A 115343-nucleotide genomic window follows, 5' to 3' on the forward strand; every position below is an offset into this window, starting at 1 on the left:
TTGTTTATGTAAATCTCTTCAAAGATCGCTTCTTTTATGTCGGCTTTCTTTTCAGGAAAGCGGATGCAAAGGTAAAAACTTTTAAGTATATCTTCCAAATATTTTCGGAAGTTTTTTTTTCATCTTTCCTTTTTCCCGTCATCTCTCTTGCGAAAGGGAGAACAAAGGAAAGATTGTTTTACCGACCCGGATTCAAGAAAAAGTGTCAACCAACGCTGCTTACTTTTTGAAAGCGGGTGCAAAGGTAAGAACTTTATTTCATATCTTCCAAATATTTCCGGAAGTTTTTTTTCATTCTGCTTTTTCAAAGGGGAATTTCAGAAAGAAACAAGCCCCAAGCAAAAGAAATATGTAAGAGTTCCTACGCCGTTCCTGTCAGAATGTCAAAACATCGCTGCTCCCGTTCTCGAAAGCGGGTGCAAAAGTAGGACTTTATAATATACGCGCCAAATATATAAGGGGATTTTTTCGCGTTTTTCTTGAACATTTTTATAAAACGCTGATTGACAAATGTGTTGAAGAACATATTTTTTAAGGAGGATGGAAAGCCAGGCAAAAGGGACACATTATAATATATGCGCATGCGCGCGGAAAGAAACAACGGAAGGCTGAAAGAAAACACGGAGATACGGAAGGGTATTGTATGACACCCGGGTCTTGACATGTTCGACATCCGGGTCTCGGCACGTCTGACACCCGGGTCTCGGCATGCACGACACCCGGGTGTCGGACACAAGAAAAAGGCTAACAGGACAGAACTGAAAAGTAGAAACTGACAATGTGCAATAAGCATAGGAAAAGTGAATAACTAACAAAAGACTTAATTTTCAAATCAGAATTTGGTTTTCTTTCTTGCAAGTGCAAGATTTTCTTGATAACTTGCACCATATTTCTTTTAATTTTACGTAATACGTTATTACTTGAACTCAAATTCTAAGAATAATTTATTGGATAGAGAAAAATGACCCTTTTCTTTTCGAGTAAAAAAATGAAACAGTACCTAATTTTACATCTATTTTAGATAATATGAAATACAAAAAGATCATAGAATTGTTGCCAGCTTACACATTATTTATTTTCCTATTAAGTTCAAACAGTGCATGTAGTAATGGGCAAGCAAATAATAAGCAGACGGAAGACGCTGTAACAGATACTATTACAACTTTCGTATACCCCGAAGTACCCACAATGTTGAACACTCCCGAATTACGCGCCGACTATCTGGCACGTCACTATTGGGAGCATGTAAACTTTGCCGATACCAACTACATACATCACCCCGAAGTGACGGAGCAGGCTTGGGTGAATTTTATTGATATATTACAACTGGTACCTGCTCAAACGAGGGATATTGCTTTGAAAACTTTATTTACACAAGCTGAAAAAGAGAAAAAGTGCTATACATATCTGACTTCTCTTGCAGACAAGTACCTGTACGATCCCAACTCACCGATGCGCAATGAAGAACTATACATATCTGTTTTAGATGCCATGTTGCAATCTCCTATTATGGATAATACAGAAAAAATACGTCCCAAAGCCCGACGCGAGCTGGCACAAAAAAATAGAATAGGAACTAAAGCATTGGATTTTGTCTATACGCTTGCCAATGGCAGACAAGGCAATTTGTATAGCATAAAGGCTCCCTATACCCTATTATTCATCAACAATCCCGGCTGCCATGCCTGCAGCGAAACGATAGAAACATTGAAACAAAGCCCTTCCATCTGCCAAGCTATCGTACAGAACCAGATGAAAGTCCTTTCCATTTACCCCGATATTGATTTAGAAGAATGGCGGAGACACCTCTCCGATTTTCCTGCAGAATGGATTAATGCTTACGACAAAGAACAAGCAATCGAACTAAAAAGCCTTTACGACTTAAAAGCTATCCCGACTTTATATCTATTGAATAAAAACAAAACTGTATTGTTGAAAGATGTTACAGCTCAAGAAATAGAGGAATACTTACAGAATATTTCTAAAAACACTCCAGAGTGACAAGCTACCCGGTATTGTCATACAAAACGCAACAAAGCATCTTTCATCAGAGAATAGATGCTTTGTTGCGTTTTATGTAATAGAGAGTATATTGTCTAAAACATATACATCATTCTATTATTTTTGCATCTTCGATGTCATCATCACTCTTGCTGCCGGCAACAGGTGCTTTAGGACGAAGACGGGTAAATTTGAACCAGTTTATCAATTCCGAAACCGCATAGACCAGACTGGTGATTCCGATAATGATAAACGCCGTGGAACGCACGCCCGTAGGATTGAACAGCGCAACCAGCCCGGCCAGCAATATAGCCACCGGAACAACGTAGAATCCGCCCGGCACAGGCGTCCATCTGCGGGCAGCCGACAGCGAGGCTATCTGCTGCACACCACCCATCACGAGGATAAAGCCCAGCACGAACGTCAGCAAATCGGCAAAAAAGCCCGGCATAATAACCAGCCATAGTCCAAATAACAGGCTTCCTATCCCCTCGATAGGAAATCGGCGGCGCACTTCTGCATTTTGAGCATAATATCCTATAATACTAATAAGCGAAGGCACAAGGAAAATGACGCCAATCGTTATCACAAAATAATCACCGGCCTGATTGGGAAACATCACCAGCACCAAACCGATTACCAGCGCACACACAGCGCGCAAAAACGAATAACTTAATCCTTTCATGAGTCTTTGATTTTTTGCGAAGATACATTATTTATCCGAACAACCTCGCATGATAATACTGAAAAATCAATTTACATTGAGCCAGGCATTCAAGTCTTCGGCTATAAAAAGCCAATACAACAATAAAACAATGGCAATAATCACACCTATAGTAATCAGATGTTTCCGTTTCATAGTCCGTTCCTTTCTTTTTTATAGTAAATAATAGTATCCGCCATAAACAACAAAACTTTAAGAAAAAAGTTCTCATAAGAAAAAAAAGAAAGATTTGCTTTGATTATTAAAACAATGTGCTTATATTTGCCTCGGTCAAAAATAAAAAAGATAATGAAAACAATGTTCGTAAATACATATTGGTGGTGGCATCCGTTACAACTCCGGCAGTCGTAAGGGAGCAGTGCTCGTATGTATATATGTAATATGATAGATATAAAAAGAGCCCTGTCGCACCAAGCGACGGGGCTCTTTTATTTAAACGATGTATATAGCTAATAGTTCGCAACCGGTAACTGGCAGCTAATAATTAAATAATAAAATAATATGGTTAGTTTCTTAGTTGACAAAGAAGGTTATTACGGAGAATTCGGCGGAGCATACGTTCCCGAAATACTCCACAGGTGTGTAGAGGAATTGCAGAAAACCTATCTCGAAGTCCTGCAAAGTAAAGATTTCAAGCAGGAATACGACCGGTTGCTACGCGACTACGTAGGACGTCCCTCACCGCTCTACCAGGCACGGCGCCTGTCGGAAAAGTACGGTTGCCGGATTTACTTGAAACGGGAAGACCTGAATCATACCGGCGCACACAAAATCAACAATACCATCGGGCAGATTCTGCTGGCACGCCGTATGGGCAAACGCCGCATCATAGCCGAAACAGGTGCCGGACAGCACGGCGTTGCCACCGCTACCGTATGTGCACTGATGAACATGGAATGCATCGTATATATGGGCAAGACCGATGCGGAACGCCAGCACGTCAACGTAGAGAAGATGAAGATGCTGGGTGCAACCGTAGTACCCGTGACCAGCGGAAACATGACCTTAAAGGATGCCACCAACGAAGCCATACGCGACTGGTGCTGCCACCCCGCCGACACCTACTACATCATCGGCTCCACCGTAGGCCCGCATCCCTACCCCGATATGGTGGCACGCCTGCAATCGGTCATCAGCGAGGAAATCAAAAAACAACTCATGGAGAAAGAAGGACGCGAGTCTCCGGACTATCTCATAGCCTGCGTAGGCGGTGGAAGCAATGCTGCCGGAACCATTTACCACTATGTGGACGACCGCCAGGTACAGATTGTCCTTGCCGAAGCCGGAGGCAAAGGGATAGAAACAGGAATGACTGCCGCTACCATTGCCTTAGGCAAATTGGGCATTATCCATGGAGCACGCACCTACGTTATCCAAAATGAAGATGGGCAGATTGAAGAGCCTTACTCCATCTCCGCCGGACTGGATTATCCGGGCATCGGCCCCATGCACGCCAACCTTGCCGCACAAAAGCGCGCCATCGTTCTCTCCGTAAATGACGACGAGGCCATCCGCGCCGCCTACGAACTGACTAAGCTCGAAGGCATCATCCCCGCATTGGAAAGCGCCCACGCCCTCGGTGCGCTGAAGAAGCTGAACTTCAAAACCGATGATGTGGTGGTACTGACCGTTTCGGGACGGGGGGATAAGGATGTAGAAACGTATTTGATGTATAAAGAATAAAATACAAAATATGAAGTATGATTATCAGACAGTGAGCCGCACGATACTCGGCGACTTACATACACCCGTAAGCACGTATCTGAAGGTGCGCGACATTTTTCCTCAAAGCGCACTCATGGAGAGTTCCGACTATCATGGCAGTGAAAACAACCGCTCATTCATCGGACTTTGCCCGGTAGCAAGCGTCAGTATAGACCACGGTGTTGCCGTGTTCTGCCTGCCCGACGGCACACGTGAGGAACATCCCGTTACCGAAGAATACCATGCGGAAAATGCGTTACGCGATTTCCTCAACCGCTTTCACGTGGAAGGAGAATACAGCGACTATTGCGGTCTGTACGGTTACACATCTTTCAATGCCGTACGCTATTTTGAGAACATCCCCGTAAAAGACAGTCGCGAAGCCACCAACGATGCACCGGATATACTATACATACTATATAAGTATCTTATTGTCTTTAATGACTTCAAAAATGAAATGCTGTTACTGGAAATGCTTGCTCCCGATGAGAAGAGCGAACTGGACAAGGTGCAGAAAGCCATTCACAACCGCAACTACACAGCCTATGACTTCCGTGCTGTTGGCGAAACCACTTCTTCACTGACCGATGAGGAACACAAAGCCAATATCCGCCGAGGAATAGCCCACTGCATGCGGGGAGATGTTTTCCAAATAGTCCTCTCCCGCCGTTTCGAACAACGTTTCGTAGGCGACGACTTCAAGCTTTACCGTGCTTTGCGCAGCATCAACCCATCTCCATATCTGTTTTACTTTGATTTCGGCGGTTTCCGTATCTTCGGCTCTTCTCCCGAAACGCACTGCCGCATTGAAGGCCGCCATGCCTATATAGATCCCATCGCCGGCACTGCCAAGCGTACCGGAAATCCGGAACAGGATGCTGCAAATGCCCGGTACCTGCACGACGACCCCAAAGAAAATGCAGAGCACGTGATGCTGGTAGACCTTGCCCGCAACGACCTCAGCCGCAACTGCCATGACGTAAAAGTGGACTTTTACAAAGAGATGCAATATTACAGTCACGTCATTCACCTCGTGAGCCGTGTCAGCGGTACGCTGAACAGTGATACAGACTCTATCAGGACATTTATCGATACCTTTCCAGCCGGAACCTTGAGCGGCGCACCGAAAGTTCGCGCCATGCAGCTTATCAGCGAATTGGAGCCGCATAACCGTGGCGCATACGGCGGCTGTATCGGATTCATCGGCTTGAACGGCAGCCTGAACCAGGCTATCACCATCCGTACATTCGTCAGCCGCAACGGGATGTTATGGTTTCAGGCAGGCGGAGGCATCGTAGCCAAAAGTAATGCCGAATACGAGCTGCAAGAGGTGAACAACAAACTGGGAGCATTGAAAAAGGCAATTGCCATGGCGGAGAATTCCCTGTAAAACAGAAAATCGGCTAATTGTATAAATCAACAAAAGTATCAAAAGTAAATTAATCAAACAGTTAATAACAATGGTAGTAATCATAGACAATTATGACTCCTTCACCTATAACCTTGCGCACTTGGTGAAAGAACTCGGCGTAGCGGTAGATGTACTGCGCAATGACCAATTCAGCATAGAAGAATTGGAACAATACGATAAAATCATCCTTTCACCCGGTCCCGGTGTACCCGAAGAAGCAGGATTACTGCTGGATGTAATACGCACCTACGCAGGCAAGAAACCAATACTGGGCGTATGCCTGGGAGAACAAGCCATCGGACAGGCATTCGGTGGGAAATTAGTCAACCTCAGCACAGTGTTTCATGGTGTACAGACCATGATACGGCTGACAGAACCGGATTACATTTTCCGGGGATTACCCCAAGAAATAGCCGTAGGACGCTATCACTCCTGGGTAGTAGATACTGAAAAACTGCCCGAAACGCTTGCCGTTACAGCTGTCAGTCCCGAAGGGCAGATTATGGCGTTGAAACATCGGGAATATGATGTCCGAGGCATACAGTTTCATCCGGAATCCGTACTTACCCCGGACGGGAAGCAGATTATGAAGAACTGGCTGGAAGAATAACCTATTTTTAAACCACAAACTTAATCAGATGAAAACAATATTAACCCGGCTCTTCAATCATGAAGAACTCACTGCAGAAGAAAGCAAACAAATCCTGCTCAATATCAGCCGGGAGATGTATTCCGAAGCACAGATAGCCGCACTGCTCACGGTCTTTCAGATGCGCAGCATTACAGTAGACGAGCTGGCAGGCTTTCGCGAAGCACTTATGGAGACACGCATTCCGATAGACTTTGCGCCTTACCGCCCCATTGATATCGTAGGTACAGGCGGCGACGGGAAGAACACCTTCAACATCTCCACCTGCGCCAGTTTTGTTGTGGCAGGAGCAGGTTATAAAGTAGCCAAACATGGAAACTACGGCGCTACTTCCGTCAGTGGAGCAAGCAACGTAATAGAACAGCATGGCGTGCGCTTCACCAACAATCCCGACATATTGAAGCGAAGCATGGAAGAGTGTAACATAGCCTACCTGCACGCCCAACTGTTCAATCCAGCCATGAAATTCGTAGGTCCTGTCCGCAAAGCCTTGGGAGTACGCACACTGTTCAACTTGCTGGGACCGCTGGTAAACCCGTGTCAGCCCGCCTATCAGCTATTGGGCGTAGCCGACCTCGCGCAAATGCGTCTCTATACGAACGTTTTCTACAGACTCGGCATCGACTTTGCCGTAGTCAATAGTCTGGACAATTACGATGAAATCTCACTGACCGATGAATTCAAAGTGATGACACGTCATTATGAACGCATCTATCGCCCACAAGCTCTCGGTTTCAGCGCAGTACGTCCCGAAGAACTTTCCGGCGGAGCCTGCAAGGAAGATGCAGCACGTATCTTCGACAATATCCTGAACAACCGCGCAGAAGCCGCCCAAACTCAATGTGTCATTGTCAATGCCGCCTTCGCCATTCAGGTCATGGAACCGGAAAAGGAGATTGAAGAGTGTATTGCCATAGCCCGCGAATCGCTGGAAAGCGGACGGGCACTGAAAACATTGAAAAAGTTTATAGAAATTAACCAGTAAGGGATGAGGTGCGAAAAGGTATCTATAGCCATATCCCGTAACTCTTCACTAAAACAGCCATGAAAGATATTTTATCGGAAATCATCGCTCATAAACGAATTGAAATAGAACTGCAAAAGCGAGCCGTCTCCCTCGAAAGGTTACAGGAAGAGGTTGCCGCCATGATGCAGAAAGATGCTACTGCCGGAACTTCTGTAACCATACCTGTCCGTAGCATGAAACAGGCACTTGCTTCCTCACCCACGGGAATCATTGCCGAATTCAAACGCCGTTCTCCTTCGAAAGGATGGATACATAAGGCGGCCCGTGCCGAAGAAATACCCGCTGCATACGAAACAGCCGGTGCTTCCGCAGTCTCTATCCTTACGGACGAAAAATTCTTTGGCGGTTCGCTGCAAGATATACGCATGGCACGCCCACTGGTCGGCATTCCTATCTTGCGAAAGGATTTCATCATCGACGAATACCAACTGCTCCAAGCACGTATCGTAGGAGCTGATGCAGTATTGCTTATCGCCGCTTGCCTGACACAAGAAGAATGTGCCACCCTTACCGCCCGGGCACATGCCCTGGGATTGGAAGTGCTACTCGAAATCCACACTTTTTCCGAACTCGCTTATGTAAACGCGGATGTGGACATGGTAGGCGTCAACAACCGTAATCTCGGCACATTCGTCACCGATGTGAAAAACTCTTTCCATATAGCCGAAAAACTCCGGCAGATACCGGCCACAGCCCAGGATTCTTCCGACAGCCAAAGCCTGCCGCTACTTGTTTCGGAAAGCGGAATTTCACATCCCGAAACCATTTGCCGGCTGCGCGCTGCAGGTTTCCGCGGCTTCCTCATCGGAGAAAACTTTATGAAAACCCGCCGGCCGGGAGATGCATTAAAAGAGTTCATTTCTCCACTCCGTTCCTGAAAATGAAGTATTAATTACATAAATCATTAAAAAAAATGGCTCCTCTTATCATCAAAGTATGTGGCATGACCGAAGCGGAAAACATCCGCAATGTAGAACAACTGGATGTAGATATGATAGGCTTTATCTTCTATCCCAAGTCTCCCCGTTGCCTGTGCGAGATACCGGCATATCTTCCGGTTCGTGCAAAGCGCGTAGGAGTCTTCGTCAATGAAAGTAAGGAAACTATCCTGATGTATGCCGACCGTTTTGCGCTGGACTACATCCAGCTTCATGGCAGCGAATCGCCCGGATATTGCCGTTCCTTACGCGGCAGTGGTCTGCACCTTATCAAGGCATTTTCCATTTCACAGTCAAAAGACCTGGCAACCGTTTCCGCTTACAAAGGATTATGCGATTATTACCTCTTTGATGCCAAGACATCACTGTATGGCGGCTCCGGTAACCAGTTCGACTGGAACCTGCTACACCGTTACAGCGGAATGACGCCTTTTCTGCTCAGCGGCGGAATCAACCCTTACAGCATTAAAGCAATCAGGGAGTTTCATCACCCCAAATTAGCCGGTATCGACATCAACAGCCGCTTTGAAACGGCTCCGGGGCAAAAAGATGTGGAACGCATCGGAAAATTCCTCCAGGCAATAAGAACCGGTGAAACTGCCGGCTGACGACACAACCGCGGGCCAGCAGACAACGTAACCTTCAATAATAAATCTGTAATAACAAACTCATTATGAATCGTATCAACCAACTCTTCCAAGACAATCCCCAAGACCTGCTGTCTATCTATTTTTGTGCCGGCCACCCCACACTCGACGGTACAGCCGATGTAATCCGTATACTCGAAAAGAACGGAGTGAACATGATAGAAATCGGTATCCCCTTCAGCGACCCGATGGCAGACGGCATCGTCATTCAAGATGCCGCCACCCGCGCCCTGCGCAACGGAATGTCTCTCCGCATCCTCTTTGAGCAGTTGCAGGACATCCGCCGGGATGTCCGTATCCCGCTGATATTAATGGGCTATCTCAACCCGATTATGCAGTTCGGCTTTGAGGCTTTCTGCCGGAAATGTACGGAATGCGGCATCGATGGCGTAATCATCCCCGACCTGCCTTTTAGGGAATACGAAGAAAATTATAAGGCCGTCGCACAGAAATACGACATACGGGTCATCATGCTCATCACCCCCGAAACCAGCGAAAAACGCATCCGCGAAATAGATACCCATACCGACGGATTCATCTATATGGTATCATCAGCAGCCACCACCGGCGCGCAGAAAGATTTCGACACCCGGAAACAAGTCTATTTCAAGAAGATTCAAGATATGAACCTGCGCAATCCACGCATGGTAGGTTTCGGCATCAGTAACCGGCAGACGTTCGATACAGCCTGCTCCCATGCGTCCGGAGCCATTATCGGAAGCCGCTTCGTTACCCTGCTCGACGAATACAAAGGAAACGCACAAAAAGCCATCTCACATCTGAAAGAAGATTTGGGTAAAAGCGATAAAGCGGTAGGACAGTAAGACAACTTAAATTCCATTTTTTTTACGTATCTCTGTGAATAATACAAAGATAAGCTACATTTCAGCATAAAAAATGGACAAGTTCATTTTATTCTGTTATCGGTTTACATTATCTTTGTGCCCGAAAAAAAGAAAAAAGAGATATTTATGAAAGCAGATTATCCTTCCGTTCTCTTGATTTACACCGGCGGAACTATCGGAATGATAGAAAATCCGGAAACAGGTGCACTGGAAAATTTCAATTTCGCCCACCTGCTCAAGCATGTTCCCGAATTGAAGCGCTTCAACTATCACATCTCGTCCTATCAGTTCGATCCGCCTATCGACTCCTCTGACATGGAACCTTCCCTGTGGGCCAAAATTGTCGCGATTATAAATGACAACTACGAAAACTTCGACGGCTTTGTCATCCTGCACGGAACCGACACTATGTCATATACGGCATCGGCACTCAGCTTCATGCTCGAAAACCTTGCGAAACCGGTTATCCTTACCGGTTCGCAGCTACCCATCGGGACATTGCGTACGGACGGAAAGGAAAACCTGATTACTTCCATCGAAATAGCTGCCGCCAAACGTCCGGACGGCACAGCCCTTGTCCCCGAAGTGTGCATCTTCTTTGAAAATGAGTTGATGCGCGGCAACCGGACTACCAAAATCAATGCCGAAAATTTCAACGCTTTCCGCTCTTTCAACTACCCCGCTCTGGCAAAGGCAGGAATCCATATCCGTTACAACGAACACATCATCCGTCGCCCCGACCCTGCACGACCGATGAAACCGCATTATCTTTTCGACACCAACGTTGTAGTCCTCACCCTGTTTCCGGGCATTCAGGAAAGCATCATCGATTCTGTACTTCACGTTCCGGGATTGAAAGCAGTGGTTCTCAAGACATTCGGTTCCGGCAATGCACCGCAAAAGGACTGGTTCATCCGGCAACTGAAGGACGCGACAGAACGAGGCATCGTCATCGTCAACATTACCCAATGCCAAAGCGGCGGTGTTGAGATGGGACGCTACGAAACCGGACTGCATCTGCTCGAAGCCGGCGTTATCAGCGGCTACGACAGTACGCCCGAATGCGCTGTAACCAAACTCATGTTCCTGCTTGGGCACGGACTTAGCCAAGCGGAAATCCGCCGCCGGATGAATTCGGATTTGGCAGGGGAAATTACCAAAGAGTAATTTCCTCTTTTTTTCTCTTTACTCCCTTTCAGACTTCTCCTTTTTATTCGCCCGGACAATATTTACAAGTTTTCAAAAAACGGGCAAATGGTCGTATTTGGCAAATATTCGCCTGTTTTTATCAAAAAAAGACAATATTTCCAAGTTACAATCCGAATATTATGGCTATCTTTGCGGCATGCGCAACTAAAAGTTGAGTATTTTATCCAACAAGCAAACAATACATAGAAACATTATAGATTAGCTTATGGAATTATTCTACCGTTTTTCAGTCGTGGTAGCCATTGTCGGTACTCTGATACTTTCCAGTTGTACAGACGATGTGTACGATCCTGAAAGGGGCATTCAGACAGAACCGAAAGAAAATCCCTTAGGAGAAGACTTTACCGCCCCCGATGGTTTTAACTGGTCCATGGTCAACACCGTAAATCTGAATGTTGAGATAAACGATGAATTTGACGGGCGATATAAGTATCTTATTGAAATCTTTACCGCCAACCCGATATCCGACGTAAGCGCTGTCCCCATTGCGGTGGGTACTGCCAACAGGAACGGAAATTACAGCGCGGAAATCAACGTTTCCAAAGCCGCCACAAGACTGTTTATCCGTCAGACCGACCCCAAGCAACGCAAGGAAGTATACGAATACAGTATCCCTGAAAACGGAGGTATATTGGAGTGTAAACTGTACCATGTTTCAACCGGTACAAGAACAAGAACCGCAAACAAGACTGCCGGTAATTCCCATTCGGCATTCGAAGCGGCGCAGGCAGCCGGAATAACGGAAATCGCCGATAGAGAATATAAGGAAGCGGAAGTGACACCAGCCGTTCCAAGCGTATCGGATGGTTACATCGACCCTTGGAATACAGGCACACTTGCCAACGGAGCCAAGTATATCATAGGAAAAGAATACACAGCGGATTCTCCTTATACCATCCAGCTAAAAACGAACAGCGGCAGAGCAACTGTATTCGTACAGGGCATCTGGAAATTAAGCGGTTGGAGCAGCCTAAATTCAAACCTCGATATATATGTAATGGACGGAGGCAGAATCATTGCAAACAATCTCACCATCGGTAATGAAAACACCCTTACCCTGCAACATGACGGCAGCCTCGAATGCACTTCTCTCAGTTTAGGATGTCCCACCAAGAACTTCGGTACTATTTCAGCCAATGGAAGCCTGACAATGAATCTTGGCAAGCAACCGGAACTATTCAACGCAGGCAAAATCGAAGTCGCTGACAAAATCACCATCAACGGCAGCAACGTCATCAATCACGGCACATTAAACGCCCATGAACTCAACTTCATCGATGCCAGGATTTTGAATAAGGCCGACTTAAACAGTGCTACCGATATAAAGCTCAATGGCGGCCGGCTATTCAATTACGGCAGTGTCAAGTTCGATGAAACTGACGGTGAGACAGGAACCAACAACTCCACCGCAACCGTCATCGTCAACCATTATGAGGCCCGGATAAGCGGCTATGAAATAGAGGGTGGCCTGTCTGTGTACAACGATGGCTTCATCGAAACATCCAAATTTACAAACTCATCGTCCGATGTCCTATACAACAGTTGCACCGTTATTGTGAAAAAGGAATTCAAGTTCAGAAACGTAACATTAAACAAGGGATCCATTACCGCCGGCCGTGCCAACGAAACTGACACAGAGTGGCTGCCCGTACCCGAAATAGAAAGCCAGACCGACGCCAAATTCACGCTGATAGACGGCTCCATGATTAAAGCCAGAGAGTTCGAAGTAAAACGCGGTGACGTCATTTTCCAGGCAGTGAATATCACCAACAATGACAAGTCAATGATTAAGGCCGAAAAAATTAAATTCGAAGAGCCCACCAACGTCCAATTGTTAAGCAACAATCTGGTCATAGAAGGAAAAATAGAGGGGCCGAGCCAGTATCACCCGTTTAAGAAGAACGAAAGCGTCAACACCGGTTATGATGAATCCAGATACACCATCGAGACCTGCGGCGGAATCTATGACGAAGGCAATAAGGGTGAAGAAGAGAAAGACCCCGACTTCCCCATCGAAATCAAAGACAGCGATGTGTATACGTTTGCTTTTGAGGACAATTGGCCTGCATACGGCGATTTTGACATGAACGACCTCGTAATCGTAATGTCCGGAAAAGAACTGCAAGTAGATAAAAACGGTATAGTGACACGGCTCAGAATGACACTTGAACTGCGAGCTGCAGGTGCAGCCAAAACATTGGGAGCAGGTGTCCGCTTCACTAAACTCTCTCAAGCTATGAAGCCTGACAAGTTCAGAACCAATGGAAAAGACGTATCATTCGAGAATAAGCAAAGCATCCCCACTTATCTCCTCTTCAGTGATGCATGCACCGAATTGTGGGGCAGCCAGTATACCGGTACTGAAAAGCGTATCAATACCCTTGAGAACGGTCCGTTCAAAAAAGATACCAAGGAATATAATATCATCATGGAACTTCCCGTATCCGCCAATGTAAAGCCGGAAGACCTGAACATCAACAATATTGATGTTTTCGCCATCACAGCTCCCGCCACAACCAAAAGGAAGCGTACGGAAGTACACGTAGCGGGCTTTGCTCCGACAGACTTGGGCGGTACCCATTACTTCAATAGCGGTAATGACGACTCATCCGTTGCCGAAAACAGATACTATCTCAGCAAAGAAAACCTTGCCTGGGCAGTTGTAATCCCTCAAGAATTTGCGTGGCCTGCCGAAAACAGGAAAGTCACTATGGTATATGACAGGTTCCGGTCGTGGATTACCACCGGCGGACAACGAGACAACGACTGGTATCAGTCACACAACAAAGACGTATATCCTATTGAAAATTTGACTCCGCTCAATAGAGACTGAAATATGGCCAACCTATACGGTAACCCGAAAAACGTGAAGAAATATACCGGCAAATATATTCTCACATTTTCTCTCACTTTGCCGTTAAAGCAGGTTAACAAGTATTCATTGTCGTTAGTAACCGGACGAGTTCAATAAAACAATAGCTGTTTTTTGTTACTACATAGTAAATAAACAAAGCAACAACGCTATAATAAACAGAACAATGAAAAGAATCTTATTGGTTGATGACAAAGCCACCATAGGCCGTGTACTCAAGATTTATTTAGGGACAGAATACGACCTGGAATATTTTGAAAGCCCTCTAAAGGCTCTTGAGTGGCTTAACGAAGGTAATGTCCCCGACCTTATCATCTCTGACATTCACATGCCCCACATGCGCGGCAATGAATTCCTGTACTATCTGAAAGGGAACGAGCTGTTCAAGCATATCCCTGTAGTGATGCTTTCCAGTGAAGAAAGTACCGTCGAACGCATCCAGTTGCTCGAAGCCGGAGCGGCAGATTACATACTCAAGCCATTCAACCCGTTGGAACTCAGGGCACGCATCAAGAAATACATCTGAAAAAGAACTGAAAGGAAGATATGCTATATTATATCTACATAGGAAACAGCCAGACTGCCATCGACCACCTGAACAAGGTTACCAATGGCATGTTCGTTGCTGTCTCCGGTGCCCGTAAAGCTGCCAAAATCATAGACGGCATCCGCGAACGGTATAACACATCCATCCTTTACGAGCAAACCGACCCAGAAAAGGATTGCCTTGACATCACCAACCTTCGCAAGAGGTTTCCACGCGTATACATAATACTTATCACCGAAGGATTGCCGGCAGAAGCCCGCAAAGCCTATCTGCAGGCAGGCGTCAATAATACACTGCCGCCACAAGCCGATGAAACGAGCATCCACCGAATGACCCAGTTCCTGCAAGTGCGTCAAAAGCATAAAATGCAGGAATTCAGCCAAAGCCACCGAAAGATGCTTAACACATTTCATCTGCCCACATGGAAACGTGCTTTTGACATTTTGTTTGCCATATGCGCCCTGATAATACTATCTCCGTTACTTATCGGCACAGCCATTGCCATCCGTCTCGAAAGTAAGGGTAAAGTCATCTATAAGTCGCAACGCGTAGGCAGTAACTACCGGATATTCAACTTCCTGAAGTTCCGCTCCATGTACACCAATGCGGACAAGAAGCTGAAGGAGCTCAATGCCCTCAACCAGTACAAAATGGAAGAAGAAGCGGCAGACGATACTCCCGACATCCGGTTCGACGACCTTACAGGCTCTTCCGATGAAGAAGCAAACTTACTGATTTCTGATGATTTCATCATACCGGAAAAAGATTTTTTCCGGCAAAAGGCCCAATCCAAAGAAAGCCCGTTTGTCAAGATAGAAAACGATCCGCGCGTCACACACATCGGCCGTTTCATCCGTAAATACAGCATTGACGAACTTCCGCAACTATTCAACGTCCTGAAAGGCGATATGAGCATCATAGGCAACCGTCCGCTTCCGCTCTATGAGGCCGAACTGCTGACCAGCGACGCATACATAGACCGCTTCATGGCTCCTTCCGGACTGACCGGGCTCTGGCAAGTGGAAAAGCGTGGCGGAGCCGGTAAGATGTCGGCGGAAGAACGAAAGCAACTGGATATTAAATATGCACAAGAATTCTGTTTCCGGCTGGACATGAAGATACTTCTAAGAACGTTCACCGCTTTTGTACAGAAAGAGAACGTGTAAGTATTAAAACTAAAAAAACAAACAGACAAATGATAAAAGCCCATACATATCCCCTATCATATCTCTGTGCAGCTACATTTATTCTGTTCCTGTTGCCCCAGTCCATCCATGCCCAGACGGACATGACCCGTGAAGAGCGTATCAAAATTCTGGAGGCACTGAAAGAAAGCGATACCATCCTGGAGAAGAGCATCTCAGGAAGCCAGTTGCCGGAAACGCGGCACTATATAGAAGGTTTTGAATTGCCGCCCCTTTCCGTATTCATGGATGCCGTAATAGAAAACGCCACTGTAAAGCGGGCACACTCCCAGGTAGAGCAGGTAAAGAACCAATACCGCATAGAAAAAAGAAACTGGTGGAACTACTTCCGGCTGAACGGAAATTATGCATACGGGCGTTACAACGTATTGAACGACAACAGCGATTCCTACAACGACTGGTATCAGTCCACCACAGCCAGCTCCCGGCACACCTTCAACGTAGGAGCCAGCTTCAGTGTAGGTCTCGGCGATTTATTCAACCGTCCGCTCCGGCTGAAGAACTATCGTTACAACATCGAGCAGCTCCAATACACGCAGGAAGAAGTAATGGAAGAACGGCGGCTCAAAGTGCTGGAAGCATATAACAATGTGACGGCGCAACTGGCAACCATCAAAGCCAAAGCGGAGAACGCCGCCCTCTACAACGCTCAGATGAAAATCTCGGAGAACAATTTCATACAAGGTAAAATAGACATCATCTCGCTGTCATTGGAGCGGGCTCGCCGTTCCGGAGCGGTGACTTCCTATGCCGAAGCACGCGTTTCGCTGCATAACGCCATCATTTTACTTGAGATGCTGACAAATGTAAAAATAATCAAAGGGAAATAAAATCTTATGGATATAATACAGTTTATAGCACAATTCTTCTACCGCATCCGTTACTGGCTGTTGTGGGGTGGATTTATTGTCACAGCACTGGTGGCGTACTTCACCCAGTTCCTGCCGTTCAGCTATACTGTAAACAGCAATATCTATGCCGGTGTAACCAATGTTACCAATATTGACGGCAGCAAGGTTGAAAACATCAGCAGCACTTTCGACAATCTCATCAACATAGCCAAGTCCAAAAGCACATTGGAGAAGGTCTCTCTCCGCTTGCTTGCCACGAACCTTGTATATGGCGAGGAGTGGCAGGATAATATGTACATCCAGGCAAAACACTACCGCCAACTCCTGCAGCATACACCCAAAGAAGTGCTGGCTTTGGTAGACCGTTCCTCGTTGGACAAAACCGTCGGGAACCTGCAAGCATACCGTCAGGAAAGTGCCGCCAACTTTGTATACTCCATGTTCAGCCGTCCTACGGAGTTTTACAGTTTCCACGCACTCGAGCAGATAACCGTAAAACGTCTGGGCACAAGTGACCTGATAAGCTTTACCTACACAAGTCCCGACCCGGGTATCACCCAAAACACCATCAAGATTTTGGAGGACGAGCTTATCAAAGCATACGAAATACTTCGTTTCAGTGCCACGAACAGCGCCATCGCTTACTTTGAGGAGCAAGTAAGGCTTGCCAAAATCAACCTCAACAAAGAAGAAGACAACCTGATGCACTATAATGTAGAGCATTCGGTAATCAACTACGACAATCAGAGTAAAGAGCTGGCGGTAACCAAATACAATCTGGACGACCGTGAGGAACTTGCCCAACGAACCTACAAAAGCGCCGTGGCTCTCCGCCAGATGCTGGAAGATAAAATGGACATCCGCGCCAAGATTATACGCGATAACACGAAGCTGCTCAAAGAACTTGAAAAAGTTACGGAACTGAACCAGAATATCCTGGAGCAGGAAATCTTTTCAACGGATACGGAACTAAAAGACAATGAACAGTTGCAACGGAACAAAACCGATTTACAAAGCTCGGAAGACAGAATCAGCCACATTTCCGACAACCTCAACGAATACAATTTCACCAAAGAAGGTGTCGGTATCGATAATATGGTAACAGAATGGCTGATGGCATGTATCAACGAGGCAAAGGCAAGGGCCGAACTGAAAGTCCTTCACGAACGCCGGAACGACATCCTGAACCAATATCGGGAATTTGCTCCTGTGGGTACTCAAGTAAAGCGTAAGGAACGTGCCATCGGCATAGCCGAAGACACCTACCGTGAACAGCTCCGCGGACTGTCCGAAGCGCGGCTCCGCCTGCAAAACATAAAAATGACCACTGCCAACCTGCAAATCATCGCTCCGCCCGAGTTCCCGCTTACCGACAACGGCCGTAAGCGCCTGCTCTACGTCGTGGCTGCTCTGATTGCCAGTTTGATATTCATTACTTTCTACTTCCTCATCATTGAACTGACAGACCGCACGCTACGGGATGCCGAACGCAGTCACCGCCTTAGCGGCCTGCCCGTCATCGCCGCATTCAACGGCATCAGCAACCTGAAGTTCCGAGGATTCCTGAAAGTATGCAACCGCCGTGCCGCCGCCTATTCCTGCCATCAGCTCGACAGGTATCTGGCAACAGGACGCCCTACCGTCATCAACCTGCTCAGTATGGAAGAGCGGGAAGGTAAAAGTTTTCTGGCCAAATATTTTGCCGACCATTGGGCTTCCGTGGGACTTCGCACCCGTATCGTAAAGCACGATGTCGATTTTGAGACCAACGACCAGAAATACGTCCGGGCACAGCAGCTATCCGATTTCTGGCAACTGAACTCCGCCGAGCAGATACCGGACATCATTCTTGTGGAATACCCGTCCATAAGCACTGCCAGCCTGCCTTTGACCGTACTGAAACAAGCCGATATCAACCTGCTCATAGCCAACGCCTGCCGTTTATGGGGCAAAAACGATGATATCAACCTGAAATCCATTAAAGAAATGCTGGGTGACACTCCGTTATCGCTTTATCTCAACAATGCCGACCGTGAAGTCGTGGAATCGTTCACCGGTGAATTACCGCCCAAGACACCTCTCCACAGCTTCGTCAGCCGATTGTCCCAACTGGGGCTGACCGCTAAAAAAGCCGCTGTAAAATGAGTATCAAGCGAAGTTACATATCATCTCCCGCCTTAACCTTTGCCATACTCTGCATCGGTTTAGGATGTATCGTCGCAGCTACTTTGAAGCAAAATTTAGCGATAGCAGGACTGGTGGCGGCACTGCCCGTCCTCTTGTGTATTCTGATTTTGCACCTTCGCAAACCGGAACGCTTCCTATTCCCGCTATTCATTTTCAATTATTTCTTCACCCCATTGGCGCGTTACAGCCGGCAGGACGGACTCAGCGTACTGTCGGACATCATCTGGTGGAGCGTGCTCCTCATCGTCATCATCCAGACGGCACTGCACTACCGTTTTCCCTGGAAACGGGCCGTCAACATCCTCACCATAGGGGGTGCCGTACTGGCAGTGTACTGCCTTATGGAAGTCGTCAACCCCACCGCGTCCCTGGAAGCATGGATTTATTCCAGGGGATTCATTTACAATACGTTTCTCGTGTCCCTAATCACGGTGTTGCTGGCAACATCCTATAAGCAAATCAGCCGGCTGATATTCCTGTTTTCCATACTTACGCTCATCGCCATACTGAAAGGCCTTTGTCAGAAATTCATCGGTTTCGACGCCGTCGAATACAATGCCATGATGGAAAGCGGCATGTACAAGACGCACTTGCTGCCCCAGATCACCCGCTACTTCTCCATCTTTACCGATGCGGGGAATTACGGTTCCAACATGGGATTCACCTGCGCGTTGTTCGGTATTGCCGGTTTGTTCAGCAAGAAGTCCAGCCTGAAAGTATATTATTTCTCCATCTCCGCACTCTCATTATACTCCATGTTCATTACAGGTACTCGAGGAGCTATCGTAGTGCCCCTGGGCAGTCTGTTGCTTTTTGCGCTTATCAGCAAGAACATCAAGCTGATGAGCGCTGCCGCAGTGGGAGGAATTTGCATCTATGTTTTCTTCGCATTTACATACGTGGGAGAAAGCAACTACATGATACGGCGCATGCGCACGGCATTCCGTCCCAATAAAGACGCGTCCTATCTGGTAAGAAAGCAGAACCAGAAAAAGCTGGCGGAGTATCTCAGAAACAAACCGTTCGGCGAGGGGCTCGGCCTGGGCGGTGTGGAAGCCCGAAGATTCGGCAACAGGCTGACAACCACCATTCCCAACGACTCCACCTACGTCAAGATATGGACGGAAACGGGCGTTGTGGGCATTCTCCTTTACCTGCTGATTTATGCGGGCAGCCTGCTATGGGGATGCTACTGCATCATGTTCAAAATAAGGAATGACGAGCTGCGCCACCTGCTCACCGCACTTGCCTGCGGCATATTCGGCATGATGCTCAGCGCCTACGGGAACGCATTCTTCACCCAGTTCCCCACCGGCATTATGATGATTATGTTCCTGGGCATACTGATGAACGGGAAATATATAGACGAACGTCTGACGATTGAAAAACAGCAGGCATTATTAACCACAACTAAAAAAGATTCGACGCTATGATGTCCAACATTTTTAACATATTCAGCATAGACTGGTGGATGGATGAGAGCAACAATGCGCTACAAATGACAGATTCCGTCCTATTCCTGCTGCTGGCTATTCCGGTAGCCTACCTGTTTCTCTGCGCACTTTTCTCGCTCGGAAAGTACAAGAACCCTTATCCGGCGGCAGCCGTACAGCACCGTTTCTTAGTGCTTTTTACCGTATTGCGCAACGGGAAAGAAGTAATTGAATCCGTCAACCGCTTTCTGGACACCCAGCAATACCCGCGCGACAAATACGACGTTGCCATAGCAGCCACCCAACTGCCCGAAGAGGATCTTGTCACCCTGCTGCAAATGCCCGTAAACATCGTAGTGCCCGACAAGGAATATTGCACCAAAGTCTATGCCATCCAGCAGGTTATGGAACGCTACGCTCCCGATGAATACGACCTGATTGTCATCTTCAATTCCGACAACCATATCGTACCGAACGCCCTCAGCATGTTCAACAACGCCTACTACTCCGGTTGCGATTCCATCCAGGCGCACCGCATGGCGGAGAACCTGAATACCAGCATCGCTGTTCTCAATGCCACCAGCGAAGAAATCAACAACAATCTTTTCCGTCTGGCACATACCCGCATGGGCTTTTCCTCGGCTCTCATAGGTTCGGCAATGGCATTCGATTTCGCCATGTTCCACGAACGTGCTCCCAAGCTGAAAGGCTCCGATATAAGCAAGGCGATGGAAACCGTACTGCTGGAGCAGAATATCTACACCGAATATCTGGCGGAAGTGGTATGTTACAGCAAGAAAGAAGATAATGCAGACGGCTACCAGACGCAACGCATCAGTTGGATCCGTTCGCAATATACCAGTACATTCTTTGCGCTGAGGTATCTCCCGCTGGTATTGCTGAAAGGTGAATGGGATTACGCCCTCAAACTTTTTCAGTGGCTGATGCCTTCCCGTTTCCTGCTTATCGCACTAATTCTGCTATGCACGGCAGGCGTCACCCTGCTGAACTGGACCTGGGCTCCCAAATGGTACGTACTGCTTGCAACGCTTATCCTCGCTTTCCTCATGGCACTGCCCGAAGGAGAAGTCAGCCGCCGTCTCCGCAAAGCCCTTTGGGCGCTCCCGGTACTTATGTTTACAGCCGTATTCAGCCATATAAAACGGTTCTTCTATAAAAAGAAATAAGGAGTACACAGCATGAAGATAGCCATAGAAGCCCAACGGATTTTCCGTCCCGACAAGCACGGCATGGATTTCGTAGCACTGGAAACCATCCGCGAATTGCAGAAACGGAACGACGGCAATGAATACTATATTATCGTGGCTCCGGGCAAAGACCATTGCCTGGAAGAATCTGCCAACCTCTCCATTGTGGAAGTGGCGTGTCCCACCTACCCGCTTTGGGAACAGATAGCCCTGCCGCTGGCGGTGAAACGTTTAGGGGCAGACCTGCTGCATTGCACATCCAACACAGCCCCGCTCTGCTGTCCGGTTCCGCTGGTGCTGACACTCCACGACATCATCTATCTGGAACCCCGCCAACAGCGCAGTCCCTCGCTTTATCAGGAAATGGGATGGCACTACCGCCGCCTCACCGTACCACGGATTCTGAAGAAATGCCGGAAAATCATTACCGTCTCCCACTTCGAACGCAACCGCATCCGCGAAACCCTGAACATTCCCGCCGACCGCATTACGACCATCTATAACGGCTATAACAGTCATTTCCGTCCGATGGACGACATAGACATGCAGGTAGTAAACCGCTACATTCCCCAAAAAGACTTCCTGTTCTTTCTGGGAAACACGGACCCTAAAAAGAATACGGCACGGGTGCTGAAAGCCTACAGCCTTTATCTGGAAAAATCGTCCGTAAGGCGTCCGCTGCTCATCGCAGACCTCAACGAAGCCTATATAGACAGGCTGCTGCAACAGGAAAACATCAGTAACCGCCTGAAACGGCACCTATTCTATCCCGGCTATATCCACAACGCCGACCTCGCCACGCTGTACAATGCAGCATTCGCTTTCCTCTACCCCTCGCTGCGCGAGAGTTTCGGCATCCCTCTGGTGGAAGCCATGGCTTGCGGCACTCCCGTCATTACGGGAAACACCTCTTCCATGCCCGAAATAGGCGGTCCGGACATACTTGCCGCAGACCCCCGCCAACCGGAAGAAATAGCCGGTGCAGTGCTGCGTCTCGAAAATGAAGACGCGCTCTATCGGCAGCAACGGGAATACGGGCTGCTGCGCGCCCGGCAATTCTCGTGGAAAAAGACAGCCGATGAGCTGATTCAAGTATATCAATCGCTCGGCATATAAATGACCTCTGCCCATGAAAACCCTTTTTCTTGTCTTTTACGGATTTCAGGAATACAACGGTATCAGTAAGAAAATCAGATACCAGGCGGACGCCCTCAGGCAATGCGGGGCAGATGTACGCACCTGCCACTACGAGGTTGGCAACGACGGCAGCCGGAAGTGGATGATAGACGAAGATGTGCTTGCCGATTTGGGCAAAGGAATACCCGCCAAAATAAAAAAACGGCTCTCGTTCGCCCCTATCCTGCAATACGTTCGCCGGGAAGGCATACAATGCGTATATATCCGCTCCTATCACAACGCCAACCCCTTCACCATACACTTCGTGAGGATGCTGAAAAAGCAGGGTGTAAGAGTGCTGCTGGAGATACCCACATATCCCTATGACCACGAATATTCTTCCGGCATGGAAAAAGTACAGTTGTATACGGACAAACTGTTCCGCCATGCGTTCTGCAGGTACGTCGATTTCATTGTAACCTTCTCCAGCGATGACCGGATATTCGGTCGTCCCGCCATCCGCATATCCAACGGAATAGATTTCGCCCGCATCCCCCTGCGCTCTCCCCGGCACGGCACGAGCAAGGAACTCCACCTGATAGGAGTTGCCGAAATCCACTTCTGGCATGGTTTTGACCGGTTGCTGAAAGGCCTGGGAGCATATTACGGCAACAACCCCGAATATAAAGTCTATTTCCATCTGATAGGCAAACCGAGCGGCAGGCGGGAAGAGAAAGACATTGCAACACTCATCCGCCGGTACTGCTTGCAGCCGTTCGTCACCCTGTACGGAGCAAAGCATGGCGAGGAGTTGGACGCGCTTTTCAACCGGGCAGACTTTGCCATAGGCAGTCTGGCACGGCATCGCAGCGGCATATACAACATCAAGACCCTGAAAAACAGGGAATATGCGGCGCGCGGGTTCGGTTTCGTCTACTCCGAAACGGACGATGATTTCGACCGCATGCCCTACACGCTGAAAGTGCCCGCCGACGAAAGTCCCGTCAGCATCCCCGCCCTGATAGAGTTCTGCCAGCACATGACCGTGACGCCGCGGGAAATAAGAGATTCCATCCGACACCTTTCTTGGGAAGAACAGATGAAAAAAGTGTATGAACAGATTGTCCGAATAAAAAAGTAAAATACCATGCCCGAAGTTTCCGTTATCATCCCCATATACAACACGGCTGCCTACCTGCGCAAGACGCTGGACAGCATTTGCGGCCAGACCCTGAAAGAGCTGGAGATAATCCTTATCGACGACGGCTCTACCGACGGAAGCCGCGGTATCATCGAAGAATACGCGGAACGCGACGCAAGAATCCGGTGGTACGCGCAGCCCAACCAAGGATTATCCGTTGCACGCAACCGAGGATTGCTGCATGCTACCGGCAAGTATATATATTTTATGGACAGTGACGACATATTGGATACACAAGCCCTCCGGCACTGCCATGATTTGTGCGAGAAAAGAGAACTGGACTTCATATTCTTCGATGCAAAACCGCTGACGGAGTCGGCTGATAGCCAGAACATTCCCAATTATGACAGAAAAGGGAAAATAGACGAATCCATACATTCCGGCATGGAAATGCTGGACTATGAGCTGAGCAACCGCCTGTTCCTCACTTCCGTTTGCCTGTGTATGGTCAATCGCCTGTTCCTGAAAAAATGCTTCACAGGCTTTTATCCCGGCATTATCCACGAAGATCATTCTTTCACTATGATGATTTATCTGAATGCACAAAGAGTATGCTACGTTCCCGAGGCCTTCTTCGGGCGAAGGATACGTCCCCACTCCATTATGACCAATCGCTTCGGAATGCGCAACATCGAGGGATACACCACCGTATGTACCCAAATGCAGGCACTCGGGCAAGAACATCCCGAATGGAAAACGGTCATCCGCAAATACCTGTCCTACACCCTGAACGATGTAATCTGGGCGGGACACCGGATATCGCTGCTTGAAAAAATAGAAACCGCCTGCCGCTTCAGACGCCTGCGGCTCGGAAAATATGTAAGCTTCAGGAACTGGGCTGTGTTCTGGCTGAAGAAAAAATAGGAAAAGACCATGAAAGCGCTTGTTTCCATCATCACCGTCAACTACAACGGGCTGCGCGATACCTGCGAAATGATAGACTCTTTCCGCAACCACGAAACCTATCCACACTACGAAATCATCGTTGTGGACAATGGCTCGCGCCTGCCCGAAACGGAAGAAATACAGGAACGATACAGGAGTAACCTCGTACCGGGCGGCTCCTTATCAGGCAACCCTGCATCGGACAACCCCGTCTCCTTTCCCCCCGTCAAAGTGATGCGGAACATCAACAACGGATTTGCCGGTGGCAACAATGCCGGACTGAAAGCCGCCGGAGGAGATTATCTCTTTTTCATCAACAACGACACCCTCATCAAAGAACCGGTACTGGAGGCGTTGGTACGACGCATGGAGTGCGACCCGCAACGCAACGGCGGCGTATCGCCCATGTTGAAATTCGCCGCTTGTCCGGACATCCTGCAATATGCAGGCTTCACCCCTCTAAGTTCCCTTACACTGCGCAACGCATCCATCGGATTCATGCAACAGGACAGCCCGCGCTTCCGTACTCCCTGCGAAACCGCCTCATTGCACGGAGCCGCCATGATGGTAAGCCGGCAGGCGCTACAGGATGCAGGCCCCATGACCGAAATATATTTCCTTTTTTACGAAGAGCTGGACTGGTCTGCACAGCTTAGGAAAGCCGGGTACCGCCTATGGTACGAACCTGCTGCCGTAGTCTACCACAAGGAAAGCATGACGGCGAAGCGAGGCAGTCCGATGCGGGAATTCTACCTGTCGCGCGCCCGCGTACTTTTCGCCCGCCGGAACCTGCGAGGCATCAGGAAATACCTGTCTTGTACCTACCTCTGCATCCTCGCCGCTCCTAAAAAAGCGGCCGTATACCTGCTACACGGACAAGGCACACTTGCCAAGGCAACGCTATGCGGCACTTATCGGGGAATGTTCGTTCAGTACCGATAAAAGTTTATCCCCATTAAACTCATAGTTTATTAGGAATAAACTTCCGGTTCAATAGGAATAAACTTTCAGTTTAATGTGGATAAATTATAATAAACTCCACATGTCTGCGTTCTATTTACGCCGCAAACGCTTCACCAGCGAACGTATCCCTGCCGAACAGCAATAGAAGCTGCTGCACAATATCAGCAGAAATATCAGAGAGGAAACCAGCGCATATACAATCCACATGCCATATCCCCGGGACGGCTCCGCCAACGGAAGGAAACAAAGGACCGCATCCGTCAGCCCCCATGAAAGAACGGCAAGCAGCAGATACCGGAATATATTTTTCCAATATGACTTCACGGACATTTTAAACCCCTCTTTGTAAAGGAAATAAGGTTTCCAGATACTGATAACGGTTATCGAACTGGCTATGTCTCCCAGCAATACTCCCGGAAGTCCCCACAGATAGCCGCCTGCCAATGCCACCGCTACTGTTATCGCCAGTGTGGCAACCGGCGCCCATGTGTCGTGAAACAGTCCGTAACCGAAAATAAACTGGTCGTTCGTACCCCTGAACTGACTGATAAAGAAGTTGGTAAGAATCACAATCAAGACGGAACGGGGCAATATGTACTCCTCGCCCAGCCACACCGTAATGAACGGGTCCATCAGATGATACAACGCGAACGTCAGAAACGAGGCTATCAAAAAGCGCAATGAGCTCAACTCCCAAAATACCTGCTGGATACGCTTCATATCCCCCTCGGCTATCAGGCTGCCCACCCCTGCGCCGGTACTGCCCAGAAAGTTATCGACAAACTGATTCAGCTTGGTGAGCAGCAGCATATAGTTGCCGTAATACGCCACCAGTTTCAATGAAGTAAATGCGTAGACCAGAAAAGGCAAAAGCTGCGTTCTGCCCATTCCCGCCAGCTTATGTACAAACATCTGACGAGCTTTACGCACAATAATCCTATTCTCCGGATATTTCAGTCTGCCTTCCGATACACTGCACTTCAGCCACGGATATACCCGGTTTATCTTCCAGTTCAGTATGAACGAGTACAAAATGCCGAATGTCAGTTCAATGGCTATCCACAGATAAAGACTGCCCACGTAGCATACCAATGCTATTTGCAGGAGAATCTTGATGATATTGGCCGTTTGAAAATAAACGGTGACTACATAGTTGCGCTGGTCGGCACCCAGCAGGGTTTGCCGGTAATTAACAAAATAACTGATGAGAGCGGAAGTCAAAAATGCAAAATAAGCAAAATAGATTACTCCGAGGCGGATGCCGGCATCGGCGAATATATAGGGCAGGAAGCAGGCCAAAAGCAAGCCCGCACCCAAAATCAGCAGTCCTACGTTACGATAGAGATAAGCCAGTACCGAGACAATCTCCTTTATCCTGTCTCGGTTTCCGTCGAAAATCGGTTTGTAAAGCACATAGCCGATGGAAGCTCCGATGCCCAGCTCCGCCAGATTGAGAAAGCCAAGCAGGTTCTGCATCGTACTCGTCAGCCCGACAAAGTCCGCCCCCAGTTTCTCAAGAAATATCTTCCTGGAGAAAAAGGAGATGAAAAGGGTGACAAGGTAAAAGAATACATTGACACGCGCATTCAGATAGCTTTTATGGAGGCGGGATTCTGACATTGTAAAACATTATTTATAAAACCTTGGTTATGGAAGCACAATGAAACTTACTTTTTAACAGCTTTGCAAAAGTCCTGTATATGTTTTTCCAACTTTCAAACCGAAGATAAATACACAAAGCTCTACAATATCCTTTACTGCCGAAGTGCTTGCGGCAATCCGTCACATGGGAATAACTGTAAAGCACCTTATCGCTACGCCCTATATCCAGCAAAAAGCGGTTGTAACGGCAAGCAACCTTTACACGGGCAAGAAGAGTGTCTGACCGCACTCCATACTGCAATGAATCTTTTCTGACTGTGACACAATAAACATACCCGGAACATGCCGCTACTTTACGGGCATGATAATCCACATAAGCGGCAAACATGGCATCGTTGGCGGCAATCGTTTCATCAAAGCAAATACGGTATCTGCGTACCAATTCTGCGGAAACCATCTTAGCCCAGGGTACATCGTTACGGTATTTCAGAATTTCAAGGTCCATGTCCTCCGCTATTTTCCCATTATGGACCTGGCGTGACGGAACCGGAGCCAGTGTATCCGAATCGACTGTTTCCGCACGGAACGTAATCAAGTCATAGTCCGTATTCCGGTAAGTATCCAATACGTTCAGGAAGCCGGGCAGAAAGAAATCATCGGCATCCGCAAATACCAGCCATCTGCCTTTGGCTCTGGCAAGTCCGCAATTACGGGCATAACCGGCTCCTCTGCCCTCTTTGGTAAAGAGAATCTCCACATCCGCCCTGTCACTGCCCGGAAAATGAGCAAAGTCCACAACATCCGGGGAACTGTCATCATCTGCCACAATAATCTGCACATCGTCCCTGGGCGGAATGGAAGCGAGACACCGTTGCAACAGGCAAGGTATGTCCTTATGGGGAATAATGATTGAATATAGAATTTCCATTTCTTCTTATCGTAAAATAAAACCAGACCCGCCCTATGCCTTTTCGGGATAACCGAATACGTACCTGAACCGGCAACTGCAAAGTACGGACATATAGAGATTATAACAAAAGCAGAAACCATGCAACAGGAACTGCCTGCCCCACTTGTCCGCTTTATATCCGGGATGATAAAACTCTTTCATGAAAGAGCGCTGTTCCGCTGCCAACCGGCGCAAATGTTTGGTCCGTAATGAGAAAGGAACTTTCCCGGCAGAGCGATAGTCGGCAATCAATGCACGCTGGAAAAACAGTACGACAAAGGAGAAAGCAGTTCTCATATCCGCCACATTCAAGTCTAACTTTCCGGCAAGCCGTACAGTAATCGATTTATATAATTTGAAAGTTGCATACTCCGATGCAAAATCATTCAGACGCTTTGTCAAAGAACCGGGTACGTCGCAATAGACATAATCTACATGGCTGCCTACAACCACCTGCCGGCAATGAAACAAATATTGAAAGTTGAATATCGTATCTTCACCGAAAGAAATCTCTACTGGAAAGCGTAGCCCCAACCGCTCAATGAGAACCCGGCTGAAAAGTTTGGCAACCGGCCCCCGCATATCCCGCATTTCATCATTGAGAAACAGCTCCCTGACGTCTCTACCGGTATAGACCGACGGAATAAAAGAGGTTGTATATTGCCTGTCCGCCTGCTCCGATACAATTGTAAATCCCTGTACCACAATGGAATCCTGTTCAAAAGGTCTTTCCTCATAGAGATGTTTCAGATAGTCCGTACCTACATAATCGTCCGAATCGACAAATACGATATACTCTCCTTTCGCTTCATCCAGCCCCTTGTTGCGGGCCGCACTGACACCTGCATTCGTTTGATGCAGCACACGGATGCGGCAGTCTCTTTCGGCCCAGTCATGGCATATCTTGCCGCTGTTGTCAGGACTGCCGTCATCGATTAGCAACAATTCAAAAGCCGTAAAAGACTGGGCAAGCAGACTTGCGATACAACGGGAAAGGTATTTTTCTGCCTTATAGACCGGTATTATTACAGATATGACACATTGTTCCATCATCTTTCCGCTCCAAACATATACCTGAACTTAATTCCCCACAGGCAGCGCATCCACGCATCAAAAGCAACCGCACCGACATTGACCAGCAAAAACCTTGAGAACTTATCCGCCTTATACCGGGGAGAGAAGCATTCTTCTATCCACCTCCTGTGGGATGAAAGTAACTGACGCAAAAAAACAATCCGCTCTTTTCGGCTATAATGATTCTCTTTCTTATAGACCGCCAACAGGATTTTATGAAAAAACACCGTTAATGAATCCCATACCCTGACCAAAGAGGAATTCTCCAACCGATATGTTTCCTTATATCGGCATACTCTTTCCAGATAGTTGGAAAAAGCGGCGTATTCGCTGCGGAAATCTTTTATGCAAGTGGATAATGTAGCCATAGAATATCCTACCCTATATATATAGGTGGAAGTATCGCGGATAAGCAGATAATCCGAATAAGGAAGATAGTCGAGCATAAAGAGCATATCTTCCAATCCCGACACAGCAGGAACAAACCGGAGACCGTGTTCCTTTATCAGCCTGTTGTCATACAGCTTTGCCCAGGCATACATTACGTACTTTCCAACCAGTTCTGCAAGCACACGCGAACAGTCCATCGGCAAGATGGTTTGTTGCGGAACATGAACGGTATGCAAAGAACCGTCGGGAAACAGTTTATCGAACCCGCAGATTACCGTTCCTCTTTGAGACTTATCGGCAGGCAATGATGCGTAAAGCTCTTGCAAATAGGTGGAAGTGACGTAATCGTCCGAATCGACAAATGCAATATAAGTCCCCGATGCGTGCTCCAGCCCTTTGTTCCGGGCGCAACTCAACCCTGCATTTTCCTGATGGAAAACTCTTACCCTCTTATCCTTCTCCGCATATTCATCACAGATTTCCCCGCAACGGTCCGGGCTGCCGTCATCTACCAACAGCAACTCGAAATCAGTAAACGTTTGCGATAAAATGCTGCTTATACATTCGGCCAAGTATTGCTCGACGTTATATACAGGTACTATCACTGATATTTCGGGGATGTTCCGTTCCATGGCATAATCTTTCAATCGACTCCGTGCGTGGTATGAATAAACCGCCTGTTCGCTTCCTTTAGCCGGAACAGGTTCAAAAGCATCAGCAGGAAAGAGTAAGGAACCCAACAAACCGCTTTCAGCAAACGCCATTTCCAATATTTGCGGGGAATGGCGAGAGTCAGTGCCAATAGCAACAATATGAAAATCCCCCACCATTTACAGGCCGACGGAGACGCGAACAGGGAATGTGCGAGGGAAATTATGAACACAAAGCCCAGCAGCAACACTCTGGAAAGAGAGATTTGCTGATAAAGCTTATCGCAGAAGTCCCACTTCCCGCTGCGAATGGCAGGTAGCAGATGATTGGCAAACTCAAAGAAGCTGTAATACTGGGCGGACAGCCAACGGCGGCGCTGCCCGTAAAAGCTGTTCGCTTTCTGTATCTTCTCGTCCCTGACGATAGTATCGGGCAGATAATGGATGTGTATACCCTTATAAAGAAGCTTCATTTCCAGCACGCGGTCAAAACCACCCACAGAGGTATTATCCATCATCGCATCGTAAAACAAGGGATATTCAAAGGCCATCCCCGAACCTATCAGAGCCGCCGACATTCCCAAATTGACATGTCCCAAACGGAATATGGAATTGTTTATCTCCTCGCTGATTGCATCCAGATAGGCCATACCGGTATTCAGATTCTTGGCCACGCGATGTGTCTGTACCACCCGGACGCCGGACACGGAGAAAGCATCGTTTAGCTCGGACAGGTAGGAAGGAGCAATAATGTTATCCGCATCTATTACCAATGCTATGTCGTAAGCGGCTTTATCCAGATATCCGAGGGCTGCTTGCAGGGATTTGGTATTGGTGCTCTTCTCAAAATCGACTTGAAGCAGCTTTATGGGAAGTGAAGACAAAACTGCATTGGTTTCGGGCCGCATGTGGTCCGAAATAACCACAACATCATATCTGTCATCCGGATAATCCTGCGCCAGACAGGCATGCACGGTAGGCAATATAACTGCATCTTCGCGATAAGCGGCAATGAACACGGCAAAACGCTTGCTTGTCCGGGCCGGTGCGGTAACGAACGGTTTGTAACGGCACAGCGATGCCAGACTGCACACCAGCAGATATGCCACATTTATCGCGAATAAAATGTATAGCAACCAATCAAGAGTATATAACAAGTGTTCCAAAATCCATGCAATTTAAGCCTGTTGTTCTATGTTCCGGAAAGCCTGCCTGCAGGACATTCGTTACAAAGATACAAAAAACGGGAAGAGTTTGGACAGAATATACAAAAAAGTGGGCATAAAATGCAGAAATAAAAAAACGAGCAAGCTCTTTCGAACCCCTCGCCTCGTGTAAGAAAAGCCCAAAGGCTTTTCTTTTTTACTTGCATCAATTTTGTTACCTGAAAATCAATCTTTCTTTTTACCTCTAAAAAACAAACTTCAATTACCTATTAAATAACACTTAATGTTTAACTTTTACCTTTTTCTAATTACCTACTTTAATCTAAAACTTTTACCTATGAATTAATTCAATCTTTTTACCTCTTAACTAATTACCTATACTGAAAACTTTATCTTTTTATTCTTTTATAAGAGCAATTTCCCAACTGCATTGCAAAGGTAATACTTTTTTCCGTGTGCGCAAACAGTAGGGGAAAGAAGTGTATGTTTTATAACATTGTTTTAGAGATTAAGCGTCTCTTTTACACTTGTAAACAGTTAAAATGCTACCAATGTGACACACTATCCCCCGAAAGCATTACACCGGGTATAAAAAAACAAACCACCGAAGTGCCGTAGCACCTCGATGGTTGTCCCCTTTAAACACCTTTAAACAAAATGAAATATAATAATTACTTTCTTGCTTCTGCAATGTAAGCCAAAGCTTCCTTACATTTCTCCGTAACGTAAGTCCAATCCTCTGCAGCAACCTTGTCGCCCGGGAAGAGCTTGGAACCCATACCTACGCAGAATACGCCGGCTTTAATCCAAGAAGTCAGGTTTTCCTGTGTCGGTTCCACACCGCCGGTAACCATCAGCTTAGACCACGGCATCGGAGCCAACAGGCCTTTTACGAGCTTAGTGCCCAGTACATCACCCGGGAATATCTTGCAAAGGTCGCAACCTGCTTCCTGTGCGAAACCAACTTCTGAAACGCTTCCGCATCCCGGAGTGTAAGCCACCAGACGGCGGTTGCAAATCTTAGCGATTTCGGGGTTGAACAACGGGCCTACAATGAAGTTTGCACCCAATTGCAGGTACAGTGCCGCAGTAGCAGGGTCTACGATAGAGCCCACACCCATAGCCATTTCAGGACATTCTTTTGCTGCGAACTTCACAACTTCTGCAAATACTTCGTGAGCAAAGTCACCGCGGTTGGTAAACTCGAATGCACGAACACCACCATCGTAACAAGCTTTCACTACTTTCTTTGCCACTTCTGCATCTTTGTGGTAGAATACAGGAACCATACCGGTTGAACCAATTTTGTTCAATACGGCTATTTTATCAAATTTTGCCATTGTATTAATCAGTAATTTAATGTATGGAAATAACTCTTTTTTGTTCTTTCAGACACGGATTAGTAGCGTGTTCATTACACTGGAAACCGTGAAATCCGTGCCTGAAAAAAATCATTAGCGTTGTACACGACCGCTTGCGTCACCGCCTGCCAGCGCTTCTACCTCCTCAACTGAAACGAGGTTGAAGTCACCGTTGATAGTGTGCTTCAAAGCGGAAGCAGCCACAGCGAATTCGAGGGCAGCGCCTTGGTTGGGCTTAGTCAGCAAACCGTGGATGATACCGCCTGAGAAAGAGTCACCGCCACCTACACGGTCGATGATCGGATTGATATCGTAACGTTTTGATTCGTAGAATTCCTCACCGTTGTAAATCATTGCTTTCCAACCGTTGTGCGTTGCCGAGAATGATTCGCGCAATGTAGAAATAACGTATTTGAAACCGAATTCCTTAGCCATAGCCTTGAAGATGCCTTTGTAGCCTTCTGCATCTGTCTTACCGCCTTCTACATCGGCATCGGGTTTGAAACCGAGGCAGAGTTCGGCATCTTCTTCGTTACCGATGCAAACGTCTACGTATTGCATCAACGGTTTCATGATGGACTGAGCTTTTTCCTTTGTCCAAAGTTTCTTACGGAAGTTAAGGTCTACCGATACCGTAACGCCGTGACGCTTGGCAGCTTCGCAAGCCAGACGGGTAAGTTCGGCAGCCTTGTCGGAGATAGCGGGAGTGATACCTGACCAGTGGAACCAGTCTGCACCTTCCATGATAGCGTCGAAATCGAAATCCGCTGCATCGGCTTCAGCAATTGCAGAATGGGCACGGTCGTAAATCACCTTGCTGGGACGCATAGATGCACCGGTTTCCAGATAATAGATACCTACGCGGTCGCCACCACGTGCGATGAAGTCTGTCTTTACACCATATTTGCGCAAAGCGTTCACTGCCGACTGACCGATTTCGTGTTTCGGCAATTTTGTTACAAAGTAAGCATCATGACCGTAGTTGGCACAGCTGACAGCAACGTTAGCCTCACCGCCACCATATACTACATCAAAAGAATCGGACTGTACGAAACGAGTGTTGCCCGGAGTGGACAGTCTCAACATAATCTCACCTAATGTAACGACTTTCTTTCCCATAATTCTATGTTTTTATTAAATACTATGATTAAATTGTTTCTTTCAAATTATCACATCAGCTCCTATTAAAAAGCTAAACACCTGATACCATGCAGAGTAAACTAAAAGACAGCTTGTTCTTCATAGCTTTCGTGTGCGGGCACAAAGATACAACAATTTTCGTAATTACAAAAATTGTTATATATTTGTATCGAAAATATTTAGATTATTATTGTGCACGGGCACAAAAAACCATGAGTAAAACCATGAATACGCCGGAAAGAATAAGAATCAAAGACATCGCCAAGATGGCCGATGTGTCGGTAGGAACCGTAGACCGCGTTATCCACGGACGTAGCGGAGTGTCGGAAGCCAGCCGCAAACGCGTGGAAGAAATTCTGGAGAAACTGAACTACCAGCCCAATATGTACGCCAGCGCATTGGCTTCCAACAAGAAGTACGCCTTTGCCTGCCTGCTACCCCAGCACGAAGCCGGAGAATATTGGACCGAAGTGGAAAGCGGCATACACGAAGCGCTGACTACCTACTCGGATTTCAACATCACCGTGAAGCTGAGGTACTACGACCCGTACGATTACCGCTCCTTCGCCCGGGAAGCCCGCAGTATCGTGGAAATGACGCCCGACGGTGTGTTGTTTGCCCCCACTGCCCCGCAGTACACCACTCCCTTTACCGATGAACTTGAAAAGCTGGATATACCTTATATATATATAGACTCGAACATCAAGGAAGCTCCCGCCCTCTCCTTCTTCGGACAGAATTCGCACCAAAGCGGGTATTTTGCCGCACGTATGCTGATGCTGCTTGCCGGTGAGGATGCACAGGAAATCGTTATCTTCCGCAAGATAAACGAAGGCATTGTAGGTTCGAACCAACAGGAACGACGGGAAATCGGTTTCCGAGAATATATGCGCGAGCATCATCCCGGCTGTCGCATCTGGGAACTGGACTTGCACGCCAAACGCGACGGTGAAGATGCACAGATGCTGGATGATTTCTTCCGCGCCCATCCCACCGTAAAGAACGGCATCACATTCAACTCCAAAGCATACATCATCGGAGAGTACCTGCAAAGACACCGGAAAACGGATTTCAACCTTATGGGGTACGACCTGCTGAAACGCAATGTGGACTGCCTGAAAGAAGGAAGCATTTTCTTCCTTATCGCCCAACAGCCTACCCTGCAGGGCTTCGACGGCATCAAAGCGCTGTGCGACCACCTGATTCTGAAAAAAGAAATCGCAAGGGAGAACTTCATGCCGATTGACTTGCTGACAAAAGAAAATATAGAATTCTATTATAACAGATAAGAGTACCGGGCAATCAGGCAATGGAACTGTAATACGACACTATCGAACGAAACCAATTAAAACATAGTATATGGAAACAAAGTACCTGAAAATCAACTCGGCCGACAACGTTGCGGTGGCTATCACAGCACTTCCGGCCGGTGAAAAACTCATAGTAGACGACAAGGAAATCATCCTGAACGAGGATATCCCCGCCGGACATAAATTCGCGCTGAAAGATTTTGCGGAAGGCGAGAATGTTATTAAATACGGTTATCCCATAGGACACGCCCGCACCGCACGGAAACAAGGCGACTGGATGAACGAAAACAACATCAGGACCAATCTTGCCGGACTGCTGGAATATACGTACAACCCCACCGAAGTGAAACTGGACATTCCGCACAAGGACCTGACATTTAAAGGATACCGCCGCAAAAACGGCGATGTGGGAGTACGCAACGAAATATGGATTATCCCCACGGTGGGTTGCGTAAACGGCATTGTCAACCAACTGGCAGAAGGCCTGCGCCGCGAGACAGACGGCAAAGGCGTGGATGCAATCATGGCATTCCCGCACAACTACGGCTGTTCGCAACTGGGCGACGACCACGAAAACACCAAGAAAATACTGCGCGACATGGTGCTACACCCCAATGCAGGCGCCGTGCTTGTGGTAGGTTTGGGATGCGAAAACAACCAGCCGGATGTATTCCGCGAGTTTTTGGGTGAATACGATTCCGACCGTGTAAAGTTCATGGTGACGCAAAAAGTGAGCGACGAATACGAAGAAGGTATGAAACTGCTGCGCGAACTCTACGCGAAAGCCAGCAAGAACGAACGTGTGGACGTGCCTCTGAGCGAATTGCGTGTAGGTTTGAAATGCGGCGGTTCCGACGGATTCTCCGGCATTACGGCTAATCCGCTGCTGGGCATGTTCTCCGACTTCCTCATTGCACAAGGCGGTACGAGTGTATTGACGGAAGTGCCCGAAATGTTCGGTGCGGAAACAATCCTGATGAACCGTTGCCGCAACAAAGAACTGTTTGAAGAAACCGTAAAGCTGATTAACGACTTCAAGGAATACTTCCTCTCGCATGGCGAACCGGTAGGTGAGAATCCGTCGCCGGGCAACAAGGCTGGTGGTATCTCCACACTGGAAGACAAGGCTTTGGGATGCACCCAAAAGTGCGGCAAGAGCTATGTGGAAGGTGTACTTCCTTATGGCGAACGCCTGAAAGTAAAAGGCCTGAACCTGCTTTCCGCTCCGGGAAATGACCTGGTTGCCGCCACCGCCCTGGCTTCGTGCGGATGCCACATGGTATTGTTTACAACAGGCCGCGGAACGCCGTTCGGAACGTACGTACCGACCATGAAGATTTCCACCAACTCCACCCTCGCCAAGAACAAACCGGGCTGGATTGACTTCAACGCCGGCGTTATCCTTGAAAACGAACCGATGGAAAAGACTTGCGAACGTTTCGTCGACTACATTATCCGCGTAGCAAGCGGCGAGTTTGTGAACAATGAAAAGAAAGGTTATAAAGAAATCGCCATTTTCAAGACAGGGGTGACACTGTAACGACAAGCGCTCATAGCCCGAGTGCACGGGATTACCGTCTGATGTTGACGGGTATTCCACAATGATTCGGACAGAAGAACAAAAGAACAAAAAATAGGTAATGTTACCTGAAAAATAAAATTTTTCCTTTTTTGTTCTTTTGTTCTTCTGTCCGAATATTTAGATATGCACCAGAATTCCATCCGTTTTTGTATCTTTGCAGCCGATTTACTCAAAACAATCGTTCTTATAAACTCATGATAGAAAGTATGTCCGCAGATACAAATACCTCTCCCAAGCAAAAGGGCGGCTGGTGGTCGCTGAGTCCGTTGGCTGTATTTCTTTGTTTATACCTCATTACATCACTGCTTATAAACGATTTCTATAAAGTGCCGATAACGGTAGCGTTTCTGCTATCGTCCTGCTACGCCATTGCCATTACGCGGGGACTGAAGCTGGAACAACGCATCTATCAGTTCTCCGTCGGCGCCGGTAACAAGAACATATTGCTGATGATATGGATATTCATCCTTGCCGGAGCGTTTGCACAAAGCGCCAAACAGATGGGAGCTATCGACGCCACTGTAAACCTGACCCTACATATCCTGCCGGACAATCTGCTGCTGGCGGGTATCTTCATTGCTGCCTGTTTTATCTCCCTATCCATCGGTACAAGCGTGGGAACAATCGTTGCCCTGACTCCGGTAGCGGTGGGACTGGCAGAGAAAACCGGTATCGACCTGCCTTATATGACAGCCATTGTAGTGGGCGGTTCGTTCTTCGGAGACAATCTTTCCTTCATATCAGACACCACCATTGCATCCACCAAAACGCAGGATTGTGTGATGAGGGACAAGTTCAAAATAAATTTCATGATTGTAGTGCCGGCTGCACTGGTTGTACTGGGAATCTATGTAATTCAGGGACTTTCCTTATCCGCCGTTCCGCAGATATACGAGATTGAATGGATAAAGGTAATCCCCTACCTTATCGTACTGGGTACGGCAATAACCGGAGTCAATGTGATGGTGGTTTTGCTACTTGGCATCGTCTCTACGGGAATCATCGGCATTTGCACGGCAACGGGCGTCTTCGGCGTCACTCCTACCGAAAACATGAATGCAAGCACCGCTTTCTTCGATTGGTTCGGCGCTATGGGAACAGGTATCACCGGTATGGGCGAACTTATCATCATCACCCTGCTGGCAGGCGGAATGCTGGAAACAATCCGCTACAACGGCGGTATCGACTTTGTCATCACCCGTCTCACCCGCCACGTCACAGGCAAGCGGGGTGCGGAATTCAGTATAGCCGCACTGGTGAGTGTAGCCAATCTTTGCACCGCCAACAACACCATTGCCATCATCACCACCGGTCCCATCGCCAAAGACATAGCCAAACGCTTTCACCTGGACCGCCGGAAAACAGCAAGCATACTGGATACATTTTCCTGCCTCATTCAGGGCATTATCCCTTACGGCGCACAAATGCTGATAGCCGCAAGACTGGCGGGCATCTCGCCGCTCAGCATCATAGGCAATCTGTACTACCCGTTCTGCATGGGAGCCTGCGCCATACTCGCCATATTAATAAGGTATCCGAGAAGATACTCATAGTTCTTCCCGGACACCGGCTGTATTCCGAACGCCGATCAGTTTATAAAACTATTGTAACGGCTGATTACGTCATTATATTCGGATACTAAATCATTATAACCATCCTCGGTGAACTTTCCGTCGCGCAGTTGCTTGCGGAGTTCTCCCAGGAACTTGTCCACATACTTCAGCAAATTATCGTAGTTCGACATCTCACTCTGGAAATCCGCCTTCTTCTCCAACTTCGAAGCTGCCTCTTTCTTGGCGTTGACAGCATCGTAAGCAGCCTGCAAATCTTCTTTCTTGGCTTCGGGCGAATAGAGTTCCAAAGTCTTCTCTATCTCAAAAATCAAAGCCTTTCCGGCAAGGATATGGTCCTTCAGCGGATTATCCATCAGTGTGGCCTCTTCGGCTTTATTGGCATAGGGAGTAAGCAGGGCATAGATTTGAGAGCGAAGTCCGGGAATCTGTTCTGCCAGCTCTTTCTCTTCCTTACAGATTTCATTACCCTTGGCATAGTTGTCGTCCTTATAATCTTCGGCCTTGATGTAGTCGCGGTAAGTATCATAATTGGCATACAGACGCTTGGACACATCGAAGAAACGACGGTAGTACATCTTCAGACTGTCGGCAGCCGAGGACGGGAAGCAATCGCCGGGGTTCAATAAAGCAGTCGTGTCTGTTGCGGAAACCGGCGTGCGGATAACAACGGGCGCTACAAGAGTCTTACCGTTTTTCTGCATATAATCGATAATCTTGGAGATCTCTCCCATGTCCACCATTTTCTTGGTGATGTCGATGCTTGTGTTGTAATAGGATATTACCTCGTTTGCTTCTTCCAATCCATAATCCATGGAAGCGGCATCCTTTCCCTTGCCACCGCAGGAAGCGAGTAAAAGCAGGGAAACAACTGAAATTGCTGTAATTTTCTTCATTGTTACAAATCTGTTTTTAGTGTTAGTATTAAAAGTTTTCGTCTGCCGGCAAAGACAACATAGGTCCGTTTGTTCCTGATATGTTATCGTTTGTCGGATAAGGCAAAATTACGTGGAAACAATGAAACCGGGAAAAATGAGAGGGGGACAAATAAGAGGATAATACCTATAGGGTTAATTTGTTGAAAAAGTGAAATTTAAGCAGATTACAGCCGGGAACGGCAGGGAGACATTTTAAAGAACAAGACACAATCACATCCGTCTTTCACACAGAAGCGCATTTATGGCACGATAATGAAAATATCAGGCAAACTCTTTGTCAATCAAAAGAAAAAGCGTATCTTTGCGCCCGCTGTTACGAGATAGCAGCATAATTCAAATCATTAACTAAAAACATTTATTTAAATGGCAACAAAAATCAGATTGCAGAGACATGGACGTAAAAGCTATGCTTTCTACTCTATCGTAATTGCAGACGTAAGAGCACCACGTGATGGTAAATTTATTGAGAAGATTGGTACTTACAACCCTAACACCAATCCTGCCACAGTAGATTTGAAGTTCGACCGCGCACTTGACTGGGTATTGAAAGGTGCACAACCTACCGACACTGTTCGCAACATCCTCTCTCGCGAAGGCGTTTACATGAAGAAACACCTTCTTGGCGGTGTAGCAAAAGGCGCATTCGGCGAAGCAGAAGCAGAAGCTAAATTCGAAGCTTGGAAGAACAACAAACAAAGCGGTTTGGCTGCTCTGAAAGCTAAGGAAGAAGAAGCTAAGAAAGCTGAAGCCAAAGCACGTCTGGAAGCTGAAAAGAAAGTAAATGAAGTGAAAGCTAAGGCATTGGCCGAAAAGAAAGCTGCTGAAGAAGCTGCTAAGGCTGCCGCTGAAGCACCTGCAGAAGAAGCAACCGAAGCTCCGGCCGAAGAAGCTCCCGCAGCAGAAGCTGCTGCTGAATAAAAAGCAGAGCTATCCTTGTAAAAAAGGGACAAAAAACATAAAATCCTCATCGGTTATGCCGGTGAGGATTTTTTATTATTATCTTTGCTGCAACAATTTATTTATTTAATGAACAAAGCAATGAAAAAATTAACTTACCTGCTCGCTGCCGCTGCCGTATTCGCAGCTTGTAACAGCGGAAACAAAGGTTACACCGTAACCGGAACAGTAGAAGGCGCTGCCGATGGCGATACCGTTTATCTGCAAACCGCAGAAGGCCGCCAGCTCGTAAAACTCGATTCTGCAGTCATCACCAACGGAACCTTCACCTTCAAAGGAACGCAGGACAGTGCTGTGAACCGCTATATCACGTGCCAGCCCTCCGGGAAAGAAGGTGTGCTGATGGACTTCTTCCTCGAAAACGGAGCAATCAACATCAAACTGACTTCCGGCGAAGGCGACTCTGCCACCGGTACAGCCAACAATGATATTTACCAACGCATCCGGGACAAGCAAAACGAGCTGAACCAACAGATGAACGCCATCTACCAGTCCATGTCAGACACAGCCCTGACAGACGAACAGCGCGAAGCCAAAGCCAAGCAGATGAATGATCTGGAAGAGCAATATATCGCCACTGCCAAAGAGGGAATCAAACAAAACATCAATAACGCAGTGGGAGTATTCCTGCTCAAGAAGAACCATTATTACATGGATGTGGAAGAACTCGATCCGCTGATGTCGCAAATCCCCGCAGCATACAACAACGACGAAACCATCATCCGCATCAAGGAGAACGTAGAAAAGATGAAAGCCACTGCCGTAGGTCAGAAGTTTACGGACTTTGAAATGCAGACCCCCGAAGGAAAAACGGTAAAACTGTCCGACTATGTGGGCAAGGGCAAAACAGTACTCGTTGACTTCTGGGCAAGCTGGTGTGGCCCGTGCCGTCGCGAAATGCCCAATCTGGTAGAGGCATACGCCAAATACAAGAACAAGAATTTCGAGATTGTAGGCGTTTCCTTAGACCAGAGCGGTGATTCCTGGAAAGAGGCTATCAAGAAACTGAATATTACCTGGCCGCAGATGTCCGACCTGAAATACTGGAACTGCGAAGGCGCCAAGTTGTATGCCGTAAGCAGCATTCCTCACACTGTACTGATTGACGGTGACGGAATCATCCTTGCACGCGGCTTGCACGGAGAAGAATTGCAAGAGAAATTGGCTGAGGTTCTTAAATAAGCAAAGAAAGCAGGCAGAATATAAAGCCAACAGGTGCGTCAATCAAAGCTTTGACGCACCTGTTGATTTTATAGAATTACCTTGCGGCCGCACAGACCGGCAGACTGAAATACGCAACCGACCATAATAACATGCTCAGATGAACAGCATGTGCATTCAGACTGAGAATATACGGTTTGCCATATCCTTAGCCAACTTCACAGTCTTCCACTGTTTCATCTCATCCTCTTCCGAAGGATTGAGAAGGTTATCCGCATCGGGCAGGCAAAGTGTCAAATGCTTCATCGGTATATAATTCAGCACTTCTTCCATCTTGGCCTGCAATTCATCCAGTTCTTCCTCATCGGGGTAATAAGAAAGCACGAAACCAAACACAGCTTCCCGTTCATGCACAAACCACAGCAGACGGCTACGGTCGCAAATTCCGCAATCGTAATTCAAGAAGTAAGCATCCGCCCCGTGCAACCGTATCAACATATCCGTTGCGGCATGAAACGCTACAAACAATCCTTCGGGACGCTCGCGCAGTACCCGGTTGTTAAGACGGGCAGCTTCATCGGTCAGCATGGATTTGACTCCCTCGAACTGTACATAACGGCAACCCGCCTCATACAACCCTTCCAACAACTTCTTATAAGCGACAGCCAAATCATCCAACAATATATTCAAATCCGGATAAACCGACTTCAAGCACCCGGCTTCCGTTTCACGAAGAATCCTCATCAGCACTTTGCCGGGCGACGGTATATGCTGCTTTGGCAATACATTTTCCGCAGTATTCTTTAGCAAAAAAACAAAATCTTCAAGGATAGGGTGATGAAGCAAACCGATTCTGCCGGTCACTTCCTGCTTCTTTTCCAATGAAGAATCAGCATTGTCTCTGCAACGGATACCTTCCCAGCCTTCCAAAAAGTCATAACTCCGAAATCCGCCATCTGTCACAACCTCTATACCTTCCGACTTCAATCGCTCCATTAATTTGCATATTTCCTTATTTTCAATGGCACGCAATGCCGACAGGCTGATTTGCCCGTGCTGATATCGGTTTCTTGCATCCCGCAACGTAAAAGGTACACATAATGCTCCCGCAATATCGACCTTAAAAGGTGGAAACAGTTTTCCCATATTCACTTTTCTTTTAACTGATAATAGTTAGAAATTCAAGTCTTTACCCTATTCATACAAAGAACAAAGAGGAGCAAATATAACCAAAGTATTTAAGAAAACAACAAATAAAATCCCTATTTCTCATCTGTCATTTTGAAATAGATTGACAGATATATTATCTCATAATTATCAATAAGATACAATTGTAAAAGCATCAAATTCTATAAAGTTTTCCATTTTGCAACAAAGCATATTTGATTATCAATACATTAACCATTTTTAATCCAACAAAAGTTTTCCAAAACAGAAAACTTACAGAAAACTATCATACCTTTGTTTCGCAATTAACTCCTATTTGTAAAATCTAAAAATACAATCAACATGATACAAACGGTACTCAAGCGTGACGGGCGCATCGTCGGCTTCAATGAAGAGAAAATAGTAACTGCCATCCGCAAGGCCATGCTCCATACGGACAAGGGAGAAGACATGCAACTGATACGCCAGATCACCGACCACATCTCCTTTAAGGGCGATGCCCAGATGACGGTGGAAGCCATTCAGGACCTGGTGGAAATGGAACTGATGAAGAGCAGCCGTAAAGATGTAGCACAGAAATACATTGCCTACCGCAACCAGCGCAGCATTGCCCGCAAGGCGAAAACACGCGATATGTTTCTAGAAATCATCAACATCAAATCCAACGACATCACCCGCGAGAATGCCAATATGAACGCCGACACCCCGGCGGGCATGATGATGAAGTTTGCCAGCGAAACCACCAAACCTTTCGTTGATGACTATCTACTGAGCGAAGAAGTGCTGGATGCCGTCAGCCAAAACTATCTGCACATCCACGATAAGGATTATTACCCCACCAAAAGCCTGACTTGCGTACAGCACCCGCTGGACCGCATCCTTACATACGGCTTCTCTGCCGGACACGGAGAGTCGCGCCCTGCGAAACGCATTGAGACCGCCAGCATACTGGGCTGCATCTCATTGGAAACCGCCCAGAACGAAATGCACGGCGGACAGGCGATTCCCGCGTTCGACTTCTACCTCGCTCCCTACGTGCGCAACAGCTTCATCGAGGAAGTAAAGAACCTGGAAGAGCTGAACGGTGAGGATTACTCACATCTCTACCGGAAAGAGCTCACCGATTACCTGCAACAGCCGCTGGACGGCCTCACCGGCGAGCAGCGCATCATCCAGCATGCCGTGAACAAGACCGTAGCCCGCGTGCATCAGTCCATGGAAGCGTTCATCCACAACATGAACACGATACACTCGCGCGGCGGCAACCAGGTGGTATTCAGCTCCATCAACTACGGTACGGATACTTCCGCCGAAGGACGCTGCATCATCCGCGAACTGCTGAAAAGCACGTACCAAGGCGTGGGCAACGGCGAAACGGCCATCTTCCCCATTCAGATATGGAAAAAGAAACGCGGCGTAAGCTATCTGCCCGAAGACCGCAACTACGACCTCTACCAACTTGCCTGCAAGGTCACCGCACGCCGTTTCTTCCCGAACTTCCTGAACCTGGACGCCACCTTCAACCAAAGTGACGACTGGAAAGCCGACGACCCGAAACGCTACGAGCACGAAGTAGCCACCATGGGATGCCGTACACGCGTATTCGAAAACCGTTTCGGCCCCAAGACATCCATCGGACGCGGCAACCTGTCTTTCTCCACAATCAACATTGTACGTCTTGCCATAGAGTGCATGGGCATTACGGATAAGGAGCAGCGCATCGCCCGTTTCTTCGCCAAGCTGGATGCCATGCTCGACATCACCGCACGCCAACTGCATGAACGCATGGAGTTCCAGAAGACAGCGTTCGCCAAGCAGTTCCCTCTGCTGATGTCCGCTTTGTGGATAGGCTGCGACAAGCTCAAACCGAACGACGACATCTCGTCCGTAATCAATCAGGGTACGCTAGGCATCGGGTTCATCGGTCTGGCAGAATGTCTTGTGGCGCTTTTGGGCAAGCATCACGGAGAGTCGGAAGAGGCTCAGGAACTGGGACTCAGAATCGTGACTTACATGCGCGACCGTGCCAACCAGTTCTCCGACCAATACCAGCATAATTACAGCGTACTGGCCACGCCTGCCGAAGGGCTGTCGGGCAAGTTCACACGTGTAGACCGCAAGAAGTTCGGCTGCTTGCCGGGCATTACGGACCGTGATTATTACACCAACTCCAACCACGTGCCCGTGTACTACAAATGCAGCGCCCGCCACAAAGCCGAAATCGAGGCCCCCTACCACGACCTGACCCGCGGCGGACACATCTTCTACGTAGAGATTGACGGCGACGCCACCCACAACCCCGAAGTCATTATGCGTGTGGTGGACATGATGGACCGGTACAACATCGGTTACGGCTCGGTAAATCACAACCGCAACCGCTGCTTGGACTGCGGATACGAAAACTCTACCGTCAACCTGGAAGCCTGTCCCAAGTGCGGTAGCACCCACATCGACAAGCTACAGCGCATTACCGGCTACCTGGTAGGTACTACCGACCGCTGGAATCAAGCCAAGCTCGCCGAGCTGAACGACAGAGTAATCCATGAAAATTAAAAATTGAAAAGTGCTTTCCATTCTTGATATAATAGAAGATACTACGGTGGACGGTCCGGGGTTCCGTACCGCCATCTACGCAGCCGGGTGTCCCAACGGATGTCCGGGCTGTCATAATCCGGAATCGTGGGACATCAACCGCGGACGCTGGATGAGTACCGATGAAATACTGCAAAAGGTGCTTGCCGACAGTTTTGCCGATGTGACATTCAGCGGTGGCGACCCTATGTATCAGCCCGAAGGCTTCACCGAACTGGCACATGCCATCAAGCGGCAGAGCCGGAAGAACATCTGGTGCTATACGGGGTATACATTTGAAACGTTACTGCACAATCCCCGCCAGGCAAAACTGTTGGAGTACATCGACGTGCTGGTGGACGGCAAATTCAAAGAAGAACTGCGCGACGAAGACCTCTACTTCCGTGGCAGCAGCAACCAACGGCTGATAGACGTACAAGCGTCGCTGAAAGCCAAGAAAGCGGTGGATTACGTTTACAACCCGAAGTTATAACTTCCTATCACTGTATTATATCTTTCTCTATAATAGACATAAACCTATACCTCCGTTGGGTACAATGAATATCACCGTTGGATACCGACAATACCAACGGTTGGTATTCGTTGTACCCAATGTTGGTATCCGATGTACCAAGCGTTGGTATCCGTTGTACCAAACATTGGTACTTTCCATACCAGCCTTTGGCACTTTCCGTACCCCATAGAGGTATCCGCCGTTCTCCCCTATAAACCATAAAGGACTGCTTACGCCGGCAAAAAGGAAGCAAGCGTTTCTCCAACCGCCCTGCCTACTTTTCTTTATATATTTTCAGCCATATAAAATTCTTTCTCGTTTTTATTTCCTACATTTGTCACCATCAAAAGAAACTATAACAAAATACCGAACCCGTGAAACGCAATCAATCCCCTGCACAGACGATACGCTTCCGCCGCTGGAGCCGGAAGTCGTATGCCGCATTCGCCAGCATAGGCAGATGCGTCACAATCGGTTGTCTGCGCAAGAACGTGGCCGACAGTTCGCTACGGAAGCAGGACACGGTTCGGACTATCCCCTATTCTATTCACACCATGACTATCGACGAACTGAAAGCCCGGGTGCTGGCAGGCATAGACATATCGCCCGACCAAGCCGCCTGGCTGGCGAATACCGCCGACCGTGAAGCGCTTTACGCCGCTGCACACGAGATTACCGTACAATGCTCGCAGCATGAGTTTGATATGTGTTCCATCATCAACGCCAAGTCGGGACGCTGCCCCGAAAACTGCAAATGGTGCGCACAATCTTCCCACTATCACACCCGAGCCGACGTTTACAACCTACTTTCCGCTGAAGAATGCCTCGAACAGGCACAATACAATGAACGGCAGGATGTCAACCGCTTCTCCCTCGTTACGAGCGGACGAAAACCCTCTCCCAAACAATTGGAACAACTCTGTAACACGGTGCGCTACATGCGCCGCCACTCATCCATACAATTATGCGCATCCTTAGGCCTGCTGGCCGAAGAAGAGCTGCGCGCCCTGCACAATGCCGGCGTCACCCGCTACCATTGCAATCTGGAAACAGCCCCCTCTTTCTTCCCCACCCTGTGCAGCACGCACACGCAGGAAGACAAGTTGCGCACCTTGCAGGCAGCCCGCAACGCAGGCATGGACATTTGCAGCGGAGGCATCATCGGCATGGGCGAGACGATGGAACAGCGCATCGAGTTTGCTTTCACCCTGAAAGAGCTGGGGGTACAATCCATTCCTATCAACCTGCTCAGCCCCATTCCGGGCACTCCGCTGGAGAACCGTCCGCCGCTGACGGAAGAAGAGGTATTGGTGACCGTCGCCCTGTTCCGCTTCATCAACCCCACCGCCTACCTGCGCTTTGCCGGCGGACGCTCGCAACTGAGCAAAGATGCGGTGAAGAAGTCCTTATATATAGGTATCAACTCGGCTATCGTGGGCGACCTGCTGACAACGCTCGGCTCCAAAGTTTCCGATGACAAGAAACTGATAGAAGAAGCCGGATATGAGTTCTGCGGTTCGCAATTCGACCGCGAGCACCTGTGGCATCCATACACCTCGACCACCCATCCGCTGCCTGTATATAAGGTGAAGCAGGCGGACGGGGCAACGATTACGCTGGAAAGCGGTCAGACCCTGATAGAGGGAATGTCCTCCTGGTGGTGCGCCGTGCACGGTTACAATCATCCGGAACTGAACCGGGCAGCCACAGAGCAGCTCGGCAAGATGTCGCACGTCATGTTCGGCGGACTGACGCACGACCCTGCCATCGAGCTGGGTAAACTGCTGTTGCCGCTGGTTCCGCCGTCCATGCAGAAGATATTCTATGCCGACTCCGGCTCGGTGGCTGTGGAAGTGGCCCTGAAAATGGCCGTGCAGTACTGGTATGCCAAAGGGCAAGGGGCTTCGTCGCAGAGTACCTCCGTCAAGAAGCAGAACTTCGTCACCATCCGCAGCGGCTATCACGGAGATACGTGGAATGCCATGTCGGTGTGCGATCCGGTGACGGGGATGCACTCGCTGTTCGGCTCGGCACTGCCCGTGCGGTACTTCGTTCCGCAACCCCGCTCGCGTTTCGACGGCGAATGGAATCCGGAAGATATCCGCCCGCTACAGGAAACCATCGAACAGCATGCCGACGAGCTGGCCGCCCTGATACTGGAACCCGTGGTGCAGGGTGCAGGCGGCATGTGGTTCTATCATCCGCAGTATCTGCGCGAAGCGGCAAAGCTATGCCGCGAACACGGTCTGCTGCTTATCTTCGATGAAATAGCGACGGGCTTCGGACGCACCGGAAAGCTGTTTGCCTGGGAACATGCCGGAGTAGAACCGGACATCATGTGCATAGGCAAGGCGCTGACCGGCGGCTACATGACGCTTTCCGCCGTACTGGCCACCAACGAAGTGGCGGACACCATCTCCAACCACGCCCCGGGTGCATTCATGCACGGGCCCACGTTTATGGGTAACCCGCTGGCATGTGCCGTGGCATGTGCATCGGTACGCCTGCTCACGTCTCCCGAATACAACTGGCAGGAGAAGGTGGCGCGCATCGAAGCGCAGTTGAAGCAAGAACTGGAACCTGCGCGCCAACTGCCGCAAGTGGCGGATGTGCGCGTACTCGGAGCCATCGGCGTGATAGAGACCAAACGTCCGGTGGATATGGCATGGATGCAACGGCGCTTCGTCGAGGAAGGTATCTGGGTGCGTCCGTTCGGCAAGCTGGTGTATCTGATGCCGCCCTTTATCATCAAACCGGAACAGCTCGGCACACTGACGAAGGGACTGATTAAGATTATAAAAGAGATCAGAGATTAAGGTTACAAAAGAAATAAGGGAACAATAAACTTCCTTATATTTCAAAAACAAACATAGCCAATGAGCACTATATCGCACATGCAGCAAGAGCTGCAACTTCTTGAAGAGCACAGCAACCTGCGCCGCCTGCCCCGGATGGTACACGACGGCAGGGATGTCATCGTGGACGGCAAACGCATGCTGAACCTCTCGTCCAACGACTACCTGGGGCTGGCATCCGACCGGGCCTTGCGCGAAGAATTCCTGCGCACGCTCACCCCCGACACGTTCCTGCCCACCTCTTCTTCTTCCCGGTTGCTGACGGGCAACTTCACCGTTTACGAAGAGCTGGAAGCCGAACTGGCACGCCTTTTCGGCATGGAATCCGCACTGGTGTTCAACAGCGGGTATCATGCCAACACGGGCATCCTGCCCGCCGTAAGCGATGCACAGACGCTGATACTTGCCGACAAGCTCGTCCATGCCAGCCTGATTGACGGCATCCGCCTGTCCGCCGCCAAATGCATCCGCTACCGCCACAACGATTTGGCACAACTGGAACGGCTGCTCAAAGAGCACCACTCCGCCTTTCGCCAAATCATCATCGTCACCGAAAGCATCTTCAGCATGGACGGCGACCAAGCCGACCTGCCCGCTCTGGCGGAACTGAAACGCCGGTACGGCAATGTGCTGCTCTACGTGGACGAGGCCCACGCTTTCGGCGTGCGCGGCAGGCAGGGACTCGGTTGCGCCGAGGAGTCCGGCTGCACCGAAGACATCGACTTCCTTGTCGGCACGTTCGGCAAGGCGGCAGCATCCGCAGGCGCTTACATCGTATGCCGGAAGGTGATACGGGAATACCTCGTCAACCGCATGCGCACACTTATCTTCACCACCGGACTGCCCCCCGTAAACATCGCATGGACACTGTTTGTCGTGCGCCGGCTGGCAGACATGCGGGAACGGCGCGAGCATCTGGCACACATCAGCCGGACGCTTCGCGAAGCCCTGCAGGAACAAGGATACACCTGCCCCGGCGCCAGCCACATCGTCCCGATGATTATCGGGCAGAGTGCGGATACCGTGCTGAAAGCAGAGGCCTTGCAACGGCACGGCTTTTACGCCCTGCCCGTGCGCCCGCCTACAGTGCCGGAAGGAACGTCGCGCATCCGTTTTTCGCTGACAGCCGATATCAGGCAAGAGGAAATAGAAGAACTGAAGAAAAGAACGGAGAACTTGAAATAACCCGAAAATACTTTAAGCAATGCCCGTAACAGACGGCATTGGAATATTAACCGAAATGCATCTTCATACAGAAGGGCATCTTCATCTAACAAAAAAGAACAATGAAACAAGTGTACATTATCAACGAGAACCATCCCCAGTTACTCCTTTTCTTTGCCGGTTGGGCAGCGGACGAAACTCCCTTCAAGCAGTACCGTCCCAAAGACATGGACTACATGATTTGCTATGACTACCGCACGCTGGATTTCGACTATTCCATCTTCGACCGTTACCGGCAAGTAAACGTGGTAGCCTGGTCCATGGGTGTGTGGATGGGCTCTCTCATACTGAGCCAAGTCCCCCGGGACAAGGTGTTCAGCCTGGCATTCAACGGAACTACATACCCCATCGACAATCTGGAAGGTATCCCCGTGAAAACCTTTCAGGCTACTCTCGACGGGCTTACCCCCGCAACGCTCCAGAAGTTCCTGCGCCGCATGTGCAAGGACAGCAACGCCTACAAGGCATTCATGGAAGTGACTCCCCGACGGGACTTCGACGAAATAAAGGAAGAACTGAGGCTCATTCTGGAGCGGTACTTCGATCTGTTCGGAGACGCAAATAACAAAAGTTACGACGAGGAAAAGGAAGATAAGTATGAAGCAAACATCGAAAAGTATAACTACGAATACGACTACGCCTTCATCGGCAAGAACGACCGGATTTTCCCGCCCGAAAACATGGAGATGAACTTTTGCGACCTGATAGACTGCCATCCGGTCCTGACGGACAACGCACACTATGACGAGTCCATGTTCCGCTTTCTGCTGCAAGATATGTGGGAGATGACTGTCAGTGAATTCAGATATCATGTCAAAACCATAAATATTGAATGAAACGAAACAGAAAATGATTTGCAGTACCATTCAATCCATCGACAAAGCCCTCGTTGCAAGACGCTTTGCCCATGCACGGAATACGTACGGCCGAGAAGCTCTTGTTCAGCAGCAGGTGGCGGAGAAGATGCTGCGCCTGCTCACGAAACATGCCTGCCCGTCTGCTGCGGCACACAACGGCGAGGGCAATACGCGAAGTTTGTCAGGCAACGCCTCTCCCTTCCGCCATATCGTAGAGTTCGGATGCGGAACCGGGTGCTACTCCCGTTTGCTGCTGCACGCATTGCAACCGGAAACTCTGCTGCTCAACGACTTGTGTCCCGAAATGAGGGAGTGTATCTGCGATTTGTTGCCGGCCGGTGAACCTCTGCCTCATAGACCTCTACTTTACGATGATAAAGTAGAACTCTACGGCGCTAAAGTGCCACTTGAGAAAGCTAAAGTGCCACTTTACGGAACCCCGCTTATATCCCCTACCGTCAGCTTTTTGCCGTGTGATGCCGAAACTCTTGATTTCCCGCAAGGGACGGACCTGATAACGTCCTGCTCCACCCTGCAATGGTTTGCCGATACGGAACGGTTCTTCACCCGCTGCCACCGCTTCCTATCGGACGGTGGCATTCTCGCATTCAGCACTTTCGGCAAGAGGAATATGCAGGAGATACATACCCTGACCGGACACGGACTGGAGTACTTCTCGCTCGAAGAACTGAAAGCCTTGCTGTCTTCCCGCTTCGAGGTTCTTTATGCCGAAGAAGAGATTGTCTCCCTGCCATTCGGCACTCCGCTCGAAGTGTTGCAACACCTCAGACAAACCGGCGTTACCGGGACGGAAAAGAGAGTCTGGACGCGCGGACGCCTGCAAAGTTTCTGCGAGGAATATATCCGGATGTACGGCAAGGATGACCGTAGTGTTTCGCTGACTTATCACCCGATTTATGTAATAGCGAGAAAAAGAGGAAAGACAAAGTAAGAAGTATAAGGGATGAAGTACAAAATACGAAGCATAAGGTACGAAATGTAAAGTATAAGGTATGAAGTATGAGGTATAAGAGATTTTAAAATAAAGGATGAGGAATACGGTAAACACATAGGTGATAAGAGGTATGAGCACCGATGTTTAATCAGTTAATTTACATAAGGATATAAAGAATTATGAAACCAAACATTTATTTCATCAGCGGCATTGATACGGATGCCGGAAAAAGCTATTGCACTGCCTGGTATGCCAAGCAGCTATCCCGGAACGGACAGCGCGTCATCACCCAGAAATTCATTCAAACCGGTAATACCGGACACTCCGAGGACATCGACCTGCACCGCCGCATCATGGACACCGGCTATCTGCCTGAGGATAACGAGGGGCTTACAATGCCCGAAATCTTCTCCTATCCCTGCTCTCCCCATCTTGCGGCACGCATCGACAACCGTCCTATCGACTTCGACAAAATAGAGAACGCCACGCAGGAGCTTGCCCGCCGCTACGACACCGTACTCGTGGAAGGAGCCGGCGGACTGATGGTTCCCCTGACCGGAGAATATCTCACCATAGACTACATTGCCGATAAGAACTATCCCCTTATCTTCGTGACATCCGGCAAGCTGGGCAGCATCAATCACACCCTGCTAAGCCTTGAAGCCATCGGGCACCGGGGAATCACACTCGACACCGTATTGTACAACCTTTATCCCACGGTAGAGGACAAGACCATACAGAACGATACGATGCAATACATACGGGAGTATCTTTCCAGGCATTTCCCCGGAACGAAGTTTGAGGTTGTGCCGGAGATAAATAATCTGTATCAAACCATGTAATCTGTGACGAATTTCGTACCTTTGCACGTTATAAAACGTCATAGGACACATGGAAGCATTTACATTCGATACAACCGAGCAGATATTGCTCGCAGCGACGGGAACTCTTTTTATCATTCAAGCACTTTATTACCTTTGCCTGTACAACCGCATCCACCTGCGCAGCCGTGCCGTGAAGCGCGGCAATGTACACTTCTCGCAGGAGCTCCCGCCGGTGTCGGTCATCATCTGCGCACGTGAAGAATGCGAAAACCTGCGACGTAACCTGAAAGCTGTGCTGGAGCAGGATTATCCGCAATTTGAGGTTATCGTCATCAATGACGGAAACACGGACGAAAGCGAAGATTACCTCACCTTGCTGGAAGAGAAATACCCGCACCTCTACCACAGCTTTGTCCCCGACTCTTCCCGCTACATCAGCCGGAAGAAGCTCGCCGCCACCCTCGGCGTGAAAGCCAGCAAATACGACTGGCTCGTCTTTACCGAAGCCAACTGCTGCCCGCAAAGCAACCAATGGCTGCGGCTGCTGGCACGCAACTTCACCTCGCGTACGCAAGTTGTCTTGGGATATAGCGGCTATGAACGCGGTAAAGGCTGGCTGCACAAGCGCGTAGCGTTCGATAATCTGTTCACTTCCATGCGCTACCTCGGCTTTGCGCTTGCCGGAAGCCCGTATATGGGCATCGGGCGTAACCTTGCCTACCGCAAAGAGTTGTTTTACGAACACAAAGGGTTCTCTGCACATCTCAACCTTCAGCGCGGCGATGACGACCTGTTCGTCAATCATGTAGCCACTGCCGAAAATACCCGCGTGGAAACCGATGCGGATGCCACCATACGCATGCAACCCGTATTCCGCGCAAAAGACTGGCGGGAAGAGAAAATCGGTTACGCATCTACCGCCCGCCTCTATCACGGCATGCAACGCTGGCTTGCCGGACTGGAAACCACTACCCGCCTCGCGTTCCATGCCGCATGGATGGCTACGCTCGCAACAGCCATACTGCATTTCCACTGGCTGGCGGCAGGCATTGCATTCCTCGTCTGGATACTCCGGTTTATCCTGCAAGCCATCATCGTCAACAAGACTGCCAAGGATTTGAACGACCGGCGCAGATACTACTGGTCGCTGCCCGTGTTCGATGTACTCCAGCCGCTGCAATCTCTCCGCTGGAAGCTCTACTGTCTGTTTAGAAAGAAAAGCGAATTCCTGAGAAAATAAATGAGAAATTACCCTCTACTCGTAGCGCATGGAATTTGCCGGATGAATCCGTGTAATGAGGTAGGACGGTCCTAACAGCATAGCGATTGAGGCCAGCAGCGTGCCGACATTCAGCAACAAGAAAAGCCAAAGATTGAAAGATACGGGAACGGTGTCCATATAATAGGTTTCCGGGTCGAGACGGAACAAGCCGAACCACTTCTGGATAAAATAGAAAGCCAGTCCTATTACATTGCCCCACAGCATTCCTTTTCCGATGAGGAATACCGCCAGCCAAAGAAACAGTTTGCGGATAGTGAGGTTGTTCGCTCCCAAAGATTTCAGAACGCCAATCATGGAGGTGCGCTCTATGATGATTATCAGCAGCCCCGAAACCATGGTAAACCCGGCAACGCCAATCATCAGAATAAGGATAACCCATATATTGACATCCAAGATGCCGAGCCATGCAAAAATCTGCGGGTTCAACTGCTCTACGTTGAGTACACAGTATTCTGCCCCGTAAGGGTCGGGATGCCGGCCCACTTCATCGGCTATCCGGTAGGTGGTTTCTTCCAGTTTATCGTAGTCGTACAGCTCCAGCTCCACTCCGCTCACCTGGTCGGGATGCCACTTGTTCAGACGGTTCACCAGGCACAGGTCTGTAAGCAGGAACAGGTTGTCGTATTCGGAAAAGTTGGTCTGGTAGATGCCGACGATTGTCAGGCGGCGGGCACGCACATCGTCCTGTATGTAGTAGGTGTCTATCTTGTCGCCGAGCTTCAGCTTCAGTTTGTCGGCTATCGCCTTTGAAATGACCACACGGTTGGTAGAAGCCGAGTCGCTGAACTGCGGAAACTCTCCCTCTATCAGGTGACGGCGGAAGAAAGAACTGCCATACTCCGGCCCTATACCCTTCAATGCCATGCCCTGAAAGGCATCGGACGTCTTTATCATACCCGGCTTGGTGGAATAGCGTTGCACGTGTTTCACACCGGAATTATCTGCAAGAGCGGCAAGCATACTGTCCGTCACGGCTATGGGGCGGGTTTCAAAAGAACGCGCCGCATCCGAATTGCTAATCTGGATATGCGAGCCGAAACCGATTATCTTATCGCGTACCTCGCTCTTGAAACCGATTATCACCGACACGGCAATAATCATCACCGCCAACCCGATAGCAACACCGATAGTTGCTATCAGCACGGCAGGACGGGAAACTTGCTTTCCGACATCGGAACTGCGGTAAATACGCAGCGCTATGAAACGGGATAAATTCATCAGTAGTATTATATATCTTCTATTCCGTACGTCCCGGATAGGCTTCGAGCGCTTTGGAAAGCACAAACAGCGCACGGATTAAATCTTCCTTCTTCAAGACGTAAGCGATGCGCACTTCGTTGCGGCCGGAACCCGGAGTGGTATAAAAGCCGGAAGCCGGAGCCATGAAAACGGTCTGCCCTTCGTACTGGAATTCGGAAAGACACCATGCGCAGAACTTGTCCGAATCGTCTACGGGCAGCTTGGCCACGGTATAGAACGCTCCCATCGGAATGGGTGAATATACGCCGGGAATACGGTTCAGACCGTCAATCAGGCATTTACGGCGTTCTACATACTCGTCGTAGGTATCGCGCAGATAGTCTTCGCCGGCATCCAAAGACGCTTCGGCAGCAATCTGACCTATCAACGGCGGACTCAAACGCGCCTGGCAGAACTTCATAACGGCATCGCGTATCTCTTTGTTCTTCGTTATCAGTGCACCTACACGGATACCGCATTCGGAATACCGCTTGGAAACGGAATCAATCAGGACTACATTGTTCTCGATGCCTTCCAGATGGCAGGCGGAGATGTATGGAGAGCCCGTATAGATGAACTCGCGATACACCTCGTCGGAGAAGAGGAAGAGGTCGTACTTCTTCACAAGGTCGCGTATCTGATTCATTTCACGGCGGGTATAAAGGTAGCCGGTAGGGTTGTTGGGGTTACAAATCAGGATGGCACGCGTACGTTCGTTTATCAGCTCCTCAAACTTCTCCACTTTAGGCAGCGAGAATCCCTCTTCGATGGTCGTTGCAATCGTACGTATCCTGGCTCCGGCAGAGATGGCAAACGCCATGTAATTGGCATAAGCCGGTTCGGGCACGATAATCTCGTCACCCGGATTGAGGCATGCCATGAAAGAAAACAGCACCGCTTCCGAACCGCCGGATGTAATGATTATGTCATCGGCTGTGAGCTTGATGTTGTACTTATCGTAATACCCCACCAACTTCTCGCGATAGCTGCGGTAGCCTGCACTGGGACTGTACTCCAATACCTTACGGTCAATATTGCGGATGGCGTCAATCGCGACTTGCGGCGTAGGCAGGTCGGGTTGTCCGATATTGAGGTGGAATACATGGATGCCCCGTTGCTTGGCTGCATCTGCCAAGGGAGCCAGCTTTCTGATAGGAGATGCGGGCATCTCCATTCCGCGAATAGAAATTGTTGGCATGAGTTTTTTATATCATTTTATCATTTAAGTCGCAAATGTAGTGATTTATTTGATACCAAAGGGAAGCAAAGACATAAAAACTTTAAAAACCTTATCTATATTAAAAACACTATGCTATTTAAAAAGAATCTTGTACCTTTGAAATAGTAAACAAATGAACAACCACAACCGTTTTATCTTAAACCAACATTTAAAATAGTAAGTAACGCTATGGTCATCAACCTAATAACTTTTGCTTCACTGCTACATAAGCAAGCATCAGTCCGCAGTTCCCATGAAATAATCCTGAACGAACTGGAAAAATATTTCACCGTCAATTTCATAGATTACCAAGATATCAACAAGCTGTCTCCCGATGATTTCAGCATCCTGTTCATCGCCACCGGCGGAGTGGAACGGCTGGTTATCCAGCATTTCGAGGCTCTTCCCCGCCCTGCCATCATATTGGCAGACGGTATGCAGAACTCGCTTGCCGCCGCCCTCGAAATATCTTCCTGGCTGCGCAGCCGGGGAATGAAAAGCGAAATCCTGCATGGCGAACTGTCCGAAATCATCAAACGTATTTTTGTACTGCACAGCAATTTTATGGCACAGCGCAGCCTCTTCGGGATGCGTATCGGTGTAATAGGCACTCCGTCGAGCTGGCTCATTGCCAGCAACGTGGATTATCTGCTTGCCAAACGACGCTGGGGAGTGGAATACACGGACATCGCACTGGAACGCGTGTACGAATATTACAACCAAATCACGGATGATGAAGTAGGCGAAGCATGTGCCGGCCTTGCCGGAAAAGCGCTTGCCTGCCGGGAAGCGTCGCCCGAAGATATGATAAAGGCAATGCGCCTGTACCGCGCCATCCGGAAGATTGTGGACGAAGACCGTTTAAGCGCACTCACCCTGAGTTGCTTCCGCCTGATAGAACAGACGGGCACTACCGGCTGCCTGGCGCTTTCCCTGCTGAATGACGAGGGCATCATTGCCGGATGCGAAGGCGATTTGCAGTCCGTCTTCACCATGCTCGCTGCCAAAGTGCTCACAGGCAAACCTGCTTTCATGGCCAATCCTTCCATGATTAATGCACGCACCAACGAAATCATACTGGCGCATTGCACCATCGGCATCGCACAGACAGAGCAGTTCATCATCCGCAACCACTTTGAAACGGAAAGCGGCATCGGCATACAGGGAATACTGCCTGCCGGAGACGTAACAATCGTGAAATGCGGCGGAGAATGTCTGGACGAATATTACCTCGGCACGGGTACATTGACCGAAAACACCAACTACATCAATATGTGCCGCACGCAGGTACGTATCAAGATGAACGCCCCGGCGGAATATTTCCTGAGAAACCCGTTGGGCAACCATCACATCATGCTGCATGGCAACTACGAACTGATGCTCGACGAGTTCCTGCAATCCAACGGATGCAAAAGGATAGAATAAACTCTAAAACCAACCGGCAATCATATTACATCATCGCTCATGCGGACTTCAAAGCGGGTTCCTCTGCCCGGCTTTGAAGTCACCGTAATGGTTCCGTGTATACGTTCCACAATTGTCTGGCAGATACTCAACCCTAAACCGGCCCCTTGCGTAAAGCTGTCCGCCTTATAGAAACGCTCGAAGATATGCTTCTGGTCTTCATCGGATATACCCGCTCCGGTATCTTCCACAAAGACGGTTGTATATCCGGATTCATCCACTCTATATCCTAAAGTGATGCTCCCTTGCACGGTAAACTTCTTGGCATTGTTAATCAGATTATTCAAAACCTGCTTCAAGCGTACGGCATCGGTAGTGATATACTTGTCGGCCCCTTCCGGAAAATCGGTGCATAATTCCACTCCCTGCGGCATGCTCAACCTCTGGGAGTCGTAAACTTCCTGCATGATAAACGTAAGATTGTAAGAAGAGAACTGAAAATCCATTGTGCCCGATTCGATGCGCGAGAGGTCCAGAATATCATTAATCAGAGCCAGCAACAACGTGCAGTTTATATTGATAGTCTCGACAAACTGCTGTACTTCTTCCGAAGAAAAGGCTTGCAGGTCTTTCAACAAATCGGAGAAACCGACTATCGCATTCAACGGAGTACGTATCTCATGGCTCATGTTGGCAAGGAACGCCGATTTCAGTCTGTCAGCCTGCAAGGCACGGTCACGGGCCGCGATAAGTTCCTCTTCGGTGTCTTTATAACGCTGGATACTCTGGCATACACCCAATACCCTATAAGGTATATCTACCGTGAGCCCCTCATAAGCGGTACTCCGGAACTCCCACCACTCATATCCGCCATCTGCGTTTTGCAGCCGGAAACTCATGCGCGAGTTCGGCTCATGCCCCAGCATGATATTGTCGAAATGCCTGCATGTGCGGGAAAGGTCTTCCGGATGGACAATCCGATCCAGTTCTTCCCTCGAGATATAGTCCGTATTGTCGTAGCAATTGAAACGTTGCAGCAGTCCGTCGGGAAAATGGAAGCATTTCAACCGTGTGTTGTACTGCCACGGATAAATGGAACTTTCCTCAATAGCCATATTGAAAAAACGCTTCTGCATCTCTTCTTCGGATATATTACGGCAGACAATTGCCATACCCGTCAGTTTGTCTTTCGCAAAGATAGGAACCACCTCGCCCGAAACAGGGAAATAAGTACCTTTGGTATTCTCCTGCATGAATGCCTTTTCCGGTATAATGACAGGCTTCCTATCCTGTATCACCTGTTTCAACAGAGCCTGCAGGATATTCTCGCCATTCATGTAAATATGGAGAATGGAACCGGCAACCTGTCCTTCGTACGGACGTGTCGTATACATTTCTGCAGGCAATCCCAGCATCTCCACTAAAGCCCGGTTCACAAAATGGATTCTCAAATCCATATCATACGTAACCAGTCCGTCGCGAATAGAACAGAATATCTTATCGAATTCATCCCGCTGTTCCACCAGGCGGTGTTGTATCAGCAGACGGGTCTGCGCATGTATCCGCTTGCGCGATTCACGCCGGTTGCTCCGATAGAGCCAGACTACAAGAAATGCCAACGCACCCACTATCACCGAATAGAACAGAATAAACCAGGCCTGATAGCGGTCCATCAGAGGAATGTTCAAAACGATTCCCCGTTTTTCAACACTATCCACATCTACATGGAAGAAGTCCAACTGCTTGTAGTCGAACAATAACTTGCCGCCCAAGTCTCCTATTCCGAATGAAGCAGGCGACCGGCCCTTCAGAATACTTGCCGCCTGTATGCCCGCAGCATAAGTATCTGCCGCCGGTTCTACATCATAAACACATAAAACACCGCTTGTCATTGCCAGGTTTTGATTGGCAAATACAGGAGCTTTCAATTTCAGGGAAAGAAAAGGAATCCACTTAGGGGCGATAACAATGTACTTATGGGCATGATAATCGTAACAAATAGATGTTATGAGAGAGTTGAGGGACTTTCTCTGCACATTCAGTTCCTTAAAACTGTATTCGGGATGTTTCTTATGAAAAGACTCCCAGGCTTCTTCTACCGCTTCCACTCCCTTAGCACTCAAAAAACTGCTGTCCGACAAGCAGACAATCTCCTTACGTGCAGGAAACAAACGTATGGCTTCCTCAAGCAACACATTAAAATCCGTTACTGAAGTGAAGCCCGAGACATTCGGCATACGGTCGAACAACTTCCTGTCAGGATATTTAATGCCCGAAACAACTACCGGTATCTGATACGGCAAAGAATCGCCGCAGTGAGTCAAGGTAAAGAAAGCCTCATCGCTGGACGTCACAATCAAATCCGTATTCCGCTGTCTGGCACGTTCGCATATGCGGCGCATGATGACACACTCCGAAGCAAACGTCCAAAAATCGGCATTCAGATACTCTATAACCACGTTTGCTTTTACACCGCCTTCTTTCAAGCCGTCCTGCAAACCGGCAATAAGGTTATTGTGCCAGGAAGAGCTGTTTGTATATGATTGTATGAAAAGTACATTATAATTGTTTTCCGCAGCCGAAAGCGTCCCCGATATCATGCATAAGAAAGCTAATGAACATGTTAAGAAAAAGTGTTTTCCCATTCCGTTTGTTTTGATTTGTCTGCGTAAACTTCTTTATAACAACGCAAATATACAAGCTTATATCGAGAATATACATCTTTTGATAAAAAATAATAGGATAAAACGCAGAATAAGGAAAATTTGAGCATTCTCGCTGACAGTCTGAGAGTTTGGCTTCGGATGGCACAAATTGGCATAAGGTCGGGAAAACGGGTTTAGGCAGAGAACCTGAGCACCGACAACATCGTGGAAATGAACGGTACGCCTTGGATTGTATCGAAACGCCAAAAAACGGGCGTACTGTTCCAAATCAAACTGATGGACATCCCCATGCAGATTATCAGACGTTACAAGCCGTTCAGAACAGACAAACGGCTGTTCAACATCGGCTCGCTTGACACGGTGAACAAACGCATCAAGGCTGTGGCGAAGAAATGTGGGATAGAAAAGCCGATTTCATTCCATTTAAGCCGCCATTCATTCGCTGTTTTGGCATTGAATTACAGTATGCCGATAGAAAGCGTGAGCAAGATTTTGGGGTATACCAATATCACCACTACGCAGCTTTACGCGAAGGTGGCGAGCAAGAAACTCGAAAACGACATATCCGCTTTCGAGAGCACCGCAGGGAAATGTCGGACAAGGAAGCGGAACACCAAAAGGAAGTGTCATTTCTGAAAGCTATCATCTTGAAAGCCAAGAAATGGTTTCCGCTGTTCCAAGAGTTGGTGTACATGGAGAGGTTCTGCCTGAATGGTTCAAAGAGCAGTTCAACAAGCTGTTCTCATCCATTAGGAGAACGGTAACACAACCACGAGGCATTAAATTATGAGCATCAGGCAGAAGGGAAGTTCAAAATAGCAGGCTTTCCGTCTGCCTAACTTGGAATGTTTGTATTCTATATTCCGAGCTTTTTTAAGATACGCTGATTTATAGCGCAATACGCATGATGTAATAGTTAAAATAACAAAAAAGACGGATTACGCAAAGTCACGTTTTATTTCTTTTTTTTCTAATTTTGCACCCGAAAACAAGTAAATGGCATAGTTAAATGGAAACTTATACAGTACATTACAAAAACAAAATCTGTTATTTCCACGCATGGGGAGCAGAGGTGCAGATTTAACCTTCCGTTTCCATTTCCATAGCTATATTCATTCTATAAACATAAAATAATCAGTTAATTTATGAGCAAAAAGAAAAGGCTCATAGGGCTGTTGTACATTGCAGTCCTATGCAGTCAGGGGTTGTGTGCCCAAACTCGACAAATGGGCATAGAGGAACTGTTCCGTCTTGCCGACGAGCAGAGCAAAAGTATTCAAACGTACCGAACGGGGGCAGAATCCGCCGAGGAAGCCCTTAAAGCGGCTAAGGCACAAAGGCTTCCGGATGTAAATGTGTCCCTTTCCGCCAGCTATTGGGGCAACGGCAAGCTGTGGGACAGGGACTTTGGCAACGCCATGACGGTAGACATGCCGCATTTCGGCAACAACTTCGCATTAGAAGCGCAACAGGTCATTTATGCAGGCGGTGCGATAAGCAGTGGCATCAAGCAGGCGGAAATAGGAAAGGCGTTGGCGGAACTTGACTTGCAAAAGAACGTGCAGGAGATACGCTTCCTGCTGGTAGGCCATTATTTGAACGTGTACAAATTAGACAACCAAATCCGGGTGGTGCAGAAGAACATGGAACTGATAGAGGAGGTCATTGCCAACATGAAAGCCCGCAGGGAACAAGGCACGGTTCTCAAAAACGACATTACACGTTATGAATTGCAAAAGGAGCAACTGAACTTGCAGTTGTCAAGAGTGGAAGACGCGCGTAAAATTGCCAACCATCAGCTGGTTACCGCCTTGCATCTGCCCGAGGGTACGGAAATATCCCCTGACACCTACTTGCTGGAGCAGCAAATCCTTACCCTCACAGAGGATGATTGGCAGGACATGGCCGAAACCAATAACATTCTCCTGAAACAGACACAGGCCGCCATCCAAATGAATGAGCAAAAAGTAAAGCAGGAGCGTTCCGAACGCCTGCCGCATATTTCCATTGTCGCCGCAGAGCATTTGGACGGCCCCATCACCATTGAAGTGCCCGTACTGGATAACAATTTCAATTATTGGTACATAGGGATTGGGGTAAAATATAACCTTTCCTCCCTGTTCAAGAACAACAAGAAGCTGAAACAGGCACGGTTGAATGTGCGTCAGGCACAGGAACTCCATCAGTTGGCGCAGGAGCAAGTGGAAAATGCCGTGCAGGAGGGGTATGTGAACTTCCTGACTGCCTTTACCGACTTGCGGACACAGAAGAACAGTGTAAAGCTGGCAGACGAGAATTACAACGTCACCGAGAACCGCTATAAAAACGAGATGGCGTTACTGACCGACATGCTGGATGCCAGCAACATGAAACTCACCGCCGACTTGGGACTGGTGAATACCCGCATCAACATCCTGTACAACTACTATAAAATGAAATACATCACCCATACTTTATAAACAGAATATCATTATGGTTACAAGAAAGACAAAAAAGCTGGTTTACAATACGATTGTCATTGCATTGCTGGTTATCGGCATAGGGTACGTTTGCACACGCTTTCTCCATTTGGGCAGCGTAGAATATACGGACAATGCGCAGGTAAAGCAACATATCACTCCCATCAACACACGTGTACAAGGCTTTATCAAGAAAATATATTTCGAAGAATACAAGCCTATACACAAAGGCGACACGTTGCTTGTGATTGAAGATGCGGAGTTCAGATTGCGGCTGGCACAAGCCGAAGCGGATTTGGCAAACGCATTGGCAGGACAACAAGTCACCCATGCCGGGATAGCCACGATACAAAACAACCTGACAGTCAATGATGCCGGCATCGAGGAAGTCTGCGTGCAACGGGCCAATGCAGAGCGTGAGTTGCAACGGTATAAGAAACTATTGGAGGAAGATGCCGTCACCCGGCAGCAATATGACAATGTAAAGACCGCATACGATGCCATCAACGCCCGGTATGAACAGGCACTCCGCATGAAACACACCACGTCCTTGATCAAAGAGGAACAAACGCATCAGCTGGGACAAAACGAGGCTGCCGTCCGTTTGGCACAAGCCGCCGTGGATTTGGCGCGGCTGAACCTGTCCTATACGGTCATCATCGCTACCTGCGACGGCATGACGGGACGCAAGGCTATACATGAGGGGCAGTTGGTACAGCCCGGCCAAACGCTGGTGGACATCGTGGACAACAGCGACCTTTGGGTCATCGCCAATTATCGGGAGACGCAACTTCCCAACATCAAGGAAGGAGCGGAGGTTATCTTTACGGCAGATGCCGTTCCGGGCATCGTATACAAAGGAGTAGTAGAATCCATATCCGATGCCACTGGAGCGGCGTTCTCTTTGATTCCACAGGACAATGCTACCGGAAATTTCGTAAAAGTGGAGCAAAGAGTGCCCGTTCGCATCCGCTTGCAAGGCAATGATGCCGACAAAGTGAGCCGATTGAGGACAGGATTCAATGTAGAATGTAAAGTGAAATACTGATATGAGCGGAACTGCACAACCCATGCCTTTTTCTATGCCGATGTTCAGGAATTTTATCCCTGAACAAATACGACCTTGGATATATGTATTCATAGCTGTCACTTTCCAATTTTCCGGCGGACTTTATTTGGGCACGCTGAACCAGATGATGGGCGAAACGACCCTGATGCGGGAAGACTTTCTGATGTGCCTTTACGCAAACTTGGCAGGAATGGCCATTCATTTTCCTTTGCTGTTCCGCGTAAAGTTCCGTTTCACCAACAAGACGCTGTTGTGTGGAGCGGCTACCGGGGTATTGCTCTGCAATCTGATTGCGCCGCATATCACTTTTCTTCCATTGCTTTGGCTGATATGCTTCATCGAAGGTATGTGTAAGATACAAGGCACATTTGAATGTATGTCGAATATCCAACTTTGGATGAGTCCGACACGCGACTTTACCGTGTTCTTCCCCGTGCTGCATATCATCATCTTAGGGAGTATGCAATTGTCCGATTTGTTGGCCACTTATCTGATGTATTACTACCATTGGGACTATATGCAACTGTTCATCTGTGGCATCATGATGACAGACTTGCTAATATTGACCGTCTGCACACGCCATTTCCGTATGTTCAAGAAGTTTCCCTTGTTCGGCATCGATTGGCTGGGAGCGGTACTTTGGGCGGCGCTTGCCTTGGAAATCACGTTTGTTTTCAACTATGGCGATTATTACGACTGGTGGAACAGCCCGGTCATCCGCAAGGTCAGCCTTTCCGCAGCCGTTACGTTCGTATTTTGTTTGAGGCGTATGTTCTCTATTCGTCATCCGTACCTTGAACCCAAGATGTGGACATACCGTTATTTGGCTCCGATTCTTGTGTTGGTCGCTTTGGTGGAAATGTTGCTTGCCACCGAGCATGTATTGGAAGAGACATTTTTTGAGGGCGTAATGCATTACGGCACGATTACCGGCGTACAGTTGGATTGGCCTGTGCTTGTCGGATGCCTTGCCGGATGTTTGTTTTCCTATTGGTGGATGCACATCAAGCAATTCAACTATCTGCGGCTGATAATCATAGGGCTGGCAGGCGTGATATTTTATCTTCTCGGCTACTATTTCACAGTTTCAAGCGACATTCACATATCCCAGCTGTATCTGCCGATGGCTTGCCGTGGGTTCGGGTATGCTGTGTTGAGCGTGACTTTCCTGACCTGCGCAGAAGAAATCATGAGTTTCCAGCATTTTTTCCAATCCCTTGCCGTGTTCCAAATGCTCCACATGGTCATGGGCGGTGTGATAGGTGCTGCCATTTACACCCGTGGTCTGAAATATTATATTCCCGACAATATAGCACGGTATGGGGCGGCGATAGACAATGTGGCTGCCAATGAAGTGCCGGTGAATATCCCATATTTTATGGAGATGTTCATGTCGCAAATGACTGAAATCAGCATAAAGCAGATATATGGTTGGGCTGCATACGCCTGTATCTTCCTCTTTTTGCTGTTTCTGTTGTACGATGCTCCGATACGCAGGGAACTCAAGCAGATACCAAGCTGGCAGAAAATAAGGCAGAAGATTGCCGAATCTTTTGCTGATAAAAAGTAAAAATGACTATTTACAAATCACATACATAGCCACTTGCTGGGAATCTTCTGTTTTTGGCAAGTGGCTATAAATTACCCCCACTCTTTGAGAAAAGCTCATAAGCAGCTTATTTCTATTTTAATATCGTTTTTCCGGAAAAACTTTATTCATCATGCAATGCTTCTGCCGGGTGTACTTTCATCGCTCCATAAGCAGGATACCAGATTCCGACAACAATCATCAGCGCCATAAGCAGCCATGTCAAGGCAAGAGCCGGCAGAAAGCGTCCGGCATCGAAAGGCATTTTGCCCACATCCACCAGTTCGGCATAACCGATATTGAAAGCGATGACAGCCGCCGGTACGGCCGCCAGCGTAAGCAGCAGCACCCCTTCGTACATGAGACAGGAGAAAATCTCCCGGCGCGAACTGCCCAACGCCATCCGCAGCGCAACCTCTTTACGGCGTTGCTGCGTACGGAACCAGAATGTGCCGATAACGCCCAAAAAGATATTCAACAGCAGGAAACCGAGCACGCAAAGCTGCGTCTTCCATTCGTTCATGTCTTCCAACTCGCAGATTTCGCGCAAATGGCTGAAAGGTGTAATGTCCAGCAGATACAGATTACCTACCTGATAAAGGCGGTCGGCATCATTTATCAGCTTTTCGGCAAAGTCCTTATCGGCATCTTCGGAAACGCGCAAGCTGACTGTGACATAACGGGGATCGCCGAAATTCCGTAACCTCTTCGCATTGAGCGGAAGGGCTGCAAAAGCCCCGCCCCACTGCGACGGAGTATGGAAATGCGACCAGCGCACGGGCGTGCCCACCGCACCGATGCGACGGCGGACATCCTTGCCGTAGTTCAACAGCAAGACTTCCCGCCCCGGCAAGGACGCACCGCCTCCCAATTCCGGATGTCCTTCGGTGAGATTGGAAGATACCACCGGCTCGTCATTGCGGAATGCAGCCTCTACCTTGGCAAACTCAGCTTCCTCCGTAAAGGCATAACGGAACACGCGGAAAAAGTCCGCCTCCACCCAAAGAAGATGTACATTGACAGCCACGGAGTCAATACCCAAATCAATACCATTGCTGCCCTCATTGTACGGAAAGCAGTTTTGCGAAAGGGCAACGGCCTCTACGCCGGGGCAATGACGCAGCCTGTCCGTAAGCCGGAGCAAGTCGTCCATATCATCATCGGCGGTTAGCTCCGGATTATAAAGAGGCGAGTCCTCTCCCAACTTGCCTACGGTGATATTGTAGCAGTGCTCCGTATCGAATCCCATCGGAGCGTGATAGACCTGTGCAGTAACAAGCGTCCAGTCCACAATATACCACAGCACGACAAAGACTAGCAGCAGCTCCACAAAGAGAAAAAGATTGCTGTTCCACTCGTTCTTTATTTGTTTCAATATCGTTTTCATAACCATCGTTTACCTTTGATTGATCGCATCCGTTATATTCATTCTCGAAGCCCTCCATGCCGGTATGCCTGCCGAAAGGATGTTCATCAGCAAACAGAAACCGAAAGCTGCAAGGAATGCCCAGGGCGAAAGCAGCATGCCCGGTGTCAGGGCGGTTTCCCCGCTGAGGTAGGCATTGGTGCTATTGTTGAAAAGGAAACCGTTCAGCAGGAAGGTGGCGGCGTAACTCAGCGCAAGTCCCAACACGCCGGCAAACAATGTCAGCAACAGGTTCTCAAAGAATATCTGGCGTATCAGTTCGCCACCCGTAGCCCCAAAAGCCTTGCGCACGCCTATCTCCGCCATACGTCTGCGCATACGGGAGAGCGTCATGCTGCTCAGGTTGATGGCAGGCACAAGCAACAGGATGGCAATAACGAGCATATAGCGCAGGATAATGGCTTTGGTATCGGGTGTTTCGCTCCACTTGCGGTAAAGGTTGGCAAACCGCTCATCGGGTTGCCCGCGATAGAACACTTCCGAGTCGCGCAGGCTGTCGTTATACTTACGGCGAAGTTGCTCCGCCTCCTCACGGATAGCCGGAAAATCGGATGCGGAACGTGCAAGGATAACCGCCCTCATCTGTCCTACGGTCTCCTCCCACCACGCCAGCCGGGCAATGTCTGTGGACGTATAAGGAATCCACACCTGCGCATAGGCGGAAGTGGCCAGTACGGACACATCCGCCACTACACCGGATATACGGTATTCCACATAGTTCAACTGTACCGTCTTTCCCGCAACGTCCGTTGTGCCGAACAGGCGGCGCGCCACCGCAGCGCTCAACACGGCGCATAGCACTCCGGCATCGCTGTCGGCCTTGGTAAATGCCTTGCCGCTGAGAAAGCGGAACCGGAAGATATGCCAGAAGGCGTCGTCCGTCTGCACCATGTCGGCCGTGACCTTGTTGCCTGCCGGCAGGGACACACGTACCTTTTCGGGCAAGGAAACCAACGTTACCGCCTCCGCCGTAGTGAGACTCTTAAAGCACTCGCGCCCCGTACGCACCGACATGCGGGCGTTGGATGAATCGCCGTCGCTTCCGCCCTTGTTCTTGACGGACATGGCAGACACATACAGCGAACGGCTGCGGTTCACCTCGGGCTCGCAGTCCACGAGCCGCACCTGAAAAGTGATGACAAGCACCATAATCATACAGATGGCCAATGCCGTACCCAGTACGGAAACCCATGTTATGATGGGATTCTCGCGCAAGTGATATAGCGCTTGCTGAAAGTAAAGACGTATCATATTCCGTTATTCGTTTAACTTCCTAAAATCATTCATCATGCAAAGCCTCTGCCGGTTGTACCTTCATCGCCCTGCGTGCCGGAATGCCTATACCAATCGCAATCATCAATCCTATCAGCAGGAAGCTGATGGCAGCGCAAAGCAACAAACGCTCCCACTCCAAAGTCGTACCGTTGCGCCAGGAGTTCAGTTCCATACTTGCCAGGTTATAGTCAATGAACAAAGCGACAGGCGTGACAAGCAACAGCAAAAGCAGCCCTTCGCTTATCAGACGGGTGAAAATACTCATGTCCGATGCTCCATGCACCTTATGCAGGGCAATCTCCGAACGGCGTTGCTGGGTACGGAACCAGAAAGTGCCGAGCAGTCCCAAAAATATATTCAGCAACAGAAATCCCATACCCATTACATAATTGCGCAGGTCGTTGCTCCATGCCTGCTGGAAATTACGGCGGATGTCCTTAAAGGAGCGTATCTCGGAGATAAAGACATTGCCGATACGGAACTGTTTCTCACTGTCCGCTTTCAGGCGTTGGATGAAATCATGGTCCTGATTTTCGCGGACACGGACACAGAGTTCCAATCCCGTATCATACCAATCGAGTTTATAAAGAAAGGTATACGAATCGCGGGCCTGCTCGAAATCATTGTAACGTACATTCTCCAAGGCCGCTCCCAGCCGGTAGGTTTGTATCGTATCGCCGAAAAGCCGGAAGCTCTTGCCTACGAACTCCGTCAGCGGATGGCCGTACTTCCGGTAAAGGTTGTCGGAAGCAAGGAACTCTCCCCTTTCCAACATCCCGGCAAGCTGTTCGGGCGTCTCGCCACGTGTGCCCTGATAACGGAACACACGCACAAAATCGGGAGTCACCAAACGGCGTATCGTCCAATTACCGGAGACCAGCGTATCGTACTGCACCAGATCTGTGGAGTTACTGCCATTATATGGATATGAGTTTTGCGAAAGGCTCACCGCCTCTATCTCCGGACGACGGCGCAGACGGTCCACAAGTTCAAGAATATCGGCATCTTCCTGCTCATCGGTCTGGTTCGGGATATAATCGGGACTCTTATCGGTAAGCTTTCCCATTTCGATAAGGTAGCAATGGCTGATGTCGAAGCCCCGCGGCTCCAGATAAGTTGCCGTACGCGTATAGAGATAGTCCACCACAAACCACATCACAACGCTTACAACCAGCAATTCCAACGCCAGCCACAGGTTATTGCGCCATTCATTCTTTATCTGTACTAAAAGTTTCTTAGTCATTTCTTTCCGTAATTAATAGTTAGCGACAAGCGTTTAGTGCAACCGTCCTCCCAATGCGTTCACTATCCCGATGCGGGAAGCCTTCCATGCCGGGAAACCGCTGCTCATCAGATTCAGCACAAAGCAGAACAGCAACGCCCACCCAAAGGTGGAAGCATGAAGCAGAATGGAAGCATCCACTTCCGGCGGGTTCAAAGTCTGACTGAATTCCTGCGCAAAAAGCAACGTGTTGCCCACGTATGCAAAGGCCACGCTCAACAGCAAACCGACAACACCTGCCAATAAAGTCATTACCAGATTCTCCGCCACAATCTGCCCTATCAGCTCCATCCGTGTACTGCCGAAAGCACGGCGCACTCCGATTTCCGATACCCGCTGACGCAAGCGACTCTGTGTCATGCTCGAAAGATTGATGGCAGGCACTATCAACAGAATGACGAAGATGATAATCCGCTGACGGCGCGCCGCATTCACATCCGGTTCGATATTGGCGCCGAAAGCAATGGCATTCTTTTCCTGGTCGTAAGGGCGGTTGCGGTAAATCAGCTTCCAGCCGTTCTCTCCGATAAGCGTATTATACTCCGATTTACGACGTTCCGCTTCCTGGCGTATAGCGGGGAAATCATCCCGGCTACGCGCCAGCATCGTACAACTCATCATTCCCATGTGCCGGTCGTTCCATGTTTCATTATCCATACCCGTTGAGGTATACGGAACCCATACCTGTCCGTAAGCGCAATCCGCCAGTGTAGACACATCCTTCACGACACCGGCTACGCGATAGGGCGCATGGCTGAGGAGAAACTCACGCCCTGCAACATCAGTCATTCCGAAGAGGCTGCGCGCTACACTCTCCGTAAGTACGGCAACCGGCTGCCCGGCATCGAACACGGCTTTATCATAGGGCTTTCCATTGATAAAAGAAAAGTCGAATACGCGCCAGAAGATGTCGTCCGTTTGCCGTAAATCCACACTGACTGCCGGTTTGCCCGGCAAAGACACCGGAGTGGATACGGGGAAAATGGTATAGATAGTGACCGCTTCCGGCGTCTTCAACGACTGAAAACATTCACGGGCTGTCTGTACACTCATCGGTCCGTTGCTTGTACCGTCTCCCCAATTCGAGTTGGAGATGCTCATTGCCTTGACATGCAGGAAGCGGTCGCGATTGCTTTCGGGCGCAAAAGGAGCCACCTTTACCTGCTGCATCATTACCACCAGCATAATAAGGAATATGGCAAGCGCAGTACCGGCTATGCTGACGGCGCTCATCATCGGCTGCTGCCGCAACTGCGCCCAGGCTTGTGCAAAGTATTGCTTTATCATCTTAACGGCCTATTTTCAAGTTATCTGTATTTACTCCTCCTATGCCTCCTTTGGAAATATCGGCACGTCCGGCGGTTCCGCTCAAAGTGACATCGCCCACACCACCCATTTTGGCGGACAAATAGTCGCAGGTTACATGAATATCGGCGCTGCCTACTCCGCGCAAGGCAACTTTCAGCTCGTTGCACGTCAAGTCGGAGACATTCACTTCACCCACACCTTTTATCTCGAATGACACGGCATCGAGCTTCAAGGGTTTCTCACATTTGAATTCGCCTACACCGGTAAACTCCACCTCCTTCAAGTCGGGAGCCGAAATCCAGATAGTCACGCCATCCTTCTGATTGCTCCTGCGCTTGTTTTTCCCGTCCTTGAAACCTATCAGCAGACGACCGTCCTTCACTGTGGTCTGCGTATTCTTCACGTACTTCTCCCTGCCTTCAATCCTGAAAGAATAAGTGTCACTCTGTGTAAAATGAATTGTCCCCACAGAGGTTATCTCAATGGACGAGAAAGCATCCACCTTACGTACTTCACTTACTTTTGCATCTTGTGCACAAACACTCAGCATACCTGCAAAGGCCAATACCAATGCAATGATAACACCCGCTATATCAGTTCTCATATTTCTTCTTTTTTTATTTTGTTTCACATTCTATTCTTCGTGCAACGCCTCTGCCGGCTGTATCTTGATAGCCTGCCGTGCCGGGAACCATATTCCAATCACCACCATCAGCGCTATCAGCAGCCATGCACCCAACGAGCCCAGCAGAAAACGCAGGAAGCTCCATTCCACCGGCCAGGTGGTAATCAGTTCCGTATGTCCCATTGTAAATTCGGCAATGCCCACGTTATAGCAGACAATCATGGCAGGCAGCGCAACAAGAGTCAGCAACAGCAATCCCTCTCCCATGAGCAGACAGAATATCTGTTTCTTCGTGCTGCCCATGGCAAGCCGCAAAGCTATTTCATTGCGGCGCCTACGGGTACGGAACCAGAAAGTACCTATCAGCCCCAGGAACACATTCACCAACAGGAATACCACCACAACCGTTTGCGTATTCACCTTGTCCACATCGCCTTTCATCACCTCAAACTGATATTGCTGCTCCGTGTAAGGAGCTACATCGGCAATGAACATATTGTCGGTGTCCAGATGCGGGGCTATCTCTTTCAGGAACTTGCTCCGGTAATCGGGAGAGTCCATGTTTTCCCTCACACGGAAAACAATCTGCGCTTCATAATCCTGTAATTCGGTCCGTATCACATTCTCGTCAATTCTCCGGAAAGCCCACTTTGCATCGGCCCCATAGCGATAGGAACGGAAACTGCCGATCATGCCGCACTGCGTTACCACATTCGCGGTATCTCCGTACCAGCTCAAGGGAGTATCCAAAGAGAAGCCGGGCACCCTTTCCTTATAATAGTCGGCCGTACCCTCGCTCAGCATCACATAATTGCCGGACGTGACATCATTCCCCACAGGCATTGCCGCAAACGGACGTCCGGCATCTTCCTTCATGCGGAATACCCGCGTATATCCTCCGGTAGCGTTTATTATACGCACCGCACAGCCGATGGTATCCTGCACAGCCAGCGAGTTATAGGAATTATTGCCGCTCATCGGCAGGCTCCAATACAACAGGGCGGCCACTTCAACCGCAGGCTCCCTTTCGAGCTTCTGCAGGATGCCCAGATATTTGTCCGCACTCGTCATGCTGCTGTCCCGGCTTTCACCGCCCTTAATCATTGAAAGCTGGTACACATGGTCTATGTTATAGCCCAACGGGCGATAGAACGTATACTTCAGGCATCCCAGCGAATCGCAGAGAAACCACATCACGATAAATACCAGAAACAGTTCTGCAAGCACCCATCCGTTACTGCGGAGACGCGCCCGAATCATACGTAAGTTATGTACTATGAATTTCATAATCAATCTCGCTTTATTTATCGTTCAAAGAATCCACAATCGTGTGCCGTGCGGCAAGCCATGTAGGCAGGCCTGCGCTCAGCAGGTTGATGACCAGACAGAAAAGGAATGCCAGACAGAACACCGTAGGGCTGAACAGTACCGACATGCTCAGGTCGAACTCGCCGGAAGTGCCGGTGTTCTGATTATTGGTGAACAGCCACGTACGCATGCCGTACACGGCCAGATAGCTGAACACCAGCCCCACCGCTCCGCCAATCAGAGTCAGTACGAGGTTTTCATTCAATATCTGCCTTATGAGTACGCCGCGCGTCGCTCCGAATGCCTTACGCACGCCCAGTTCGCTGATGCGCTGCTGCATACGGCTGTTGCTCAGGCCGCACAGATTGAGCGACGGCACTAAAAGAACAATGAGCAATGCCAGAGAGTACTGTATGTACAACATCCGCAAATCCGGTCCTACGTTGGCCCACACATGGTTGACATGCGCCACGATTTCATCGGGCTGTTCCATAATGTCCATCAGCGTTTCGGCCTGTACGGCATTGATGTCTTTCACCCGCTTCGCTATTCCCTGCCTGATGGCCGGAATATCTTCGGAAGAGCGTGCCAGCGCCACCACCGTATGCGATTGGGCATAGCTCCGGATGGAAGTGGCATCCTGCAACTTGGCGGGATACATGCGCCACACTTGCGCATAAGCATCCTTCGCAATGACCGAAACATCCTTTACCACCCCGCAGATACGCGCTTCGTTACGGTTCAGCAGCACCGTCTTGCCCATCGCATCCGTAGTGCCGAACAGTTTCCGCGCCACAGAGGCGGCCACGACAATGGCGGACACATCGCCGCCCCGGTCGGAATCGTCGAATCCCCGTCCTGCGACAAACTGCATCCGGAACACTTTCCAGAATCCCGGATCGGTTTCCATAGCATCCACTTTCACCGCATTAGTACCGTCGGGCATGGAGACCAGGGCGACCGTTGCCGGAACAAATGCCGTACAGGCCTCTACTTCGGGCAACGGCTGTACACAGTCCTTCATGAAAGCCGGCGAACAGGCTGTATAATTATTCCAGCCTTTGTTCTCCTTGCCCTGCAAATGCATCTTGCTTATGTAGAGAGAGCGGTTACGGTTCACTTCCGGCTCGATGTCGGCATATTTCATCTGCCAGGTAATCACAATCGCCATAATCATGGTAATGGCAAATGCCGTACCCAATATGAATATGGTACTCAGTAACGGATTCTGCCGTAAAAGTATAAAAGCTTGGCGAATGGTCTGCATTTTTGAGTTATGAGTTATAAGTTATGGGTTATGGGGGTTATTCTACTTGACGGCCGTCGAAGAAGCGGATTGTCCTTGAGGTCTGTCTGGCTTGCTCTTCATTGTGGGTTACCATTACGATGGTGCGCCCGTCTTCCTTGTTCAGCTGATGCAGCAGCTCCATCACTTCCGCTCCCATTTTGGAGTCCAGGTTACCGGTAGGCTCATCGGCGAGGATTATCTCCGGATTGCCGATAATGGCGCGTGCGATGGCAACACGCTGGCACTGACCGCCGGAGAGCTGTGTAGGCATGTGGCGCATACGGTGGCTCAGGCCTACTTTCTGCAACACTTCCTCTGCCAGGCGGCGACGTTCTTTGGACGATACCTTTCTGTACAGCAAAGGCAGTTCCACGTTGTCCAGCACATTCAGCGAGTTAATCAAATGGAAAGACTGGAACACAAAGCCTAATTTCTGATTGCGGAAAGCCGCCAGTTCCTTGTCCTTCATGCCGTCCACCTTGGTACCGGCTATTTCAATCGTGCCGCCGGTAGGCGCATCCAGCAAACCCATAATATTCAGCAAAGTAGATTTACCGCAACCGGAAGGTCCCATGATACTGAGGAATTCCCCCTTGTTCACTTCGAGGTTCACATTCTCCAACGCTACGGTTTCAATCTCGTTGGTACGATAAATCTTGTTGATGCCAGTTAACTTAATCATAATGGTAGGTATTTAATTGTTATTTCAGTTTCAGCTTATTCTTGTTCTTATATTGGCTCATATCGCTCACCACCACCTCATCGCCCGGTTGCAAGCCGCCAATAACTTCCACAAACTCAAAGTTGGAATCGCCCAACTGCACTTTGCGTTTCACAATCTCCTTGTCGGAATTGCGTACAAACAGTTCGTACTCCCCGCGACCCACGTAGTAAGAGGCGTTGGCTATGCGCATCACGTCTTCTTTCACGGCGTTCATCACATATACGTCCGTCTTCAGGCCGGAACGCAGACGGCGGTTGTTGTCCTCGTTCAACTGTACGGTGAAGGAAATAACGCCATTCTTGGACAACGGAGTGACGCTACTCACCGTACCTTCCAGCTTCTCGCTGCCTATCTTGACTATCGCCTTGCCACCGGCGGCAACACGGTCGCCATACGTGTCGGCTATCTCGCCCTCTACCTTAAAATGGCTCAAATCGGAGATGACGGCAATCTGCGAGCCTTCCGCCACCTGTGCGCCGATCTGGTTGTTTATGTAAGTGAGGATTGCCTTGCGGGGCGAGCGGACTTGCGCATCGTCCAGCGTGCGTTTCGTTTCGGCAAGCGTCTTCCTGAAGATGCTGAAGTCCAGCTCCTGCACCTGATATTCGGCGTCCAGCACTTCCTTCTCATTGGCGTACTGCTGTTTCAACTGTTCGTATTCCAGCTCAGCCACGTTGTAACTCAGCTCCGCCTGACGTACTTTGTCGGTAGTGCCCGAACCGAGGCTGTCGAGGTATTGCTCGTTGCGCAGTTCCACTCTCTTGCGGTTCAACTGCATGGCAGATACCTTTATCTTCATCTCCAGGTCGTTCAGCTTGGTCATATTCTCAAGCTTGAGCTGCTTCAGCTTGTAGCTGCGCATCTGCTCCTCGTCGAGTTTCTGCTTGTAGTCGGTTTCGGCGCTCTGTAAATCCAGCTTCAGGATGGGCGTGCCTATATCCACGCTGTCGCCACCTTTCTTATATACTTCCAGAATACGGGTGTTGATGGGCGAGTTGATAATCTCCTCAAAGGCAGGAACCACCTTTCCGGAAGCGCTTACGCTGACCTCAATCGTGCCTGTACTTACCTGGGAGAACACGATGTCCTTCTCCTTCACCCCCGTGCGCATCAATGAAATGAGCACACTGATAACAACGATACCCGCAGCGCCCATGCCGCCATAACGAATGATTTTCTTGTTACGCTCTTTGTTACGAACTTCTTTCGGAATCTCTCTATCCATATTTTCTGTCTTTATTTACTATTTTACGTTGCCGCTGTCCTGTTGCGTAAACGGACAGCCTGCGATTCTTCGCCCTTATACTTGCCAAATCCGTGCCAAAAACATAAATCGTTGAAAACAAGCGTTAAGGCAAAAAGAAGAGTGTCCGTTTTCGGACACTCTGTACATTTTCGGATAGCGGTACTGTACGAAAAGAAGAAACGGACGGGAAAGAAAACATAAAAGTCCGGTAGAGGAAATATAAAACAGCAGGGGATAACGGGCCAAACTCCTAACCTTTGCGTCCGTCCCACGCGCTGGTACTTGTCATACCACGCGTTGGTAGGGCATGTACCAAGCTTTGGTACGACAAGTACCACACTATGGTACGAGAGATACCAACGGTTGGTACTCCGCGTACCAAACCGAGGTATTTCCCGGTACATACTTTCTTATGAGTATCAAGCACTTACGATAATCTTTCCTGAACGTTATCTCAGGCGCAGCCTGTCCCCTACTTCAGGCACATATTCCGCATCCTTGCGGTTCATCTTATACAGATTCTTCAGGCGGATGCCGTACTTCTGCGAAATGGAGTGCATGGAATCGCCGTCTTTTACAATATAAACGGTATGAGGTTTGGCGGCTTTCTTGCGCTTGTCTTTCAGATAGATGATGTCGCCTGCCTCTAAGGTATACTCTTTATGCAGGTCGTTATACTTCACCAGTTTGCGCCAACTGATGTCGAACTCTTTGCCCAGGAACTGGAAAGTATCGCCGTCGCGGGCCACAACGTAGGCAATGTCGTTGGCAATATACACCTGATGCGGGTTGGCAAGCCAGGGTTTCTTCTTCAGTTCTTTCTCCCACTTGCGGGCTTCGCGCTTGCTCATGCCGCGGCTGTCGTACTTATACAGGTCGTAGTCCTCGATAATGGTTATCAGGCGGTTGGCATAGGAAGGGTCTGTGGCGTATCCCGCTTTTTTCAGGCCGCGCGCCCAGCCTTTGTAGTCGGTAATCTTCAGCTTAAACAGGAAAGCATAGCGTGCGCCGCGTTTCAGGAAGAGCGAGTGGTCCTCGTAAGAGTCCTTCGGATGGCGATAGGCGCGGAAGCACTCTCCTTTGGCATCGTCATCGTGGTACACTCTCCGCCCGCGCCAGTCGCTATGGCACTTTATGCCGAAGTGGTTGTTGCTCTTGCGCGCCAGTGCGCTTTGTCCCGCGCCGCTCTCCAGCAGGCCTTGTGCCAGTGTGATGCTGGCGGGTATCTTATGTTCCTTCATCTGCTCCACGGCAAGCGGGGCATATTGTTTGATATATTCGTTGTAACGGGAGTTTCTGCGTTGTGCCTGCACAGCCACGCAAATAAGGAGAAGTGCTATGATAGCAGTCAGTCTGAATATAGGTTTCATGCTTCGGGTGTTGAATTTGACACAAAAGTCTGCAAAAGAATTGAAAAAACCAATCTCTTTCCTATCTTTGTAACATTAATTACAATAAACCATTATTCTATGAAGGACCTGAACATACAGATTGCCATCAAGATATACGAATACGAAGAGTTGAATGCCGCCGACCGCGAGCTCCTGGATGCTGCCCGGCAGGCAACTTACCGCAGTTATGCCCCCTACTCGCACTTCTCGGTAGGTGCGGCCGCCCGGTTGGCAAACAATATCATCGTTACTGGAACCAACCAAGAGAATGCAGCCTATCCGTCGGGGCTTTGCGCGGAACGCACCACTCTGTTCTATGCCAACTCCCAATATCCCGACCAGGCCGTGGAGACACTCGCCATAGCCGCCCGCAACGAACGCGGCGAGTTCCTGGAAGAACCGATTCCCCCGTGCGGCGCCTGCCGACAGGTAATGCTCGAAACGGAAAAACGCTTCAAACGTCCCATGCGCATACTGCTGTCCGGCGAAAAAGGCATTTATGAATTGAGGAGTGTGGGCGCATTGCTGCCGCTTTCGTTCGATGCGTCTTCCATGTTATAAAACAAATACCTACCTTTGCAACCGCTAACCAACAAATACCACCACCAATGAGAATATCCAAATAAAGACAGCACATTCCGGTAAACATCACTTTATATATGCTTTTCATATCAGAACGCTGAGCATCACTCAAAAGGGGAATGTTTAGCCTTTACTGTGTTTGTCTGTTTCCCACAGCCTTACGAGAGTCGAAAGTGTGTCGTACAGACACCTATGTTATCTACCCTAAACACAGTAATTTTATGAGTATCATTATCAAAGACCTTAGCTATACCCATACCGATAAGGAAGTTTTGTTTTCCAACCTTAATCTGATTATCAATTCCGGAGAAAAGACCGCGCTGACAGGCAATAACGGTTGCGGAAAGTCCACCCTGATGCGTATCCTTGCGGGAGAAGCATCGCCGGGAGCCGGCAGTGTACATTGTTCCGGGCATCTTTACTATGTGCCCCAGCATTTCGGACAATATGACGGCAGGACGGTTGCGCAGGTATTAGGCATAGACCGCAAGCTAACCGCGCTCTGTGCCATACTGGACGGAGATGTCGCAGAAGAACACTTCGCAGTTCTCGGCGATGACTGGGAGATTGAAAAACGTGCCCAATCCGCCCTCAGTGTATGGGGCTTGGAAGGTCTGTCCCTCTCCCGCCGACTGAACGGATTGAGTGGCGGAGAGAAAACCCGTCTGTTTCTTGCCGGCATGGAACTGAATGCACCCGATGTTATCCTGCTGGATGAACCGACCAATCACCTGGACACTTCTGCCAGGGAGCGTTTTTATGATTTTATACGCCGTACCTCTGCCACAGCGCTCATCATCAGTCACGACCGTACACTGCTGAACTTGTTGCCGGCTATCTGTGAACTCTCTCGTAACAAACTGACCTATTATGGCGGCAGTTACGACTTCTACAAAGAACAAAAAAAGATACATCAGAATGCTCTCCTGCAACAGTTGGAAGAAAAAGAAAAAGCTTTCCGCCTTGCCCGAAAAACAGCCCGTGAAGTGGAAGAACGGAAAGCCAAACAAAATGTGCGGGGTGAAAAAGCCGCCCTGAAGAAAGGCATTCCACGTATCATGATGGGAAATCTGAAAAATCATGCCGAAAACAGTACCGGGAAGCTAAATAATATCCATATCCAAAAATCGGAAAAAATACGGCAGGAAGTGATGGACATCAGAAACTCCTTATCACAAACGGATAAGTTGAAAACAGATTTCAACGCTTCGGCATTGCACACAGGCAAAATACTCGTCACGGCACAGAATATCAACTTTCATTATCCGGACAGCAACACAAACCTTTGGACAGTTCCGCTCAGCTTTCAGCTACGCAGCGGCAACCGGTTCTGCATTAAAGGGGATAACGGCAGCGGCAAAACAACCTTGCTGAGACTGATTACCGGTGAACTGACACCGACCGGCGGGACGATAGAACGTGCTGACTTTACCTATGTCTATCTGGATCAGGAGTACTCCCTTATCCAAAATGAATATACCGTTTCGGAACAAGCGGAAGCCTTCAACCTGCGGCATCTGCCGGAGCATGAAATAAAGACTGTCTTAAACCGCTATCTCTTCCCGCAGGACGTCTGGAACAAGCCTTGCGGCAAATTAAGCGGCGGTGAGAAAATGCGTCTTGCCTTCTGCTGCCTGATGATTGCCGATAACACTCCCGACTTGTTTATTCTGGACGAGCCCACCAATAATCTGGATATCGAAAGTATTGAAATCATCACAGCTACGATACGTAACTATCAAGGTACCGTACTTGCAGTCTCACACGACCGGGATTTTCTGAAAGAAACAGGAATTGAACAAGAAATAAGCTTTTTTCTGTAAAATCGGTAAAAACAAACGTAATCCATATACACAAACTAATTATAAACTCCTTATTTTTGCAATGATAAAACTATTATGACTATGTTACGTACTATCAGACTGACACTTGCAATTGTATTCTTTGCGCTCGTCACGCTCCTGTTCCTCGATTTCACCGGAACGCTGCACGGCTGGATGGGCTGGATGGCGAAGATACAGTTTCTCCCTGCACTGCTCGCACTGAATGCAGGCGTGATACTGCTGCTTGTTGCATTGACCCTGCTGTTCGGACGCGTCTATTGCTCCGTTATCTGCCCGCTCGGCGTATTTCAGGATGTCATTTCCCGGTTTGCAGGCAAGCGGAAGAAAAACCGTTTCCGCTATTCTCCCGCCAGGAAATGGCTGCGTTACGGAATGTTGGCAGTGTTTGCCGTGACCCTCATTGCAGGCGTGCGCTTTCATGCGGTTGCTTCGCTGCTCGAACCGTACAGCTCTTACGGGCGCATCGCTGCCAGTCTCTTCGCTCCCGTCTATCAGTGGGGCAATAATCTGCTGGCATATCTGGCGGAACGGGCGGACAGCTACGCTTTCTATGAAACAGAGGTGTGGATGAAAAGCCTGCCCACCTTCATCATTGCGGCCCTTACTTTTGTCGTGCTCATTATATTGGCATGGCGAAGCGGACGTACGTACTGCAACACGATTTGTCCGGTAGGTACGGTGCTCGGTTTCCTATCCAGGTATTCCCTTTTCAAACCGGTCATAGATACCGAGAAGTGCAACGGCTGCGGACTTTGCGCACGCAACTGCAAGGCATCGTGCATCAACTCCAAAACCCACGAAATTGATTACAGCCGTTGCGTGGCATGCATGGACTGCCTGGATAAATGCAGACAGGGAGCCATCACCTACACCCGCCGTCATAAAGCGGATACTGCGAAAATATCCGTCCGGAATCAGGCTCAAAGTACAGCAACTTCTACCGGAGCAGCAGATGATACCCGGCGCGCATTCCTCTCGGCAACGGCAGTATTGGCCACTACCGCCGCTCTAAAGGCGCAAGAGAAGAAAGTGGACGGCGGACTGGCCGTCATCGAAGACAAGAAGATACCCGCACGTGCCGCCTCCATTACTCCGCCGGGGTCGTTGAGCGCACGCAATTTTGCACAACACTGTACGGCCTGCCAGTTATGCGTTGCGGTGTGTCCCAACCAGGTGTTGCGCCCCTCTTCCGACCTGACACGGCTGATGCAGCCGGAAATGTCCTACGAGCGCGGCTACTGCCGTCCCGAATGTACCAAATGTTCGGAAGTTTGTCCGGCAGGTGCTATCCGGCCGATAACGGAAGCCGACAAATCGGCCATCCAGATAGGTCATGCCGTATGGATAAAGGAGAATTGCATTTGCATCACCGATAAGGTGGAGTGCGGCAACTGCGCCCGCCACTGCCCGGTCGGCGCCATACAAATGGTGGCTTCGGGCTCCGGAAATCCGCAATCCCCCAAAATACCCGTTGTCAATACCGAACGCTGCATCGGCTGCGGCGCATGTGAAAACCTGTGTCCGGCACGCCCGTTCAGCGCAATCTATGTGGAAGGGCATATCATGCACAGAACGGTGTGAGAATCAGATGACAAAACGATAAAGGAAAATCTTCGATACGCTTTGGACAACAGACAGTACCGAGAAGAATAAATACGAGTAACTATGGAAGAGAAGAATAATAAGAATAACAGCAAGATAAACCGCCGGGACTTCTTCAAGCTTGCCGGCGCAGGAACGCTTGCATCGGCAGCCGCACTGTATGGCTGCTCCGGCAAGAACAACCGTTCGGACAGCGAATCGGCCGCTTTGGGCGAGATTCCTACCGATAAGATGGTGTACCGTACCAATCCCACCACAGGCGACCGGGTATCCTTATTGGGCTACGGCTGCATGCGCTGGCCTACCCGGAAGCGGGCTGACGGAAACGGAGATGAGGTAGACCAGGAAGCGGTCAACGAACTGATTGATTATGCCATTGCCCACGGCGTGAACTATTTCGACACATCGCCCGTGTATGTGCAGGGTTGGTCGGAGAAGTCAACGGGAATAGCACTGAAACGCCATCCGCGTGAAAAGTTCCTGATAGCCACCAAACTGTCCAACTTTTCCAATTACACCTGCGAGAATTCAATTGCCATGTATCGGAAATCGTTCGAGGACCTGCAAGTGGACTACATCGATTATTATCTGTTGCACTCCGTCGGCAATGGCGGCATCAAGACATTCCGGGCACGGTACATCGACAATGGTATGATTGATTTTCTGATGGAAGAACGCAAGGCCGGGCGTATCCGGAACCTGGGATTTTCGTTTCACGGAACAACGGACGTGTTTGATGAAATACTGGCCATGCACGACCGCATACACTGGGATTTCGTGCAAATCCAACTCAACTATGCCGACTGGCGGCATGCTTCGGGCAATAATGTCAATGCCGAATATCTGTATGGCGAACTCGTTAAACGCGACATACCCGCCATTATCATGGAACCGCTGCTGGGAGGACGGCTATCCAGACTGAACGACCACTTGGTGGCACGCCTGAAACAACATCGCCCGCAAGAGAGTGTGGCTTCCTGGGCATTCCGCTTTGCCGGGAGCTTCCCCAAGGTACTGACGGTACTGAGCGGCATGACGTATATGGAACATCTGCAGGACAATCTCCGCACCTATTCCCCCCTCGACCCTTGCACGGAAGAAGAACTGGCTCTGCTGGAAGATACGGCGCAGGTAATGCTTACCTATCCTATCATCCCGTGCAACGACTGCAAGTATTGCATGCCTTGTCCCTACGGACTGGACATTCCCGCCATTCTGCTGCATTACAACCGTTGCGTCAACGAGGGCAATATACCCAAAAGCAGCCGGGATGAGAACTATCGCGAAGCCCGCCGCGCCTTCCTCATCGGTTATGACCGCAGCGTACCGAAGCTCCGCCAGGCAAGCCATTGTACAGGATGCGACCAATGCAACCCGCACTGTCCTCAAAGCATCGATATACCCAAAAAGTTACAGGAAATAGACCGGTTTGTAGAAAATCTCAAACAAGAGAGATTATAATACAAACGGAAAAAGAAAATACGCCCTATCTTTGGCGGAACAAATAATGAGGAAAGCGATACGAATGAAGAAAAAAAACATATTACTCCTTTCGATAGCCGGCCTTTGGACAATGGCGGGATTTGCGCAGGCTGCAAAGGACAGCGCGCGCATTGCCCGGAACCTCACCATAGACGAAGTGGTAGTAACCGGAACAAGAAACGAAACGGATATACGGCATCTGCCGATGACCATCTCCGTAGTGAACCGCAAAGCACTGGAGCAACGTTTCCAACCATCCGTACTGCCCGCACTGACGGAGCAAGTGCCCGGACTGTTCGCCACAAGCCGCGGCATCATGGGATACGGCGTGTCTACGGGAGCGGCAGGCGGAATGAACCTGCGCGGCATCGGCGGCAGCCCTACGGCTGGTTTGCTGGTGCTGATTGACGGCCATCCCCAATATATGGGATTAATGGGACATCCCATTGCCGATGCCTATCAGACCATGCTGACCGACCGGGTGGAAGTGCTTCGCGGCCCTGCCTCGGTGCTGTATGGTTCCAACGCTATGGGCGGCGTTATCAATATAGTAACCCGCAAGATGCAAGAAGACGGGGTTAAGACCCATGCGCAAATCGGCTACGGCTCCTACAACACATTGCAGACGGAAGTTTCCAACCGCATCAGGAAAGGGAGTTTCAGCAGTGTTGTCACCGGCTCTTACAACCGCACCGACGGGCATCGCGACAATATGGAGTTTGAGCAATACGGCGGCTATGCCAAGCTGGGATATGACTTCAACGATTCCTGGAAACTGTGGGGCGATGTAAACATCACGCAGTTCAAGGCCTCCAATCCGGGCGAGGCCGGTAATCCGTACATAGACAATGACTCCCGCATCACGCGCGGCATGACTTCGCTTGCTCTCGAAAACCATTATGAAAAGAGTTCCGGCGCCTTGAGTTTCTTCTATAACTGGGGACGCCATAAAATCAATGACGGCTATCATCCCGGCGGTACGCCGCAGGAATCCCATTTCAACTCCAAAGACCGCATGCTGGGCGTGTCGTGGTATCAGAGCGCAACGCTTTTCACCGGTAACCGTCTGACCGCAGGTTTCGACTATCAGCACTTCGGCAGCGAATCATGGAACCGCATGGTGTCTACCGGCGAACGTATTCCGGGTGTAGACAAGCAAATGGATGAATTTGCCGGATATGTAGACTTCCGTCAGGACCTCGGCGAATGGCTCTCTCTGGATGCGGGCATCCGTGTAGACCACCATTCGCACGTAGGCACGGAATGGATTCCGCAAGGTGGCCTTTCGTTCCACTTGCCCCGACAGATGGAAGTGAAAGCAATGGTGAGCAAGGGATTCCGTAACCCCACCATCCGTGAGATGTACATGTTTCCGCCACAGAACCCGGATTTAATGGCGGAAAGCCTGATGAGCTACGAGTTGTCTTTCTCGCAACGGGTGTTGGACGGTGCTTTGTATTACGGCATAAACCTCTACTACATTGACGGCGACAATATGATTATGACCGTTCCTACGGACGGCAAGCCCAAGAACGTAAATACCGGCAAGATTGAAAACCGGGGCATTGAAGCCAATATCGGTTACCGCATTACCCCGCATTGGCAGGCAAATGCCAATTACAGTTGGCTGCACATGGAGAATCCGGTGATTGCCGCTCCCGGACATAAACTCTATGCAGGCGTTGACTTTACGCGAGGCCACTGGGGAGTGTCAACCGGAGTGCAATATATAAAAGACCTCTATACCAGCGTAAGCAAAGGCAAGGAGAAAAAAGAAAGTTTTGTTCTCTGGAACCTGCGTGCCAATTATCGTGTATGCCGCTATGCCGATATCTTTGTACGAGGGGAAAACCTGCTGGCGCAACGTTACGAAATAAACGACGGCTTTCCGATGCCTAAGGCAACCGTTATGGGCGGAGTGAATATCAATTTCTGACAAAATCAGGCATTACTGTTGTCAAGACCGTATTGGTTTGAAATAATAGTTATAACTTTGTGAGTATAAAACAGATTGTTTGATTAGCCGATAAAGATTATCCGACGGACCAATACAATTTACCCGATAAATGAATAAGATTATTTTATAAACAATAAAAATATGGAAACAAAAACTGTAAAACTCTATTCGCTGGATTACAGCAATGCAAGAACTTACTTAATGGCCGCATTGTTCATTGCAGGCAATATGGCACTGCCCCAACTTTTCCACCTTATACCGCAAGGCGGTATCACATGGTTGCCCATCTATTTCTTCACCTTAATCGGTGCATACAAATTCGGCTGGAAGGTAGGATTGCTGACTGCGGTCCTTTCTCCGATAATCAATTCACTGCTGTTCGGGATGCCTCTTCCGGCAGTACTTCCCGCCATTCTGTTGAAGTCCGTATTACTGGCAGCAGCAGCCGGCTGGGCAGCACATCGTTTCAACCGTATCTCTCTGCCTATCCTATTGGCCGTTGTACTGTTCTATCAGGTAGCAAGTACTTTGGGCGAATGGGCTATGGTGGGCAGCTTCTTCCAAGCCGTACAGGATTTCCGTATCGGGCTGCCGGGAATGGCAATGCAGGTAGTAGGCGGCTATGCGCTGATAAAGTATAGCGCATCGCTGTAATAACCTTGTAGAAATATTAAAAAAGGTTCGGAACTGTTTCTGTATACAGTTTTACGAAAAGCATAGAGGATATTTGGCCTCAACCAAAAGAAAACCTTAGAATCAATAATCAGAGAAAGATAGGATGAGCTTTTCCTGCTTATTGAATTCTAAGGTTTCAACCAAATATAATCTACGAGAATTAAAAAACGTTAGTTGCTGTAGCTAAGAGATACAGCAACTATTTTATCTTGTCATATTGCTGTTCTGCTTTAATTTCCGTATAAGCAGGTGCATCAATCATCTCGACCAATGCTCTTAAAACAGGTCCTTCACCCATAGGGTCGTTTTTCCATTGAGGGCGATTATAATAAAATGATAAAGAAGGCATAATTCCCGTACCGGCACAAATAGCGGTAACATCACCTTCAGGGGTGATTTTTGTCAGCATACCTTTCAAGCCTTCCCATGCCACATAAATATAATCGGGATGTAACCATCCTTCTTTAACTCCCTTGGCAATGCCGAAAACAAACATGGCCGTTCCCGTTATCTCTTCATAAGAATCTGGTTTGTCGAGCAACTGATGCCATAATCCGTTAGCGCCCTGATAACGGATTACCCCATCCGTCTGCATCCGGAAGTTCTTAATGACATCTTCGCGCATAGGATGATTTTCGGGCATTCTCGACAGTAAATCTGCCGTTGCCATAAATACCCATCCGTTGGCTCTTGACCAATGAGCTACTCCGTGTATCTTCGTGTCAGTATGATAACAGTGATAATAGACTTCCTTCTCGGGACACCATAGATAGCGGGTGTAATTCAGTACCTGATTGGCAGCATCATCGAAATACTTATTATCTCCTGTCATCTCTCCCATTCTTACCAAAAAGGAAAGGGCCATAAAAGCATCATCAGCCCACACCGTATTCACGTGCGGCCACAATCGGGCAATAGTGCCATCGGCAAGCCGGGGTTCGGAGAACATTAAATGATGATTGGTACTTTCAATATATTTCCGGAATGCCGCGTTAGGATGCTTCCGGCTCAAATCAATCAAACTTGCTCCCATCGGTCCGTTATCGTCCAGACGTTTATTACGATAAATCATGTGCCAATTCAAGGCATTCACCGCTTTCCATCCTTCATTCTTCAACGTTTCCTCATACAATCTACGGAAATAAGATTGATTGTCCTCATCAAATACGAAATTCATATTCTTCAATACGTAGTTTTCGTATTTGGAGTTACCCAGCTTATTTCCCAATTCCATTAAAGCAATATTGGTAACTCCGTTCGTGTAGTGCCAATCAAGATATTTACTCCTGACTTTCAATGCTTTATTCAAAGGCATATTCTTTAAGGATGTATAGGTTTTTCCGCTTTTCTTATCCACAAACTCATAAGTCGTGGACGCCAAAATACGATCAGCTATCTTCATTGCCATCTCTTTGGCTTTGTCATTCGTTTGCGCCCCTGCCGACACGCTACACAGTTGCAATATGCTTATAAAAACAAGACATAACTTTTTCATCATCATTCGGTATTCTATTTAATCAGAAATATATAATTCTCTATATTCGTATATCCATTAGACGCTACTTTCATGGCATCTGCCGGATCATTCTTATCAAGGCCGTATTTATCTTCAAACTCGTCCGGCATACCATCATTGTCGGTATCTGCAGGAGCTTCCGCCGACTTTATATTACCCGGTCCCTTTGTCGGTATATCTTCCTCCGAATGGATAATCAGCCCCTTTTTCCCCAATGAAGTCAGTTCATCGATAAGATAGGCATCCACCTCATCCCGTACGGGCAAGGAAGATCCGCCATTGGCAACAATCCATTCGTAGGCTTCCTGAGCAGTCATCAGTTCTTTTATTTCGGGATGTACATCGGACGGACGTTCGAGGAACGTAGGAGAAGTTATAATCTCCTCTCCTGCTACAACCGACTTCTTCATGCAGTCTGCACGTCCCAGTTCACGGCCATTCAATAAGCCATCCTTATTATCATCATAAAAGTTACCGGACAAATAAGCGCTGAAATGCTCGTTATATCGGGTAAAGGGAGCCGTTGCGCCTAACTTCTTGCCATCGTAATTATCTGTAGTTCCTACTATAAAATAATTATTCCGAATATCGGCATCCGATTTCTGCTGAGTATCTCCCATAATATAAGCACCGCCGTTTCCCCAATTATAAAGGACATTGTTTACAAACTGATTCAGTCCTTTCACTTTCGGATTACGGGTTTTATTGTCTATATACAGATTCCGGTACAAAGTAACTCCATCGTTTATCGTGGTCTGGATAAGTCCACCACAAGAATGAGGTTGCAATCCCTGCCCTATGAACGAGTTCTGTATCGTGATATTCCGAGGCTGATCTGCGGACTTTTTAGGATCTCCATTGATGGAGAAACATTCATCGCGTCCCCAAGTTACAGACATATGGTCGAAAATCATATCCGAACCATAGGCGATACCGGCTGCATCTTTACCTTCACGGCCGTTCATGCCCATTCGTACACGTAAATAACGACATATCAAATTGTCCGCTCCCGAAAAAGAAACCCGGTTGCCATACACGACAACTCCGTCACCCGGAGCTGTCTGTGCTGCAATTGTCAAGTTCTTTGAGAAGTCGAGAGGAGACTCTAATTTGATTACCCCTGCAACCTTAAATACAATAATACGGTTGGGCTTACTGACGGCATCACGTAAAGAACCCCTGCCCGAATCTGCCAAAGTCGTTACTTGATATACTTCACCCGTTCTGCCACCTGTGGCATGCCGCCCATATCCTTCCGCACCGGGAAAGGCCAGTACCTCACCATAATCCGGGAAAGAAACACCAGGGTTATCTTTCCCTTCATCTTGGTCGCAAGCCAACAAAGCCCATGCAAGGCAAAAGAATCCTATCAAATTCATATTATATCTCATTAATTAGAGTATTAAATTTACAAATAATTAATCCAAAACTTTAATCCAACGGGGATCACCGTATTCTGATTTATAAATGACTGACTCTGCATCAACTACAGTAAAATCATTTTCCTCAACATTACGGAATAATGAAGCATCATCCGTATCCAATGAAATCAGTGTCAAACCGGCATCAGACATCTTTTCAAAATCCGATGTACAATAGTTGCCTTTCGAATTTAAATTAATACTGCCTGCATCAAGCACTTTACTTTTACTGCTGCCAAAGACACAATTACTTACCGACAAGTTCAGCGGCGCAGTCAATTTGGAGAAATTCCCAACAGCCCTATAAGTGTTTTTGCCATCCTTATTTGAGCCCCAATTATAAAAAGTACAATTAGAAATAACAACTTTGTTACCGGCCGCAATAGGGACATCAGCAGTAGGTGCTCCAAACACACCTGGTGAAATATAGAACTCATAGAATGTGGAATTAGTGACGGAGACATCATTCCATACATTAGAGCCTTTATTTATTGCATGAATAAAACCGAATTGTTTTGTTACATTTTTTGTATCATTAATACCGGAAACCAAACAATTATCTATACGGATATGGTTGATTGTGGTTACTCCTTCACTGGCATCACTCATCATTAAAACGGTAGATGGTAAAACTATATCCGAGTTTGTAATTTCAAATCTGTCTATTGTAAAATCAGTACCGGTATTGTGTTTCCCTATATTCAACAAACGTGTTTTACTACCTTTACTGGGCTTACTCTCAGTCCATGTTTCCTTAATATTCACATTATCAACAATAAAATATTCAATATTCGGCATATTACCAACTTCCGGTTTCACAATGAAGCCCCCCTCGCGAATGTACAAGGTAGGACGTTCTCCCGGGTTAGCAAGAAAAGCAATGCTTTTGGTCAATTTAATATCACCGGTTTTCGCAGCAACTTCCCCGCCTGTTGTCAGATAATAATCAACACCATTCTTCAATTGGAAAACAAGAGCCTGCTTACTTGTATCATCCATACCGGCCTTAATCTTATCCATCAAATCAACTCCATCTTCCACCACAACAGCATCGGCAGGCATTCCTGCAGTGGTAAATCTCTGCTGATTATATTTTTCTGCTCCTTCCGGTGCAGCACTGTTTGTCAAAGCCACATAATAAGTAGTACGAGGAGTTAATCCTGTAATCGTATATTGTCCGGCAGAAGCATCTTCCAAACTAATTTGTTTTTCCTCTGTAGTTCCTTCTTCCCATATCGCCAATCCGTCAACCGGATTTTTTTCCGATACCACCCATTTAATTTCCACGGAAGTCTCATTAATCTGCGAACCTTCCACAGCATACAGTATTTTCGGAATAGTACGGGACAAAGTTGAAATGGAAGAACCCATTTCCGTCCAATTCGATGTTATAGCAAGAGATTCATTATTAGCTCTGACACGGGCATAAAATTTAGTCTCATAACGTAAATTCGCAAACGTACATTTGCCCTTCTCCACTGTCTGTGTTTCAAGATTTTCCGGCTGAAACGTGGCATCCTGAGAAAGCTCTACCGTATACGAAGTTGCTTCGCCGGATGTTCTCCAAGCCAGCGTTATAGTATTGCTTTCTGCAAAACAGGACGAAGCAATAAAGGAAGGTCTGAATAAACGGGGCATCTCTGTCGTCTCGTCTTCACATGCTATACAAGCAAACAGACAGAAAAGTAAAAGCGGCACTATATATTTTGTTTTCATCCTACTGTTAGTTTTAATATCCATAATAATTTTTCAATAATCCCTGATGGCTTGACAATGCGTCCGGCGGTATAGGAACCAAATAGCGTACCGGATCCGTTTCGGGATTCACAGCCCCGGCATTCGATGCATTAATATAGCCATAGAAAGAATGCAGAATACGGGCAGACGGTTCCCACCGGCGAGGACTGGCGTTTTTAACTTGCGTACAATATTGAACACACATATCTACACGCGAGTAACCGGAAGGATTTTGGGAAGGATATGCAGGTAGCGCCTCATCATAAGAATTGATGTTCCCTTCTTTGTACCAATCCATTGTTTCGGCTACACATACCGGGAACAGCGTTTTATCCGCCGGTACCATCTTATAATAGGCTACAGCCGGGTAAGAATCAAAGCGTGCATCATAAGTAGGATTTTCAAAAGGAGTTTCCGTATTTTCATACTGCTTAGTACGGGCTACTTTACCCAATTCAATCCAATCGAAATACAAATTATATAATGTTTTTCCATACAGATTCCAACGTGCCAAATCGTAACGCCTATGCTTTTCTCCGCCAAATTCCCAGGCACGTTCCTGAACAATAGCATTGAAGAAATCTTCTTTTGTCCCCAAAGCATCCACATAAGCCTCTACCTTTTCAGCATGGTCTTTTTCTGCAAAAGCCCTTTTACGCACCTGCTTCAAGGCATCCTTAGCTTCGGTCGTCGGCCCGTCATGGTTTTCATTGGCAGCTTCCGCATACATCAACAACACATCGGCATAGCGCATATACGTATAATTGATCCCTGTACCTTTATTGGATGTACTGCCCAACGGTGATTCCATAAATAGACGGTTCCATTTGCCACAACCAACATTAAGTTCGGAAAATGGCTTCTGAATAATAGAACTCATTCCTGAATTTTCATAACGGAATATCTCACAAGTAATATCCCTACGTAAATCCTCTCTATCAAAAGACAACATATAGGTAAGAGCCAATCTGGCGCCACCGGATGAATATCCGTGAGGAGCATTGGACGCATTCACGCCCTCTGAGTTCTTTGACGATACAATATATGTTCCCCAAGAATAAGCCAATTCTCCAGAACCACCTACTTTAGCCGGTACATCAAAAATATTATCATCACCAACCGGTACTATCCAACTACATTCATCTACCCAAACCTGACGGAAAGAACGAGTCAAGGAATGTTTACCCTCAGAGATAACCTTTCCGGCATATTCCTCAGCTATTTTATAATATTCTTTCCAATCGTCGCTCCGCTCCATTGTACCCACAGCAGAAGGATTATCATAATCCGGCCTGAGGCTCCAACCACCTCTTTGCAAAGCAATGCGAGCTATCAATGCCTGACAGAATTCTCTTGAAGCAGCCTCTACTCCTCTGTCGGATTCTTCTGCATACAACATCAAAGGTTCTATCTCTATCAAATCATTAATCATATCGGTCAATATTGTATTGCGGTCGGTCGCTCCGATAAACAATTCATCCTTATTTCCGGCAGGTTTTCTTCTGTAAGGCACATCACCCCAGTTTCTGACAAGCTCCAAATAATACATGGCACGCAGGACTTTCGCTTCTCCGTAATAATGCATCAGACGCGACGGTTTAGTTTTGTCGGCAGCGGCAAACAGAGGACTCTGTTCAATACCCTCTATGACATCGTTCGTACGGTTTACCCCGTCATACATACCCGTCCAAATATCACCATACGACTTTATATCGCCTGTACTCGGAACAAATGCACGCTCATTGAGATTGGATGCTGTAGATAATCCACTGAACTCCACATCCGTATTAAACAGCATCTTCTTAAGCAGAACTCCTACCCAACCCTTACCGCTGACCATAGGCACATACATGCCATTGACAGCAGTAGCTATTTCGGATTCACTGCCAAATACATACTCCTTATCAAACGTAGACGGAGAATTTACATCCAGATAGTCTGAACAGGATGCGAACAATAATAAGCTCGCCATTACCGATATATATATTTTTTTCATATCCTATATAATTTAAAAATTCAAATTAACACCGACTGTATAAACACGGCTACGCGGAGTTACATTATTATCAATGCCCGGCGTCAAACCTTTTTGGATATTCACTTCTGGATCATAACCGCTATATCCTGTTATTGTAAACAAGTTGCTTCCGGAAAAATATAAACGCAGGCTCTTAACTCCTAAAGATCTCAACCAATGCTTAGGAAGCGTATAACCAACCGTCAAAGTACTCAAACGAAGGAAAGAACCGTCTTCAACCAAATCGGTCATTGTTATACCCTGAGTTACGGACATCCAAGAATAGGTTTTGGCGTTCTCATTTAATGCCGCTAAGGCAACAGGGTCACTGGAAACATTCACACCGGCATCGTCCACATAACGGAAACGATTGGCAAGGTTCATATCCGTAGATAAGTTGGAATAATTACGACGGACAGCCGAGTGCAGGTAGAGTTTATTCACATTGAGCACATCAAAATCACACATATAATTGAAGAATGCCGTAAAGTCCAGATTCTTCCAGTTGCCGGAAAGTCCGAAACCGCCGGTCACTTTAGGATTGGTATCACCGATAACCGTCATATCATCTTCAGTAATCAAGTTTGATTCGGAATCGGACAGTTTCTTGAATTTCATAGCTCCGGGTTTAAAAGCAAAGTTACCGGAACTGAACGATGAATTATCGGGTATACCCGGCTTCAAAGTCCATTTTTTAGTAGTTGCATCGAAATCAAAATCATCTACCTTATAGAACCCGTCGTTGACGAATCCGTAAATCAATCCCATACTTTTGCCTACTTCCATTTTATAGTTATACGTTCCATACCAGTTGGATAATGAGGCTTTGGTTTTCCATTCGGTTTCACCGGTAGCCAATTTGTCTACTTTATTCTTGTTGAACGCAACGTTGAAGTTTGCCGATAGCTGGAAATCCTTTGTCTGAATGATTTTTGCATCCAAAGAGATTTCAACTCCCTTGTTTGAAGTCTGTCCCACATTTGTCATCTGACGGGAATAACCAGATGAATTAGGAATGATGGAAGGAACCAACAAGTCCTTAGTTGTATTCCAATACACATCAACCGTACCGCTCAGACGGTTTCTAAAGAATCCGAAATCCAAACCGATATTACGGGTTATTGTCGTCTCCCACTTCAAGTCTGGATCGTAAAGATAAGTCTGGTCTGCAAACTGATAATAATTATATTCCTCATTACCGAAAGCGGGAGCACTTGTTCCACTGTATACACGATAGATATTATGCCACAAATCATTACCAATACGGTTATTACCAGCCAAACCGTAGCTGGCTCTCAACTTCAAATCAGAGATGAACTTTATAGGCTTCATCCACTTTTCATTGGAAATTCTCCAGGCGATGGAACCTGCCGGAAAATATCCCCACTGCTTACCGGGAGCAAACTTGGTAGACCCGTCGGCACGAACCGTCAGAGTAGCATAATAACGATTTTTGTAATCATACAATGCACGTCCGAAGAAAGAAGCGGTTCTGTCGGGAGCACTTTTATAACTGGTACTCTGATTGGGAGTTCCCAAAGCAAAATTCTCCAACGCTGCCTCTGCCATTACAGAAACCGGAAAGAGCTTTGCACTCATAAACGTATTATCGTTCTGCGCATGGTTAATTTCCTGTCCCAGCATTACATTGACATTGTGAGACTTATTAAACGAGTTACGATAGGTCAGCGTATTTGCCAAACGATATGATTCCTTATGGGTTTTGGTACGTTTAGCAGAAGGCATATTATTCATACCGGCAGCAGAAGCCGTACTGGACAATGGACCGTAAAACTGATTGTCATTTGCATGAGTCGTGCTTATTCCATACTCGGAACGAAATTGCAATCCTTTTATCACATCCCACACCAAAGCTGCTTTCAGGCTGAGAGCCTGTTCGTCACGTTTTCTGTAATTCTGTTTATTCTCTTCCACCGGAGTATATTTCTGGTTCAGGGAATTTCCATCTCCATCCAGGTTTTCCTCGTCATCATCAGGGTCGACGGCAACTCCTGCCGACAACCCATTGGTAGGACGAAAACGAAGCGCAGTAACAATATTTGTCCCCGAAGTTCCGGCACCATCGATAGTACGCGTACGATAAGTTGCATTTGTTTCCAATTTCAGATTCTTGAACAACTGATGATTCAATTTCAGATTAATGTTATTACGTGTCAGTCCCGAACCAATCAACTGTCCCTCGTCTTTATTGCGGGTATAACTCAAATTGAATTTGGTTTTTTCATTACCGCCATTAACGGTTATATTATAATACTGCGAAATAGGATTACCGCCTAGAATTTCATCCTGCCAATCAGTAGTGTTCGTGTATTTGTATAAATCAATATCATCATAGTAACCGAAATTTTTGATAAAACCCTCATCCGAACCTTTACGAATCATCTGATATTCATATTCGGCCATTACAAACTCATAGTTGTTCATTACCGGTATTTTACGCGCCAATGTACGCATCTGCAAATAGCTATTAAACTGTACGGTTGTTTTACCCATTTTAGGGTTTTTGGTAGTCACGATAACAACACCGTTTGCACCTCTTGCACCGTAGATAGCTGTCATTGACGCCTCTTTCAAAACATCAATAGATTCAATATCCGTTGGCGGAATACCGCTTAAATCATCTACCGGAAAACCATCTACCAAAAATAATGGTGAATTATCTTGGGTTATGGAACCACCGCCACGCACGCGAACACTGATTTCAGCATCCAGCGCACCATCGGCAGTAGTAATCTGTACACCGGCCATCTTTCCGGCTAAAGCATCAGCCACAGAAGCCGAAGCAACTTTGGATATAGACTCGGATGAAACAGATGCAATGGACCCCGTTACATCACTACGACGTATGTTACCATAACCCAATACAACAATTTCATCCAATACATTTGCATCCTCACGCATAATTATATCCAGCTTCTTACCCTGTTGAGCCCTTATTTTACGTGTCTCATAACCAATATAGGATATTTCCAAATTTACGTTATCTGCAACATCCAACGAAAAACCACCGTCAATGCCTGTAACTGTTCCGTTAGTTGTTCCTTGTTCTCTTATAGTTGCACCAATGATCGGCTCCCCCGCATCATCTACAACCTTACCAATGGCTTTAATTCGTTTATTCTTAGTCTTGTCCCCCGATTGTATCTTCTTTACTATTATTCGCTTATTCTGAATTTCATAAGTCAGATTATTTTGTCCCTGGAGAATTTGCTTAACGACATCATCAATTGTCGCTTTGTCCGTAGATATTGAAATTCGCTTATTCGTATTTACATCCGCAGATGAAAACACAAACGAGTAACCAGATTTTTCTTTCAATAGTTCCATTGCCTCTTTTACAGTTATTTCCCTATTTTTCAACGATATACCTTGAGAAAAAGCAGAAATATGAAGACAAAGAGCTACTGAGGCTATTAAAATAGCCTTACTGAAGTTTCCCATAAACTTTTTGAATTTTTAATTAATGAATAGAAATAAGGTTTGGTAATAAATTACCAAGTAAAGCTGACTTCCAGACTATTGTCCGGGAAGCAAAATGCCAACGTCAGCCGGAAAAAGTAAATTTCATACAACTCCTGTTTCTCATGTTTTATTTTTTAAGTTCAACATTAATATAGTATATATACACCGTTTTCGTATTTATAATTCATTTGCTGGGTCGAAGCCATCACATCCAGAATCTTATCAATCGTATTGCCCGAAATACCGAAGCTTCCATAAAAACGCTTGTTACGTAAAGAATCGGCAACTTCCACCTGTACATTATAGCTACGCATCAGCTTCTTGGCTATATCTTCCAGCAGCTCTTCATCAAAGAAAAGTTCGTCGTTAATCCAGACATTGGCTTTGGCAGCTTTCGTACTGCTTTTTACCATTTGTCCGGTCGCCTTATTAAGAACCATTTTCTCGTCCGGAGTCAGATAAAGTTCAGGCATTTCCCTGATACCGTTTCTCAAAGCAACTTTTCCTTCCATCAGATTTACCGTCACCTCTTCATCATCCGGATAGTTCCTGAAATTGAACTTTGTACCCAATACTCTCAAATCCAACTCTTTCGTGTCTATCTCAAAAGGTACTTCTTCGTTCTTCATCACCTCAAAATAGCCTTCTCCTTCCAAGCGCAACCGACGGTCGTCTACTCCAAAGCCTTGCGAATATATAATTTTCGATCCTGCGTTCAACCATACCAATGTCCCATCCGGTAAATAGAGTTTTGTATGCGCTCCCATAGGCGCCTCTACAACCATATCTGCAAAGCTTTGCTTTACAGCCTGCTTTCCCTGCCAATACGCAGCAAATGGAATCATCAGAATCAGTACAACTGCCGCCGCCCGCATAAATGTCTTCCATGAGAAGCGGAACATCTGTTTTTGTTTCTTCTCAGCCCCGACAATACGTTGCTTGAATAAAGAAAATGCCTTGTCTTTATCAAACTGCACAGCAGTATCAGCAACTCCTGAAGAAAACCAAACCTCTAACTTATTCCGTACATATTTCCGATTAGACTCAGACTCCAAACTCCAACGTTTCAGTTCGGCAAAAGATTCTTTATCCATTTTTCCCGAAAGATATCGAGTTATCAATAAATCTATATCAGTATGTTCTTCCAGTTGCATAATTCCGTTGCTTTATATATAAGACAAAAAAATCAAGAATGAGGGTAGTCGAAATTTTATATTTTTTTCAAATATCCATAAAAATATAAATAATCAATAAATGCAAATAGTTGTCCAAACGCTTTTGAAGAAGAGATAAAGCATTTTTTATATGATACTTAACCGTATTGATGGAGATTCCCAACTCTAAAGCAATCTCTTCGTACTTTTTTTGTTCAAAACGACTTTTCTTAAATACGGTACGACATTCCACAGGCAGTTCTTCTATACTGCGGGTCAACTCATCTTCCAACTCCCGTTCGAGCAATACACCCAAGGGCTGATTCTCTTCCACAAAAACAGAATCAAGAAAATCCATATTTTCCGGTAACATAAAAGATGAGAAATGCAGTTCCTTACGATGACGCAAGGATTGCAATTCATTCAGACAACGATTACGTACAGCGCGCATCAGATAAGCACGGACAGAATACGTGATTTCTATCTCCCGACGATGCTCCCATAAATAAAATATAGCATCGTCCACCACCTCTTCCGAAAGAGCTGCATCATTCAATATCTGATTGGCAAAGCGGCAAAGCAGAACATAATGACGTTCATAAATGTACTTAAATGCTTCTTCATCCCCCCTACGTAAATGCTCAATAATTAATATGTCTTTCATAGCCGCCTCCATTTATAGGAGAGCAAAAGTAGTCAAACTTAGACAACTACACAATCATTAAGAAGATTTTTCAGAAGGACTAATAAGAATTAGCGTATAACATAGAATATTTTCCACAAAGAAAAATGGCATATGAAAATGACTAATTATAATCATTTCATATGCCATCTTATTTTTTAGAACATCTGCCGAATACTCCTGAAAAGGAAAGAAACTTCATCACAGATTACTATGAAAAAAGCTTCATCCAGCAAAGTGAAAAATATCCTTATTAATAGGAACGTGCAAATATCACGCGGCAAGCAGACGGCTTGCCCGTAACCATACATTTGCCCGGCTCCTTGTCGCCCGGTACGAAAGAATCGAACGGAATACAGCGGATAGTGGCTTTGGTCTCTTCCTTAATCTTCTCCTCGGTTTCGGTCGTTCCGTCCCAATGAGCCAAAATAAAGCCGCCTTCTTCAATCTTTTCCTTGAACTCGTCATAGCTGTCCACCGTAGTGATACGGCTGTTGCGATAATCCAATGCTTTCTTATAAATATTCGCCTGGATTTCCTCAAGCAGGTCTTTTACGTATTCCTCGATACCGTCGCAAGAGCGGGTTTCTTTCTCCAGCGTATCGCGGCGCATCACTTCCATTGTATTGTTCTCCAAGTCGCGGCCACCCATAACCAGGCGGACAGGTACACCTTTCACCTCGTAATCGGCAAACTTGAAGCCCGGACGTTTGTTGTCGGCATTGTCGTACTTCACGGAGATACCCATCGTTTTCAGTTTGGCTACGATGCCTGCCACCTTCTCGTCAATCTTAGCAAGCATTTCGGCATTCTTGTAGATAGGTACGATAACCACCTGTATCGGAGCCAAGTGCGGCGGAAGCACCAGACCGTTGTCATCGGAATGTGTCATGATAAGCGCACCCATCAAGCGGGTAGATACTCCCCAAGAAGTGGCCCATACGTATTCCAGTTTGTTTTCCTTGTTTACGAACTGCACGTCGAAAGCTTTGGCGAAGTTCTGTCCCAAGAAGTGTGAAGTACCACTCTGCAAAGCTTTGCCATCCTGCATCATCGCTTCAATGGTATAGGTGTTGAGAGCGCCGGCGAAGCGTTCGTTGGCCGACTTCACACCTTTGACAACGGGCACTGCCATGTATTTCTCGGCAAATTCGCTGTACACGTTCAGCATACGCACTGCTTCCTCTTCGGCTTCTTCGCGAGTGGCGTGAGCCGTGTGGCCTTCCTGCCACAAGAACTCTGCGGTACGCAGGAACAGACGGGTACGCATTTCCCAACGGAATACGTTTGCCCATTGGTTGCACAGGATAGGCAGGTCGCGGTAAGAGTTAATCCAGTTCTTATAGGTATTCCAAATGATGGTTTCCGAAGTAGGGCGGATGATAAGTTCCTCTTCCAGTTTTGCAGCGGGGTCCACCACTACGCCGCCGCCATTCGGGTCGTTCTTCAAACGATAGTGCGTCACTACAGCACACTCTTTGGCAAAGCCTTCCACGTGTTCCGCTTCGCGACTGAGGAATGATTTCGGAATAAGTAAGGGGAAATAAGCGTTTACGTGTCCTGTTTCCTTGAACATATCGTCCAACTGACGCTGCATCTTCTCCCAGATTGCGTATCCGTAAGGCTTGATTACCATACATCCGCGCACAGCCGACTGCTCTGCCAAATCGGCCTTCACCACCAACTCGTTGTACCACTGAGAATAATTCTCGCTACGTTTGGTAAGGTCTTTCAATTCTACTGCCATTCTATTTCGTTTTTAAAATTTAACCAATTTAAAAAAAGGCAGCCGCTGTGATGCAACTGCCTCATACTCAAAAGAGCGGCAAGCGAGGCTCGAACTCGTGACCCTCAGCTTGGGAAGCTGATGCTCTACCAACTGAGCTATTGCCGCAGGTTTCGTTTCCCTTTATTCTGAAAACATCGGCAAAGGTAATGAAATCTTTTAAAAAAGAAAAAACGAAACCGCTAAAAAAATACTCTATTCTTGCCACTGCCGCAGAAATCATGTACATTTGCTTTCATAAAAACTTCAAGCAAACCAATGAGACGAATCATACTTATTACCGGTGGAGCACGTTCGGGCAAAAGTACCTATGCGGAAAAGTTGGCGCTCAGCCTCTCGCCCAACCCCGTCTACCTCGCTACGGCACGTATATGGGATGAAGAATTCCGCAAACGGGTGATACACCATCAGGAAAGGCGCGGACCGGAATGGACAAACATAGAAGAAGATAAAGAGCTGAGCCGCCACTCGCTATCCAGACGCACCGTACTGATAGACTGCATAACGTTGTGGTGCACCAACTTCTTTTTCGACCTGGATGCCGATACAGACCGTTCCCTTGCCGCAGCCAAAGCCGAATTCGACCGCTTTACGGCACAGGATGCCACATTTATATTTGTCACCAACGAGATAGGTATGGGCGGCACATCCGAAAACGAAATACAACGGAAGTTTACGGATATGCAAGGCTGGATGAACCAGTATGTGGCTTCACGGGCAGATGAAGTGATTTTAATGGTGTCGGGGATTGCAACAAAAATTAAGTGTGAATAAGTACGGAATATAAGAATGAAGTATAAGGTATAAAATTATGAAGACATTTGATATAATAGGACCGGATGAAGCTATACGACCGGCACTGGTTGAGAAAATCAATAACCTGACCAAGCCGAAAGGGTCTTTGGGAATGCTGGAAAGCCTTGCGCTTCAGGTAGGGCTTATCCAGCAAAGCCTGACTCCCATTCTGCAACACCCTCAGAATATCATCTTTGCTGCCGATCATGGTATTGTAGAGGAAGGTGTCAGCCTCTCACCCAAAGAAATTACCTGGCAGCAAATCAGTAATTTCCTTCATGAGGGTGCCGGCGTCAATTTTCTATGCCGCCAGCACGGATTTGAATTAAAGATAGTGGATGCGGGAGTAGATTATGACCTGCCTTATGAAAAAGGCATCATCAATATGAAAGTGCGCAAAGGCACACGCAACTATCTGCACGAAGCTGCAATGACCGAAACGGAAATGGAACTTTGCCTGGAACGGGGTGCAGAAGTGGTGCGCCGTTGCCGCGAAGAAGGCAGTAACATACTCAGTTTCGGGGAAATGGGAATAGGCAACACATCCTCTTCTTCCCTATGGATGAGCTGCTTCACCGGCATTCCGCTAAAAGAATGCGTCGGTGCGGGAAGCGGACTGGACGATGCAGGCATCCGCCATAAGTACGAAGTGTTGAAACAGTCGTTGGACAACTACAAAGGAGACGGTTCGCCGCGTGACATCATCCGCTACTTCGGCGGCTTGGAAATGGTTATGGCAGTAGGCGCCATGCTGCAAGCCGCCGAGCTGAAAATGATTATTCTGGTAGACGGCTTCATCATGACAAACTGTATCCTTGCCGCCGCCAAGCTGTATCCCGAAGTGCTACATTATGCCGTATTCGGACATTGCGGAGATGAATGCGGGCATAAACTTGTGCTTGATTCATTAAATGCCAAACCGTTGCTGCACTTAGGATTAAGACTCGGAGAAGGCACGGGAGCTATCTGTGCATATCCCATTATAGAATCGGCTGTCCGCATGATTAATGAAATGGATAACTTCGCACACGCTTCCATCACCAAATACTTTTGAGAAGCCCCTCAAACGGCATCTTTAAGCAGAGAACCATTTTATAGATAACATATATAACTTTGTTGATAGTACCCATATTTTAATTTTATAGACAATACCTATATATAATGAACATACTGGCTGCATTTATCTTCTTCACCCGACTGCCCTTTTGGAAAATCAGGGAAGTACCCGCCGAATGTTTCAAGCATGTAGTACCCTACTGGCCGCTAACTGGCTGGCTGACGGGCGGCATCATGGCAGGCACTCTCTGGCTGACCGGACAGATACTGCCCGTATCCCTTGCCTGGATTATAGCCATCATCGCCCGCCTGTTTGTTACGGGATGCCTGCACGAAGACGGGTTAGCGGACTTTCTGGATGGGTTCGGCGGCGGCACCACCCGCGAGCGTACGCTTGCCATCATGAAAGATTCCCATATAGGAAGCTACGGAGTTATCGGACTGATATTCTATTTCCTGCTGCTGTTACAGATGCGCAATCTACCTCTGAATTTCCTTTGTATCCTTGTCTTCTGCGGCGACTGCTGGTGCAAGTTCTGCGCATCCCAACTCATTAACTGCCTGCCATACGCCCGAAAAGAAGAAGACAGCAAGGCTAAAGTCGTGTACAACCGCATGAGTCGCCAGGAATTGATATCCGCCTTCATCTGCGGATTGCTTCCTTTCGTCTTACTCCTGCCGGTAAAGATGTGGCCTGCCACCCTCTTCCCACTGCTCGCATTCGTACTGCTGTGCCGCCTTATGAAACGCCGCCTGCAAGGATATACGGGTGATTGCTGCGGAGCGGCTTTCCTGCTTTGCGAACTGGCATTCTACATAGGCAGCCTTGTATTGGTATATGTCTATGCAGGTTTTGGAATCGATTTCCTTACGGACTTTGTCTCGGTTCCCTTTTATTTTCACTAAACATTTAATCTGAAAAATTATGGAAGTTATACTTATTCGTCACACATCCGTCGATGTACCGTCCGGCGTATGCTACGGACAAACGGATGTTCCCCTGAAACCGACATTCGAACAGGAAGCGGCCGTTACCCAAGAGAACCTGAAAGCCTTTCGACCTTTCGACCATGTATATACCAGTCCGCTTACGCGTTGCGTACGCCTTGCCACCTATTGCGGCTATCCGGATGCAGAACGTGACAAACGGATTATGGAAATAAACTTCGGCAGTTGGGAAATGAAACCTTTCGACCGCAACGACGACCCGCGCCTACAGGAGTGGTATGCCGACTATTTGAATGTAGCGGCTACGGGCGGCGAGTCGTTCGCCATGCAGTACCGGCGTGTCAGCGACTTTCTCGATGAGCTGAAAGGAAAGCCCTACCAGCGGGTGGCCGTTTTTGCCCACGGCGGCGTCCTGATTTGCGCACAGATATATGCCGGCATCATCAAACCCGAAGAGGCATTCAGCGCACTGACACCCTATGGCGGTATCGTCAGGATTACCCTTTAGCACTCAGAAGAATGAGGGAATAACGTACATGCAGGTAGCGGTAGCAACAACAATGATTACCATTATCCATTCCACACTGCGGTTGATACGCACGGCAATCCTCATGTCTTCGGTTGTCAAAGGCCGTTCATTGTCGCCGATATAAGGTTTCCACACTTCCTCGCCAAAATAGTTGTGAGGACCACCGAAGCGGCAGTCCAATATTCCGGCAAGTGCCGCTTCCGGATAGCCGGAATTGGGACTGGCATGCTTGCTGCCGTATTTCCCCACAAAAAGCAGCAACGGGAATCTGCCGGAAACCGCCACCATGAGAAAAGCCGTCAGACGGGCGGGGATATAGTTGGCTACATCGTCCAGACGTGCCGCGAAACAGCCGAACCGACGATAGCGTTCATTCCTATACCCTATCATGGAGTCGAGTGTATTTATCATCTTATAGGCAAGCATCCCCGGCACACCCAGCAACATATACCAGAACAGCGGAGCGATTACGCCGTCGCTCAGGTTCTCTGCCAACGTCTCTAATGCCGCCGTACGTACTTCCTGTGCCGAAAGTCCGGAAGTGTCGCGCCCCACAATACGGGCTACCTGCTTCCTTCCCTCTTCCAACGAACGGTCTACAGCCTTAAACACCCCGCAGACTTCTCGCACCAGCGTAGTACCCGCAAGGCAATAAAAGATGAGCAGCACCTGCAAAGTCAAAAGCAGACCGGGAGAATAATGCGCTGCCCAACGCAGCAGGAACAATGTAAGCAGATAAACGCCTGCCACCAGTACCAACGACATGACAGCCCCTTTCAGAAAACGGGCATTCCCCCTATTCAGACGATGCTCACAGAACGAGATGGCCTTTCCGAAAGCCACCACAGGATGCGGCAGCCAGACAGGATCGCCCAACCAGTGGTCGAGCAGCCATGCCGTAAGCAGCGGCAGGTTCAGATTGAAAGCAATGCCTAAAAATATGATTATATCTTCCATAAAATGTTTATCACTCAGGTTCTACTATTACGCCGGCTCTACCCCGCCATAAATTCCTCTATCGCCGCCACCAGTCTGTCGTTCTCTTCCGGTGTCTGTGTGGCTATGCGGAAAAAGCGCTCGTCCAGCCCCGCAAAGTTGGACGCATCCCGAATGAGTATGCCATGCTCCCCGGCAAGATACTCTTTCAAGGCAGACGCCTTGCCCATGCGAAGCTGCACCAACATAAAATGTGTCTGCGTATCCCAAACGTCCAATCCGCCTACGGCTTTGAGCGCCTTGCCCAGACGCGCCGTCTCCTGCAAATAAGCAGCCACATCCAACGGTTCGGGCACATCGTTCTCCAACAGGAAAAGTCCTGCTTCAATGGCAAGCCGGTTGACCGACCACGGCATACGGTTGGTGCGCAGCCGCTCCAGCAAACCGGAGCTGCCCGTTACATATCCAAGCCGCAAACCGGGAATCGCATACCTTTTCGTCATGGAATGCAGCAGCAGTACATTCGGATACTCCGCCGCCTCTGCCGGAGAGAAAAGCGGACACAGCGTAAAGAACTCATAAGACTGGTCTATAATAAAACAAACCTGCGGATTATGTTCAATCAATCCGCGCATATATTCTTTATCGGCCACCGTTCCCGTGGGATTGTTGGGATTACAGAGCCACAGCATCCGCACATCGTCCGGCAGGCGATACCCGTCCTGCTCCTTCGGCAGTTGATAAAGCGAACTCACCCGGTGTCCGTGCATACGGCAGGCATCCGCATATTCGCTGAAAGTGGGTTGCAGGATAGCTGTATTCGTACCCCGGAAAGTCTGTGCAATAAGGTATATGGCCTCCGTTGCGCCATTCGTTACGCAAACAGCTCCGGACGGCAGCTGACAGCGGGAAGCCATACGGGCTTCCAACGTATAGGGTTCGGGTTCGGGGTAATTGCCTATCTCCCCGATACATTCGCAAAGATGAACTTTCAAACGGGAAAGATTCACTTTGTTGTACACGTTGGAACTGAAATTTGCCGTTATCGGGCGGCTGTATTTATAGGAATCGTCTCCGTGTCCGTCAATCATATTCTATCCGATTTTAATTGTTGTCCGTCAATATCTTGTAAATAAGCGGCAGATTGACATACTGCCGCACATGGTCGGCGAGTTTGTCGTACTGCTCTTCCTTAAACTGCCGGTAGTTGAACGTTTCCGCTGCTTCCGACAATTTACCGGCAAACGGTTCGAGCAGAAAGTCGATAAACTCCGGATTGTCGAGAATGCCGTGAATGTAAGTCCCCATGCACGTACGGTCCACGATATACCCGTCACATTGCCCGCTTTCCAACCGGTTCAGCGGAGAAGCGGACGCTCCCTCCACCGGTACGGTACTACCCATGTGAATCTCGTAGCCTTTTAGCTGAAAATGGGGCACTGAAGGTTGGTTGTTGAAAATAGAGGGGGAAGAGTTACCTTGCGGAACAGCGGCACGGCAGCTTTCAAGAAGTTGGAAGTTCACCTGCCGCGTCACCTTTTCTCCCGTCATTCGTGTACTTACAGGCAGCAGTCCAAGACCGGGCAACCGTTCTATCTCCCCTTCCACGTGGTCGGGGTCTAGCACTTCCTGCCCCATCAACTGATAGCCGCCGCAGATGCCCAACACGGCAGTTCCCTCACGATGGGCACGGATGACGGCTTGCGCCACTCCGTTGCGGCGCAATTCATAGAGGTCGGCAAGGGTACTCTTGCTGCCGGGCAGGATGATGATATCCGCCTTCGCCAGTTCGTCGGTGTTGTTGGTATAGAAAAGATGCACGCGCGGGTCGCGTTCCAGCACATTGAAATCCGTGAAGTTGCTGAGGTGGCGCAGCAGAACCACAGCTATATTCACCTTACCCTGCTCCGCCTGCAATGATTTGGTGGCAAGGGCAAGCGAATCCTCTTCCTCGATATAGATATCCTTATAATAAGGAACCACCCCGACCACCGGAATTCCGCAAAGCTCTTCCAGCATTTTGACGCCAGACTCGAAGAGACGTATATCTCCCCGGAATTTATTGATAAGAATACCTTTTACATGCTTGCGTTCTTCGGGAGTAAGCAGCATTACCGAACCGTACACACTGGCAAAGACCCCGCCACGGTCTATATCCGCTACCAGAATCACGTCCGCACCGGCATACATTGCCATCGGCAGATTCACGAGGTCTACCTCGCGCAGGTTGATTTCGGAGATGCTGCCCGCACCTTCCAATACGATGGGATTATATTTCTGCGCAAGGCGGTCATACGCCGCACATACTTCCCTGCGCAACTCCTCGCGTCCTTCCTTGCGGAAATAGTCGTATGCACCACGACTGCCGATAGGCTTACCGTTCAATACCACTTGCGAAGTCCGGTCCGACTGGGGTTTCAGCAGTAACGGATTCATGTCCGTATGGCACGGCACTCCGGCGGCTTCCGCCTGCACGGCCTGTGCACGTCCTATCTCCAGTCCTTCGGGAGTGGCATACGAGTTAAGCGCCATATTCTGCGCTTTGAAGGGAGCAGGCCGGTATCCGTCCTGCCTGAAAATGCGGCAAAAGGCAGCGGCTATAATGCTCTTGCCCACGTCGCTGCCGGTTCCGGCAAACATCAAAGGATGAAGTTTTTTCATTTGTCGAGCTAATATACGGCATCCGGCACGGTCTGTTTTACCGTTCTCCGTTTGCGGTATCGATTCTGTCATAAAAATATGTCTGGGGCGATGATAGGCATCCAGCACCGTCTGCAACTTACTCTCCAATTCTCTTACATCCACCTGTCCGGCAATCAGCAAGGTAAGCGCCTGCCCCAAACGCGGATCGGGAACAGAAGTAACTACAAACGGTACAGGGATAAACGGCCGTAGTCTTTCCTCCATTTCCTCCGCCTGTATCTTGATTCCACCGCTATTGATAACGTTATCTTTCCGGCCTGCAATGGTAAAACTTCCATCGGGATAGATGCAGGCAATGTCATTAGTCTGCAAAACCTCCCCGCAAATCAGCGGAGCTTTAATAACCAGCGTACTTTCAGCGGATAAGGACAGTTCGACCGAGGGAAAAGGATAATAATGCTTGGAAGCGGTCTCTCCGTTCAGACGGCGCAATGCGATATGGGACAACGTTTCCGTCATGCCGTACGTAGAATAGACCGCCGTGGGAAGAACGCTTATTTCCGCCTCCAGACTGTCGTCCACCGCTCCGCCGCCGATAATCAGAATATCCGTCTGCTCCAACCGCGCCTTTTCTTCGGGAACACGGAGCGTGTTATAAACCTGCAAAGGAACCATCGCCGCAAATCTCAGCGGCTCTTCTATATCCGAAAGAGGATGGCCGGAAGCAGGACGCACTATCAGATTCAGCCCCGCAACCAGAGAACGCACCACCACCATCATAGCCCCTATATAACGAAGGTTCATACACAGCAAAGCGGTATCTCCCGCTTGCAGGTTCAGAAACTCGCAAGTGAGGCGGGCGCTCTGCATCATCCGGTCTTTGCGCACCACCAGCTCTTTCGGCGTGCCTGTGGAGCCCGACGTATGGACGGTGATAACCGGAGAGGCATCGAACCACTTCTCCAGAAAAAGATACAAATCCCACAAGGCGGGCGGACAGTTTTCCGCTCCCTCCGCCACCAACCGGGATATATCCCCGGCCGTATACTCCTTTCCTTGCAGCAGCAAACGCTGTCGTTGTCGGTCGAATATCATCGGATACCTTTAAATATCATCATTACAAAACCATAAACAATCTTTCCTCACCTCAAGAGGCATTTCCACGTTGTCCGTAAAAAGCAGTCCTGTACCCAGCCCTTGAGGCAGCGGATTATCGAAGGTGGCACACCATTGAGCTATTGCATTCAGGCCGATATTCGACTCCAGAGCCGAAGTAATCCACCAGCCGATATGCCGTTTTTCCGCTTCGGCAATCCACTCGTTGCCACCGCATATCCCGCCGTGCAGGGAAGGTTTGAGAACAATATACTGCGGATTGATTGCCGAAAGCAGCTTCCGCTTCCCTTCCGGCGTATTGCAGCCTATCAGTTCTTCATCCAAGGCTATCGGCAGCGGAGAGTCGGCAGCAAGACGCGCCATTTCCTCCCACTGCCCTGCACGGATGGGCTGTTCAATGGAGTGCAGCTCCAGTTCGGACAGGCGTTTCAGTTTCTCCATCGCATCAGCCGGAGAGAAAGCGCCGTTGGCATCCACACGCAACTCTATCTCCCTGGAAGAGAAATGTGCACGGATATGGCGAAGCAAGGCCAGTTCCTCCTCAAAGCCGATAGCGCCGATTTTCAGTTTGATGCAACGGAAACCGGCTGCCATTTTCTCCTCTATCCGGGAGAGCATCGTGTCAAAGTCGCCCATCCAGATAAGCCCGTTTATCGGAATCCCCGCCTTTCCTTGCGAGAAGTCCGTATCGTACAATGCCCAACTGCCCGTCAGGAGATGACGGAGCGCCGTTTCCAATCCGAACAGGATGGACGGATAGTCGCGCAAGGCATCCGCATCCAGTTCTCCCCCGCACTGTTCCAGCCGGCGGCAAGCCCCGGCAAGTATATCCTCGTAATCGGGAAGGTCGTCACAGCTCAATGCAGGCAGCGGGGCACACTCTCCTATTCCCGTCCTGCCCGGATAGTCGGGAGAGGTCAGATGAAGATACCACACTTTCCGGGTCGTATACACCCCGCGGGAAGTCCCCGCCGGCTGCTTGAAATGCAGCAACCGGGGGATAATCTCTATCTTGCAGTCCATTACGGGTGTCAGGGGAATTTGGGATACTGCTTGAAGTTAGGCTTGCGTTTCTCCAGAAATGCGTTCTTGCCTTCCTGGGCTTCATCCGTCAGATAATAGAGCAAGGTAGCGTCGCCTGCCAGTTCCTGAATGCCCGACTGTCCGTCCAGCTCCGCATTCAGCCCCGCCTTAATCATGCGCAAAGCCAGCGGACTGAGCTGCATCATCTCTTCCGCCCACTGCACATACTCGTCTTCCAGTTGCTCCAAAGGCACTACCTTGTTGACCAATCCCATTTCCAACGCTTCCTGCGCATTGTATTTCCGGCAAAGGAACCAGATTTCACGCGCTTTCTTCTGACCTACCACACGAGCCAGGTAAGATGCGCCGAATCCGGCATCGAAACTTCCCACACGGGGACCTGTCTGACCAAAGATAGCGTTCTCGGAAGCGATGGACAAGTCGCACACCACATGCAGCACGTGTCCGCCACCGATGGCAAAACCGTTTACGGCGGCAATCACTGGTTTCGGGATGCTGCGGATTTGCTTCTGCACGTCCAATACGCTCAAACGGGGAACGCCGTCCTTACCGATATACCCGCCGCGTCCTTTCACATTCTGGTCGCCTCCGGAGCAGAAAGCCTTGTCGCCCGCTCCGGTAATGACAATCACATCGATATCCGCTTCCTCACGGCAGATGCGCAAGGCATCGCTCATTTCGGCGGTAGTGGTCGGAGTAAACGCATTGCGGTAGCGTTCGCGATTGATGGTGATACGGGCAATTCCGTTATAGTATTCAAAAAGAATATCTTCATATTCCCGGATGGTTGTCCATTCTCTTTTTGTCTGCATAATCTGTATTCTATTTTAATTGATGATAATAATTCTTCAACATACGGGTGTCTTCGTCCTTGTCGGTAAACACTTCCAGCAAGACGGGGCGCTCCGCCGCCTCCGGACTGGTGAAGGGCTTCATGGCCTCAGCCAACTGTCCGCCGTTCTCCGCACGCAGGTAAAGGAATCCCCGCTCTTCCGCCCAGCCTTTGGCCGAAGTCTTGTGAACCGCTGTGATAAACTTATGCGAAGACTCCGACATATCAAGCCCCGGCAATGTATGAAAGATTTCTCCGCCGCCGTTATTCAGTAAAAGGATGCGCAGGTTGGGACCGATATTGGCATTCCACAACGCATTCATATCGTAAAAGAAGCTCAAATCTCCGATAGCAACGAAGTTTAGCTTGTCAGATGCCGCCGCATACCCCACAGCCGTGGAAAGCGAACCTTCGATGCCGCTGGTTCCCCGGTTGCAGCAAACCTCTACGGTGGGCGAAACGGCATACAACTGGGCATAACGCACCACCGAACTGTTTGCCAGATGCAGTACCGATGCTTCCGGCAAGGACTTTATCAACGCCCCCACTGCCGCCATCTCCGAATAAGCGAACTCCGGTTCGGGAACAGCCTTGCAGTAGTCTTCCCAGATGCGGGGATATTCGGGCGTGCGGGTTTCGAGCAGGCCCGCTATCTTTTCCAGAAACTCAAACGGGTCCATTTCTATAACAGTGGTCAAGGAGCCGTAAAGGTCGGTCACCTCGCCATCCGGCGACACATGCCAATGCTCTTTGGGCGGATGTCGGCGAAGGTACTTTTTCAACCGTTTGGATACGATATGCCCTCCATAAGTAATCAGCAGTTCGGGAGCCATCTGGTCCATTTTCTCTTCGGGCATGGCATAGAGCGCCGCATCGAAATTCTTTACGGGAATACCCGGAACCGTCCGGTTGCCGATATGCTCCGTCAGCCATGCAAAATGTTTATACAGCAGTTTGGTATACCGCTTTTCAAACAGGTAGATAAGGTTCATCTGCCCCACCACAATCATCCGCTTCCGGTATTTGTTCATGCGGTCGATGAGTTCGTTATAATCGCGGTCGTAGACGTTCAGCCCCTGATAGCGGGTGATGACACGCACTTGGGGCAACGACTCCGTCGTGAAATTGAACAAAGGCTCGGAAACGGGCACATTGATATGTACCGGTCCTTTTCCGTGATGGTTGGTTTCCAGCAGGGCCTCGTTTATCAGTCGGTTGCAGAACCACTCATCCTCCTCCGTATGAATTTCGGGAAGGTTGACGGATTTCTTGACCAGCGACCGGAACACCTCCGGCTGCGGAAGCGTCTGTCCGTCCATCTGCCCTATCCAAGCAGCCGGGCGGTCGGCGGAGATGACTATCAAGGGAACTTTCTGATAAAAGGCCTCCGCCACGGCAGGGTGGAGATTCAGCAAGGCGGTTCCCGAAGTACAGCACACCGCAACGGGCTTGCCGCTATTCAAAGCCAGGCCGAGGGCGAAATACCCCGCACTCCGCTCATCCGTCATTGCATGGCAAACAAAGCCCGGGTGATTGGACAAAGTATGCACGATGGGGGCATTACGGCTGCCCGGGCACAACACGACCCTAGTAATTCCGTACGCCTCAAGAAGCGCTGCCAGTTGGAGTATATTCTTTTTGTCTGTATACATGGTTCAGTGATTAAAGATTAGCAATTTATGGATTATAGGGACATGCTTACCAACCGTTTCATGGTCTGCAACTTCTTTTCCGTTTCCAGCCATTCGTCATTCAACTCCGAAGAAGCCAGCAGTCCGCCGCCGGCATAGAAAGACAACTGCCCGTTTTCGATGTGCATACACCGCAGGTTCACGTACAAATCCGTCTTGCCGTCAGGGTCGAGCCACCCGATGAAACCAGAATAATAACGGCGGTCATACCCTTCGTTGTCCAGTATAAAGCGGTATGCCTCCTCTTTCGGCAGACCGCACACGGCAGGGGTCGGATGCAGAAGCTCCAGAAGACTTCCCAAACGGTTGTTATCTTTCAAGGTAAAACGAAAACTTGTTTTCAGGTGCGACAGCGCTCCGGCATAAGCGGGATACGGACCGCTCTCCGTGGGATGAATGCCCGATGACAGGAGTTGCCGACGGATATAAGACACTACATAGTCCTGCTCCTGCCGGTTCTTCTCGCCCCATTCCTGCGGCAGTCTGCCATCCTGCAAAGGCAGGGTTCCCGCCAATGCTACAGTATTCCACTCGTTTTTCTCTCCGGACAGAATAATCTCGGGGGTACTCCCCATCCAGATACCTGTCCGGGGTGTATAGCATAAGTATATATAAGAATGGATATAATGCTTGCATGCCGCACGGAACACTGCCGAGGGCGAGAAACCCGGGCACTGCCCGATGACGGATTTGCGGGAAAGGACCAATTTATCAAACCGCTTGCTGCGCAAAGCTTCCGTAAATGTCCGGAAGCATGCTTCGTACTCTTCCGTGCAAGTTTCCGAAAATGTTTCCCGGTCTTGACGCAACCGGAAAGCTTCCAGCTCCTCTTCCGTGTACTCGCCAAGCGGCAAAGGCTGTCCCCACCGCTCCGGCTGTATCAGCACAACCGGACACGACTCGCTCACCCGGAACGGCGCAATGACGAAACCGCGTGCCCCGTCCAAGTCCTTGAGGTCATACAACAGACGGACGCTTCCCGACACTTGTGTCAGCAAACGGGGAGTGTCCTCACCGGGAATACGATAAACGGCAAAAGGCTGTTCCTGCCGAATCAAGGTATCGATAGCTGTCAGATTACTTATTTCTTTGTCAATCATCTTCTTTTGTAAAAGCATAAAACCACTTGCAGAGTTCAGGTACGCTGCATGGTTTTAATTCGGATGACAAAGATACAAAATCCTTTTTATAGAGATAGAAAGCGAAAGTATCTTTCCTTATGTATTTTCATTGAGTTACAAAAAGTGCCGTCCATAAGATTCTATGAACAGCACTTTCTATATGTTTCCCACCATAATCGGGAGTAATGACAGATGGCATTATGCAGCCATCCCGAACAGTTCTATGCAGCTACCCTGCACAAGGCTATGCAGTCATACTGCACAGTACTGTGCAGCGTGGCTGCATACCAACTCTTGTTTATCCGAGAGGATTTTCTTCTTCACCGCCGGACGAACCGCCTCCGCCTTCGGGCGCTTTGCCGATATAAATGGTTTTGGCGGCGCTATGCGGGGTTTTCAGTAATTTAGAACCGGAACCGGAGAATTGCGTCGTCACTTTCAGTTCATACGTGCCGTCGGCAAGGCCTGCGGGGATGATGAATGTCAGCCGGGACGGGTCGTTCACGACGTAAAGGTCTTCCGTTATTTTTGTTTCCGTACCGGAAGAATCGGTCAGTGTAATACCTACCGAGGGGTCTGTACCGGCTATTTTCAGCTTACCGCCCGTGAGGGTGAAAGCTCGTCCTGCAGTGGCACTGGCATCCTGTGCACGGGTGGCAGCATCCTGCACGCCTGTAACAAACATTGCCGAACCCTTCTCGCCGATGATGCCTACGGTAGTATTCTTTATTGCCTGACGCAAATCCGCCCCTACATTGAAATTCACTACGATAGAGTTCTTTGCAGGATTCCATTGCGAGTTTTCAACGATACCACGAAAGCTGACACTGGCGTAATAAAGCCCTGTATTCACACTGTAGCCACTCATGAGCAGGCGTTTGATTACACGTTTTTCCAACTCGAACACGTGCTTGATGGTTTCCTCGCGCAAGCCTGAGTCTTCGGCTTTCATCTCGGCGATGATGCGCGCCTCGTTTGCGCTGCCGATGTTGACGGGGACAAGAATCATATCTTCCTTATTATCCACCGTAACGGTATTGTCGGCCAACTGACCATTGATTTGATACTTAATATTTTCTGCCATAATTTTGATTTGTTTTATGGGATTAGTAAAAACTCTTTTTTTCTCCGAATAATGCCGACCGAAAAGGACAGGCGATTATGGTTGCACAGTCAAGTCCGCAACCAGTGCTTTGAAATAATTTTTCCAGCTGTCGTATGCCGATGATGCAGCGGGAAGGACAAACAACCGACACTGCTCTTTGATAGTGCCCTTATCATGACTGAAAGTAGTGGCGGTAATAGTCGGTGCAGTTGTAGCATAGCTCTGTATGCCTATCAGTTCCGAACAGTTGTGAAACACATTATCTCCCAGAGCAGTAACCGTTGCAGGTAGGGAGATTCCGGTCAGTGCCGTACCGGCAAACGCCCAATCTCCTATCGTTGCAGTCTGTTCGGAAAGTACAACGCCATTTAATTTGGTACATCCGTTAAAGGCATATTTCGGTACGACGGTAACACCTTCCGGCAAGCATACACGTGTAATGCCGGTACAATTCTGAAAAGCACATTCTCCAAGCGTAGTCAGGCTGGCAGGCAGATTGTAAGGGTTATCTTGATTTACTTCTTCCAAGGCCAAAGCGTAACATTTATCAAACGCGTTGACACCTATACGGGTTATATTATCGTGGAAACCTACGGAATGAAGAACGGTGCAACCATAGAACGTATCATCCGCTATGGAGGTCACCCCGGCAGGAATCCTTATGTTCCGGAGCGAAGTACAACGGTTAAAAGCCGCCTCACCTATTGAGGTAATGCCGTCGTGCCAGTTCACATGTTCCAGATACTTGCAGTCCTGAAAAGTCCATTTAGGAATGCTTGTCACAGTAGAGGGTATGCTGACGGAACGGATGCCGCATCCGTAGAAAGTGCTTTCAGACAAAGATTGTACACCTTCGTGCAAGACAACACTCTGCAGGTTTCCGCAGTTCTCGAACACCCAGCGCCCCAATGTTTCCACACTTCCCGGAATATCAATCAACGACAAGGAGACACAATTTCTAAAAGCACAATTACCTACTGTTTTCAGTTTTTCGGACAGGATGACCTCACGCAGGTTACTACATCCTTCAAAGGCATATTCGGTGATTGTTTCAGCATTGCCGGTATCGACATAATCCAATGCCCGGCAATTGAGGAATGCAGATTTACCGATGGTAACAAGGCTTGCGGGAAGCATCACTTCTTTCAATGTTGTATTAGGCTGATAACCGTCATCCGGATGAAAGCCCAATCCCCAACCGGGAAGGGTAACCATATCCGTCATGGAGAGGTCGAGCACTTCGAGCTTGGTAAGGGTATTGCGGATATAGGCAAGGTCGGTAGCATCCACACTGCCTTTTATGGCAAGTGCAGTCATCTCCGCATCGGTGGCTACACTGCTCAGATTTCCGGCGGTAGAGGTTACAGCAGCAACAACGGAATACTTAATGGGACGTGTAACGGTTGTCTCCATACCTTTCTTATCTACCAACGTCACTTTCAGAATAGCGGTATCGGAAAGCTTTACATGTTTTGGCGGAGTAAGCATAACTTTGGAACTGTTGGGAATAATCATTCCGTCATCACCAAAAGCCGGTTGGGTTATGTCCACCTTCCAAACACCGTTCGTACCGGCAGAAGCACGGGTTTGTATATCCGTCCCCGTACCGTTATCGTTGGTGACGGTAGCTGCAATGGATGTATAATCACCGGATTTCAAGGTAGCGGGAAACAGCAATGGAATATCCAGGCTGGAAGCGGTACAATATAATACATCGTAACCGTCGAGTCCGATGGTGACGGCATTGCTTCGGGGCAGTGTAATGGTCGTTGTTCCATCGGCAAGCGTAAAGACCACGTAATCACCATGTGAAGTATCCACCGCAGCAATTACGGAAGTTTCGCAAAGAATGGTTACCGGCTCTGCCTGGGCAAAAGTGATGAGGTAACCGGGTACTCCTTCCACGGTAGTGGGTACTACCGAAAGGATGTAATCACGGTTTTGCAAAGCTTCGGTCAAGGTCTGCAAGGCTTTCACCTGGTCTGTGACTTCGGCAATCTGTGTACGGATACCGGTGTCATCGTACTCGTTATCACATCCGGACATTGCTACTGTCAGAAAGAACAACAGTGCATAAAATTTAGTCTTCATCATGTTAATTGTCTTTTAATTAATAAATATGGGAATTGATTGTAGATTACTTATCAAGTAACGGCCGGCAAACGAAAAGAAGACTGTGCAGTTCATGGAATCCACACATGAACCAACCGTTGCCACCGCTATAATTCCTGTCTTTCAACCATCGAAGTTCCGGCTCCGCTTTTACATCCGAAGCGGGGAAAGGGGGGCGTATATCTTATACGGAATACGAACGGGGCAATATATATATTATAAGGTGGGATTTACGGG

At 48.5% G+C, this 115343-nt stretch carries 88 protein-coding genes, 1 tRNA gene and 1 pseudogene; 48 read left to right on the top strand and 42 right to left on the bottom strand.

Annotated features, from left to right (window positions below; all coding sequences use genetic code 11):
* The first annotated feature begins 1026 nt into the window (after positions 1–1026).
* Positions 1027–2001, top strand: coding sequence for a DUF5106 domain-containing protein (locus H8S52_RS00005; RefSeq protein WP_186909106.1), 975 nt, complete (start codon positions 1027–1029; stop codon positions 1999–2001).
* Between the two features lie 109 nt (positions 2002–2110).
* On the opposite strand, the gene H8S52_RS00010 is transcribed toward H8S52_RS00005, so the two are convergent.
* The gene (locus H8S52_RS00010) at positions 2111–2686 is read right to left on the bottom strand and encodes an HdeD family acid-resistance protein (protein WP_117984210.1); all 576 of its coding nucleotides are present in this window, start codon (positions 2684–2686) and stop codon (positions 2111–2113) included.
* Between the two features lie 540 nt (positions 2687–3226).
* Here H8S52_RS00010 and trpB point away from each other — a divergent pair.
* The 19 genes from trpB (at position 3227) to H8S52_RS00105 (ending at position 25602) form a co-directional block, all read left to right on the top strand.
* A complete protein-coding gene (gene trpB / locus H8S52_RS00015; RefSeq protein WP_186909107.1) occupies positions 3227–4408 on the top strand; it encodes a tryptophan synthase subunit beta in 1182 nt (393 codons plus the stop codon).
* Positions 4409–4418: 10 nt separating this feature from the next.
* Positions 4419–5819 (top strand): anthranilate synthase component I family protein, encoded by a 1401-nt coding sequence (locus tag H8S52_RS00020; RefSeq protein WP_186909108.1) that lies wholly within the window; start codon positions 4419–4421, stop codon positions 5817–5819.
* Between the two features lie 70 nt (positions 5820–5889).
* Positions 5890–6450 carry an aminodeoxychorismate/anthranilate synthase component II gene (locus H8S52_RS00025; protein ID WP_186909109.1) on the top strand — a complete coding sequence of 187 codons (561 nt, stop codon included), beginning with the start codon at positions 5890–5892 and terminating at the stop codon, positions 6448–6450.
* Positions 6451–6478: 28 nt separating this feature from the next.
* A complete protein-coding gene (gene trpD, locus H8S52_RS00030) occupies positions 6479–7474 on the top strand; it encodes an anthranilate phosphoribosyltransferase (protein WP_128129322.1) in 996 nt (331 codons plus the stop codon).
* A gap of 59 nt (positions 7475–7533) precedes the next feature.
* Positions 7534–8394 (top strand): indole-3-glycerol phosphate synthase TrpC, encoded by an 861-nt coding sequence (gene trpC / locus H8S52_RS00035; protein WP_186909110.1) that lies wholly within the window; start codon positions 7534–7536, stop codon positions 8392–8394.
* A 35-nt stretch (positions 8395–8429) separates the two neighbouring features.
* Positions 8430–9062 (top strand): phosphoribosylanthranilate isomerase, encoded by a 633-nt coding sequence (locus H8S52_RS00040; RefSeq protein ID WP_186909111.1) that lies wholly within the window; start codon positions 8430–8432, stop codon positions 9060–9062.
* A 65-nt stretch (positions 9063–9127) separates the two neighbouring features.
* Entirely contained in the window at positions 9128–9925 is a 798-nt protein-coding gene (gene trpA / locus H8S52_RS00045; RefSeq protein ID WP_186909112.1) for a tryptophan synthase subunit alpha, read from the top strand.
* Positions 9926–10072: 147 nt separating this feature from the next.
* Positions 10073–11113, top strand: a complete 1041-nt coding sequence (locus H8S52_RS00050) for an asparaginase (protein ID WP_186909113.1) — start codon at positions 10073–10075, stop codon at positions 11111–11113.
* Positions 11114–11360: 247 nt separating this feature from the next.
* Positions 11361–13988 carry an LruC domain-containing protein gene (locus tag H8S52_RS00055; protein ID WP_186909114.1) on the top strand — a complete coding sequence of 876 codons (2628 nt, stop codon included), beginning with the start codon at positions 11361–11363 and terminating at the stop codon, positions 13986–13988.
* 205 nt (positions 13989–14193) lie between these two features.
* Complete coding sequence (locus tag H8S52_RS00060) at positions 14194–14553, top strand: PleD family two-component system response regulator (RefSeq protein WP_117955973.1); 360 nt, start codon at positions 14194–14196, stop codon at positions 14551–14553.
* 20 nt (positions 14554–14573) lie between these two features.
* Positions 14574–15740: a sugar transferase gene (locus tag H8S52_RS00065; protein WP_186909115.1), complete on the top strand. Its 1167-nt coding sequence runs from the start codon at positions 14574–14576 to the stop codon at positions 15738–15740.
* 29 nt (positions 15741–15769) lie between these two features.
* Positions 15770–16609 (top strand): TolC family protein, encoded by an 840-nt coding sequence (locus H8S52_RS00070; RefSeq protein ID WP_128129324.1) that lies wholly within the window; start codon positions 15770–15772, stop codon positions 16607–16609.
* 6 nt (positions 16610–16615) lie between these two features.
* Complete coding sequence (locus H8S52_RS00075) at positions 16616–18775, top strand: hypothetical protein (RefSeq protein ID WP_186909116.1); 2160 nt, start codon at positions 16616–16618, stop codon at positions 18773–18775.
* Entirely contained in the window at positions 18772–20250 is a 1479-nt protein-coding gene (locus tag H8S52_RS00080; RefSeq protein WP_186909117.1) for an O-antigen ligase, read from the top strand. Before H8S52_RS00075 ends, H8S52_RS00080 begins: the two co-directional genes overlap by 4 nt.
* Positions 20247–21437 carry a glycosyltransferase family 2 protein gene (locus H8S52_RS00085; RefSeq protein WP_186909118.1) on the top strand — a complete coding sequence of 397 codons (1191 nt, stop codon included), beginning with the start codon at positions 20247–20249 and terminating at the stop codon, positions 21435–21437. The genes H8S52_RS00080 and H8S52_RS00085 overlap by 4 nt, the downstream gene beginning before the upstream one ends.
* Positions 21438–21449: 12 nt before the next feature.
* Positions 21450–22574, top strand: coding sequence for a glycosyltransferase family 1 protein (locus tag H8S52_RS00090; RefSeq protein WP_186909119.1), 1125 nt, complete (start codon positions 21450–21452; stop codon positions 22572–22574).
* A gap of 13 nt (positions 22575–22587) precedes the next feature.
* Complete coding sequence (locus H8S52_RS00095) at positions 22588–23715, top strand: glycosyltransferase family 1 protein (protein ID WP_186909120.1); 1128 nt, start codon at positions 22588–22590, stop codon at positions 23713–23715.
* A gap of 6 nt (positions 23716–23721) precedes the next feature.
* Positions 23722–24639: a glycosyltransferase gene (locus H8S52_RS00100; RefSeq protein ID WP_186909121.1), complete on the top strand. Its 918-nt coding sequence runs from the start codon at positions 23722–23724 to the stop codon at positions 24637–24639.
* Positions 24640–24648: 9 nt separating this feature from the next.
* Positions 24649–25602 (top strand): glycosyltransferase family 2 protein, encoded by a 954-nt coding sequence (locus H8S52_RS00105; protein WP_186909122.1) that lies wholly within the window; start codon positions 24649–24651, stop codon positions 25600–25602.
* Between the two features lie 111 nt (positions 25603–25713).
* Here H8S52_RS00105 and H8S52_RS00110 read toward each other — a convergent pair whose 3' ends face one another.
* The 7 genes from H8S52_RS00110 to H8S52_RS00140 form a co-directional block, all read right to left on the bottom strand.
* Positions 25714–27243 (bottom strand): lipopolysaccharide biosynthesis protein, encoded by a 1530-nt coding sequence (locus H8S52_RS00110; protein ID WP_186909123.1) that lies wholly within the window; start codon positions 27241–27243, stop codon positions 25714–25716.
* Positions 27244–27256: 13 nt separating this feature from the next.
* Positions 27257–28153, bottom strand: coding sequence for a glycosyltransferase family 2 protein (locus H8S52_RS00115; protein ID WP_186909124.1), 897 nt, complete (start codon positions 28151–28153; stop codon positions 27257–27259).
* 33 nt (positions 28154–28186) lie between these two features.
* On the bottom strand, positions 28187–29227 hold the full coding sequence (locus H8S52_RS00120) for a glycosyltransferase (RefSeq protein ID WP_186909125.1): 1041 nt from the start codon (positions 29225–29227) through the stop codon (positions 28187–28189).
* Positions 29224–30270, bottom strand: coding sequence for a glycosyltransferase (locus H8S52_RS00125; RefSeq protein WP_186909126.1), 1047 nt, complete (start codon positions 30268–30270; stop codon positions 29224–29226). Before H8S52_RS00125 ends, H8S52_RS00120 begins: the two co-directional genes overlap by 4 nt.
* Before the next feature lie 11 nt (positions 30271–30281).
* Entirely contained in the window at positions 30282–31454 is a 1173-nt protein-coding gene (locus H8S52_RS00130; RefSeq protein WP_186909127.1) for a glycosyltransferase family 2 protein, read from the bottom strand.
* Between the two features lie 671 nt (positions 31455–32125).
* Positions 32126–32794, bottom strand: coding sequence for a bifunctional 4-hydroxy-2-oxoglutarate aldolase/2-dehydro-3-deoxy-phosphogluconate aldolase (locus tag H8S52_RS00135; protein ID WP_117667630.1), 669 nt, complete (start codon positions 32792–32794; stop codon positions 32126–32128).
* 114 nt (positions 32795–32908) lie between these two features.
* The gene (locus tag H8S52_RS00140) at positions 32909–33934 is read right to left on the bottom strand and encodes a sugar kinase (RefSeq protein ID WP_005653084.1); all 1026 of its coding nucleotides are present in this window, start codon (positions 33932–33934) and stop codon (positions 32909–32911) included.
* 233 nt (positions 33935–34167) lie between these two features.
* Here H8S52_RS00140 and H8S52_RS00145 point away from each other — a divergent pair, with 233 nt between their 5' ends.
* From H8S52_RS00145 to H8S52_RS00155, 3 genes are all read left to right on the top strand, one after another.
* On the top strand, positions 34168–35244 hold the full coding sequence (locus H8S52_RS00145) for a LacI family DNA-binding transcriptional regulator (protein WP_229127770.1): 1077 nt from the start codon (positions 34168–34170) through the stop codon (positions 35242–35244).
* Between the two features lie 70 nt (positions 35245–35314).
* On the top strand, positions 35315–36805 hold the full coding sequence (locus tag H8S52_RS00150; RefSeq protein ID WP_186909128.1) for a UxaA family hydrolase: 1491 nt from the start codon (positions 35315–35317) through the stop codon (positions 36803–36805).
* Positions 36806–37053: 248 nt separating this feature from the next.
* On the top strand, positions 37054–38400 hold the full coding sequence (locus H8S52_RS00155; protein ID WP_186909186.1) for a Na+/H+ antiporter NhaC family protein: 1347 nt from the start codon (positions 37054–37056) through the stop codon (positions 38398–38400).
* 35 nt (positions 38401–38435) lie between these two features.
* Here the strand turns inward: H8S52_RS00155 and H8S52_RS00160 are convergent, their stop codons facing one another.
* Positions 38436–39314, bottom strand: a complete 879-nt coding sequence (locus H8S52_RS00160) for a hypothetical protein (protein WP_186909129.1) — start codon at positions 39312–39314, stop codon at positions 38436–38438.
* A gap of 405 nt (positions 39315–39719) precedes the next feature.
* Here H8S52_RS00160 and H8S52_RS00165 point away from each other — a divergent pair, with 405 nt between their 5' ends.
* On the top strand, positions 39720–40274 hold the full coding sequence (locus tag H8S52_RS00165; protein ID WP_005653092.1) for a 30S ribosomal protein S16: 555 nt from the start codon (positions 39720–39722) through the stop codon (positions 40272–40274).
* 120 nt (positions 40275–40394) lie between these two features.
* Positions 40395–41495: a TlpA disulfide reductase family protein gene (locus tag H8S52_RS00170; RefSeq protein WP_016662779.1), complete on the top strand. Its 1101-nt coding sequence runs from the start codon at positions 40395–40397 to the stop codon at positions 41493–41495.
* A gap of 156 nt (positions 41496–41651) precedes the next feature.
* On the opposite strand, the gene H8S52_RS00175 is transcribed toward H8S52_RS00170, so the two are convergent.
* Positions 41652–42620 (bottom strand): cobalamin biosynthesis protein, encoded by a 969-nt coding sequence (locus H8S52_RS00175; protein WP_186909130.1) that lies wholly within the window; start codon positions 42618–42620, stop codon positions 41652–41654.
* 363 nt (positions 42621–42983) lie between these two features.
* On the opposite strand from H8S52_RS00175, the gene H8S52_RS00180 reads away from it, so the two are divergent.
* Complete coding sequence (locus H8S52_RS00180) at positions 42984–45194, top strand: anaerobic ribonucleoside triphosphate reductase (RefSeq protein WP_005653099.1); 2211 nt, start codon at positions 42984–42986, stop codon at positions 45192–45194.
* A 10-nt stretch (positions 45195–45204) separates the two neighbouring features.
* Complete coding sequence (nrdG, locus tag H8S52_RS00185) at positions 45205–45705, top strand: anaerobic ribonucleoside-triphosphate reductase activating protein (protein WP_040315578.1); 501 nt, start codon at positions 45205–45207, stop codon at positions 45703–45705.
* Positions 45706–45712: 7 nt separating this feature from the next.
* Here the strand turns inward: nrdG and H8S52_RS00190 are convergent, their stop codons facing one another.
* Positions 45713–45946: a hypothetical protein gene (locus tag H8S52_RS00190; RefSeq protein ID WP_153881347.1), complete on the bottom strand. Its 234-nt coding sequence runs from the start codon at positions 45944–45946 to the stop codon at positions 45713–45715.
* A 334-nt stretch (positions 45947–46280) separates the two neighbouring features.
* Between H8S52_RS00190 and bioA the strand changes: the two genes are divergently transcribed.
* The 6 genes from bioA to H8S52_RS00220 all read left to right on the top strand — a co-directional run bounded on the left by bioA (position 46281) and on the right by H8S52_RS00220 (position 53681).
* Positions 46281–48542 (top strand): adenosylmethionine--8-amino-7-oxononanoate transaminase, encoded by a 2262-nt coding sequence (bioA, locus tag H8S52_RS00195; RefSeq protein WP_222620274.1) that lies wholly within the window; start codon positions 46281–46283, stop codon positions 48540–48542.
* 60 nt (positions 48543–48602) lie between these two features.
* The gene (locus H8S52_RS00200; protein ID WP_186909132.1) at positions 48603–49766 is read left to right on the top strand and encodes an 8-amino-7-oxononanoate synthase; all 1164 of its coding nucleotides are present in this window, start codon (positions 48603–48605) and stop codon (positions 49764–49766) included.
* A gap of 101 nt (positions 49767–49867) precedes the next feature.
* Positions 49868–50641: a pimeloyl-ACP methyl esterase BioG family protein gene (locus H8S52_RS00205; RefSeq protein WP_118153238.1), complete on the top strand. Its 774-nt coding sequence runs from the start codon at positions 49868–49870 to the stop codon at positions 50639–50641.
* A 13-nt stretch (positions 50642–50654) separates the two neighbouring features.
* On the top strand, positions 50655–51614 hold the full coding sequence (gene bioC, locus H8S52_RS00210; RefSeq protein ID WP_186909187.1) for a malonyl-ACP O-methyltransferase BioC: 960 nt from the start codon (positions 50655–50657) through the stop codon (positions 51612–51614).
* A 182-nt stretch (positions 51615–51796) separates the two neighbouring features.
* Positions 51797–52459: a dethiobiotin synthase gene (gene bioD, locus H8S52_RS00215; RefSeq protein WP_186909133.1), complete on the top strand. Its 663-nt coding sequence runs from the start codon at positions 51797–51799 to the stop codon at positions 52457–52459.
* Between the two features lie 49 nt (positions 52460–52508).
* On the top strand, positions 52509–53681 hold the full coding sequence (locus H8S52_RS00220) for a glycosyltransferase (protein WP_118939633.1): 1173 nt from the start codon (positions 52509–52511) through the stop codon (positions 53679–53681).
* 15 nt (positions 53682–53696) lie between these two features.
* On the opposite strand, the gene H8S52_RS00225 is transcribed toward H8S52_RS00220, so the two are convergent.
* The gene (locus tag H8S52_RS00225) at positions 53697–54941 is read right to left on the bottom strand and encodes an ABC transporter permease (protein ID WP_118939634.1); all 1245 of its coding nucleotides are present in this window, start codon (positions 54939–54941) and stop codon (positions 53697–53699) included.
* Between the two features lie 19 nt (positions 54942–54960).
* On the bottom strand, positions 54961–56160 hold the full coding sequence (locus H8S52_RS00230) for a pyridoxal phosphate-dependent aminotransferase (RefSeq protein ID WP_117955217.1): 1200 nt from the start codon (positions 56158–56160) through the stop codon (positions 54961–54963).
* Between the two features lie 210 nt (positions 56161–56370).
* Here H8S52_RS00230 and H8S52_RS00235 point away from each other — a divergent pair, with 210 nt between their 5' ends.
* On the top strand, positions 56371–57606 hold the full coding sequence (locus H8S52_RS00235; protein ID WP_117955219.1) for a fucose isomerase: 1236 nt from the start codon (positions 56371–56373) through the stop codon (positions 57604–57606).
* A gap of 20 nt (positions 57607–57626) precedes the next feature.
* Here H8S52_RS00235 and H8S52_RS00240 read toward each other — a convergent pair whose 3' ends face one another.
* Positions 57627–60230, bottom strand: a complete 2604-nt coding sequence (locus H8S52_RS00240) for an ABC transporter substrate binding protein (protein WP_186909134.1) — start codon at positions 60228–60230, stop codon at positions 57627–57629.
* A gap of 201 nt (positions 60231–60431) precedes the next feature.
* Here H8S52_RS00240 and H8S52_RS00245 point away from each other — a divergent pair.
* The 4 genes and pseudogenes from H8S52_RS00245 to H8S52_RS00260 all read left to right on the top strand — a co-directional run.
* Positions 60432–60887: pseudogene (locus H8S52_RS00245) on the top strand (site-specific integrase); the annotation flags it as partial.
* Between the two features lie 509 nt (positions 60888–61396).
* Entirely contained in the window at positions 61397–62710 is a 1314-nt protein-coding gene (locus H8S52_RS00250; protein WP_186909135.1) for a TolC family protein, read from the top strand.
* Positions 62711–62723: 13 nt separating this feature from the next.
* On the top strand, positions 62724–63758 hold the full coding sequence (locus H8S52_RS00255) for an HlyD family secretion protein (RefSeq protein ID WP_186909136.1): 1035 nt from the start codon (positions 62724–62726) through the stop codon (positions 63756–63758).
* Between the two features lies 1 nt (position 63759).
* A complete protein-coding gene (locus tag H8S52_RS00260; protein ID WP_186909137.1) occupies positions 63760–65349 on the top strand; it encodes a hypothetical protein in 1590 nt (529 codons plus the stop codon).
* Positions 65350–65491: 142 nt separating this feature from the next.
* Here the strand turns inward: H8S52_RS00260 and H8S52_RS00265 are convergent, their stop codons facing one another.
* The 10 genes from H8S52_RS00265 to H8S52_RS00310 form a co-directional block, all read right to left on the bottom strand.
* Positions 65492–66754: an ABC transporter permease gene (locus H8S52_RS00265; protein WP_186909138.1), complete on the bottom strand. Its 1263-nt coding sequence runs from the start codon at positions 66752–66754 to the stop codon at positions 65492–65494.
* 9 nt (positions 66755–66763) lie between these two features.
* Positions 66764–68044 (bottom strand): ABC transporter permease, encoded by a 1281-nt coding sequence (locus H8S52_RS00270; RefSeq protein ID WP_186909139.1) that lies wholly within the window; start codon positions 68042–68044, stop codon positions 66764–66766.
* Positions 68045–68072: 28 nt separating this feature from the next.
* Positions 68073–69311, bottom strand: coding sequence for an FtsX-like permease family protein (locus H8S52_RS00275; RefSeq protein WP_117740000.1), 1239 nt, complete (start codon positions 69309–69311; stop codon positions 68073–68075).
* A 33-nt stretch (positions 69312–69344) separates the two neighbouring features.
* Positions 69345–70637, bottom strand: coding sequence for an ABC transporter permease (locus H8S52_RS00280; protein ID WP_151877951.1), 1293 nt, complete (start codon positions 70635–70637; stop codon positions 69345–69347).
* A gap of 1 nt (position 70638) precedes the next feature.
* Positions 70639–71262, bottom strand: coding sequence for a GIN domain-containing protein (locus H8S52_RS00285; RefSeq protein WP_151877950.1), 624 nt, complete (start codon positions 71260–71262; stop codon positions 70639–70641).
* 30 nt (positions 71263–71292) lie between these two features.
* Positions 71293–72570 carry an FtsX-like permease family protein gene (locus H8S52_RS00290; RefSeq protein ID WP_151877949.1) on the bottom strand — a complete coding sequence of 426 codons (1278 nt, stop codon included), beginning with the start codon at positions 72568–72570 and terminating at the stop codon, positions 71293–71295.
* 13 nt (positions 72571–72583) lie between these two features.
* Positions 72584–73858, bottom strand: a complete 1275-nt coding sequence (locus tag H8S52_RS00295; protein ID WP_151877948.1) for an ABC transporter permease — start codon at positions 73856–73858, stop codon at positions 72584–72586.
* A gap of 37 nt (positions 73859–73895) precedes the next feature.
* Positions 73896–74561 carry an ABC transporter ATP-binding protein gene (locus tag H8S52_RS00300; protein WP_117955230.1) on the bottom strand — a complete coding sequence of 222 codons (666 nt, stop codon included), beginning with the start codon at positions 74559–74561 and terminating at the stop codon, positions 73896–73898.
* Positions 74562–74580: 19 nt separating this feature from the next.
* Positions 74581–75828: an efflux RND transporter periplasmic adaptor subunit gene (locus H8S52_RS00305; protein ID WP_117955232.1), complete on the bottom strand. Its 1248-nt coding sequence runs from the start codon at positions 75826–75828 to the stop codon at positions 74581–74583.
* 470 nt (positions 75829–76298) lie between these two features.
* Positions 76299–77219: a glucosaminidase domain-containing protein gene (locus H8S52_RS00310; RefSeq protein WP_005653144.1), complete on the bottom strand. Its 921-nt coding sequence runs from the start codon at positions 77217–77219 to the stop codon at positions 76299–76301.
* Between the two features lie 99 nt (positions 77220–77318).
* Between H8S52_RS00310 and H8S52_RS00315 the strand changes: the two genes are divergently transcribed.
* From H8S52_RS00315 to H8S52_RS00340, 6 genes are all read left to right on the top strand, one after another.
* Complete coding sequence (locus tag H8S52_RS00315; protein ID WP_005653146.1) at positions 77319–77801, top strand: cytidine deaminase; 483 nt, start codon at positions 77319–77321, stop codon at positions 77799–77801.
* 242 nt (positions 77802–78043) lie between these two features.
* Positions 78044–79645, top strand: coding sequence for an ABC-F family ATP-binding cassette domain-containing protein (locus H8S52_RS00320; RefSeq protein ID WP_117984247.1), 1602 nt, complete (start codon positions 78044–78046; stop codon positions 79643–79645).
* An 81-nt stretch (positions 79646–79726) separates the two neighbouring features.
* A complete protein-coding gene (locus tag H8S52_RS00325) occupies positions 79727–81247 on the top strand; it encodes a 4Fe-4S binding protein (protein ID WP_117984248.1) in 1521 nt (506 codons plus the stop codon).
* 84 nt (positions 81248–81331) lie between these two features.
* Positions 81332–82729: an aldo/keto reductase gene (locus tag H8S52_RS00330; protein ID WP_186909140.1), complete on the top strand. Its 1398-nt coding sequence runs from the start codon at positions 81332–81334 to the stop codon at positions 82727–82729.
* 64 nt (positions 82730–82793) lie between these two features.
* Positions 82794–84686: a TonB-dependent receptor gene (locus H8S52_RS00335; protein WP_186909141.1), complete on the top strand. Its 1893-nt coding sequence runs from the start codon at positions 82794–82796 to the stop codon at positions 84684–84686.
* A gap of 162 nt (positions 84687–84848) precedes the next feature.
* Entirely contained in the window at positions 84849–85361 is a 513-nt protein-coding gene (locus H8S52_RS00340; protein ID WP_186909142.1) for an ECF transporter S component, read from the top strand.
* A gap of 220 nt (positions 85362–85581) precedes the next feature.
* On the opposite strand, the gene H8S52_RS00345 is transcribed toward H8S52_RS00340, so the two are convergent.
* The 9 genes from H8S52_RS00345 to H8S52_RS00385 all read right to left on the bottom strand — a co-directional run bounded on the left by H8S52_RS00345 (position 85582) and on the right by H8S52_RS00385 (position 99286).
* Positions 85582–86877: a glycoside hydrolase family 105 protein gene (locus tag H8S52_RS00345; protein ID WP_186909188.1), complete on the bottom strand. Its 1296-nt coding sequence runs from the start codon at positions 86875–86877 to the stop codon at positions 85582–85584.
* 14 nt (positions 86878–86891) lie between these two features.
* Positions 86892–88277 (bottom strand): polysaccharide lyase family 1 protein, encoded by a 1386-nt coding sequence (locus tag H8S52_RS00350; protein ID WP_255469936.1) that lies wholly within the window; start codon positions 88275–88277, stop codon positions 86892–86894.
* 39 nt (positions 88278–88316) lie between these two features.
* The gene (locus H8S52_RS00355) at positions 88317–90035 is read right to left on the bottom strand and encodes a DUF5123 domain-containing protein (protein WP_255469937.1); all 1719 of its coding nucleotides are present in this window, start codon (positions 90033–90035) and stop codon (positions 88317–88319) included.
* A gap of 13 nt (positions 90036–90048) precedes the next feature.
* Positions 90049–92052, bottom strand: coding sequence for a RagB/SusD family nutrient uptake outer membrane protein (locus H8S52_RS00360; RefSeq protein ID WP_186909145.1), 2004 nt, complete (start codon positions 92050–92052; stop codon positions 90049–90051).
* Between the two features lie 12 nt (positions 92053–92064).
* Positions 92065–95421 carry a TonB-dependent receptor gene (locus H8S52_RS00365; protein WP_229127773.1) on the bottom strand — a complete coding sequence of 1119 codons (3357 nt, stop codon included), beginning with the start codon at positions 95419–95421 and terminating at the stop codon, positions 92065–92067.
* Positions 95422–95702: 281 nt separating this feature from the next.
* The gene (locus H8S52_RS00370; protein ID WP_186909147.1) at positions 95703–96710 is read right to left on the bottom strand and encodes a FecR family protein; all 1008 of its coding nucleotides are present in this window, start codon (positions 96708–96710) and stop codon (positions 95703–95705) included.
* A 67-nt stretch (positions 96711–96777) separates the two neighbouring features.
* A complete protein-coding gene (locus tag H8S52_RS00375) occupies positions 96778–97374 on the bottom strand; it encodes an RNA polymerase sigma-70 factor (protein ID WP_370527519.1) in 597 nt (198 codons plus the stop codon).
* A gap of 271 nt (positions 97375–97645) precedes the next feature.
* Positions 97646–99139 carry a proline--tRNA ligase gene (gene proS, locus H8S52_RS00380; protein ID WP_186909149.1) on the bottom strand — a complete coding sequence of 498 codons (1494 nt, stop codon included), beginning with the start codon at positions 99137–99139 and terminating at the stop codon, positions 97646–97648.
* Positions 99140–99213: 74 nt separating this feature from the next.
* Positions 99214–99286, bottom strand: a tRNA-Gly gene (locus H8S52_RS00385).
* Positions 99287–99436: 150 nt separating this feature from the next.
* Here H8S52_RS00385 and cobU point away from each other — a divergent pair.
* The 4 genes from cobU to cobC all read left to right on the top strand — a co-directional run bounded on the left by cobU (position 99437) and on the right by cobC (position 102485).
* Complete coding sequence (gene cobU, locus H8S52_RS00390) at positions 99437–99952, top strand: bifunctional adenosylcobinamide kinase/adenosylcobinamide-phosphate guanylyltransferase (protein ID WP_186909150.1); 516 nt, start codon at positions 99437–99439, stop codon at positions 99950–99952.
* A gap of 37 nt (positions 99953–99989) precedes the next feature.
* Positions 99990–101027 carry a nicotinate-nucleotide--dimethylbenzimidazole phosphoribosyltransferase gene (cobT, locus tag H8S52_RS00395; protein WP_186909151.1) on the top strand — a complete coding sequence of 346 codons (1038 nt, stop codon included), beginning with the start codon at positions 99990–99992 and terminating at the stop codon, positions 101025–101027.
* Positions 101028–101134: 107 nt separating this feature from the next.
* Complete coding sequence (cobS, locus tag H8S52_RS00400; protein ID WP_181996861.1) at positions 101135–101935, top strand: adenosylcobinamide-GDP ribazoletransferase; 801 nt, start codon at positions 101135–101137, stop codon at positions 101933–101935.
* Positions 101936–101954: 19 nt separating this feature from the next.
* Positions 101955–102485, top strand: a complete 531-nt coding sequence (cobC, locus tag H8S52_RS00405) for an alpha-ribazole phosphatase (RefSeq protein ID WP_186909152.1) — start codon at positions 101955–101957, stop codon at positions 102483–102485.
* A gap of 3 nt (positions 102486–102488) precedes the next feature.
* Here cobC and cbiB read toward each other — a convergent pair whose 3' ends face one another.
* The 9 genes from cbiB to H8S52_RS00450 all read right to left on the bottom strand — a co-directional run bounded on the left by cbiB (position 102489) and on the right by H8S52_RS00450 (position 115088).
* The gene (cbiB, locus tag H8S52_RS00410; protein ID WP_186909153.1) at positions 102489–103463 is read right to left on the bottom strand and encodes an adenosylcobinamide-phosphate synthase CbiB; all 975 of its coding nucleotides are present in this window, start codon (positions 103461–103463) and stop codon (positions 102489–102491) included.
* Between the two features lie 38 nt (positions 103464–103501).
* Positions 103502–104533, bottom strand: a complete 1032-nt coding sequence (locus H8S52_RS00415; RefSeq protein WP_186909154.1) for a threonine-phosphate decarboxylase — start codon at positions 104531–104533, stop codon at positions 103502–103504.
* A 13-nt stretch (positions 104534–104546) separates the two neighbouring features.
* On the bottom strand, positions 104547–107180 hold the full coding sequence (locus tag H8S52_RS20125; protein ID WP_186909155.1) for a cobyric acid synthase: 2634 nt from the start codon (positions 107178–107180) through the stop codon (positions 104547–104549).
* A 9-nt stretch (positions 107181–107189) separates the two neighbouring features.
* Entirely contained in the window at positions 107190–108224 is a 1035-nt protein-coding gene (locus H8S52_RS00425) for an o-succinylbenzoate synthase (RefSeq protein ID WP_060386116.1), read from the bottom strand.
* A gap of 8 nt (positions 108225–108232) precedes the next feature.
* Entirely contained in the window at positions 108233–109057 is an 825-nt protein-coding gene (gene menB / locus H8S52_RS00430; protein WP_016662804.1) for a 1,4-dihydroxy-2-naphthoyl-CoA synthase, read from the bottom strand.
* Positions 109058–109067: 10 nt separating this feature from the next.
* On the bottom strand, positions 109068–110729 hold the full coding sequence (gene menD, locus H8S52_RS00435; RefSeq protein WP_186909156.1) for a 2-succinyl-5-enolpyruvyl-6-hydroxy-3-cyclohexene-1-carboxylic-acid synthase: 1662 nt from the start codon (positions 110727–110729) through the stop codon (positions 109068–109070).
* 32 nt (positions 110730–110761) lie between these two features.
* Complete coding sequence (locus H8S52_RS00440; RefSeq protein ID WP_186909157.1) at positions 110762–111868, bottom strand: isochorismate synthase; 1107 nt, start codon at positions 111866–111868, stop codon at positions 110762–110764.
* A 319-nt stretch (positions 111869–112187) separates the two neighbouring features.
* Complete coding sequence (locus H8S52_RS00445) at positions 112188–112973, bottom strand: DNA-binding domain-containing protein (RefSeq protein WP_117906429.1); 786 nt, start codon at positions 112971–112973, stop codon at positions 112188–112190.
* A gap of 75 nt (positions 112974–113048) precedes the next feature.
* Positions 113049–115088, bottom strand: a complete 2040-nt coding sequence (locus H8S52_RS00450) for a leucine-rich repeat domain-containing protein (RefSeq protein ID WP_186909158.1) — start codon at positions 115086–115088, stop codon at positions 113049–113051.
* Positions 115089–115343: the final 255 nt, after the last annotated feature.

It is taken from the genome of Bacteroides sp. NSJ-48 (assembly GCF_014287405.1).
Classification (GTDB): domain Bacteria; phylum Bacteroidota; class Bacteroidia; order Bacteroidales; family Bacteroidaceae; genus Bacteroides; species Bacteroides stercoris.

Excerpts from the sequence above, each read along its gene's own strand:
- H8S52_RS00005 (WP_186909106.1), top strand. The coding sequence starts at position 1,027 with ATGAAATACAAAAAGATCATAGAATTGTTGCCAGCTTACACATTATTT.
- H8S52_RS00010 (WP_117984210.1), bottom strand. The coding sequence starts at position 2,686 with ATGAAAGGATTAAGTTATTCGTTTTTGCGCGCTGTGTGTGCGCTGGTA.
- trpB (WP_186909107.1), top strand. The coding sequence starts at position 3,227 with ATGGTTAGTTTCTTAGTTGACAAAGAAGGTTATTACGGAGAATTCGGC.
- H8S52_RS00020 (WP_186909108.1), top strand. The coding sequence starts at position 4,419 with ATGAAGTATGATTATCAGACAGTGAGCCGCACGATACTCGGCGACTTA.
- H8S52_RS00025 (WP_186909109.1), top strand. The coding sequence starts at position 5,890 with ATGGTAGTAATCATAGACAATTATGACTCCTTCACCTATAACCTTGCG.
- trpD (WP_128129322.1), top strand. The coding sequence starts at position 6,479 with ATGAAAACAATATTAACCCGGCTCTTCAATCATGAAGAACTCACTGCA.
- trpC (WP_186909110.1), top strand. The coding sequence starts at position 7,534 with ATGAAAGATATTTTATCGGAAATCATCGCTCATAAACGAATTGAAATA.
- H8S52_RS00040 (WP_186909111.1), top strand. The coding sequence starts at position 8,430 with ATGGCTCCTCTTATCATCAAAGTATGTGGCATGACCGAAGCGGAAAAC.
- trpA (WP_186909112.1), top strand. The coding sequence starts at position 9,128 with ATGAATCGTATCAACCAACTCTTCCAAGACAATCCCCAAGACCTGCTG.
- H8S52_RS00050 (WP_186909113.1), top strand. The coding sequence starts at position 10,073 with ATGAAAGCAGATTATCCTTCCGTTCTCTTGATTTACACCGGCGGAACT.
- H8S52_RS00055 (WP_186909114.1), top strand. The coding sequence starts at position 11,361 with ATGGAATTATTCTACCGTTTTTCAGTCGTGGTAGCCATTGTCGGTACT.
- H8S52_RS00060 (WP_117955973.1), top strand. The coding sequence starts at position 14,194 with ATGAAAAGAATCTTATTGGTTGATGACAAAGCCACCATAGGCCGTGTA.
- H8S52_RS00065 (WP_186909115.1), top strand. The coding sequence starts at position 14,574 with ATGCTATATTATATCTACATAGGAAACAGCCAGACTGCCATCGACCAC.
- H8S52_RS00070 (WP_128129324.1), top strand. The coding sequence starts at position 15,770 with ATGATAAAAGCCCATACATATCCCCTATCATATCTCTGTGCAGCTACA.
- H8S52_RS00075 (WP_186909116.1), top strand. The coding sequence starts at position 16,616 with ATGGATATAATACAGTTTATAGCACAATTCTTCTACCGCATCCGTTAC.
- H8S52_RS00080 (WP_186909117.1), top strand. The coding sequence starts at position 18,772 with ATGAGTATCAAGCGAAGTTACATATCATCTCCCGCCTTAACCTTTGCC.
- H8S52_RS00085 (WP_186909118.1), top strand. The coding sequence starts at position 20,247 with ATGATGTCCAACATTTTTAACATATTCAGCATAGACTGGTGGATGGAT.
- H8S52_RS00090 (WP_186909119.1), top strand. The coding sequence starts at position 21,450 with ATGAAGATAGCCATAGAAGCCCAACGGATTTTCCGTCCCGACAAGCAC.
- H8S52_RS00095 (WP_186909120.1), top strand. The coding sequence starts at position 22,588 with ATGAAAACCCTTTTTCTTGTCTTTTACGGATTTCAGGAATACAACGGT.
- H8S52_RS00100 (WP_186909121.1), top strand. The coding sequence starts at position 23,722 with ATGCCCGAAGTTTCCGTTATCATCCCCATATACAACACGGCTGCCTAC.
- H8S52_RS00105 (WP_186909122.1), top strand. The coding sequence starts at position 24,649 with ATGAAAGCGCTTGTTTCCATCATCACCGTCAACTACAACGGGCTGCGC.
- H8S52_RS00110 (WP_186909123.1), bottom strand. The coding sequence starts at position 27,243 with ATGTCAGAATCCCGCCTCCATAAAAGCTATCTGAATGCGCGTGTCAAT.
- H8S52_RS00115 (WP_186909124.1), bottom strand. The coding sequence starts at position 28,153 with ATGGAAATTCTATATTCAATCATTATTCCCCATAAGGACATACCTTGC.
- H8S52_RS00120 (WP_186909125.1), bottom strand. The coding sequence starts at position 29,227 with ATGATGGAACAATGTGTCATATCTGTAATAATACCGGTCTATAAGGCA.
- H8S52_RS00125 (WP_186909126.1), bottom strand. The coding sequence starts at position 30,270 with ATGGAACGGAACATCCCCGAAATATCAGTGATAGTACCTGTATATAAC.
- H8S52_RS00135 (WP_117667630.1), bottom strand. The coding sequence starts at position 32,794 with ATGGCAAAATTTGATAAAATAGCCGTATTGAACAAAATTGGTTCAACC.
- H8S52_RS00140 (WP_005653084.1), bottom strand. The coding sequence starts at position 33,934 with ATGGGAAAGAAAGTCGTTACATTAGGTGAGATTATGTTGAGACTGTCC.
- H8S52_RS00145 (WP_229127770.1), top strand. The coding sequence starts at position 34,168 with ATGAGTAAAACCATGAATACGCCGGAAAGAATAAGAATCAAAGACATC.
- H8S52_RS00150 (WP_186909128.1), top strand. The coding sequence starts at position 35,315 with ATGGAAACAAAGTACCTGAAAATCAACTCGGCCGACAACGTTGCGGTG.
- H8S52_RS00155 (WP_186909186.1), top strand. The coding sequence starts at position 37,054 with ATGTCCGCAGATACAAATACCTCTCCCAAGCAAAAGGGCGGCTGGTGG.
- H8S52_RS00160 (WP_186909129.1), bottom strand. The coding sequence starts at position 39,314 with ATGAAGAAAATTACAGCAATTTCAGTTGTTTCCCTGCTTTTACTCGCT.
- H8S52_RS00165 (WP_005653092.1), top strand. The coding sequence starts at position 39,720 with ATGGCAACAAAAATCAGATTGCAGAGACATGGACGTAAAAGCTATGCT.
- H8S52_RS00170 (WP_016662779.1), top strand. The coding sequence starts at position 40,395 with ATGAAAAAATTAACTTACCTGCTCGCTGCCGCTGCCGTATTCGCAGCT.
- H8S52_RS00175 (WP_186909130.1), bottom strand. The coding sequence starts at position 42,620 with ATGGGAAAACTGTTTCCACCTTTTAAGGTCGATATTGCGGGAGCATTA.
- H8S52_RS00180 (WP_005653099.1), top strand. The coding sequence starts at position 42,984 with ATGATACAAACGGTACTCAAGCGTGACGGGCGCATCGTCGGCTTCAAT.
- H8S52_RS00190 (WP_153881347.1), bottom strand. The coding sequence starts at position 45,946 with ATGGTTTATAGGGGAGAACGGCGGATACCTCTATGGGGTACGGAAAGT.
- bioA (WP_222620274.1), top strand. The coding sequence starts at position 46,281 with ATGACTATCGACGAACTGAAAGCCCGGGTGCTGGCAGGCATAGACATA.
- H8S52_RS00200 (WP_186909132.1), top strand. The coding sequence starts at position 48,603 with ATGAGCACTATATCGCACATGCAGCAAGAGCTGCAACTTCTTGAAGAG.
- H8S52_RS00205 (WP_118153238.1), top strand. The coding sequence starts at position 49,868 with ATGAAACAAGTGTACATTATCAACGAGAACCATCCCCAGTTACTCCTT.
- bioC (WP_186909187.1), top strand. The coding sequence starts at position 50,655 with ATGATTTGCAGTACCATTCAATCCATCGACAAAGCCCTCGTTGCAAGA.
- bioD (WP_186909133.1), top strand. The coding sequence starts at position 51,797 with ATGAAACCAAACATTTATTTCATCAGCGGCATTGATACGGATGCCGGA.
- H8S52_RS00220 (WP_118939633.1), top strand. The coding sequence starts at position 52,509 with ATGGAAGCATTTACATTCGATACAACCGAGCAGATATTGCTCGCAGCG.
- H8S52_RS00225 (WP_118939634.1), bottom strand. The coding sequence starts at position 54,941 with ATGAATTTATCCCGTTTCATAGCGCTGCGTATTTACCGCAGTTCCGAT.
- H8S52_RS00230 (WP_117955217.1), bottom strand. The coding sequence starts at position 56,160 with ATGCCAACAATTTCTATTCGCGGAATGGAGATGCCCGCATCTCCTATC.
- H8S52_RS00235 (WP_117955219.1), top strand. The coding sequence starts at position 56,371 with ATGGTCATCAACCTAATAACTTTTGCTTCACTGCTACATAAGCAAGCA.
- H8S52_RS00240 (WP_186909134.1), bottom strand. The coding sequence starts at position 60,230 with ATGGGAAAACACTTTTTCTTAACATGTTCATTAGCTTTCTTATGCATG.
- H8S52_RS00250 (WP_186909135.1), top strand. The coding sequence starts at position 61,397 with ATGAGCAAAAAGAAAAGGCTCATAGGGCTGTTGTACATTGCAGTCCTA.
- H8S52_RS00255 (WP_186909136.1), top strand. The coding sequence starts at position 62,724 with ATGGTTACAAGAAAGACAAAAAAGCTGGTTTACAATACGATTGTCATT.
- H8S52_RS00260 (WP_186909137.1), top strand. The coding sequence starts at position 63,760 with ATGAGCGGAACTGCACAACCCATGCCTTTTTCTATGCCGATGTTCAGG.
- H8S52_RS00265 (WP_186909138.1), bottom strand. The coding sequence starts at position 66,754 with ATGAAAACGATATTGAAACAAATAAAGAACGAGTGGAACAGCAATCTT.
- H8S52_RS00270 (WP_186909139.1), bottom strand. The coding sequence starts at position 68,044 with ATGATACGTCTTTACTTTCAGCAAGCGCTATATCACTTGCGCGAGAAT.
- H8S52_RS00275 (WP_117740000.1), bottom strand. The coding sequence starts at position 69,311 with ATGACTAAGAAACTTTTAGTACAGATAAAGAATGAATGGCGCAATAAC.
- H8S52_RS00280 (WP_151877951.1), bottom strand. The coding sequence starts at position 70,637 with ATGATAAAGCAATACTTTGCACAAGCCTGGGCGCAGTTGCGGCAGCAG.
- H8S52_RS00285 (WP_151877950.1), bottom strand. The coding sequence starts at position 71,262 with ATGAGAACTGATATAGCGGGTGTTATCATTGCATTGGTATTGGCCTTT.
- H8S52_RS00290 (WP_151877949.1), bottom strand. The coding sequence starts at position 72,570 with ATGAAATTCATAGTACATAACTTACGTATGATTCGGGCGCGTCTCCGC.
- H8S52_RS00295 (WP_151877948.1), bottom strand. The coding sequence starts at position 73,858 with ATGCAGACCATTCGCCAAGCTTTTATACTTTTACGGCAGAATCCGTTA.
- H8S52_RS00300 (WP_117955230.1), bottom strand. The coding sequence starts at position 74,561 with ATGATTAAGTTAACTGGCATCAACAAGATTTATCGTACCAACGAGATT.
- H8S52_RS00305 (WP_117955232.1), bottom strand. The coding sequence starts at position 75,828 with ATGGATAGAGAGATTCCGAAAGAAGTTCGTAACAAAGAGCGTAACAAG.
- H8S52_RS00310 (WP_005653144.1), bottom strand. The coding sequence starts at position 77,219 with ATGAAACCTATATTCAGACTGACTGCTATCATAGCACTTCTCCTTATT.
- H8S52_RS00315 (WP_005653146.1), top strand. The coding sequence starts at position 77,319 with ATGAAGGACCTGAACATACAGATTGCCATCAAGATATACGAATACGAA.
- H8S52_RS00320 (WP_117984247.1), top strand. The coding sequence starts at position 78,044 with ATGAGTATCATTATCAAAGACCTTAGCTATACCCATACCGATAAGGAA.
- H8S52_RS00325 (WP_117984248.1), top strand. The coding sequence starts at position 79,727 with ATGTTACGTACTATCAGACTGACACTTGCAATTGTATTCTTTGCGCTC.
- H8S52_RS00330 (WP_186909140.1), top strand. The coding sequence starts at position 81,332 with ATGGAAGAGAAGAATAATAAGAATAACAGCAAGATAAACCGCCGGGAC.
- H8S52_RS00335 (WP_186909141.1), top strand. The coding sequence starts at position 82,794 with ATGAAGAAAAAAAACATATTACTCCTTTCGATAGCCGGCCTTTGGACA.
- H8S52_RS00340 (WP_186909142.1), top strand. The coding sequence starts at position 84,849 with ATGGAAACAAAAACTGTAAAACTCTATTCGCTGGATTACAGCAATGCA.
- H8S52_RS00345 (WP_186909188.1), bottom strand. The coding sequence starts at position 86,877 with ATGAAAAAGTTATGTCTTGTTTTTATAAGCATATTGCAACTGTGTAGC.
- H8S52_RS00350 (WP_255469936.1), bottom strand. The coding sequence starts at position 88,277 with ATGAATTTGATAGGATTCTTTTGCCTTGCATGGGCTTTGTTGGCTTGC.
- H8S52_RS00355 (WP_255469937.1), bottom strand. The coding sequence starts at position 90,035 with ATGAAAACAAAATATATAGTGCCGCTTTTACTTTTCTGTCTGTTTGCT.
- H8S52_RS00360 (WP_186909145.1), bottom strand. The coding sequence starts at position 92,052 with ATGAAAAAAATATATATATCGGTAATGGCGAGCTTATTATTGTTCGCA.
- H8S52_RS00365 (WP_229127773.1), bottom strand. The coding sequence starts at position 95,421 with ATGGAACTATTGAAAGAAAAATCTGGTTACTCGTTTGTGTTTTCATCT.
- H8S52_RS00370 (WP_186909147.1), bottom strand. The coding sequence starts at position 96,710 with ATGCAACTGGAAGAACATACTGATATAGATTTATTGATAACTCGATAT.
- H8S52_RS00375 (WP_370527519.1), bottom strand. The coding sequence starts at position 97,374 with ATGAAAGACATATTAATTATTGAGCATTTACGTAGGGGGGATGAAGAA.
- proS (WP_186909149.1), bottom strand. The coding sequence starts at position 99,139 with ATGGCAGTAGAATTGAAAGACCTTACCAAACGTAGCGAGAATTATTCT.
- cobU (WP_186909150.1), top strand. The coding sequence starts at position 99,437 with ATGAGACGAATCATACTTATTACCGGTGGAGCACGTTCGGGCAAAAGT.
- cobT (WP_186909151.1), top strand. The coding sequence starts at position 99,990 with ATGAAGACATTTGATATAATAGGACCGGATGAAGCTATACGACCGGCA.
- cobS (WP_181996861.1), top strand. The coding sequence starts at position 101,135 with ATGAACATACTGGCTGCATTTATCTTCTTCACCCGACTGCCCTTTTGG.
- cobC (WP_186909152.1), top strand. The coding sequence starts at position 101,955 with ATGGAAGTTATACTTATTCGTCACACATCCGTCGATGTACCGTCCGGC.
- cbiB (WP_186909153.1), bottom strand. The coding sequence starts at position 103,463 with ATGGAAGATATAATCATATTTTTAGGCATTGCTTTCAATCTGAACCTG.
- H8S52_RS00415 (WP_186909154.1), bottom strand. The coding sequence starts at position 104,533 with ATGATTGACGGACACGGAGACGATTCCTATAAATACAGCCGCCCGATA.
- H8S52_RS20125 (WP_186909155.1), bottom strand. The coding sequence starts at position 107,180 with ATGATATTCGACCGACAACGACAGCGTTTGCTGCTGCAAGGAAAGGAG.
- H8S52_RS00425 (WP_060386116.1), bottom strand. The coding sequence starts at position 108,224 with ATGGACTGCAAGATAGAGATTATCCCCCGGTTGCTGCATTTCAAGCAG.
- menB (WP_016662804.1), bottom strand. The coding sequence starts at position 109,057 with ATGCAGACAAAAAGAGAATGGACAACCATCCGGGAATATGAAGATATT.
- menD (WP_186909156.1), bottom strand. The coding sequence starts at position 110,729 with ATGTATACAGACAAAAAGAATATACTCCAACTGGCAGCGCTTCTTGAG.
- H8S52_RS00440 (WP_186909157.1), bottom strand. The coding sequence starts at position 111,868 with ATGATTGACAAAGAAATAAGTAATCTGACAGCTATCGATACCTTGATT.
- H8S52_RS00445 (WP_117906429.1), bottom strand. The coding sequence starts at position 112,973 with ATGGCAGAAAATATTAAGTATCAAATCAATGGTCAGTTGGCCGACAAT.
- H8S52_RS00450 (WP_186909158.1), bottom strand. The coding sequence starts at position 115,088 with ATGATGAAGACTAAATTTTATGCACTGTTGTTCTTTCTGACAGTAGCA.